Source organism: Nonomuraea composti (assembly GCF_012034275.1).
GTDB lineage: Bacteria > Actinomycetota > Actinomycetes > Streptosporangiales > Streptosporangiaceae > Nonomuraea > Nonomuraea composti.
This window is the reverse complement of the sequence record NZ_JAATEP010000002.1, coordinates 282,355-395,318: the sequence shown is the minus strand read 5'-3', so window position 1 is coordinate 395,318 and position 112,964 is coordinate 282,355. Positions and strand designations below refer to the sequence as shown.

Here is a 112,964-nt window from a genome sequence, read left to right as displayed (position 1 = left end):
GCCGCCGTCAACCGCAGCGCCGGCTTCCACACCGTCGCCGAGCTGCTCATCAGCCGGGGCGTCAGCGGCATGCCCGTCCTGGACGACGACAACCGCGTCGTCGGCGTCGTCTCCGAGGCCGACCTGCTGGCCAAGGAGGAGTTCAAGGAGCGCTACTACGGCGACGACTACCGGCCGCCGCTGCGCGCCCGCATCCGGCACGCGACCGGCAGCGAGGGCAGCGGCTACCGCAAGTCGCTCGGCGAGACCGCCGGCGACCTGATGACCAGCCCCGCGCACGTCACCACCCCGGACGCGCCGATCGTGTCGGCCGCGCGCCTGATGGACCGGCACGGCGTCAAGCGGCTGCCCGTCGTCGACCCCGGCGGCCGGCTGGTCGGCATCGTCAGCCGCCGCGACCTGATCAAGGTCTTCCTGCGCCAGGACCAGGAGATCGAGCAGGAGGTCCGCGAGGCCCTGCACGGCCAGGCCGAGGTCGCCGTGCACGACGCCGTCGTCACGCTGACCGGCACGTACGCCGAGCGCAGCCAGGCCGTCACCGCGCTCCGCCTGGCCGAGAACATCGACGGGGTCGTGGCCGTGCGCGACGAGCTGGCGTACAAGCACGACGACATCGCCGACCTGCCGATGTGGGGCGGCGCCTGAGCCGCGGGCGGCTCGTCCCCCGGGCGCGGGCCGCCCCCAGAAGGCCGATGGACCCTCCATGTCGGGACTTTCGTCCGCAGGCAGCCCCGCCCGGCGGTGCTGCTCTGGGAGGATGAGTGCTTATCCCGTACGGGTCGAGGCCCGGCTCGAAGAGCCGCTGAACCGGGGCCTCTGGATCGTCAAATGGCTCCTCGCGATCCCCCACTACATCGTGCTGAGCCTGCTGTGGGTCGCCTTCGCGATCCTCACCGTCATCGCGTTCTTCGCGATCCTGTTCACCGGCCGGTACCCGCGCGCGCTCTTCGACTTCAACGTCGGCGTGCTGCGCTGGACCTGGCGGGTGGCCTACTACACCTACGGCGCCCTGGCCACCGACCGCTATCCGCCGTTCACGCTGGGGCCGGCGCCGGACTATCCCGCCACGCTGGAGATCGACTACCCCGAGCGGCTCTCGCGCGGGCTGGTGCTGGTCAAGTGGTGGCTGCTGGCCATCCCGCACTATCTCGTCGTGGGCCTGTTCAGCAGCGGCAGCGCGATCTCCTGGCGCGGCGACTCGCCCGACGCGATCGGCGGGATGTTCTACACGCTCGACTGGGGCGGGCTGATCGGGCTGCTGGTCCTCGTCGCGGCCCTGTCCCTGCTGTTCACCGGCCGCTACCCGCACGGCCTGTACGACTTCGTGATGGGCATGAACCGGTGGTCGCTGCGGGTGGCCGCGTACGCGTCGCTGATGACCGACGCCTACCCGCCGTTCCGGCTGGAGCAGGGCGGCCACGAGCTGCCCCGCATGGACAGGCCCGCCCACGTCCCGGTACGGCACGGCGCCGCCTCCGTCGTGACCATCGTGCTGGGCTCCCTGCTCGCCTTCGCCGGCCTGGCGAGCGCGGCCACCGCCGCGGGCGTGACGCTGCTGGACCGCACCCGCGACTCCGGCGGCTTCATCGGCACCAGCGCCGAGCACGTGGGCACCCCCACCTACGCCCTGACGACCGAGCAGGTCACGATCGCCGGGCAGAACGTGCGGTTCCTGCGGCAGAGCGTGGGCCGGGTGCGGATCGAGACCACCGGGCGCCCGCTGTTCATCGGCATCGCGCGCGAGAGCGACGTCAGCTCCTACCTGCGCGGCGTCGCCCACGAGCGCATCGCCCGCCTGGCCTACCCCAGCGGCGACGTCACCTACGACCGCTACCCGGGCGCGGCCCCCGCCTCGCCTCCCGGGAAGCAGACCTTCTGGGCGGCGACCGGCTCGGGCTCCCTGACCTGGGACATCCAGCCGGGCGACTGGGCCGCCGTCGTCATGAACGCCGACGGCACGGCCGGCGTGACGACCGACATCACGGTGGCCGCCACGCTGCCCTGGCTGGGCGGGCTGGCGACGGGGCTGGTGATCGCCACGATCGTCCTGCTCGCGGCCGGGGTGGGGCTGGTGCTGGCCGGCATCCGTCTGGCCGTCGCCCCTGACCCGGAGCCCGCGCAGCCGACCCCCGCACGGTGACCAGGCAGCCGATCGGGCGCCCGCCCTCCCGCGGGCGCCCGTCTTACGAGGACAGGACGTGATGGCGATGGCACCCCGGCGGATCCACCGGATGGAGCGGGTGCACCAGATCGGGTCGGCGGTGGTCTGGGTCGGCATGTGGACCGGCGCCGCGCTCATCCTGCGCGGGCATCCCGGCGCGTTCGGCTCGATGATCCCGCTGCTGGCGGCGGGCAGCGTCGTCGGGCTGGCGCTGCCGGGGCACGACGGCATGCGGTTCTACCTGATCGGGTCGCTGGTCGTCTGGGTGGCGCTGCTCGCCGGGGCGGCGCTGCTGCTGGGCGGGACGCCGTGGCTCGGGCCGGTGCTGGGCCTGCTGGCGGCCGGGGCCGCCTACTTCCTCGTCGTCGCCCCCACGTACATGATCATGTGGCCGCCGCGCGAGTGACGGCGGCGGCCAGGGATGGTCTCAGCCGACGAGCACCTTGACGGCGGCGGTGATCTCGCCCAGGGCGCGCTTGGCGTCGGCGAAGTACATGCCGGTCCTGGGATCGGTGTACAGCTCGTTGTCGATGCCCGCGTAGCCGTGGCCCATCGACCGCTTGATGACGATCACGCTCTTGGCGCGGTCGGCGTCGATGATGGGCATGCCCGACACGGCCGTGCCGGGGCGGCGGGCGGCCGGGTTGACGACGTCGTTGGCGCCGACGACGAGGGCGACGTCCGTCTGCGGCATCGCCGCGTTGGCGTCCTCCATGTCGGCGAGCTGCGGGTACGGCACGCCCGCCTCGGCCAGCAGCACGTTCATGTGGCCCGGCATGCGGCCGGCCACCGGGTGCACCGCGTAGGAGACGCGGACGCCGCGCTGCTCCAGGAGCTGGGCCAGCTCGTGCAGCTGGTGCTGCGCCTGCGCGGCGGCCAGGCCGTAGCCGGGGATGACGACGACCCTGGTGGCGTAGGCGAGCTGGATGGCGGCGTCGTCGGCCGACAGCGACCGGACGCGTCCCTGGCCGGCCGGGCCCTCGACGGGTTTGTCGTCGCCGGTGCCGAAGCCGCCGGCGATGATGGCGGTCAGGGATCTGTTCATGGCGTCGGCCATGAGCTTGGTCAGGATCGTGCCGGAGGCGCCGACGAGGGCGCCCGCGGTGATGAGGACGCCGTTGCCGAGCGCGAACCCGGCCATCGCCACCGCCGTGCCGGTGAACGCGTTGAGCAGCGAGATCACCACCGGCATGTCGGCGCCGCCGATCGGGGCGACCATGCTCACGCCGAAGGCCAGCGCGGCCACGGCCAGCACCGCGAACGCGACGAGGCCGCCGTTCCCGGTCAGCAGCAGGATCGAGGCCCCCGCCATGGCCAGGACGAGCACCGCCGTCAGGGCGCGGGCACCGGGGAAGAGGATCGGGCGGCTCGGCACCACGCCCTGCAGCTTGCCGGCGGCGACCAGCGAGCCGGAGAAGGTGACGGCGCCGATCAGCACGTCGAGCACGACGGGCAGCGAAGCACCGGGCGTGCCGAAGACGTGCAGGGCGACGTCGTGCACGCCGATGAGGGCCGCCGCGCCGCCGCCGACCGCGTTGAAGAGGCTGACGAGCTGCGGCATCGCCGTCATCCGCACCCGGCGGGCCAGCAGCAGGCCGGCGCCCGAGCCGAGCGCGGCGCCGGCGGCCAGCGCCGCCCACGCCCATGGCCGGACGGTGGCGGCGTGCACGAGCACGACCGCGGTGGCCGCGACGCCGGCCGCCATCGCGGCGGCGGACAGGAGGTTGCCGCGCCGGGCGGTGACCGGCGAGTTCATCAGGTGCAGGCCGAGCACGAAGCAGGCCGCGACGGCGAGGTAGACCAGCCGGATCACGAGGTCGAAGCCGTTCATCTCGGCTCTCCCCTGGGCGGGCGGAACATCTCCAGCATCCGGTCGGTGACGACGTAGCCGCCGACGACGTTCATGGCGGCGAACGCGGCGGTCACGAACACCAGCGCGTAGCCGAGGGCGTCGTCCGCGCTCAGCGTGATCAGCAGCGCGCCGGCCAGCACGATGCCGTGCACCGCGTTGGCCGCCGACATCAGCGGTGTGTGCAGGGTCGTCGGCACGCGGCCGATGACTTCGAAGCCGAGCAGCAGGCTGAGCACGAACACGCTCAGGTCGGCGAACAGTTGCACGCTCATGCCGCGCTCCCGGTGGCGGTCCCACTGACGATCCCACTGACGATTCCGGTGACGATCACGGCCCGCTGGATCTCGTCCGCGGGGTCGAGGGCGAGGGCGCCGTCGCGCAGCACGTGGGTCAGGAAGGCGCACACGTTGTGGGCGTAGGCGGTGGAGGCGGCGGCGGACATCGTGGCGGGCAGGCCGGTCGCGTCGATGACGGTGACGCCGTTCTCCGTCACGTACGTCTCCCCCGGCCTGGTCACCTCGACGTTGCCGCCGGCCAGGTCGACGATCACCGAGCCGGGCCGCATCTCCTTGACCGCGGCCTCGCCCACCAGCAGCGGCGGGCGGCGGCCGGGCACGAGGGCGGTGGTGATGAGGACGTCGTGGCGGGCCACGTGCCGGCCCAGCTCGTCCCGCTCGGCCCGCTGCTCGTCCTCGGTCAGCGCCCGCGCGTACCCGCCCTCGCCCGCGCCGCCGTGCGTGGTCATGTCCAGGACGTTCGCGCCCAGGGAGGCGATCTCGGCCCTGGCCTGCGGCCGGATGTCGTAGCCGGCGACGACGGCGCCGAGGCGGCGGGCCGTGCCGATCGCCGACAGCCCGGCGACGCCGGCGCCGAGCACCAGCACCTGGGCGGGGCGGGCGGTGCCGGCGGCGGTGACGAGCAGCGGGAAGAACCGCTCGTAGGTGCAGGCGGCCAGGATCGCGGCCCGATAGCCGGCCACGTTCTCCTGAGAGGTGCGGGCGTCCATCGGCTGGGCGGCGCTGATGGTGCGCGGCACCCGGTCGAGGTCGGCGGCGATCACGCCCCTGGCGGTCAGGTCCGCGACGTAGGCGGGGTCGGCGTGCAGCAGGCCGACGACGAGTTGCCCGGCCCGGAGCCGGTCGGCGGGCGGACGGCCCACGCAGGCCAGGATCTCCGCGTCCGTGGACACGTCGTCGACGATCTCCGCGCCCGCCTGCGCGTACGCGCCGTCCGGGAAGCGGGCGGCGGCGCCCGCCCCGGCCTCGACCAGCACGGCCAGGCCCGCCGCGCGCAGCCTCGGCACCAGGTCGGGCGTGATCGCCACCCGGCGCTCGCCCGAGCCTGTCTCCTTGACGATCCCGATGCTGAGCATGGGCCACCCCTCTCACGGTTTCCTCCTTCGAGGGTCCGGCCGGGGCAAGGGGCGGGATGAGGGCCGAAAGTCCCGGCGGGCGGGACGTTCGGCCCTCCAGCCGCCGCCGGCCGCCGGGCTACACCGGGAGCATGGAGTACCAGACGCGCATCCACGGCCGGGGCGGCCAGGGCGTCGTCACCGCGGCCGAGCTGCTGTCGGTGGCCGCCTTCCTGGAGGACCGGTACGCCCAGGCGTTCCCCACCTTCGGCTCGGAGCGGACGGGCGCCCCCGTGGTGTCGTTCTGCCGCGTCTCCGACAGGCCGATCCGCGTACGCGAGCCGATCACCGCGCCCGACGCGATCATCGTCCAGGACGTCACCCTGCTGCGGCAGATCGACGTGCTGGCCGGGCTGCGCCCGGACGGCCACGTGCTGCTCAACTCGGCCCGGCCGGCCGCGGAGCTCGGCGTCGCCGGCCACAGCGTGCCGGCCTCGGAGATCGCGCTGCGCCACCTCGGCAAGCCGGTGCCGAACGCGGCGCTGCTCGGCGCGTACTGCGCGCTGACGGGCGTGCTGTCGCTGGAGTCGGTGCAGGCCGCGATCCGCACCATGTTCCCCCGCCAGGTGGCCGAGGCCAACGCGGCCGCGGCGGCCGAAGCCTGCTCCTACGTGAGGGAGGCCGCTCGTGCTTAGGCAGATGGAGGGCTCGCAGGCCGTCGCCGAGACGGTCGCGCTGTGCCGGCCCGAGGTGATCTGCGCCTATCCGATCTCGCCGCAGACGCACATCGTCGAGGCGCTCAGCCGGATCACCCGGGCGGGGCGGCTCGGGACGTGCGAGTACGTCAACGTGGAGTCGGAGTTCGCGGCCCTGTCGGCGTGCGTCGGCGCGTCGGCGGCCGGGGCGCGCACGTACACGGCGACCGCCAGCCAGGGTCTGCTCTACATGGCCGAGGCGCTCTACAACGCCTCGGGGCTCGGCCTGCCGATCGTGATGACGGTGGCCAACCGGGCGATCGGCGCGCCGATCAACATCTGGAACGACCACAGCGACTCGATGTCGCAGCGCGACTCCGGCTGGATCCAGCTGTACGCGGAGACCAACCAGGAGGCCGTGGACCTGCACGTGCAGGCGTACGCGCTGGCCGAGGAGCTGTCGCTGCCGGTGATGGTGTGCATGGACGGGTTCGTGCTGACGCACGCCTTCGAGCGGGTCGACCTGCCGGCGCAGGAGCAGGTGGACGCGTTCCTGCCCGCGTACGAGCCGCGCCAGGTGCTGGATCCGGACGATCCCGTCTCGATCGGCGCCATGGTGGGCCCGGAGGCGTTCACGGAGGTGCGTTACCTCGCGCACGCCCGCCACCTGGAGGCGCTGGAGCGCATCCCGGCCGTCGCCGCGAGCTTCGAGGCCGCGTTCGGCCGCCGCTCGGGCGGGCTGGTGCGCGGCTACCGGACCGAGGACGCGGACACGGTGGTGCTGGCGCTCGGGTCGGTGCTCGGCACGATCAAGGACGTGATCGACGAGCTGCGCGAGAGCGGCGAGCCGGTGGGCGCGGCGACGCTGACGACCTTCCGCCCGTTCCCGTTCGAGGCGCTGCGCGCGCTGCTCGGCGGCAAGCGGCACGTCGTGGTCGTCGAGCGGGCCTTCTCGACCGGCGTGGGCGGCATCGTCTCCGCCGACGTGCGGGCCGCCCTGCCGGACGCCGAGGTGCGCACGGTCGTGGCGGGCCTGGGCGGGCGGCCGGTGACCAGGGCGGCGCTGCGCGGCCTGCTCACGGCGGGCGAGCCGGAGCCGCTGACCTTCCTGGACCTCGACCGCGACCTGGTCGCGAGGGAGCTGGCCAGGGTACGGGCGCGGCGCCGTTCGGGGCCGAGCGCCGAGAACATGCTGCGCGATCTCGCCGGAGGTGGCTGACCATGCCCGCGCCACGCACGAAGTTCTACCAGGTCGGCAGCTTCGCGGTGGGGAACCGGCTACTGCCGCCGGAGCAGCGCGCCGTCCAGGCGGCGCCCGATCGCGGCAACGCGCTGACCTCGGGCCACCGGGCGTGCCGGGGCTGCGGCGAGGCGCTCGGCGCCCGGTACGCCATCGACGCCGCCATCCGGGCGACCGGCGGGCGGATGATCGCGGTGAACGCGACCGGCTGCCTGGAGGTGTTCTCCACGCCCTATCCCGAGACCGCCTGGCAGGTGTCGTGGATCCACTCCCTGTTCGGCAACGCCCCCGCCGTCGCCACGGGCGTGGCGGCGGCGCTGAAGGCCAAGGGCCGCACCGACGTGCGGGTGGTCGGTCAGGGCGGCGACGGCGGCACGGTCGACATCGGCTTCGCGTGCCTGTCGGGCATGTTCGAGCGCGGCGACGACGTGCTCTACATCTGCTACGACAACCAGGCGTACATGAACACCGGGGTGCAGCGCTCCGGCGCGACCCCGCCGGCCGCGCGCACGGCCACCACGCCCGTGCCGGGCAACGCGTTCGGGCAGGGCAAGAACGCGCCGCTGATCGCGATGGCGCACGAGATCCCGTACGTGGCCACCGCGACCGTGGCCGACCTGCGCGACCTGGAGTACAAGGTGCGCCGGGCGATGGACTTCCGCGGCGCCCGCTACCTGCACGTCCTGGTGCCCTGCCCGCTCGGCTGGGTCACCGCGGCCTGCGACACGATCCGGGTGGCCCGCCTGGCCACCGAGTCCGGCCTGTTCCCCGTGTTCGAGGCCGAGGGCGGCGAGGTCACCGGCGTGACGAAGATCAGGCGGCGGATCCCCGTGGACGACTACCTCAAGCTGCAGGGCCGCTACGCCCACCTGTTCGCGGACCCGCCCCGTACCGACGTCGTCGCCCGCATCCAGGCGTCGGCCGACCGCAACATCCGCCGCTTCGGATTGGTGGACTGATCATGGACAAGCCCTTCGCCATCACGCTGGGGGCCGGGAGCAGCCACGCCAACAAGACGGGCGCCTGGCGCACCGAACGGCCCGTCTACGTGGACCGGCTGCCGCCCTGCAACCACGCCTGCCCCGCCGGGGAGAACATCCAGCGCTGGCTGAGCCTGGCCGAGGAGCCCTCCTACGAGGCCGCCTGGCGGCAGATCATGCTGGACAACCCGTTCCCCGCCGTCATGGGCCGCGTCTGCTACCGGCCCTGCGAGAGCGCCTGCAACCGGGGCGAGCTGGACGAGGCCGTCGGCATCAACTCGGTCGAGCGTTTCCTCGGCGACCAGGCCATCGAGCACGGCTGGACCGTCCCCGTGACGGCCGGGCCGTCCGGCAAGCGGGTGCTCGTGGTCGGCGCGGGGCCGGCCGGGCTGTCGGCCGCCTACCACCTGACGCTGCTCGGCCACGCCGTCACCGTGATCGACTCCGGCTCGGCGCCCGGCGGCATGATGCGCTTCGGCATCCCCCGCTACCGGCTGCCCCGCCATGTCCTGGACGCCGAGATCCGGCGCATCCTCGACATGGGCGTCACCCTGGAGCTCGGCCGGACCGTCACCGACCTGGCCGAGGCGATGCGCGGCTTCGACGCGGCCTTCCTGGCCGTCGGCGCGCACATCGGCAGGCGCGCCTACCTCCCGGCCGGAGACTCGGCCCGCATCCTCGACGCGGTCTCGGTGCTGCGCGACGTGGCGGACGGGCCCGCGCCGCTGCTGGGCCGCCGCGTCGTCGTCTACGGCGGCGGCAACACCGCCATGGACGCCGCCAGGACCGCCAGGCGCCTCGGCGCCGCCGATGCCGTCGTCGTCTACCGCCGCACCCGCGACCGCATGCCCGCCCACGACAGCGAGGTGGCCGAGGCGAGCGAGGAAGGCGTGCGGATGAAGTGGCTGTCCACGATCGCGCACGCCGACGGCGAGCGCGTCGTCATCGAGCGGATGCGCCTGGACGAGACCGGCTTCCCGCGGCCGACCGGCGAGTTCGAGGAGCTGGCCGCCGACTCGGTGGTGCTGGCGCTGGGCCAGGAGGCCGACCTGTCGCTGCTGGCCGGGCTGCCCGGCGTCGAGGTCGAGGGCGGCGTCGTCAAGGTCGGGCCGGACATGATGACCGGCTGCCCCGGCGTGTTCGCCGGCGGCGACATGGTGTCGGCCGAGCGCACGGTGACGGTCGCCGTCGGGCACGGCAAGAAGGCGGCCAGGCACATCGACGCCTGGCTGCGCGGCGGCACCCACCGGCCGCCGCCGCGCCACCCGATGGCCGGCTTCGACCTGCTCAACACCTGGTATTACAGCGACGCGCCGGCCACCGTCCGCCCCAAGCTCGACCTGGCGCGCAGGACGAGCACCTTCGACGAGGTCGAGGGCGGGCTGGAGGAGGCGACGGCGCTGTTCGAGGCGCGGCGCTGCCTGTCGTGCGGCAACTGCTTCGAATGCGACAACTGCTACGGCGTCTGCCCGGACAACGCGGTGCTCAAGCTGGGGCCCGGGCTGCGATACGAGATCGACCTCGACTTCTGCAAGGGCTGCGGGCTGTGCGTGTCGGAGTGCCCGGCGGGCGCCATCGAGATGGTGCCCGAGGTCACCTGACGGCTCTCGTGCTCCCTCAGCCGCTGACGGCTCTGCCTCGTGCTCCCTCAGCCGGGGGGCAACTGGGGCCGGCGGAAGGGGCGGGGGACGTTCAGGTGAGGCGGGTGGACGGCGGCGAGCGCGCGGGTGAGCGCCTGCTCCGGCGGGCCGCTCGTGTCGATCTCGACCGCGTCCGGCCATGGCGCCATGGCCGCGGCCATCGCGCCCGCAATGCTCTGGTCCGCGTCGGAGCTGTTCCGCTCGCGGGCGGCCAGCCGCTCGGCGGCGATTCGCGGGGTGATCGTGCAGCGGAGCCTGACCAGGCGGGCGGCGGTGCGGGTGGCCACGGTCTCGGCCTCCGTCAGGTGCCGGCCGTCGGCCCAGGACGCGTCCAGCACGACCGACTCGCCCTGGCCGAGCAGGCGCTCGGCGCGTGCCAGCAGCTCGGCGTAGGTCCTGGCGGTGTGCTCGGGGTCGTAGATGCCCTGGAGGTAGGGCGCGTCGGCGGGCTCCAGCGGGTCGAGGCCGGCCAGCTCCTTCCTGACGCGGTCGCTGTGCAGCAGCGTGTAGCCGAGCCGGTCGGCCAGCGCGCCGCCGAGCGTCGACTTGCCGCTGCCGGGCGAGCCGCTGACCAGCACCAGGGTGACGGTTCCTGCGCGCAGGTGGCGCAGCGCCAGCTCGGCCAGGCGCCGGGCCTGCCAGCCGCCGTCGGTGTCGCCCTGCCAGTGGCGCAGGCACGCGACCTTGGCGCGGACGAAGGCCCGGTAGGCGACGTAGTGGTGCCACAGCGCGGCCGGCGCGGGATCGTTGCTGAACTCGACGTACCAGCTCAGGAACCGTCTGGCCGGGGTGGGGGCGCCGAGCCGTTCCAGGTCCATGGCGAGGAAGGCGGCGTCGTCCAGGCCGTCGAGGAAGCGCAGGCGGTCGTCGAACTCCAGGCAGTCGAGGATGCGCGGGCCGTCGTCGAGGCAGAAGATGTCCTCGGCCAGCAGGTCGCCGTGCCCGTCGACGATGCGGCCCGCGGCGATGCGGCTGTCGAACAGGGGCGCTCTGCCGTCCAGGAAGTCCCTGACGCGCTGCTCGATCTCCGCGAGCGTGCCGGGGTCGATGATGGCGCCGGGCAGGCCGCGTACCTGGGCGAAGCTGTCGCTCCAGCGGGCCCGCAGCGCCCGTACCCCGCCCTCCCGGTCGATCTCGGGCGAGTGGCGGCTGCTCGCGTGCAGCCCGGCGAGCCGGCGGGCGATGGCGCGCAGCGGCTCGCCGACCGGTCTGCCGTCGCGGACGAGCGTGGCCAGGCGCCGCTCGGGCGGCATGGCGCGCATGACGACGAGGTGCTCGCAGATCATGCCGTCGGGGCCGCGCACGTCGGCGACGCCCTCGTAGACGTCGGCGGCCAGCCGCCGGTTGAGCTCCACCTCGCGGTGGCAGGCCGTGCGCCGGGCGCGCAGGGTGCCGAAGTCGAGGAAGCCGAGGTCCACGGGCTTCTTCAGCTTGTACGCGTGCTCGCCGAGCAGGAACACCACGGCCGCATGTGTCTCCTTGACCTGGGTGTACATGGCGCCCACCTCCACTTCCAGTGCAGGCCGCCGGCCCGGTCGCCGCCAGGGCCGAAAGGCCCGACTACGCCCGCGCGGGGCGGCGGCCACCGGCGCGGGCGGCCCGCCAGATGGGGTAGCCGAGCACGGTCAGGACGGTGAGCAGGGGCGCGGGATGGCCGAACACGAGCGTGGCCGTCAGGTAGTCGGCGACGGGCACCGCGACCGCGGCGGCGAGCATCCATGCGGGCACCTCGGGGGCTGCGGCCCGTGCCCAGGGGGTGCGCTTCCAGGGTTTGGCGACCGCCAGCCACGTCTGGACCGCCAGGGCGGAGGCCATCAGGCCGGTGCCGGCGATGAGGGCGGTGGCGGGCTCCCGGCTGCCGGCGGCGAACGCGTCCAGCCGCGTGCCGAGCAGGAAGATGCCGGCGTAGAGCTGGCACAGCGTCATGAGGAGCTTCGCCAGGACCCACCAGTACCGGGTGTAGCCCCAGCGGGTCATGCCGGAGAGCATGAGGCCGGTGAAGGCGGAGGCGTTGGCGAAGTGCAGGAGGATGTCGTCGTCGAGCAGGTCGGCCATGCGGTAGCCGGCGGGGTCTCCCGTCCGCATCGCGTGGCTGAGCAGCACGACGAGGGCGAGCGCGAACGCCATCCAGCCCACGGAGGTCAGGACGTGCAGGGCGGCCAGGAGGTGCCGCCATGGGGTGGTTCCCGAACGGGCCATGTCCACTCCTATATGTAGGTTGCCTACGTAGAGAGCCTACATATGGGAGACATGTCACCCGTAGGGCCGAAAGTCCCGCCCGTGCCCTTCGGCGGCCCGGCGGGGGACGTTCGCCGCTGCCCAGGATCCGGCCCCGGCGTGCACCATGGACTCATCGGCAGATGACGGAGGTGCGTCGATCATGACTGGTGGACGGATGATCATGGGATCGCCCGCGATCGAGGCGGAGCTGCTCGCCCTGCGCAAGCGGGTCGACGAGCTGGAGGAGCAGGTGCGTACGCTGGTCGCCGCCAACCTCTCCCTCGTCCGCAGCATGGAGAACCTGCACAAGAACGGCAAGGTAGCCGCGGGGGTCTAGCCCCGCCTCAGGCGAGCGGCCCGGCCAGCCAGCTGTGCGACGGTACGGCGCCGGCCAGCGCGGGCGGCTCCTCCAGCGCGCGGGGCGGCGGCACCGGCCGGTCGGCCGCGACCGTGAGGAGGAAGCCGCCGAAGCGGCGCCACCACCCGTGGAACGTCCTGCCCTCCTCCGCCCGCACCGTCAGCCCGGTCCACCCCTCCGACGGCGGGCCGCAGCCGAGCGTCACCTCGACCGAGCGGGTGTCCCTGCGCAGCCCGGTGCGCAGCACCTTCAGCGCGCTCTCCTTGGCCGACCACAGCAGGTTCGCCCGCAGCGGATCCGCGCCAATGACCTCCCGCTCGGCGGGGGTGAAGTAGTCGGCGACGAAGGCGGGGCTGCGCGGCTCCACCAGCTCCAGGTCGCAGCCGACCGCGCCGGGCTCCAGGCCGAGCAGGCACACCGCCCACCCGGCCCGGTCCGTGAGCGACACCCCGACCGGCAGCGGCGCCCCCGCCCGGTACGCCTCCGGCGCCCCGCTCGGGTGGTGGCGCACCTCCAGCTCGTACGGCGGCGCCGGGAACAGGCGGCCCATGGCCTCCTTGGCCGTCCACCGGGCGACCAGGAACTCGGTGCGCCGCTTGGCGAAGCGCATCCCGGCCGCCCGGCGGGCCTCCTCGGGCGCCAGCCAGCCGTCCCCGGCGGGCAGGTGCCCCTCGCCACGCGCCAGCCAGCCGACGCCGCACCGGCCCGGCTCGTGCGCGTTCATGTCGCCGCCATCCCCCTCTGCAGCGCGTCGATCACGTACGGGCGCAGCTCGGCCGCCGCGATGACGCGGTCCACCGAGCCGACCTCCAGCGCCCGCCGGATGCTGTGCACCCGGTCGAACTCGGCGGCGACCTCGTGCAGCTTGTCCGCCCGCACCTCCGCGGTGACCTCGACGAGCCGCGAGCGCGACCCCGACTCCCTGGCCGCCGTCACGCGCGGGTCCCGCTCGGTACGCGCCCGCACCTCGCGCACGAACACCACGGCGGCGGCCGGCGCGCCCCCGATGACTGAGGCGTAGGAGCCCTCGACGGCCGCGATCTCCAGGCCGGGGTTGAGCCGCTTGGAGAACACCACGAAAGCGCCCCCGTGGTAGCGGGAGATGACGACGAAGACGATGGGCCCGGCGAAGTTGGTGACCGCCCGCCCGATCTCGGCGCCGTACTCGAGCTGCCAGCGCCGCATCGACTCCGGCGAGCCGTCGAACCCCGACAGGTTGGCCAGCACCACGACGGGCCGGTTGCCGCTGGCGGCGTTGACGGCCCGCGCGACCTTGCGCGACGACTGCGGGAACAGCGTGCCGGCCGTCCAGGCGGGCGGCCCGTCGGCCGGCACGAAGCCGTGCCTGGCCTGCGGCGCGGACTCCAGCCCTATCACGCAGGCGGGGATGCCGCCGACGTGCCCGTCCCACACGACGGCCGTCTCGGCGTCGCGCCAGCGGGCCCAGCGCTCCAGCGGCTCGGCGTCCGCGTCGCACACCGCCCGCATCACCGAGCGGATGTCGAACGCCTTCTTGCGCTCGGCGTTGTGCGCGGCGGAGAAGATCTCCCCGACGGTGGCGAAGCCGGGGCCGGCGTGGGGCGACTCGCGCACGTCCCGGTCGGCCGGGTCGCAGGTGGGCCGCGGGCGCGGGTACCGCTCGCCGGGCACGACGTAGGCGTGCTCGTAGTGGCGCAGCAGGACGCGGCCCGCCTCGGCCAGGCTGGTCACGCCGTACTGGGCCTGCCCGTTCGGCCCCATGATGCGCTCGAAGCCGCCGATGCCGGTGTTGTCCTCGGCCGACACGCCGCCGGAGAAGTCGAGCGCCTGCTTGCCGGTCAGCACCATGGCGCTGCCGCTCACCATGACGAGGATGCCGCGGGTGTGCATGAGCATGGTGGACTCGGCGTTCCAGTACGGCTGCGCGCCCACGTTCACGCCGGTCACCACGATGTTGACCGCGCCGCCCGCCTGGGTGAACTCGATGAGGCGGCGCAGCACGGCGGCGATCCAGTCCATGTTCTCGGTGCCGCTGTCCATCGCGATGCGCGCGCCGGACGACAGCGCGAACCACTCCACCGGCACCCGCATCCGCTCGGCCAGGTCGAGCGCGGCGATCACCCGCCGGCACTCGGGCTCGGCCAGCGAGCCGAGGCTGCGCGTGGGGTCGCCGAGGATGGCGACCCTGGACATGCCTTCGGGCACCTTGGCAGTGTGGTTGGTGATGACGCCGACGACCAGGTTGGCGGTGTTGCCGCCCTCCGGCCTGGTGACGGGGACGAGCGTCCCGTCGCTCGCGAGGTCGTGCTCGGTGAACGTGCCGGGCGGGAAGTCGCCGGGGGTGCCCTCGGGCGGGGCCAGCATGCGGACGATCTCGTACGGGTAGGGCGCGCCGAACCGCCGGGCCCGCAGCACCTTGCGCCGGTACTCGGTGACGGGCTTGACCGGCGCCCGGCCGTAGGGCTCCCTGCGTACCGTGAGATGGTCCTCGTCGAGCCCTTCGACGTGCAGGACCGCGGGCTCCGCCGACCCGCCGGGGCCGGGGATCCGTACCTGCAGCACCAGCTTGTCCAGGCCCGCTCCGGCGGCCAGCGGCACGAACGGCCGGGCCAGGCGCGGCCAGTCGGCGCTGGGCACGTCGAACGGCGGGCGCACGCACAGGATGATGCGGTTGGGCTGCGGTCGCCGCTCCGGCGGCGTGGCGGCCAGGTGCTCGCGCATGGCGGCCAGCGCCTGCAGCCCCATGCGTTCCAGCCGGGGCAGCGACACGACGCGGCCGTCGGCGTCGCGGACGGGGCTCAGGTCGCGCACCTCGCCGATGGCGAACAGCCGCACGTCGGCCGGATTGTCCTTGGCGACGCCGCGGAAGAGGTAGACGTCCTCGGCCGAGCGCAGCCGTTCGAGGTCGAAGGCGGACAGCCGCCACAGCTCGGCCCGCTCGGCGATCATCGGGTGCAGGTTGCGGTAGAGCGGCTCCTCCTCGAAGCCCTCGGGGGTGTGGCGGTAGGCGAAGTGCTGGGTGCGGTGGTGCTCGGGGCCGGGGCCGCGCTCACTGGTGACGGTCACGGACAGCCGTTCCAGGGGACGGGCGAAGCTCACGCCCGCGAGCAGGCCCGCGACCTCGGCCTCGGTGGCGCCGGCGGCGGGCCGCTCCCCCGGCCGCCACGTCATCAGCTCGGCGATCACCCGCCGCGCCGGGTCCACCTCCTTCAGGTGGGCGGCGATGTCCTCGCACGCCGTCCGGCACTCCGCGAGCGGCCCGTAGGCCACGACCAGGTGGTACGGCACGCCCTCGTGCGCGAAGTCGGCCGTGCCGAGCCGGCCGCCGCAGCTCAGGTGCGTGAGCGAGCGGGTGCGGTAGAAGCGCCGGATGTAGATCTCGACGACGACGCCGCGCATCTCCGGGCCGGCCGCCTGCCAGCGGGCCAGCAGCGGGCCGCGCATCGGCTGCGGGCACCACACGAGCCGGTCGATCAGCTCGTCCCGGTCGGCCCGGCCCGGGTCGGCGGCCAGGTCGTCGAGATGGGCCTCCATCTCGGCGTAGACGGCGGCCAGCGCCCGCTCATGCTGGGGCTCGTCGAAGTAGCGGAAGCGCACGTCCCTGGCCAGGTCGGCGACCACCGGCAGGCGGATCTGCGCGGCGATGGCCAGCCGGTCCAGCAGGTCCCGCAGGCCCGGGCCGGCCGGCAGCAGGTCGCGGTGCCGCAGCCGGCGCTCCAGCACGGCCGCGACGGCGGGCGCGAGATCCTGGGCGCGGTGGAAGGAGCGGTACAGCCAGACGACGGCCTCTTCGAGCTGCGGCGTGCGGTCGAGCCCGCGCACGCCGTACCTGGCCAGGACCCGCTCCAGGCGGGTGCGGAAGCCGGCGGGCAGCCCCGCCCTGCCGGGGTCGAGCCACTGCAGGTAGGACAGCAGGTACTCCTGCGCGCTCGGGCTCTCCGGCTCCTCCGGGTCGGGCACGGGCCGGTACAGGCCGCACACGTCGGCGAACAGGTCCAGGAACGCGTCCTCGCAAGCGAGCAGCTCCGGGTCGGCGGGCTCGTCCGGGTCGTGACCGACGAGCTCGCGCGGGTCCAGGTCGAAGCCGAGCAGGCTGCCGCACAGGGCCGCGTACCTCGCCCGGCTGTCCGGCGCGACGGTGTCCGCGTGGGTCAGCGCCGTGAAGGACACCGGCGTCCCCCCTGGCCGGGACGGGTCCGCCGCCTCGCGGATGCGCAGCAGCGGCTGTCCCGCCCCCACCTGCGTGTTGGCGGCCACCTCGACGGAGGCGACCTCGCCCGCGTACGGGGCGGCCACCGTGGACTCCAGCTTCATGCTCTCCAGCACCACCAGCGGGTCGCCCTCGGCCACCCGGGCGCCGGCCACGACGGGCACGGCCACCACGAACGCCGGGTGCGAGGCCCGCACGATCCCCCCGTCGTCACGGTGCACCGCGTGCGCCGCCCACTCGCCGTCCCGCTCCACCTCCACGAGGTACGCGGGGCCGCGGGTGGCGATCTGCGTGCGGTACGCGGCACCGCCGCACGACAGCCGCCGCTCGTACGCGCCCAGCCGCCGCACCCCCACGCGCACCGGCCCGCCGGGCGTCTCGATCCGGTACTCCTCGGGGCCCGTACGCAGGACGCGCAGGTCGTACGGGCGGCCGCGGTAGCGCAGCCTGGCCCGGTGGCCCATCCGGTCCGGCAGGTCGGGGCGGCCCCGGCCGGCGGCCTCGTGGAAGGCGGCCCGCTCCGCCTCGTGGTCGGCGTCGTAGGCCTCGACGGCGGCCTGCAGCACGGCGACCGGGTCCGCCGCCGGCAGGTGCCCGCTCTCGGCGGTCAGCCGGTCCAGCCACCGGTTGTCCGCGGTGCCCTGGCGCACCTCGTCCCGCGACAGCAGCGACAGCAGGAACGCCCGGTTCGTGGCGCCGCCCTCGATGACCACGCGGGTCGCCGCCAGCGCGCGCCGCAACCTGGCCATGGCCTCGTTGCGGTCGCCGCCCCTGGCCACCACCTTGGCGATCATCGAGTCGAACTCCGGCGCGATCACGTCGCCCTCGGCCACGCCCGCGTCCACCCGGATCCCGGGCCCGGACGGCGGCCGCCACACGGCGACGCGGCCCGGCGCGGGCGCGAACGCCTGCTCCGGGTCCTCCGCGCACAGCCGGGCCTCGACCGCCCAGCCCCGGGCGGGCGGCGGCTCGCCTTCGAGCCGGCCGCCCCTGGCCACGTGGAGCTGCAGCTTGACCAGGTCGGCGCCGGTCGTCTCCTCGGTCACCGGATGCTCGACCTGGAGCCGGGTGTTGACCTCCATGAACTGGTGGGCGCCGGTGTCCGGGTCGAGCAGGAACTCGACCGTCCCCGCGTTCTGGTAGCCGGCCTCGCGGGCCAGCCGCACCGCCGCCGCCATGACGGCGCGCTCGGCTGCCGGGGTCAGCGCCGTGGAGCCGGACTCCTCGATGACCTTCTGGTTGCGCCGCTGGATGCTGCAGTCGCGCACGCCCACCGCCCACGTGGTCCCGTACGCGTCCGCGATGATCTGCACCTCGACGTGGCGGGCGCGCGGGACGAGCCGCTCCACGAACACGGCCGGGTCGCCGAACGCGGCCTGCGCCTCGGCGCGGGCGCCGGCCAGCGCCGGGGCCAGCTCCTGCGGCGTGCGGACCACCCTGATGCCGCGCCCGCCGCCGCCCGCCGCCGCCTTGACGACCACGGGGAAGCCGAGCCGCCCGGCGTGCTCCAGCGCGTCGGCCGCGCCGGTCACGGGGCCGCCGCTCCACGGCACGACCGGCACGCCGGCCTGCTCCGCCAGGAGCTTGGCCGCGATCTTGTCGCCGAGCAGGCGGATCGTCGCGCTGCGCGGCCCGACGAACGTGATGCCCGCCCGCTCGCAGCGCTCGGCGAACGAGGCGTGCTCGGCCAGGAAGCCCCAGCCGACCCAGACCGCGTCCGCGCGGGCCTCCTGGAGCGCCCGCACGACCCGTTCCTCGTCCAGGTAGGCCGGCTTGCGGTGGCCGTCCACCGGGTCGAGGTAGGTGGCCGGGCCGAGGGAGACGGCCTCATCGGCCCGGCGCACGTACCAGGCGTCGGCGTCCTGGTCGGTGTGCAGGACGATCGTGGCCATGCGGGGGGAGGCGCCGTCGCGGTTGAGCTCCGCGACGGCGTCCAGCACCCGCGTCGCCGGCTCGCCCCGGTTGACGATCGCGAGCCGCTCGATGCCGGTCATGTCAGACCTCTCCTCGCCTGTCTCGCAACGGGGCCAGCGACCGGACGACCTCTTCCGGCAGGTCGCCGGGCAGCGGGGTGCCCCGGTAGCCCTCGACGGCCACGAGCACCGCGCCGTCGCCGTTCACGACCACGCAGTCGTAGCGGCCCTCGCCCGCCTCGACGAGCGCCTGCACGTCCTTGGCCGGCCTGGCCGGATGGAGCAGGACGCGGTCCACGTGGGCGGGCAGCGCCAGCACGCCGTCGCGGGCGGCCTGGGCCAGGCCCGCCGTCTGGAAGCAGAGCTCCACCAGGCGCGGCGAGGTCACCGTCGGCCGCTCCGGGTCCAGCGCCGGCGGCAGGTCGTCCGGCATCCTCGCCGCCGCGCCCGTGCCGTGCGCCCAGGCGGAGGCCACCACCTGGTAGGCGGGGCCGTGGAAGAACAGCGTGTACACCTGCGGCGCAGCCATCGTCGCCACGCCCTCCTCCGGCGCCCGGTCGCGCCGCGCGCCCTTGCGGGCCGAGCCCGACAGCCGCACGTTCCCGGTGAAGTGCACCGTGCGCTGCGGCTCGTCCTGACCGGGCAGCAGCCGCTCGGCCGTCAGCTCGCAGCGGGCGAGCAGGTCGCCGCCGTCCGGGGTGACGACGGCCGTCACCGTGAGCGTGCGCGGCTCGTCCCGGTAGAACTTCACCGGCGCCAGGAAGTCGACGTCCTCCACCGCCGTGACCTGCCGGCCCGGCGCGGCCAGCCGCGCCGCCTCGGCGAACGCCTCGATGCCCATCACCCCCGGCAGGACCGCGACGCCGTCGATGCGGTGATGGTCGAGGAACGGCTGCCGCCGCGGATCCAGCGTCACGCGGACGACCAGGCCCGAGTGCACCCCGAACGCCTCCACCGCGTCCGCCATCGGCTCGTCCGCGCAGGCGGCGGCCAGCCCGCCGCTCTCGTCCGACTCCGCGCCCAGCACCCCGAGCGCCCCCGCGACCAGCACCTCGCCGCGCTCACCCGAGGACGTCAGCTCGCGCCTGATCCACGGCACCCCCACCTCCGGCGGCAGCATCTCGATGCCCGCCAGCTCCATGATCCTGGGGATGGAGCCGCGCGTCGCCATGCCGATGCCGCTCCAGGCCGTCCAGTCCAGCGCGATCGCCCGGGTGCCCGGCCGGGTGCGGCGCATGCCGCTGGTCAGCTTGCACAGCAGGTCGTTGGCCGCGCTGTAGTCGGCCTGACCCGCGTTGCCGAAACGGCCCGCCACCGAGCTGAACACCACGGTGGCGCCGATCGGCAGGTCGCCCGCCGCGTGCAGCAGGTTGAACCAGCCGTCGCTCTTGACGTCGAACACCAGGTCGAACTCCGCCCGCGGCTTGTCCCCCAGCGACCGGCTGACCTCCAGGCCGGCGGCGTGCAGCAGCACGTCCACGTGATCGCTCACCGCGCGCACGTCGTCCATGACGCGGCGCACCGCGTCCGGGTCCGTGAGGTCCACCTGGTGGTAGTACGGCGTGCCGCCTGCCCTCCTGACCGCCTCGATCGCGTCCAGCGCCGCCCGCAGCCGCTCGAAGCGGGCCAGCTCGCGCTCGATCAGCACCGGGGTCGGGCGCTCGCCGCGCTGCTTGAGCCGGTCGGCCAGGTCCGCCTTGAGCGCGTCGCGGTCGCTGTTGTAGCGGCGCAGGTCCTCGTCGGACGGGTCGGGCTGGGGGATCAGGTCCAGCAGGTGGAACACGCCGCCGGAGGCGGTGGCCAGGTCGGCGGTGATCGCCGACACTATGCCGCCGGCCGCGCCGGTGATGAGGAAGACGCTTCCCGCGCCCAGCTCCATCCCGTCGGCGCTTTCGGCTGCTTCGGCTGCTTCGGCTGCTTCGGCTGCTTCTGGGAACGGGCGCTCGGTCAGGCCGATCGTCCAGCGGTCGCCGCCGGCGGTGCCGACCTCGACGCAGCCGGGGTCGGTCAGGGTCTCCGCGATCAGCGTGTCGGCGAGCGCGGACGCCTTGCCGCCCGTACCGAAGTCGACGGCCTTCACCAGGGTGTCCGGCCGCTCGCGGCGGTAGGACTTCGCGAAGCCGGTCACCGCGCCGCCCAGCGGGGCGGGAGCGCCCGCCTCGTCGTAGCCGTGCCGGCCACCGAGCCTGGTCGCGGTGACCAGGAACGGCGCCTGCTCGTAGAGGGCGTGGATCAGGGCGTACAGGCTCTTGACGCGGCGGCGCAGCGCCTCGCGCCAGGCCGGCAGGTCCATCTCCGCCACCGGCCGCTCGGCATCGAGCGCCGGCAGCCAGTAGACGCCGTCCACCCTGCCCCGCGCCTGCGCCACCAGCTCCTCGGGTGAGGCGGCCGGATCGACGGTGACGACCTCGCAGCCCAGCTTGCCGAGCCGCCCGGCCAGCGCCTTGCCGACGCCGCCCGCGTCCGTGCCGATCACGATCCTGGCGCCCTCGCCCAGGTGCGCGCCGGTCGGCTTGCACCGGGCCCGGTCGGGGCGCAGCACGGGGACGGGAATCCGGCGCGGGAACCCACCGACCCTCTCGGCACCGGCCTCCTGCTGTTCGGGGAGGGATGGGGGTTGCGGCTGCTGTTCCGTGGCCGCCGACGCGGGCTGCGGCTGCTGTTCCGTGGCCGCCGAGGCCGGCTCCGGCTGGGCGGGCTCCTGCTCGGGGAGGCGGTCGCGGATCCAGCCGACCACATGGGTCAGCGTCGGGAAGTCACGCAACCGCAGGTTCGGATCACGCTCCAACCCGTACCGCTCCCGCACCGCCGCGAAAATCTCGGCCTGCTTGACCGTGTCCACCCCCAGATCCGCCTCCAGATCCAGATCCGGCTCCAGCAACTCCGGCGGATAACCGGTCATCCCGGCCACGATCTCGACCACGGCGGCCTGGACGTCGTCCGCCGGAGCCTCGGCCTGGGTTGACCCGGTCTCGGCTGCCGCTTGCGCGGGCCCCGCGGGGGTCGCTGCCGAAACGGGTGCGGCGGCGGGCTGTGCCGGGGCGGGCTCCTGCTCGGGGAGGCGGTCGCGGATCCAGCCGACCACATGGGTCAGCGTCGGGAAGTCACGCAACCGCAGGTTCGGATCACGCTCCAACCCGTACCGCTCCCGCACCGCCGCGAAAATCTCGGCCTGCTTGACCGTGTCCACCCCCAGATCCGCCTCCAGATCCAGATCCGGCTCCAGCAACTCCGGCGGATAACCGGTCATCCCGGAGACGATGCCGACGACGGCGTCCGCGATCGGGTCGACCGGCGCAGCAGTGGCGGCCTCCGCCTCGGGCACGGTCACGGGCGGGACGGTCGCGGACAGGACGGTCACGGGTGGGACGGTCGCGGACGGGACGGTCACGGGTGGGACGGTCGCGGCCACCACCGGCTCCGCGGCCGGAACGGTGGCTTGAGCGGGTGTCTGCGCGGGCGTCCGAGCGGGGGCGACGGCGGCGCCGGGGGCCGGAGCCTCCGAGAAGCCCGGCATGAGGGTCGGGGCAGGCGTCGGGGCGTCCGAAAAGCCCGGCATGAGCGTCTGGGCGGATTCCTGGGCAGGCGCCCCGGGCGCGGCAGGTGCGTCCGCGATGCGCAGGCGGCGCTGCACCACCTCAAGGGTGGCGCCGGGGCGGCCGGCGAGGGCGGACAGCCACGCCTGCCAGGCCGCCGGGTCCGTGATGCGGTACGCGTGGCCGAGCTCGTCCGGCGAGCGGTGCCGGCCGTCCGGCATGGGGGTCCACCGCAGGAGGGTCATGGCGATCTGCGAGCCGAACCCGGCGGCCAGCCGCAGCGCGTACCGCACGGGGTAGGCGCCGCCGGTGGACAGGTTGAGCCGGCCCAGCTCCGGATCGGGCTCCTTGTGGTTCGGGACGGGCGGCACGATGCCGGTCTCGATCGACTTGATCGCGACGACGTCCTCGATGCCTGCGCCCATGGCGTGGCCGGTGAAGCCCTTGGTGTTGGCGATCACGACCGCGTCGGCGGAAGGGCCGAACGACTGCCGCAGCGCGTGGATCTCGGCCGCCGCGCTGCCGCCCCGGGCGGGCGTGTAGGTCTCGTGGGAGACGAACACCGTCTCGGGCGCGATCGTGTGCCGGTCCGCGCCGTGGCTCTCCGCCTGCCGGACGACCTGCTCCATGACCTGCGAGATGTGCTGGACGTCGAGGCGGGTGCCGTGGAAGGCGCTGTTGGCGGTGACGCCGCCCAGCATCTCGCAGATGGGGCGCAGGCCGCGCTCGCGGGCCGCCTCGGCGGACTCGATCACCATGGCGGCGGCGCCCATACCGACGATCATGCCGTGCCTGCGCCGGTCGAACGGGGTGGCGGCGTCCTCGACGACGTCGTCCGTGGCGGCGGCGCCGGAGGCCAGGAAGCCCGAGCCGATCCAGGGCAGCAGCGTGTCGGAGGTGGCGTCGTCGGCCGAGATGACGATGACGCGGCGGCAGCGGCCGGTGCGGATCCAGTCCTCGGCCACGCACATGGCCTGGGTGGTGCTGGCGCAGGCGGCGTTCACCTGCGTGTTGGGGCCGCGCGCGCCGATGATCTCGGCGAACTGGGAGTGCCCCATGGACAGGCAGCGGAACAGGAAGCGGCGGTCGAACACGTACGGCTCGTTCCGCAGCAGGTGGCGCAGCTCGGCGACGCGGCGGTCCACCTCGGCGGCCGCGCTCTCGTCGCCGCGCATCCTGGCCCGCACGGCCTCCAGCGCGAGCAGCTGCTCCCGGCGTCCCCGGTCGGTGAAGTAGCGCTCCAGCTCGCCGGCGAACGCGTCGTAGGCGGGGAACGCCGAAGCGAACACCACCCCGGTTTCGTCACGCAGCGCCTCGGGCAGCCCCCACCGGTCGGGCAGCTTCGTGCCGAGCGTCGTGCTCTTGTAGTGCATGACCAGCGGGATCCCCGCGTCGCGGAGCGCGTCGAACCCCGCGCCGATGGCGAGCCTGGTGGCCACGTCGAGGGCGGCGTCCCGGTCGGCGTCCACGCCGAACTCGGTGACCACGTCGACCGGCGCGTGCCGGCCGGCGAGCTTGAGCACGTCGGCCTCGCTGCCGATGGTCTCGAACGTCGGATCGCCCGCCTCCCGCTTGACCAGCCGCGTGATGCGGCGGTCCACCATGGCGCGGCGGAAGCGGTGCGGGATGGTGTCGATGAACTGCTGGCCGGCCAGGATGCGGGCCAGGTTCTCGTCGTCGAAGACGCGCTCCACGCCGGGCAGCCCGAGCGCGGCCCCGGTCACCACGACCGGCTCCGTGACCGTGAAGCCGCGCGGCGCGGCGCCGCCGTAGATCGCCAGGCCCTGTTCAAGCGTCTGGGCGAAGAGGCGGCCGAGCTGGGTGTAGGTGCTCTCTGGGGTCATGGTGAGCCTCGCGTTCGGGATGGCGGACCCACTAGAGGCGTGCTCCGCCCGAGCATGGAAGGGGACCGCCCCCATGGGCGTCCCCATGGGGGACGAGCTCGCCACCGCCTCCTCCTGAGACGGCATCGCTACCGGGGACGTCCCCACATAGGACGCGGTCACCGCCGACGTCTCCACCGGCGGCGGCAACGCCGCTGTAGGCATCCCCGCGTGAGGCGGGATCGCTACCGGGGACGTCCCCACATAGGGCCGGATCGTCGTCGGCGTCTCCACGGGTGGCGAGAACACCACTGGGGACATCCCCGTGTGCGGTGGTGCCGGGTAGGCCAGGCCGGTGGCGTACAGGCCGCACAATGCCTGGTTGAAAGCGGGGACGTCCCCGGTCTTGGGGTGGTTGGTGAACAGGGCGAGCACGTCGTCGTGGGCCGAGCCGAGCACGTCCTCGGCGAAGCCGTGCAGTGCCTTCTTCGGCCCCACCTCGACGAAGACGCGGGCGCCCGCCTCGTACAGCGTGCGCAGGCCCGTCACGAACCGTACCGGCGAGGAGACCTGGCGGCCCAGGATGTCGAGCATCGTCTCGACGTCGGCGTCCGCCGGGTAGAACGCGCCGGTCACGTTGGCCACGATCGGCTTGGCGGGCGGCCGGATGTCGAGGCGGCGCAGCACCTCCCTCAGCGGCCCGCCTGCCGGGGCGACGATCGAGGTGTGGAAGGCGTGGCTGACGGGGATGCGGGTCGCGGTCATGCCGGCCGAGCGGAAGCGCTCCACGGCCGCGTCCACGGCCTCGGTCGCGCCGCCGACCACGGCCTGGGCGGTGCTGTTGATGTTGGCGACCACGACGTAACCGTCCGACTCGGCGACGATGCGCTCGATCTCCGGCAGCGGGCCGAACACCGCCGCCATGGCGCCGCTGTCGGGCAGCTCCAGCGAGGCCATCTCCCGGCCGCGCGCGCTGACCGCCTCCAGGGCCGACGGGAACGTCAGCGCGCCGGCGGCGACGAGCGCGCCGTACTCGCCGAGGCTGTGGCCCATCACCATGTCGGGGCGCACGCCGTACGCGTCCAGCAGGCGGGTGAGCGCCGCGTCCACGGTCAGGACGGCGGGCTGGGTGATCTCGGTCTGCAGCAGCGCCTGCCGGGCCGGGCCCGGGTCGGCGTCGTCACAGAAGATGTACGACGTCAGGGGCCTGCCGAGCAGCGGCGTCATCACGCGGTCGGCCTCGTCGAACGTGGCCGCCACGATGGGCTCGTGCTCGCGCAGGTCGCGCAGCATGTTGACGTACTGGGAGCCCTGGCCGGTGTAGAGGAAGGCCACCTTGGGGGCGGGGCCGCGACCGAGGAAGACGCCCTGGGCGCGCAGCATGCGCCACATGGCCTGGTTGCCGGTGCGCAGCGCGGTGACGGCCTTCGCCGCCTTGGCCGCCAGGTCGGCGGGTTCGGCGTAGTCGATCGCGACCCTGATGGCCGCGGTGGCCAGCGCGGGGTCGGGGGGTTGCGGCGTGTCCGTGGCACGCACCTGTTCGAGCCGGGCGATGACCTCCGGCTCGTCGGCCCCGCCCACGACCGCGGCTCCCCGCAATGGCGGCCGGGAACTGACGGTCGCCGGTCCCTTCCCGACGGGCGACGCCGCCGCGCTCCCCTGCGCCACGCTGCTCCCCTGCGCCGCAATGCCCCCCTGCGCCGCACTACTGGCCGGCGCCGCACTGCTGGCCGGCGGGGCGGCGGTTGCCTGCGGCGCCGCACTTGCGGCGCCTGCCTGAGGTGCAACGACCGCCTGCGGCCCAGCGCCCGCTCGCTGCTCGGTGACCGCCTGTGGCGCAGCGCCCGCCTGGAAGGGGACGCTGCCTGGCGAGGTGGGCCCGGTGACCGACGTGGAGGTGGCGTACACGGTCGGGGCGGCGGCGGGGCGGTGGCGGCCGGGGATGTACTCCTCCAGGACCACGTGGAAGTTCGTCCCGCCGAACCCGAACGCGCTCACCCCCGCGCACCGTACCCCGCCCGCCGGCCGTTCCCACTCCCGCAGCGAGGTGTTGACCCGGAAGGGGATGGCCGACCAGTCGACGTTCGGGTTGGGGACGTCGAAGTGGAGGCTGGGGGGCAGGACCTGCTCGTGCAGGCTCATCACAGCCTTGAACAGCCCGGCCGCGCCGGCCGCCGCCTTGAGGTGGCCGATGTTGGACTTGACGGAGCCGAGCGCGATCGCGCCGCGTGCCGCGCCCGCCTTCTCGAAGAACTCGCTGAGGGCGCCGAGCTCCACGGCGTCGCCGACGCGGGTGGAGGTGCCGTGGGCCTCGATGAGGGTGGCCTGTGCCGGGTCGAGGCCGGCGCCGGCCCAGGCGCGTTCGATGGCGAGCCGCTGCCCGATCGGGTTGGGCGCGGTGATGCCCTTGCCCTTGCCGTCGCTGGAGCCGGCCAGGCCGCGCAGGACGGCGTAGACGCGGTCGCCGTCGCGTTCGGCGTCGGACAGGCGTTTGAGGACGAACAGCGCCGCGCCCTCGCCCATGACGAAGCCGTCGGCGCCCGCGTCGAAGGGCCGGGTGCCGGTGGCCGACAGGGCGCCGATCTTGCAGAACTTGACGAACGCGGCCACGCCCATGTTCCGGTCCACGCCGCCGGTGATCACGGTGTCGAAGTCGTGGGCCTGGAGCCCGCGTACGGCCGAGGACAGGGCGGCCAGGCCGGAGGCGCAGGCGGCGTCGGTGGTGAAGTTGGGCCCGCGCAGGTTGAACAGGTTGGCGACCCGGCCGGCGATGATGTTGGCCAGCTCGCCGGGCATGGTGTCCTCGGTGATCGGCGGGAACTCGCTGAGGAAGGCGCCGGCGCTCTCGCGCAGCACGGCCTCACGGATGTCGGCGGGCAGGGCGGCGAAGGCGGGCGAGCGTTCCAGGCCGCGCACGTATTCGGGCAGGACGACGCGGGTGTTGGAGCGGTAGTGCTTCTCGCCGCCGATGGCGTTGCCGATGATCACGGCGACCCGTTCGGGGTCGGCGTTCCAGCCGGGCCAGCCGGCGTCCTGGAGGGCGGACCTGGCGGCGCTGACGGCCCATTTCTGGCCGCCGTCGAGCTGCGCGGCCACGGCCGGCGGCACGGCCAGCCGCCAGCCGATGGGGTCCCACGGGTAGTCGCGCACCCAGCCGCCGATCCGCGAGTACGTCTTGTCGGGCGCCTTGGGGTCGGGGTCGTAGTAGAGGGCGGGGTCCCAGCGTTCGGGGGGCACGTCGGAGATGGAGTATGTGCTGTTCTTGATGTTCGCCCAGAAGGTGGGGGCGTCGGGGGCGTCGGGCATGATCGCGCCGAGGCCGACGACGGCGACGGGTTCGAGTGCGAGGGCGTTCATGGGTGTCATGACGATTCCTGGGGGGCGGCGCGGTCGTACAGGACGTCCGCGATCAGGTCCATGTCGGCGAGCAGGCCGCGCTGGGCCGCCCGTATGTCGTCCGCGCGCAGGCCCTCAAGCCCGGCGCCGTCGCCGGTACGCAAGCTCTCCGGCCCGGCGCCGCCGTCAGCGCGCAAGCTCTCCGGCCCGGCATCGCGGGCGGGCAGGGCGCCGAGCACCCAGCGCGCGCCCTCTTCGGCGATCTTCATCGCCGCTTCCCGGGCGAAGACGCGGCTCACGGCGGCGAGCGCGGCCGGGGTGAAGCGGCGGTCGGCCTTGTCCGGGAGCCGGCCGTCGAGGGCGGCGGCGGCGCGCCTGGCCAGGCTGCCCGCGGCTTCGCCGTAGGCGATCAGCTCGCCGAGCCGCAGCAGGACGTGCTGGTTGCGGGTGAGCCGCCCGGTCCGGCAGGACTCCAGGACGGCGGCGAGGCCGTCGAGGGCGAGCGCGGCGGTGGCGGCGCCGGTCCGCGCGGGCAGCGCGGCCGTCGCGGCGGCGGCGTCGCGGTAGCAGGCGCCGCGCGTCTTGAGGTGCTGCTGCCAGCGGTCCCTGGCGATGGTCATCTCGAGGATCTCGGAGGTGCCCTCGTAGATGGTGGTGATGCGCACGTCCCGCTTGATCTTCTCGACGAGGTACGGCTTGGTGTAGCCGTAGCCGCCGTGGGCCTGGATCGCGGCTTCGGCGGCGGCGTTGCCGGCCTCGCTGGCCAGGTACTTGGCGATGGCGCCCTCGGTGTTGAGCGAGCCCTCGCCGGCGTCGATGCGGGTCGCGGTCTCCTCGATGAACGCGCGGGCGGCCTCCAGCCGTACGACGTGCGGCACGATCAGCTTGTGCGTGTAGCCCTGTTTGGTGGACAGGGTGGCCCCGGCCTGGACGCGGTCGAGGGAGTAGCGGATCGCGCGCTCGGTGGCCTCCCAGCCGCCGCCGAGCCCGAAGGCCGCCACCATGAGCCGGGTGTAGCCGAACACGTTCTGTGCCTGTGTCAGGCCCTGGCCCGCGGCCAGGCCGACGAGGTTCTCGGCCGGGACGAACACGTCGTCGAGGTAGAGCGCGGCCGTGTTGGACAGGCGGATGCCGTGCTTGTCCTCGGGGGGAGCGGTGGAGAAGCCGTCGGCGCCGCGTTCCACGACGAACCAGGACGGACCCGAGGGGGTGAGCGCCAGCACGCTCCAGGCGTCGGCGATGGAGCCGTTGCTGATCCACTGCTTGCGGCCGTTGATCCGGTAGCCGCCCTCGACCGGGGTGGCGGTGGTGCGCAGCGCGCCGAGGTCGCTGCCCGCCTCGGGCTCGGTGGCGCCGTAGGCGAACAGGATGCCCTCCTTGGCGATCCGGCCGAGCCAGCGCTCCTTCTGCTCCATCGTGCCGCCGAACAGGATGGGGTCGCTGCCGAGGAACGTCGCGAACACGGACGTGGCCACGCCCAGGTCGAGGCGGGCCAGGCGTTCGCAGATGCGGTAGGAGTCGAACGCGCCGCCTCCCATGCCGCCGTAGTCCTCCGGCACGAACGCGAGCTGGACGCCGAGCTCGTCGCCGCACATCCGCCTGATGGTCTCCTCGGGGCAGACGTCGTCGCGGTCCAGCTCCAGCAGGCGTTCCTCGGGCAGTGCCGCGGCGACGAACTCGCCGAGCGCGTCGAGCATCAGGTCGAGTGTTCCGAGGTCGAGTCCATCCGTCATGGCTCGCCTCCCTCTTCATGGCTACGGGTTTCCCAGGACCGTAGAGCCGCGGGTGCGGGCGGGGGCAGGCACGGAGGACCCCTCGGGAAGGGACTTTCGTCCTGAATCGGGAGCGCTGACGAAGGACCGCCGTGCTCGGGACTTCCGTCCCTATCTGCGGCGCCGTCGGGCGGATGTGATGGGGGCGGCTGCAGAGGAGGCAGGCATGCGTATGACCGTCGCGGACGTGATGACGGAGAAGGTCGTCACGGTCACCGCCGCCACCCCGTTCAAGGAGATCGCGGAGACGCTCATCTCCGGCGGCATCAGCGCCGTCCCCGTCACCGACGACGACCGGCACGTGCTCGGCGTGGTGTCGGAGGCGGACCTGCTGCGCAAGGAGGAGTTCCGGGAGCAGTTCTACCGCGAGGGCTACCAGCCGCCGCTGCGCGCCCGCATGCGGCACCCGAAGGGGCGGCAGAAGGCCGCGGGCGACACCGCCGCCGAGCTGATGACCAGCCCGGCCGTCTGCGTCTCCCCCGAGGCGTCCGCCGTCGAGGCGGCCCGCCTCATGGACACCCACGACGTCAAGCGGCTGGCAGTCGTCGACTACAACGGCCGGCTCGTCGGCATCGTCAGCCGCCGCGACCTGGTCAAGCTCTTCCTGCGCGCGGACGAGGACATCGCCGTCGAGGTGCGCGAGGACATCCTCGTCCGCAACCTGTGGGTCGACACGAGCGGCGTCGAGGTGGAGGTGCACCAGGGCGTCGTGACGCTGTCCGGCTGGATGGAGCGCCGCAGCGAGGCCGGCATCGCCGCCCGCATGACGCACCGGGTCAACGGCGTGGTCGACGTGGTCGACAAGCTGGCGTGGAAGCAGGACGACTCCCTAAGGGAGACCCGCTGACAGCGGTCCGGGAGGGGAGCAGGACATGGAAGCGGCCGTCCTCGACACGCTGGATCCCCTGATCGGCGCGTTGCGCGAGCGCGGGTACGCCGTCGTGGGCCCGACGGTCCGCGACGGCGTCATCCGCTTCGCCGAGCTGGACTCGGCGGCCGGCCTGCCGGCGGGCCGCACCGACGAGCAGGCCCCCGGCGCGTACCGGCTGCACGAGCGCGGCGAGCTGGTCTTCGGCTTCGCCGCGAGCCCCGACTCCGTCAAGCGCTGGACGCATCCGCCCCGCTCCACGCTGTTCCGGATGCGGGACGGCGTGCCGGAGCCGGCCGCGGTGCGGGCGCCGAAGGTGGCGCTGCTGGGCGTGCGGGCCTGCGATCTGGCGGCGCTGGCCGTGCAGGACCGGGTGTTCCTGGGGGGCCGGCATCCGGACGAGGCGTACCGGGAGCGCCGCGCGGCGCTGTTCCTCATCGCCGTCACCTGCGCGGTGCCGGGCGGGACGTGCTTCTGCGCCTCCCTGGGCACGGGCCCGCGCGTCACCTCCGGCCTGGGTCCGGAGCCGGCCGAGCCGACCGGCCCGCACGCCACCACCGGCTTCGACCTGGCGCTGACGGAGCTGACGGGCCCGCACCGGTTCCTGGCGGAGCCCGGCAGCGAGCGCGGCGGCGAGCTGCTGGCCGCGCTGCCGTCCCGCCCGGCCGGGGACGCCGACCTGGAGGCCGCCCGCGCGGTCGGCACGGCCGCCGAGGCGCGGATGGGCCGCCGCGTCGATCTCGGCGGCGTCAGGGAGCGGCTGGCCGGGCGGCGCGAGTCGCCCGTCTGGGACGAGATCGCCTCCCGCTGCCTGACCTGTGCCAACTGCACGATGGTCTGCCCCACCTGCTTCTGCGTCACGGTCGAGGACGGCACCTCCCTGGACGACGGCACGGCCGAGCGCACCGAACGCTGGGACTCCTGTTTCACGCTGGAGTTCAGCGAGCTGGGCGGCGCGCCGGTGCGGTCCTCGGGGGCGGCCCGCTACCGGCAGTGGCTCACGCACAAGTTCTCCACTTGGTTCGACCAGTTCGGCACCTGCGGCTGCGTCGGCTGCGGCCGGTGCGTCACCTGGTGCCCGGCCGGCATCGACATCACCGAGGAACTGGAGCGGCTGCGATGATCCCGTCCCCGTACCGCGTCCGCTCGCGCCGGCCCGACCGGGCCGACACCGTCACGCTCACCCTGGAGCCGGTCGAGGGCGCGTGCCCGCCGTTCCTGCCCGGCCAGTTCACCATGCTGTACGCGCCGGGCGTCGGCGAGATCCCCATCTCCATCAGCGGCCGGGCCCGCTCGGGCGGGTACGTGCAGACCATTCGCGCCGTGGGCGCGGTGAGCCGGGCTCTGTGCCGGGCCGGACGCGGTGACGTCATCGGGGTACGCGGCCCCTTCGGCACCCACTGGGACCTGTCCCAAGCACACGGCATGGACATGGTCGTGGCCGCCGGCGGGCTCGGCCTGGCTCCGCTGCGGCCGGTGATCCGGGAGCTGGCCGCGCACGGCGCCCGGTACGGCCGCATCAGCCTGATCGCCGGCACCCGGACGCCGGCCACGCTGATCTACCCGCGTGAGCTGGCCCGCTGGGGACGCGACTTCGACGTCCAGGTGACCGTGGACCATCCCGACCGGGCGTGGAAGGGGCCGACGGGGCTGATCACCAAGCTCGTCGGCCGGATCGTGTTCGAGCCGCGCCGTACCTGCGCGTTCGTCTGCGGCCCGGAGATCATGATGCGCGCCACCGCCGAGGAACTGCTCAAGCGGGGGGTGCCCGCCGAGCGCATCGTGCTGTCGGTGGAGCGCAACATGAAGTGCGGCATCGGGCGGTGCGGCCACTGCCAGCTCGGCCCGCTGTTCACCTGCCTGGACGGGCCCGTGCTCACCTACGACCGGGTGAGCGACCTGCTGGCGGTGAGCCAGCTGTGACCAGGCTCGCCGTGTGGAAGTTCGCCTCCTGCGACGGCTGCCAGCTCACTTTGCTGGACTGCGAGGACGAGCTGCTGTCCGTCGCCGCGCGCGTGGAGATCGCCTACTTCCTCGAAGCCTCCAGCGCCCGCGGCCCGGGCCCCTATGACCTGTCCCTGGTGGAGGGGTCGATCACCACCCCGGACGACCTGGAGCGGATCAAGCACGTCCGCCGCGTCTCCAAGCACCTGGTGACGATCGGGGCGTGCGCCACCTCCGGCGGCGTGCAGGCGCTGCGGAACCTGGCCGACGTGCGCGCGTTCGCCTCCGTCGTCTACGCCCGTCCCGACTACGTCAAGACGCTGGAACGCTCGACGCCGATCTCGGCGCACGTGCCCGTCGACTTCGAGCTGCGCGGCTGCCCGATCGACAAGCGGCAGCTCCTGGAGGTCATCGGCGCCTTCCTCGCCGGTCGCCGCCCGGTCGTGCCCGCGCACAGCGTCTGCGTCGAGTGCAAGGCGCGCGGCAACCCGTGCGTGCTGGTCGCCCACGGCACCCCGTGCCTCGGCCCGGTCACCCAGGCCGGCTGCGGCGCGCTCTGCCCGGCGTTCAACCGCGGCTGCTTCGGCTGCTTCGGCCCCATGGAGAGCCCGAACGCCGCCGCGCTCAACGCCCTCCTGCGCGCCGCCGGCATGGACGACGACGCGCTGAAGCGCGTCTACCGCACCTTCAACGTCACTTCCTTCGGAGACAGCAGTGACGCATAAGACGATCCGCGTGGGCGGCCTGACCCGGGTGGAGGGCGAGGGCGCACTGCTCGTACGCGCCCGCGACGGCCAGATCACCGACCTGCAGCTCAAGATCTACGAGCCGCCGCGCTTCTTCGAGGCGCTGCTGCGCGGCCGGGCCTTCACCGAGCCGCCCGACCTCACCGCCCGCATCTGCGGCATCTGCCCCGTCGCCTACCAGATGAGCGCCTGCCAGGCGCTGGAGTCGATCTGCGGCGTCACCGTCGAGGGCCCGCTGCGCGACCTGCGCCTGCTGCTCTACTACGGCGAGTGGATCGAGTCGCACGCCCTGCACGTCTACCTGCTGCACGCCCCCGACTTCCTCGGCCACCCCAGCGGCGTCGCCCTGGCCGCCGCCCACCGGCCGCTGGTCGAGCGCGGGCTGGCGGTGAAGAAGGCGGGCAACGAGCTGGTCGCGGCCGTGGGCGGGCGCGCCATCCACCCGGTCAACGTGCGCCTCGGCGGGTTCTACCGCGTGCCCTCCCGGGAGGAGCTGGCGCCCGTCGCCGCCCGGCTCCGGCAGGCGCTGGACGCCGCGCTGGCCACCGTCGAATGGGTGAGCGGCTTCGACTTCCCCGACGTCGAGCACGATTACCGGTTCCTGGCGCTGCGCCACCCCACCGAGTACGCCATCCTGTCCGGGGAGGTCGCCGTCAGCGACGGCACCTCCTTCCCCGTCGAGGACTGGCCGCGGCACGTAGCCGAGGAGCAGGTGCCGTACTCCACCGCGCTGCACGCCCGCCTCGACGGCCGCCCCGGCTACCTCACCGGGCCGCTGGCCCGCTACGCGCTCAACGCCCCGCTTCTGTCGCCGCTGGCCGCGCGCGCCGCCGCCGGCGCCGGGCTCGGGCGGGTGTGCCGCAACCCGTTCCGCAGCATCGTCGTGCGGGCGGTGGAGCTCGTCCACGCCTGCGAGCAGGCGCTCGCCCTCATCGACCGGTACGTCCCGCCGGAGCGGGCGGCGTCGCCGGTCACGGCCCGCGCCGGCGTGGGCCACGGCGCCTCCGAGGCGCCGCGCGGCACGCTCTACCACCGCTACCGCATCGACGATGGCGGCCTGGTCACGGAGGCGGACATCGTGCCGCCGACCGCCCAGAACCAGGCCCGCATCGAGGCGGACCTGCGCGCCCTCGTCGAGCCCCGCCTGGACCTGCCGGTCGCCCGGCTCACCGAGCTGTGCGAGCGTGCGATCCGCAACCACGACCCGTGCATCTCCTGCTCCGCGCACTTCCTCGACCTGCGGATCACGCATGACCAGGCGGGTCACCCATGACCAGGACCGTCGTCATCGGGCTCGGCAACGACTACCGTGGCGACGACGGCGCCGGGCTCGCCGCCGCCCGCGTGCTGCGCGACCTCGGCGTGCCCGCGGTCGAGAATGCCGGCGACCCGGCCGAGCTCATCGAGGCGTGGACCGGCGCGGACGTGGCCGTCCTGGTGGACGCCGCCCGCTCGGCGGACCCGCCCGGCACCGTGCGCCGCCACGACGGCGTGCCCTGGCTGTCCCATGGCGGGGCGAGCACGCACGCGCTGTCCCTCGCCGACGCCGTGAGCCTGGCCCGCGCGCTGGGGCGGGCGCCCGGCCGGCTCGTCGTCTACACGGTCGAGGGCGGGGACTTCGCGCTCGGGCGGGGCCTGTCGGAGCCGGTGGCGGCGGCGGTGCGGGCCCTCGCCCGTACGATCGCCCGCGACCTCGACGGGCGTGCGGTCAGCAGATCCGGGGAAGCTGCTCCCCCACCAGCATGTCGACGACCCGGTGCGAGCCCACCAGCGTCCGCATGGTGACCCGCCCCGGATGCGCGGCGACCACGGTGCCGATGCGGGTGGCGGCCGACCCCTCCGGGAGCGCGCGCATGGCGGCGAGCACCGTGCCGGCCCTGGCCGCGTCCACGAACGCCACCAGGCAGCCCTCGTTGGCGACGTGCAGCGGGTCCAGCCCCAGCAGCTCGCAGGCGGCGGCGACCTGGGCCGGGACGGGCACGGCCGGTTCCTCCAGCTCCACGCCGACCCCGGAGGCGGCGGCCAGCTCGTTGAGCGCGGAGGCCAGGCCGCCCCGGGTGGGGTCGCGCAGCGCGTGCACCCCGCAGGAGCCGGCCGCGATCATCGCGGCGGTCAGGCGGTGCAGCGGCCTGCTGTCGGAGGTCAGCTCGCTGTCGAAGCCCAGCCCCTCGCGGGTGCTCAGTACGGTGACGCCGTGCAGGCCGATCGGCCCGGACAGCAGCACCGCGTCGCCAGGGCGGCCGCCGGCGGCGGCGACGTGCGCGCCGGGCAGCCGCACGCCGATGCCGGTGGTGGTGACGTAGAGGCCGTCGGCCGCGCCCCTGCCGACCACCTTGGTGTCGCCGGTCACGACCCGCACGTCACACGCCTGCGCGGCGCGCGCCACGGACGCGGTCACGCGGCGCAGCTCGTCGAGCGGCAGCCCCTCCTCCACGATGTACGCCAGGCTCAGCGCGACCGGGACGGCGCCCCGCATGGCCAGGTCGTTGACCGTGCCGTGCACCGCCAGCGAGCCGATGTCGCCGCCCGGGAAGAAGCGCGGCGTGACCACGAACCCGTCGGTCGACATCACCACCTCCGGCGCCCCGGTGGCGACGATCGCGGCGTCCTCCAGCGCGCCGGCGCCGAGGCGGGGGGTGAGGTCGGCGAGCAGCTCGGCCATGAGCTGCCCGCCCGAGCCGTGCCCGAGCAGCACCCGCTCGTTCTCGGCCAGCGGGACGGGGCACGTGGCGGCGACCGGGTCGAAGCTCGTGGTCATGGCATCTCCTGGATCGGGGCGGAGCGCGTGGTCGCGGCGCGATCTTTCGCGGGGTCTTCTGGCGGCTCCTGGCGGGTGCGGCCCGCGTTGTGGAAGGCGGCGCAGGTGCCCTCCGCGGACACCATCGGCGCGCCCAGCGGCCGGCGCGGCGTGCACAGGGTGCCGTAGGCGGCGCAGTCGAGCGGGGTGCGCGTCCCGCGCAGGATCTCCCCCGCGATGCACTCGGGATGCTCGTCCGCGCGGACGTCGCCGACGCCGAACCGCAGCGTGGCGTCGTAGCGGGCGAACTCCGGCGCCAGCACCAGCCCGCTGGCCGGGATCTCGCCGATCCCCCGCCACGTCTGGTCGCCGACCCGGAACACCCGCCGCACGGCGTCCTGGGCGTGGGTGTTGCCGGTGCGGCGGACCGCCCGCGCGTACTGGTTCTCCACCTCGGAGCGCCCCTCCTCAAGCTGGCGGACCGTCATGAGGATGCCTTCCAGCAGGTCGAGCGGCTCGAACCCGGTGACCACGATCGGCACCCGGTACCGGGCGGCCAGCGGCTCGTACTCGGTCCAGCCCATCACGGCGCACACGTGCCCGGCGGCCAGGAACCCGTCCACCGCCGCCGACTCCATGATCGCGGCCATGGCCGGCGGCACCAGCACGTGGCTGACCAGGACGCTGAAGTTGTCCAGCCGGTCGCGCGCCGCGCGCAGCACGGCCATGGCGTTGGCGGGCGCGGTGGTCTCGAAGCCGACCGCGAAGAACACGACCTGCCGGCCGGGGTTCGCCGCGGCCAGGCGTACCGCGTCCAGAGGCGAGTACACCACCCGCACGTCGGCGCCGCGCGCCTTGGCCGACAGCAGGTCGGCGCCGGAGCCGGGGACGCGCAGCATGTCGCCGAAGGAAGTGAAGATGACCTCGGGGCAGGCGGCGATGGCCAGCGCCCGGTCGATGGTGGCCAGCGGCGTCACGCAGACCGGGCAGCCGGGCCCGTGCACCATGCGCACCGGGATGAGCTCGTCGATGCCCTGCCGGACGATCGTGTGCGTCTGCCCGCCGCACACCTCCATGATCGCCCACGGCCGGGTGGCGGCGGCCCCGATCTCCCGGACGAGGCGGCGGGCGAGCACGGGGTCGCGGTACTCATCGAGATATCTCATCGAGCCCTCCCGGGATGGCCCGCAGCACGGCGAGCGTGCGCAGGGCCTCGTCCTCGTCCAGGACGGAGATGGCGAAGCCGACGTGCACGATCACGTAGTCGCCCGGCCGGGCCTCGGGCGCGTAGGACAGGCACACCTCGCGGCGCAGCCCGTCGAAGTCCACGGTCCCCATGTCGCCGTCGCGGGTCACGATCTTTCCCGGCACGCCCAGGCACATCGCGGCCTCGCCTCCTCCCCTGCTGTGGCCGGACTACTGGGCGCGGACCACCGCGACCGTGCAGCGGGCGTGGTGCAGGACGCCCCTGCTGACCGAGCCGAGCAGTGCCGAGCTCACGGCTCCGCGCCCGTGGGAGCCGACGACCAGCAGGTCCGCCTCCTCCGACGCCCGGCTGAGCGCCTCGACGGCGTCGGCGTAGCGGACGTCCTCGGTGACGGCCACGTCCGGGTGCAGGCGCGTGAACGGCTCGACGAGCTCCCGCAGCTGCTTCTCGCGGGCGGCCCTGTCCTGCTCCACCTCGTGCGGCAGCTCGGCGCCGAACGCCGGGACGGGCCGCCGCCAGGCGTGCACCGCCCGGAGCCCGCAGCCCCTCAGCGCCGCCTGCTCGAAGGCGTACGCCAGCGCGGGCCGGCACTCGGGCGACCCGTCCACCCCCACCACGACCTGCCCGAACGTGGGCCGCCTGGCCCCGTGCACGACCACGACGGGAGCCTCGGCGTGGCCGGCCACCTGGTCGCTCACCGACCCCAGGAGCGGGCCGGTGATCCCGCCCAGCCCCCTGCTGCCCACCACCACCTCGACGGCCGCCTTCCCCTGCTCGCGCAGGATCACCGCGGGCGTCCCCTCCTCCAGCCGGGTCGTCACCTCGACGCTGGGCTGACGCTCGTGCACCAGGGCCACCGCCTCGTTGAGAGCCTTCTGGGCCGTACGGCGCAACTGGTCCGGCCGGTCCGGGTCCGGGAACTTCGCGATCTGGTACGGCTGCCGGTCCACCGCGCAGACGAGCCTCAGGGGCTGGTGCATGCGATAGGCGTCATTGGCGGCCCAGGCCACGGCGGCACGTGCCGGAAGGGAACCGTCGACCCCCACAACAATCATGGTGTCCTCCTTCGTTGCTCACCATCAGACCGGAGGCGAGAGGGGGTGTGCAGGGCCGGAAGTCCCGGCCGCCCGGAGTCGAAGGGCCATGCGGACGCCCGTCATGTGCCCGTCATGTGCCCGTCAATGTTCCTTCGTGCCGCGGCCGTACGACGGCGACCGGGCAGGTCACGTGGTGCAGCACGCCGTGGCTGACGGATCCGAGGACGGCGGAGGCGAAGCCGCCCAGCCCGCGCGAGCCCACGACCACCAGGTCGGCCGTGGCGCCGGCCCTGGCCAGCACGTCCACCGGGTGCCCGGTCGCCGTCTCGTGCGTGAAGTCGAGGTCGGGGTTCTTCTCGCGCCAGCTCGCCACGCTCTCCGCCACGTCGCGGGTCTCCTCCTGGTAGGCGTCCGCGAGGAGGCTGTTGTAGGCGGCCTGGTGCGGGGTGAGGAGCGGCGTGCGCCAGGCGTGCAGGACGTGCAGCCGGGCTCCGTGGGCCCTGGCGTGGTCGACGGCGTACTGCATGGCGGTCTCGGCGTGCTCGGAACGGTCGTAGCCGACGACCACCCGCCCGTGCCGGGTGGCGGCGGCGTCCCGGACGATGACGGCCGGGCCGGCCGCGTGCCCGGCCACGGCCAGGCTGACGGAGCCCACCAGCATCGCCTGGAACTCGCCGAGCCCGCGGCTGCCGAGCACCACCTCGGCGGCGGTGGCCGACTCCGCGAGCAGCCGCTCGATCACGTTGCCCTGGAGCAGTTCCGTGGTCACCTCCAGGTCGCCGGCCGCCTCGCCGGCCCGCTCCCCTGCCGCGGCGAGCGCTTCCGCGCACCGGCCGGCCGCGTGCTCGGCCGGCCATGACGCGCACACGTGCACGACGCGCAGGCCCAGGCCCTTGCGCCGGGCGTCTTCCGCGGCCCATTCCACGGCCGCGCTCGCGGCGGCGGAGCCGTCCACGCCGACGACGATGTGTCCAGCCATCAGGTGCCCCTTTCCTCCGGATCTGTTGCGTTCAGCGTCGCCCGGGAGGCGGGGTGAAGCTTGGGGACGAGGTCCCGGATGAGAGGGTCTTTGGTCCTCAGCCCGCTCCGGTGGCGAGCGGCGCGAGCGTCACGGTACGACCGCCGCCGTACGGCTCGGGCACCACGGCGACCGGGCACGGGGCGTGGTGCACCATGGCCTGGCTGACGGACCCGTGGAGCAGCCCGCGCAGCTCGCCCAGGCCGCGCGTGCCGACGACCAGCAGGCCGGCCGTGCGAGCCGCACGCAGCAGCGCCCGGCGTACGGGCTCGTCCACCGCCTCGACCTCGGCGCGCAGCTCGGGGCAGGCGCGCAGCCAGTGGTCGAGCTCGTCCCAGGCCAGCCCGCGCACCTGGACGCGCAGCTCCTGCGTGTCCGCGCCCCTGTCCCACTCGCGCCGTGCGATCAGGGCACGGACCGGGACGCCGAGCCGGCGCGCCCGCTCGGCGCCGAACGCCAGCGCGGCCCTGGAGGAGGGCGAGCCGTCGAAGCCGACCAGCACCTCACCGGGGTCACGCTCGGGGCTTCCCCGTTCTGCGCTCCCGCGCATGACGATCACCGGGCAGCGGGCGCGGGCGGTGACGTGACCGGTCACCGAGCCGGCCGCCAGCCCTCTGACCTCGCCGTAGCCCCGCGTGCCCAGCACGATCATCGCCGCGTCCGCGGACACCTCCGCCAGCAGCACGGACGGCGAGCCCCGATCGGTCAGCGTGATCACGCGCACGTCCGGGTGGTGCCGCCCCACCCAGGCGACCGCCGCTCCGACCAGCCGCCGGGCGGGCCGCCGCACGAGCTCGAGCGGCACCAGCTCGCCGGGCCACTCGTGGTAGGGCCAGTCCCAGGCATGGCACACGGTCAGCGGCAGTCCCCTGCCGCCGGCCTCGGCGGCGCCCCATCGCAGGGCCTCCCGCGCCGAGGGGGAGTCCTCGTAGCCCACCACCACACCCAGATCGCCGGTGTCCATCGCCGCCTCCGCAGGCTCGCTCTCCCCTCAGGCTCGCGCGGCCGGGCGCCCTCCCGCAGGGGCGTCCCTCCCCTGCGGGAGGGACTTTGGTCCTCAGCTCGCCCACGCGCGCAGGCCGTGCGACCGCCCCTGGCCACGCAGCCTGGTGAGGGACTCCTGCTCCAGGCGGCGCACCCACTGCGGCGTCAGCCCGAGCTGCTCGGCGATCTGCCGGTACGTGTGCCGCTCGTGCCCGTCCATGCCGAACCGCATCCGGACGACGAGCGCCTGCCGTGGCGCCAGCCCCTCCACGAGGTGGCCGAGGACCTTCTTCAGCTCCCGCTGCTCGACGAGCCGCTCGACGGCCTGGCCGCCGTCGTCCGCCAGCAGGTCGCCGAGGGTGTACCGGTGGTGCTCCTCCCCCGCCAGCACGTCGAGGCCGACGCAGCTGCCGGGCAGCCGGCGCAGGTACGCGAGCCTGGCCGGCGCCTGCCCCGCCTCCTCGGCCAGCTCCTGCTCGGTGGGGGCGCGGCCCAGCCGGTGCAGCGCCCGCGCCTCCGCCCGTCCGACCGCGGCCAGCTCGTCCTGCACGGCGATGGGCAGCCGCACGGTACGGGCGTGCTCCAGCCCGCGCTGGATCGCCTTGCGGATCCACCAGGTCGCCACCGTGGAGAACCGGTTGCCCCGCGCGTGGTCGAAGCGCTCCACGGCCTCGATCAGCCCGAGGTTGCCGTCCTGGATGACATCGGCCAGGGACATGCCCCGGTGGGCGTACCGCTTGGCGACGGACACGACCAGGCGCAGGTTCGCCTCGATGAGATGCCGCCTGGCCGCCCGGCCGTCGGCGACCACGTCCTCAAGGGCCGGCTCCGCGGCGCCCTGCCGGAGCAGGCGGAAGGCGCGGGCTCCCGCGTCCATCCGCTCGGCGAGCGCGACCTCCTCGGCCGCGGTCAGTAACGGCGTGCGGCCGATCCGCGCCAGGTAGGCGCTCACCTGGTCTGCCTCGCTCATCACCGTGCCCCCTGTCCGTCGCGCGCCGGCCCTCCTGGCTGGTCCCCTCCAGGACACGCTGGAGATCGCCCCGCGCCCAGCGTCGTACGGCCTCACGACGCGGGACCATCGGCAGGCCGGATTCGGGACCTTCGTCCTTTCGAAAGCGCTTCCGCTTCGGTAGCGTCGGCCTCATGATTCGTGTGTTCCTGCTCGACGATCACGAAGTCGTCCGGCGCGGCGTGGCCGCCCTGCTGGACTCCGAGGACGACATCGAGGTGATCGGCGAGGCGGGCACCGCCGAGTCCGCTCTCGCCCGCATCCCGGCGCTCAAGCCGGACGTGGCGGTCCTGGACGTGCGGCTGCCCGACGGGAACGGCGTGGACGTGTGCCGTGAGGTGCGCTCCAAGCTGCCGGGTCTGGCGTGCCTGATGCTGACCTCGTTCGCCGACGACGACGCGCTGTTCGACGCGGTGATGGCCGGGGCCGCCGGTTACGTGCTCAAGCAGATCCACGGCTCCGACCTGGTCGGCGCCGTCCGCACGGTCGCCTCCGGGCAGTCGCTGCTCGACCCGCAGACCACCGCCGCCATGCTGCAGCGGCTGCGCGACCAGGCCGCCAGGAAGGACCCGCTGGCCGCGCTGACCGAGCAGGAGCGCAACATCCTCGACCTCATCGGCGAGGGGCTGACGAACCGGCAGATCGGCGAGCGCATGTTCCTGGCCGAGAAGACGGTCAAGAATTACGTCTCCAACCTGCTGTCCAAGCTCGACATGCAGCGCCGCACCCAGGCCGCCGCCCTGGCCGCCCGCCTGCGGGCCGACCGCAAGGACTGACGGTCAGGCAGGTGACAGCCGCGCCGCCGCCACCGCCGCCTGGCCGTAGCTGATGCCCGCGTCGTTGACCGGCACCCGCTCGCCGATGTACGGCTCGAACCCGGCCGCCGACAGCCGGGCCAGCACGCCGGTGGCCAGCAGCCGGTTCTGGAACACCCCGCCCGCCAGGCACACCTGGGTGACGTCGTGCTCGGCGGCGGCCCGCTCGCACAGCAGCACGGTGACGGCCGCGACGGTGGCGTGGAAGGCGGCGGCGATCCGGCCCACCGGCTCGCCGTCGGCCTTGGCCTCCAGCAGGTCGCGCAGCGTGGCCACCGCGTCGTAGACCCACAGCCCGTCGCGGCGCTCCAGCCGCCAGGCCAGCGGCTCCGTCCCGGGGAAGCCGCCGGCGGCCTGCTCCAGCCGGGTCGCGGCCTCGCCCTCGAAGCCGTTCACCTCGCACAGGCCCAGCAGCGCGGCGGCGGCGTCGAACAGCCGGCCGGCGCTGGAGGCGGCCGGGCAGTTCACCCCGCGCGCGATCATGCGGGCGATGACCTCCTCCCCGGGCAGCCCGCCGGACCCGGAGCCGGGCAGCCTGCCAGGTGCGGGGCCGGGCAGCCGGCCGCGTGCGGGGCCGGTGCCGAGCTCGCCGCCGAGGAGGTAGCCGAGCGCCATCCGGGCGGGCCGGCGCACGGCCGCCTCGCCGCCCGGCATGGGCGCGCGGGAGAAGCGGCCCAGCCGCCGGTAGCCGGTGTAGGAGGCCAGCAGCAGCTCCCCGCCCCAGAACGTGCCGTCGTCGCCGAGGCCGAGCCCGTCGTAGGCCACGCCGAGGAACGGCGGCCGCAGCCCGTGCTCGGCGGCGACGGCCGCGACGTGCGCGTGGTGGTGCTGGACGGCGATCCGGCTCGGCCAGCGCCGCGCCAACCGGGTCGACAGGTAGCCGGGGTGCAGGTCGTGTGCGGCGTGCACCGGCTCGATGCCGTGCAGGCGGGACAGGTGGGCCAGCGCCTGGTCGTAGGCTTCCAGCGTCTCGGCGTCCGACAGGTCACCGATGTGCGGCCCGAGCACCGCCCGCTCGCCGTCCGCGAGGGTGAAGGTGCTCTTGAGCTGGGCTCCCACGGCCACCAGCGGCGGCGCCGCCGCGGGCAGCCGCAGCAGCGCGGGGGCGAGCCCGCGCCCGCGCCGGATCGTGATCGAGCGGCTGCCGAACGAGCGGATCACCGAGTCGTCGTAGCGGGCCACGATCGGCCGGTCATGCGTGAGGACGCCGTCCACGGCCAGCCCGCGAACCTCGTCGATCGGCATGGGACTGTCGGCGTGGTTGGCGCTGGTGACGACGAGCGGGCGGCGCAGCGCGTCCATGAGGAGGTGGTGCAGCGGCGTGTACGGCAGGAACACCCCGATGTCCGGCATGCCGTGGCAGACGCCCGGAGAGAGGACGCCGTGGCGGCGCGGCGCCAGCACGATGGGCGCGGCCGGGCCGGTGAGCAGGGCACGGTCGGCGTCGGAGAGCGCGGCCAGCGCCCCCGCGACGACCGGCGCGCGCACCATCACGGCCAGCGGCTTGCCGTCGCGCGCCTTGATCTCCCGCAGCCGGGCGACGGGCTCCTCGTTGATGGCGTCGCACACCAGGTGGAAGCCGCCCAGCCCCTTGACCGCGACGACGGCGCCGGCCGCGATCGCGTCGGCGGCGGCACGCAGGGCGGCGTCGCCGGTCATCGCCTGCCAGCGCAGCCGGGGCCCGCAGGACGCGCACGCGATCGGCTCGGCGTGGAAGCGCCGGTCGGCCGGGTCGTGGTACTCGGCGGCGCAGGCCGGGCACATCGCGAAGCGGCGCATCGACGTGCGCTCCCGGTCATAAGGCAGGCTCTCGATGATGGTCGCCCGGGGGCCGCACGCCGTGCAGTTGATGAACGGGTAGCGGTAGCGCCGGTTGGCCGGGTCGAACAGCTCGCGCCGGCAGTCGGCGCAGGTGGCCAGGTCGGGCGGGATCTCGCTGCCGGCTTCGGACGTGAGGTCGCTGTCCACGATCTCGAACCCGGCCGCCGGCGCGAACTCGCCGCCGGTCTCCAAGGTGAGCTCGCCGCCCGCGGCGTCGGCCCCTGAGGCCCGCTGGTCCGGCGTGCCGCGGGTGACGATCACGTCCCGGATGCGGGCGGCGCCGGGCCGCTGGGCCCGCAGGCCGGCCACGAACGCCTCCAGCGCCGGCTGCGGGCCGGCCGCTGAGATGACGACGTGGCCCCCGGCGTTGCGCACCCGGCCGCGGATCCCGATGGAGGTCGCGAGCCGGTGCACGAACGGCCGGAAGCCGACCCCCTGCACGATCCCGTGCACCTCGATCCGCCAGGCGGCGTCCATGATGCCGCTCCTACAGCAGGGGCGGGACGACGACGAGGTCGTCCTTGTCGGCGACGACCTCGCACACCACGTCCACGACGCCCTCCACGTCGCGCACGGCCTCGGTCAGCGCGATCACCTGCGAACGCCACCGCACCCGCCCGCTGATCTTCACCACGCCGGCCTCGACCTCGACGGCGAACGGGCCGGTGTCGGGCAGCGCGGCCCGGATGTCGGCCTCCAGCTCCGCCGCCGGGCGGGTGAAGACGCGCAGCACGTCCCGCTGGTGCAGGGTGCCCACGATGCGCCCGGTGGCCTGGTCGACGACCGGCAGTTGCTTGATCCGCCGCTCGTGCATCAGCCGGGCCGCCTCCCGCACGCCCGTCCCCGGCGTGACCGTGATCGCCGGCGACGTCATCAGCTGCGCCGCCGTGATCCCCGCCGCCTTGTCGTGCTCGCGCCGCTGCCGCCGGGTCTCGAACATCGACACGCTGTGCCGTACCGTGTCGATCTCCTTGAGCAGCAGGTCGTCCTCCGAGACCACGCCCACCGGCCGCCGGTCGGTGTCGATCACGGTGACCGCGCCGACCGCGTACCGCTTCATCGCGGCTACGATGTCGGCGAACGACGCGTCCGCCAGCACGGCGATGGCCACGCGTCCCATGACGTCCTTCACTTCGATCGGCATGACGATCCACCTCGCTTCCAGCACCCACGTTTCCGTACGGCGGCCCGCGCGGTCAGCGGCGAACGTCCCCGGTCATGCCGCCGAAAGTCCCACTCACCTCGCGGGCCGCCACCGGATCGGCCAGGTCCTGGCAGGGCAGCCGCATGCCGAGCCGCACGGCGGTCCCGGCGGGGCCGGTGGTGAAGACGGCCTCGTCCGCCAGGCGGCGCATCAGCCAGATGCCGCGCCCGCCGGGGGCGCCGGGCGGCGGGAGGGGCGCGTCGGCGAGCGCCGGCGCGGGGATGCCCGGCCCCCGGTCGCGGACCTCGCACAGCAGCACGCCGTCCGCGCGCCACAGCGCCAGCCAGCCCTGCCCGCCGCCGTGCTCCACCGCGTTGACCACGCACTCGTTGATCGCGATGAGGAAGTCGTCGAGCCGCTCACCACGAAGTCCCCGGTGGCGCGCCGCGACCCGGAGCACGTGGCGGGTGCGGTTCAGGCAGTGCTCGTCGAAGCGCAGGACGGTCATCCCGGACATCACGTCATCCGATGTCGTTGACGGCGCCGTTGTCCACGCCGTTGTCCACGCCGTTGTCCACGCCGGTGTCCACGCGGGTCCTGCCGGGTCCGCTCATGCCGATTCTTCTCATGGCCTCATCGTCCGGCGGGTACGGCCCGCCGGTCAGAGGCCACGGTCACCCAGGGGATGGACCTTCGGCCCCTTGCCAGGGCCGGCGTCCGATGCCGCACGCGCATGGACACCCGCCGAGGGGGATGCGGCGGCCCCGGCCCGGCCTCGCCATCGGGCAATCGTGACTGCCGATCACTGCACCGATCCGGCCGGGCCGGGACCGCCTGGGGATGGGGATGCCTCTCGCACCTCGGCGGGTGTCCGCTTTTCATGATCGGGGACGGGGTGAGCACCGACCAGGGCCGAAAGTCCCATCGCGCGGGGCCCTCCGTCCCACGGCCGGGCTCAGGAAGCCAGGACGTCCCACGGCCGGAGCTCAGAAAGCCGGGGACGTCCCGCTGCCGGGGCCTCAGGAGGCCGGGACGGGGAACGAGGCCGCCAGGCTCTCGCCCCACTGCCTGGCCCGGTCGAGCTCCCCGCCCACCAGCGGCCCCTCCGTCCCGGAGACGTAGAAGCTCTGCGCCGGGGCGGTGACCTTGACGCCGAGGCGGCGCAGCCGCTTGGCGACGGCGCGGGCGGCGGAGCCCGGCATGCGCGGCTTGGCGACGCGGGTGTCGAAGGCGGCCGAGGCGAGCCCGGCGGACGAGGTGCGCAGGGCGGCCAGCCACTCCCGCACGCCGGCCCCTCGGGAGACCAGCGGCCGGGTGGCCTGCTCGGCGGCGGACCTGCGGGTGGAGGCCCGGCTCATGGAGAAGGCGTGCGTGGGCCCGCCCACCACGAGCAGCCCGACCTGCGGCCCCACCACGGCGGGCGCGGCGCCGACCTCGACCACCTCGGCCCGCATCCGGGTCGCCAGCCCTTCGGCGACCGCCTCGGCGATCTGCTTGGTGTTGCCGAACATCGACTCGTACACGACCAGTGCGTCCATCACGTTGTCTCCTGTCGGTTGTCGTGGGGCAGGACGGGTTCGAGGTGGAACATCCCGGTCATCACCTCACCGGGCTCCCCGGCGGGCCCCTCGGCGGGCTCGATGCGGCCGGCGACGGCCGCCAGCACGTCCCTGGCCGTGACCAGCCCGACCAGGCCCTCGCCCGACACCACGGGGACGGCGTCGCAGCCGGCGTCGAGCATGCGGGCCGCGACCCTGCTCAGCGGCGTGTCCCGCCGCACCCTGGGCACCGGCCCGGGGCCGAGCAACGCGCGGACGGGTCGGCTGGACTGCTCCTGCGGCCCGCCCGACCAGGTGGCGGCGAGCCGCTCGCGGGTCAGGATGCCCAGCACGTACCGGCCGTCCACGACCGGCAGGTGGTGCACTCCGGCCCTGCGCATCAGCTCCCACGCCATCAGCGGCGACTCCTCGGGCTTGACGACCACCAGGACGCGGCTCATGACCTGCCCGGCGGTCAGCGTCTGCACGTTCATGACTCCTCCTCGATCCGCTGCCGCACCACCGCGACCGGGCAGGTCACGTGATGCAGGACGCCGTGACCGACCGAGCCGAGCACCGCCGAGGCGAGGCCGCCGAGCCCCCGCGAGCCCACGACGACCAGGTCCGCCGTCCGGCTCGCCTTGGCGAGCGCGGAGACGGGGTGGTCGCAGACCTGCTCGTCGGTGATGACGAGGCCGGGGTTGCGCTCGCGCCAGGACGCGGCCTGCCCGGCCGCCCGGTGGAACTCCTCGCGCCTGGCGTCCTCGATGACGGTGCCGTAGCCGACGGCGTAGGGGGAGGCGAGCGGCACCTGCCACGCGTACAGGACGTGCAGTTGCGCGCCTCGGGCCCTGGCCTGCTCCACGGCGTACGCCATCGCGGCCTCGGAGTGATCCGACCCGTCGTACCCGGCCACGACCCTGTCGTGGCGCAGCGGCGAGGGCGCGCGCACGATGACGACGGGGCCGGCGGCGTGCCCGGCCAGGGCGAGACCGGCGGAGCCGAGCACCATGCCGGCGAACCCGCCCCGCCCCCGGCCGCCCAGCACCAGGCTGTCGGCCCGCTCCGACTCGGCGCGCAGGCGCTCGACGACGTGGCCGTCCAGCCGCTCGCCGGTCACCTTGACGTCGCGGGTGAGCCGCCGCGCCCGGCCGACGGCGGCCTCCAGCAGCGCGGCGCACTCCGGCGGGCTCGCCCCTTCCGGGCGCCGCCGGCACACGTGCACGACGCGCAGGGACAGCCCGCGCCGCTGGGCGTCGGCCGCCGCCCACTCCACGGCTGCGGTCGCCGGTGCGGATCCGTCCACGCCGACGACGATGTGACCGGTCATCACGCCGCTCCTTCCGCCGGGGCCGACCCCCTCACCTCCAGCTTCGCCCTTCCTGCCGCGGCGTGCCTGGGCAGGAAGTCCCGCGCGGCAGGGCCGTTGGTCCCCGATCGGTCACGCGGGGGGCGGTGGCCGGCCGTTGCTGCGCGCTCAGGTCGTGCCGGTGAGGCGGCGGCGGAAGATCCAGTACGTCCAGGCCTGGTAGGCGAGCACGACGGGGGTGAAGACGGCCGCGACCCAGGTCATGACGGTCAGGGTGTAGGGGGTGGAGGCGGCGTTGGTGACGGTGAGGCTGTTGGCCGGGTTCAGGGCGGGCAGCACGTTCGGCCACAGGCCGGTGAACAGGGCGGCGGCGAAGGCGACGACGGCCAGCGCGCTGGCGGCGAACGCCCAGCCGTCCCGGCCGCGCAGGGTGGCGGCCAGCGCGCCGGCCAGCCCGGCGGCGGCCAGGCCGACGGCCGCCCACCGGACCGGCAGGCCGCCGCCGGCCGCGACCAGGAACGACAGCACCACCACGAGGGTGACCGGCGCGAGCGTGCGCGCGATCCGGCCGGCGCCCTGGCGCAGGTCGCCGGTGGTGCGCAGGGCCAGGAAGATCGCGCCGTGCAGGGTGAACAGCAGCAGCGTGGCCGCGCCGCCCAGCAGCGCGAACGGGTTGAGCAGGGTGAGCAGGCTCCCGGTGAACTCGTGCTCGGCGTCGAGCGGGACGCCGCGCACCATGTTGGCGAAGGCCACTCCCCACAGGAACGCGGGGCCGAGCGAGCCCCAGAAGAAGGCCCGGTCCCAGCCGCGCGTGCTGTCGCTCTTGGCGCGGTACTCCAGGGCGACCCCGCGCACGATCAGCGCCAGCAGGATGAGGAACAGCGGCAGGTAGAAGCCGCTGAACAGGGTGGCGTACCACTCGGGGAAGGCGGCGAAGGTGGCGCCGCCGGCCACCAGCAGCCACACCTCGTTGCCGTCCCAGACGGGGCCGATCGTGCGCACGACGGTGCGCCGCCGCGCCTCGTCGCGGCCCAGGAACGGCAGCAGGACGCCCACGCCGAAGTCGAAGCCTTCCAGCACGAAGTAGCCGGTCCACAACACGGCGATCAGTACGAACCAGACAGTGGTCAGTTCCATGACGGGCGGGTCCTTCTAGTAGCTGAGGGCGGGGACGGCGGCGTCTTCCTGCTCGGCCTGCTCGTGCGGCCCGATCCGGACGAACTTCAGCAGCAGCCGGATCTCGATGACGGCCAGCACGGCGTAGACGAGGGTGAAGCCGGCCAGGGTGATGGCGACGGAGGGGACGTCCGCGCCGGGCGAGACGGCGGCGGCGGTGCGCATGAGGCCGAAGACGGTCCACGGCTGGCGGCCCATCTCGGTGAAGATCCAGCCCATGGTGTTGGCCAGGAACGGCAGCCCGATCCCGGCGATGGCCAGGCGGTAGGCCCAGCGTCCTGCGGGGAGCCGGCCGCGCCGGGTGAGCCAGAGCCCGGCGGCGGCCAGCAGCGCGGCCAGCAGGCCGAAGCCGATCATGAGGCGGAACGACCAGTACGCCAGGCCGACGACGGGCCGGTAGTCGCCGGGGCCGTAGAGGGCCTGGTAGCGGGCCTGGATGTCGTTGATCCCCTCGACCTCACCGTTGAGGGTGTTGGTGGACAGCAGGCTCAGTCCGTACGGGATCTGCAGGTTGATGTGGTTGCGGCCGTTCTCGACGTCGCCGACCGCGAACAGCGAGAAGCCGGCGGAGCTCTCGTCCTCCCAGAGCGCTTCGGCGGCGGCCATCTTCATCGGCTGCTGCTCGGTCATGATCTGCGCCTGCCAGTGGCCGGAGAGGGAGACGCCCACGGCGGAGACGAGCGCGACGACGAGGGCGAGCCGCGCCGAGGTGCGGAACAGCGGCGTGTCCCGCTTCTTCAGCAGGAACCAGGCGCTGATGCCGAGCACGAAGGCGGCGGCGGTGAGGAACGCGCCGAACAGCACGTGGGGGAAGGTGACGAGGGTGGTGGAGTTGGTGAGCACGGCCCAGATGTCGGTCAGCTCGGCCCGCCCGTTCTGCACGCGGTAGCCGACGGGGTGCTGCATCCACGAGTTCGCGGCGAGGATGAAGTACGCGGAGATGTTGGTGCCGATGGCGGCGAGCCAGATCGTGGCCAGGTGGAGCCGCGGGGAGAGCTTGTCCCACCCGAAGATCCACAGCCCGAGGAACGTGGACTCCAGGAAGAACGCCATCAGCCCTTCCATCGCGAGCGGCGCCCCGAACACGTCGCCGACGAAGCGGGAGTAGTCACTCCAGTTCATCCCGAACTGGAACTCCTGCACGATGCCGGTCACCACGCCCATCGCGAAGTTGATCAAAAACAGCCGGCCCCAGAACCGGGTGAGCCGCAGGTACTCCGGCTTCTTGGTGCGGTGCCAGGCGGTCTGCAGCCCCGCCACGATGATCGACAGGCCGATCGTGAGCGGCACGAACAGGAAGTGGTAGACGGTCGTGATGCCGAACTGCCAGCGGGAGAGGTCCAGGACGTCCATGGTCGCCAGCGTCGGGCACGGGCGCGCCGCCGCCCCAGGGCCGAGCGGCCCTGCCGGGCGGGACTTTGGTCCCGGTGTCTGGAGTGCGGGCTCCCGCGGTGCTAGCTTCAGGCGAAGGGGGCGCCGGGAAGCCTGGTCGGCATGACGTGTTCTGCTGCCGGCCTGAGGGGAAGGCGCGATGAGACTGATCTGGCTGTCCGACGTGGATGCCTCCATGACCGAGCTCGTGGGCGGCAAGGGCGCCGGCCTCGGAGAGATGATCAAGGCGGGCGAGCGCGTCCCCGACGGCTTCTGCCTGACGGTGGAGCCGTACCGGGCGGGCGAGGTCCCGGAGCGGGAGCTGCTCGACGCCTACGAGCGGCTCGGCGGCGGGCGGGTGGCGGTCCGCTCCAGCGCCACCGCCGAGGACCTGCCGGAGGCCAGCTTCGCCGGCCAGCAGGACACCTACCTGAACGTGGCGGGCGGCGGCGAGCTGGTCGACGCGGTCCGCCGCTGCTGGGGCTCCCTGTTCACCGAGCGGGCCGTCGCCTACCGCGCCGCCGCCGGCATCGAGGACGCGGCCATGGCCGTGGTGGTGCAGCGCATGATCGACCCGGTCGCCGCCGGCGTGCTGTTCACCGCGAACCCGGTCACCGGCTGCCGCACGGAAATGGTCGTGGACGCCGCCCCCGGCCTGGGCACCGCCGTCGTCGAGGGCACCGTCGTGCCCGACCACTACGTCCTGGACCGGTGGGCGCCGCCCGCGCCGGGCCAGGGCGGCTGCCTGGACGCCGAGCGGCTCGACCTGCTGCGGGCGGCGGGGGCGCGGCTGCAGGAGCACTTCGGCTCGCCGCAGGACGTCGAGTGGGCCTTCGACGCCGAAGGGACCCTGTGGCTGCTGCAGTCCCGGCCGGTCACCACGCTCTTCCCGCTGCCGCCCGAGACCGGCGACACCCGGCTCTACCTGGAGGTCGGCCACGTGCAGGGCATGCTGCGCCCGTGCACGCCGATGGGCGTCTCCCTCATCAAGGCGGGCGCGGCGCTGTGGTTCGAGGCCGCGGGGGCCAGGATCGACCGGCGGAACCCGATGCCCCGGATGGTGCCCATCGGCGGCCGGCTCTTCTTCGACGTGACCGACTTCCTGCGCAGCAGGCACACGCGCGACCGGCTCGGCACTTCCCTGGAGATCTACGGGCCGCGCGTGCAGGAGGCGGTGCGGCTCATGCTGGACGATCCGCGCTTCGCGCCGCGTCCCGGCCTGCCGTTCAAGGTGGGCACCGCGCTCAAGGCCACGGCCCGGCTGCTGCCCGTCGCGCTCGCCGGGATCGTGTCGAGCCTGGCCGACCCGGCTCGCGCGCGGGCCCGCGCCCACCGCGGCGTCGCGGAGATCAGGCGGCTGAGCACCCCGCCGAACACCCTGGCCACGAGCGCGGAGCGGCTGCGCTGGGTGATCGAGGACTCCCACAAGGGGATCATGAGCCTCGACATGCACGGGATACTCGGGCCGCTGACCGCGGGGATGCTCGCCGCCACCGTCCCGTCGGCGCTGCTCAAGGGCGTCGCCACCAGCGAGGAGCTGGACACCGTGCTCGGCGGCATGCCGCACAACGTCACCACCGAGATGGACCTGAAGCTCTGGGGGCTGGCCGTGCGGGCGCGCGAGCACCGCGACCTGTTCCTCGGCACGCCGCCGCAGGAGCTCGCCGCCCGGTTCCGCGCCGGCGAGCTGCCCGACATCGGCCTGGAGGGCTTCCTCGACAGGTACGGCATGCGCGCGGCGGCTGAGATCGACGTCGGCGTCCCCCACTGGGACGAGGACCCGTCGCCGCTGTTCGCCACGATCGCCAACTACCTGCGCGTCGAGGACCCCGGGCAGGCGCCCGACGCGCGGTTCGCGGCGGCGGCGGCCAGGGCGGAGCGCATGATCGCGACGCTGGCGCGGCGGGCGCGGCGCAGGCGGCCGGTGCGCGGCCGGCTGGCGGTCTTCCTCATGCGCCGCTCGCGGGAGCTGGCGGGGCTGCGGGAGATCGCCAAGTTCGCCTGGCTGCCCGCGATCCAGGCGTCGCGGCGGCAGCTCCTGCTGGTCGGCGCCGACCTGGCCGCCCGCGGCCGGCTGGAGCGCGCCGGCGACATCATGTTCCTGGACCTCGGCGAGGCGCACGCGGCCGTCCACGACGGTGCCGACCAGCGGGCGACGGCCGCCGCGCGGCGCGCGGAGTACGAGCGGGAGCTGCGCAGGCCCGTGGTGCCGGGCGCGCTGCTGTCCGACGGCACCGACGTGGAGACGCTGGCCCCCGCCCCGCCGGCGCGCGACGGCGTGCTGGCCGGGATGGCCGGGGCCGCCGGGCGGGCGACCGGCCGGGCACGGGTGATCCGCGACCCGCTGGGCGCGCACATCGAGCCCGGCGAGATCCTGGTGGCGCCCACCACGGACCCGGGATGGACGCCGCTGTTCATGACCGCGGCCGGTCTGGTGACCGAGACCGGCTCGCCGGTGGCGCACGGCCCGACGGTCGCCCGCGAGTACGGCATCCCCGCCGTCATCTGCGTCCGCGACGCCACCCGCACGATCAGCACCGGGCAGCTGATCACGGTCGACGGCACGACGGGCACGGTGCTCGTCGAGCCGGACGACGGGCCCGCGGAGAAGTGATGGCGGCCGTCCCCGTTCCCAGGAGATCGCCCGCCGCGTACTTCGTCCTGGTCCTCCTGCTCACCGTGCCGTTCCTGGCCCTGTCGGCGCTGAGCAGCTCGCAGCTCCTGCCGGGCCTGCCGCCGGCGGCGCTGGCCGTCGTCTGCCCCGTCACCGCCGCGCTCATCCTGGAGCACCGGCGCGGCGGCCGGGCGGCGGCGGGCGCGCTGCTGCGGCGCTCGTACGACTTCGCCCGGATCCGGGCGAAGGGCTGGTACGTGCCCGTCCTGCTCCTGCATCCGGCCGTGCTGGCGGTGTCGTACCTCTACCTGCGGCTGCGCGGGATCGACGTGCCGGCGATCGAGGTCTCGGCGCCGGCGCTGGCGGCGATGGTCGCGGTGTTCCTCGTCAGCGCCGTGTGCGAGGAGCTGGGCTGGTCGGCGTACGCGGTGGAGTCGCTGACCGAGCGGTGGGGCGCGCTGGGGGCGGCCCTGATCGTCGGCGCGGCGTGGGCGGTCTGGCACTGGCCCGCGCTGCTGCAGGCGCACCGCCCGCCGGGCTGGATCGCGTGGTGGACGCTGGGCACGCTCGCCATGCGGGTGATCATGGTGTGGTTGTTCGTCAACACCGGCATGAGCGTCTTCGCCGTGGCGCTGTTCCACATGGTCTCCAACCTCGGCTGGCAGGTGTTCCCCGTGCACGGCTCGTACTACGACGAGCCGTCCGTCGCGGTGGTCATGGCCGTGGCCGCCGTGGTGATCGTGGCGGTGTGGGGGCCGCGGGCGTTGCGGAGGAGGTGAAGGAGATCCACACGTCCGGCGGGGCGTCGGGCCGGTGCGGCACGGGCAGGCGTTCCTCCGTCCACGCGTCGCCGGCCAGCTCGGTGGCGACCCGCCGCCAGAACGCGACGCCGGCCGTGTTCGCGTCCTGGAAGGCGACCCGCCAGCGGCCAGGGTGGCGGGCGATCACCTCGCGCACGACGGTCAGCCCGATGCCGGACCGGCGGGCGCCGCGGACGATGAAGAAGCTGTTCAGCACGCGCTCGGGGCCGGACAGCGCGCGCACGAACGCGAAACCGACCGGCGAGTCACCGCTGGTGAACAGGTAGGCGATCCAGTCGTCGCCCTTGAGCGCGGCGCGCAGCCGGTCGCTGTGGTAGGTGCCGTCGGGGCTGGGCAGGCCGCCCTGGAAGTCGGCCATGTCGTGGCGGAACATCAGCCACAGGCGCTCGGCGACGGGGTGGTCGGCGGCGGTCATCGGCCGCACGGTCACAGGTATGGAGGTCATACACGAAGCTTCCGGCCGGGAGCGAACCCGACCGGAAGGCACAACATAGCAGATACGATCATGGGGTGGTCACGGCGGCCCCCGCGCTCGACGACGACCAGTACAACGCCCTGGCCACCTGCGCGAACAGGCCCTTGGGGTGGTTGCGGAACATCGGCTCGGTGCCGAACAGCACCACGGCGGCGCCCCGCTCGTCCCGGCCGCTGACCACGGCCGCCTGGCCTCTGGCCGCGTCCTGGCCGCCGCCGGAGCCGTCGGCCCTGGGCCGCCAGTGGCCGGCGACCAGCGGGCCGTCCGCCGCGTACGCCTGCTCGACCGTCACCTCCGGCCCCAGGCCGGTGAACCAGAGCGGCGAGTACACGAACGAGTGGGCGGGCGAGCCGCCGCCGGTGGCCCCGCCCGACACGACGCGGACCACGCCGTTGCCGTCGGGGTTGCCGGCGACCGTGGTGGCGGTCAGCAGGCCGGCGGCGGTGTTGAACGCGGCGCCCGTCCTGCCGCGCGTGACGACGCCGCCGCCGGCGAGGAACGCGTCGAGCGCCGCCCTGGCCGCCGGGTTCAGCGCCGCGTGGTTGAGCCCGCTGGAGACGTACAGGACGTCGGTGGCGCTCCAGTCGAAGCCCGCGTTCAGCACCGCGGTCGAGACGGGCGTGACGGGGAAGCCCAGCTCGCACAGGGTGAACAGCTCGTCCGCGGACGCGGCGGCGGCCACCCGCACCTGGGCGAGCGGGCTGCCGGTCACAGTGCCGGTCACAGTGCCGGCCGGGGTGAAGGCGACGCCGTAGCGGTCGGCGACGGTCCTGGCGGCCGACCTGGCCTGGGCCGGGACGATCGCCCGGCCGCCGGCCCACGTCACCGCGACGCCCTGGGCGAGCAGGTCGTTGAGCGCCCTGACCTCCTTGGCGTCGTCGACGCGCAGCGCGAGCGGGCCGGGCGTGCGCGGCACCGAGCCGGTCGGCGCGGCGGCCCGCACCGGCTCCGTGTGCGCGCGCAGCGACTCGACCGGCTCGACCGTGGCGCCCCACAGCAGGGCGTGGCTCCAGCCGGAGATGTCGTACATGGCCGACACCCTGGGCGAGATGTCGGCGCCCGCCTCCAGCATGACGTTGGCCAGGCCGCGTTTCGGCTGGCGCAGGTCCACGACGTACGAGCCGGCCGGGTACGTCCGGCCGCCCGCGCGGAACGCGGAGCGCGCCCGCTCCACCCGCACGTCGTTGGCGATCAGGTGGTCCACCAGCCGGGCGGCGGCCGTGGCCGAGCGCTGCCCCGCCCCGGCCGGGATCACGTACGCGCGCGGGAACGTGGTCGTGTAGACGTCCTCGGGCCCGAACCCCGGCACGATGCCGAGCGGCACGGTCCTCGCGGGCTCGCCGGCCGCGCCGCGCCGGAACACCTCGATCTGGTCGGCGATCAGCCGCTCGTGCCGGTCGCGTACGAAGCCGTAGGCGGCGCGCACCGCGGCGGCGGCCACGTCGGTGTTGACGGCCGCGCGGCGGCGCAGCTCCTCGACGGGCTCCTCGCTGTAGGCCGGCTCGTTGACCTCCAGCGGGATCTCCACGGTGTGCGCCGCGACCGTGCCGTGGAACGGCGCGTACTGCGGGGTGAAGATCGGCGGCCAGTCGTCCCAGCCCTCGTCGGAGTCGCGGAACGGGATCTGCGCGGGCTCGACGCCGTCCTTGTCCGGCGTGTAGCCGAGGCCGTTGACCGCGGCCTCCATGCGCAGGCCGTTGGCGTAGGTGTTGGTGATGAACAGGTCGTACTCGTAGTTCGCGCCGTGCGGCGGGGTGGTCGGCTCGATGAGCGTGCCGTTGACGTAGCCGTGCAGGTCGAGCAGGGTGACCGGCTGCGTGTCGATGATCGCCTGGCGCATCGCGCGCGCCTCGGGCTGGGAGGCGGTGACGAAGTCGCGGTTCAGGTCGAAGCCGGCGCCGTTCTGGCGCACGCCGTTGACGCGGCCGTCGGGGTTGGCGGTGACGTTGAAGTACAGGCGGGTGCGGGCGAGCAGGCCGGCCACCGCCGGGTCGGTGCTGGTGGCGAGCTGCTCGATCGTGCGCAGCGCGGCGTCGGTGCCCTCCCACTCGTTGCCGTGGATGTTGGCGTTGATGAAGATCGGCGCCTTGTACCGCGCGGCCAGGCCGCGGTCGCGGGCGGCGGCGGCCGGGTCGTTCTCGATGCGCTCGCGGATGCGGGCCTGCTCGCGCGCGCGGGCGGCGCTCTCCGGCTCGGTGACGGTGACGAGGTAGAGGTCGCGGCCCTGGTACGAGCGGCCGATGATCTCCACGCTGACCCGGTCGCTGCGCTGCTGGAGCGCGTTCAGCCGGGGCGCGATGCCGTGGTAGGGCACCAGGCCGAGCTTGATCGAGGCGTCGGCCGGGTTCTCCGGCGGCAGCGGGAGCCGCGTCCAGCGGGGGTAGCCCCGGTCGCGGGAGTGCCCGTACGGCTGCGCCTCGGACGCGGCGGCGGCGCGGGCGGCGGCCTGCTCCGGGACGCCCGCGGCGACGTCGTTCCGCTCGGGGCCGTTGCCGAAGTCCCGGACGGCCGGGGGCGACGGGTCCGGGCCGGCCAGCGCGGCGGGGGCGGGGACGGCGAGGAGCGCGGCCGCGACGGCCACGGTCAGGGAGCGGCGCATCACCGCTCCTTGTAGTCGGCGGCGATGCCGATGAGCGAGATGAGCCCGGTGGCGAACTCCATCGCCTCCGCATGCCCCTCCTCGAACGGCGGCTGGAAGCCCACGCCCGCCCACGTGCGGGTCGCCGGGTCCCACAGGTCGGCGCCGACCTCGAAGTCCCAGCCGTAGATGCCGTGGTCGTACCAGAGCTCGTCGGCGGAGTTGCCCGCCGCCGAGTACAGCACGTCCGTCACGGGCCCGGTCTGCTGCGGCCAGATGACGGTGCCGCGCTCACCGGCGATGGCCTGCTCGATCGTGCGGGCCGAGCGCAGGAAGTACGCCTCGTCCTGCGGCGTGGGCCGGGGCAGGGTGACCCGGCCGTCCAGCTGGTACGCGCCGGGAGGCCACATGAAGAAGCCGCCGTAGCTGTGCACGTTCATGGCGAAGCGGATGTTGCGGTACTTCTGCGCCAGCCAGATGACGTTGCGGCTCTCCGGCTCGGAGTGCTCGCCCGGCCCCGCGTACGTGCCGCTCTGGCAGTTGGCCGAGGCGCCGACGTAGCCGTCGGACAGCGAGCCGACCGCGTAGTTGCGGTTGACGTCCACGCCCCAGGTGTTGCGCAGCGCCGGGTCGGACTGCTGCGCCGGGCAGTGGTTCGTCATGTTCTTCCGCTGGGAGTTGAAGTCGTAGAAGCTGTAGTTCGCGCCGTCGGGGTTGACGGTCGGCACGATGAAGATGTCGGTGCGCTCCAGCAGCCGGCGGGTGGCCCGGTCGTGCGCGTAGTTGCGCAGCAGCCGCTCGGCCGCCTCGATCGTGACCAGCGGCGTCACCCACTCGCGCGCGTGCTCCTGCGCGTAGGCGAGCACGCCGGTGCGCGAGCCGTCGCGCCGCTCGCCGATGCGCAGCGCGAGCACCTGCGCGGGCGCGCGGGGCACGTCGGCGGGCGCGTTGAGGAAGTCGTCGAGCTGGACAGGCGGCGCGGCCGCCATGACGCCCGCGCCCGGGTCGGTGCGGTAGAGGGACGCCTTGACGGGGATGCCGGGCACGGCGTTGACGGCCGCGACGACCTGGGCGGCGGTGCTGACGGGCGTGCCGGAGGCGTCGGTGGCCAGGCTGACGGTGATCAGCTTGCCGCTGACGGTGACCCGCAGCGGCCGGTCGGGCGCGCCGGGCGCGGCCAGCTCGACGGACAGGTCGTTGCCGCCCTCGGAGCCGTACGCGTTCGAGGTGACGACGACGGCCGCGCCGGGCGGCGTGCCGATCAGCGCCTGCGCGTGCCTGCGGTAGCCGTTCGTCCGGTACGGCAGCGCGATCAGGTCGGTGAGCCTGGGGAACTGGCGGTGCAGCGCCTTGATGCGCTCGTTGAGCTGCGCGGGCGGCATGTACTGGGTGACGAAGTCCTTCTGGTAGCCGCGGCCGTTCTGGTCGGGCCGCGCGCCGTCGGGCCATTCCCTGACCCGGGCCTGCGCCGTGCCGCCGCCGGTGGAGGTGACGGTGATGCGCAGCGGCCGGTCGTCGGCCGGGACGGGCGTGCTGAACTGGTGCCCCAGGTAGGCGCCCGCGTCCACGTACGCGACCATCTCGGCCTGCCCGCTGGTGCCGCGTCTGCCCTGCCAGGAGACGGTGAGCGTGGCGGCCTCGGCGGCGCTGCTGCTGGCCTCGACGGACAGGAAGTACCCGTCGCGGGACCTGAACCAGACCGCCCGCTCGACGACGACCTGGTCCTGCTGCGTGGCCTTCACGGTCGCCGGCGCCGGGCTGCCGGACGCCCGGCTCACGCCCTCCGGCAGGGCGGCGAGCTGGCTGGGCGTCAGGACCGCGTCGATCCGGACGCTGCCGTCAGGCTGCGGGCGTACGCGTTCGGTGAGATCGGCGCCCGACGCCACGAGCCGCTCCATGGCCGCCGCGTCCGGCACGGACAGCGTGACCAGGGAGACCGGCTCGGGATCGGCCGGCCCGGCGGCGACCGCCGGAGCCGATGGCGCAGGTGCCAGGAATGTCGAGCCGGCGATCAGCAGAACGACCGCGGACGCCCGTAAGCCATGCATGTGCCCCTCCAGGAAGATCCCTTCTGGGGCTCATTGAAAGCCGACAATCACCAACCGGCAAGACCCAGGAGGCTAGCCGGCGGTGGTGACGTGCGGCACCGCCTCGTACGCCGCCCAGTCGGCGCTGATCGCGCCCGCCGTCTTCAGCAGCAGCGGCAGGTGCTCCTCCGTCAGCTTCTCGACGGAGGTCTCGGCGGCGTGCGCGTTGACGTTCACCGCCGCGATGACGTTGCCGAGCCCGTCGCGCAGCGGCGCCGCCACCGACCTGATGCCCAGGGCGAGCTGCTGGTCGGTCACCGCCCAGCCCTTGGCCCGCACCGCGCGCAGCACCGCCTCGCGTTCCTTGGCGTCCGGCCGCCAGCGCGGCTCGATGCCGGAGCGGCTCGGCTCGGCCAGCACCCGCTCCACCTCGGCCGGCGGCAGCGCCGCCAGCAGCACCTTGCCCAGGGACGTCGGCAGCGCCGGGAACCGGGTGCCGATCTGCACCGACAGGGCCACGATCTTCGGCACGGAGACCCTGGCCACGTACACGATGTCGGAGCCGTCGAGCTGGGCGATCGAGGACGACTCGCGCGTCCGCGCGACCAGCTCCTCCAGGTGCGGGCGGGCCACCTCCCACAGGCTCATCGAGCGCACGTACGACACGCCCAGCTCCAGCACGCGCGGCGTCAGCGCGAAGCCGCCCGGCTCCGGCCGGGCGTAGCCCAGCTCCTGGAGGGTGAGCAGGATGCGGCGGGCCGTCGGGCGGGCCAGGCCGGCGGCCGTCGCGACCTCCGTCAGCGACATGACCGGGCGGCCCGGCTGGAAGGCCCTGATGACGTCGAGGCCGCGGGCCAGGGCCTCGATGAAGTCAGGTCCGGTCTCACCACGTGCCATGTACGTCCCCGCTCGTTCCTGGATCTGCCTGATCCGACTTTAGGGGCTCCTACAGACGGTGAGTGGAGTCGCTGCGGTAGTCCGTGTACGTGTACGGGTTGTCGAGCACCTTCGTCGTGGGGATGTCCGGGTTCATGCCCTTCTCCCACGCCTCCTCCCCCATCTCGCCCTTCAGGTGGTCGATCGTGCGCTCCACCTCGGCCCGCGCGGCGGCCAGGTCGATGCCGACGAGGCGGTGCTCGTGCTTGACCACCCGCCCGTTCACGAGCACGGTGTGCACGTCGCCGCGCTGCGCCTGGAACACGACGTGCCCGAACGGGTTGAGCAGCGGGAACGACACGGGCGATTCATCGTTCTTGATGAGCACCAGGTCGGCCTTGCGGCCGGGCGCGAGGACGCCGAGGTCGTCGCGGCCGAGCGCGGCGGCGCCGCCCCGGGTGGCCCAGTCCACGACCTGGTCGGCGCGCAGCGCGGCGTGCGTGACCGTCTCGCTCCTGGCGTGCGCCTCCAGGTGCTCGCGGGACCGGTCGGCGCCCAGCGTGGCGCGCATCGCGGAGAACAGGTCGCCGCTCCACCAGACGCTGGTGTCCATGGACAGGGAGACCGGGATGCCGTGGGCGCGCAGGGCCCAGGTGGGCGGGTAGCCCTGGCCGGCGCTCTGCTCGCTCTCCGTCGAGACCGACACGGAGCCGCCGGTGGCCGCGATGCGGTGGTAGGAGTCGGCCGACAGCGAGGCGGCGTGCACATAGATGGTGCCCGGGGTCATGAAGCCGTGCTCGTACATGAGCCTGATGCCGTCGTCGCCGGTCGCGCCCCACACGCCGGCGTGCGTGGTGACGGCCACGCCGAGGTCGCGGGCCACCTCGAACGCGGGCCGCTCCGGGAAGGACGGGTCGCCGAGCACGTCGAAGGCGAGCTGGAAGCCGAGCAGGCCGTCGCCGGTGATCCTCCTGCGGACGAAGTCGCGCAGCTCCGGCGCCGTCGCCCACGCGGCGGGCGGCTGCTGGATGTTGCCGTACGCGAGCACGTACCGGCCCGGCACCGACCGCAGCGCGTCGGCGGCGGCGTCGGCGTGGTCGGGGGTGCGCAGGCCGTGCGACCAGTCGACGACCGTGGTGACGCCGGCGTCGAGGGCCTCGATCGCGGCCAGCGTGTTGCCCGCGTGCACGTCCTCGGGCCGGAACAGCCTGCCGTACTCCAGGTAGAACCAGACGAAGTACTGGGTGAGCGTCCAGTCGGCGCCGTAGCCGCGCAGCGCGGTCTGCCACATGTGCCGGTGCGTGTCGATCATGCCGGGCAGGACGATGCCGCCGGACGCGTCGATCTCGGCCGTGCCCTCCGGGACCTCCAGGCCGGGGCCGACGGCGGCGATCGTGTCGCCGGCGACGAGGACGTCCGTGCCGGGCAGCACGCGGCGGGCGTCCGGTGGCCCGTCCATGGGGAGCACGGTGCCGCCGCGCAACACCAGGGGACGTCCCGCCTCGAAGTCGTTCATGGCACGCTCCTCGCTTGCGAACAAGTGTCCGCCATACGGTCACCGTCACTGTGATGAGCGGGCGATCGCCTGTCAAGACGGTTGACGCCCGGCTTCGCGCATGCTGTGATCACGTTCACGGACATTCGTCCGTTACGCGGACATGAGGTGGGAGCTGCATGACTGACGGGCCGTTGTCCGGCGTGCTGGTGGCCGACTTCTCCAGGATCCTGGCCGGGCCCTACGCCACGATGCTGCTGGCCGACCTGGGGGCCGACGTCATCAAGGTGGAGGGGCCGCAGGGCGACGACACCCGCACCTGGACGCCGCCCGCGCGCGGCGAGACCTCCACGTACTACCTCGGGGTCAACCGCGGCAAGCGCTCGATCGCGCTGGACCTGCGCGACGACGGCGACGCGCGGCTCGCCAGGGAGCTGGCCCGGCGCGCGGACGTGCTGGTGGAGAACTTCCGGCCGGGCGGCCTGGCCAAGTACGGGCTCGGCTACCCGGCCGTCTCCGCCCGCAACCCCGGCGTCGTGTACGCCTCCATCAGCGGGTTCGGGTCGGGGGCCGGAGCGCGGGTGCCCGGCTACGACCTCATGGTGCAGGCCATGTCCGGGCTCATGAGCCTCACCGGGGAACCGGACGGGCCGCCGTACCGGGCCGGCATCTCGGTGTTCGACGTGATGGCGGGCAACCACGCCGTCATCGGCGTCCTGGCCGCCCTGCGGCACCGCGACGCCACCGGGCAGGGGCAGCACGTCGAGGTCAACCTCATGTCCTCCGCGCTCACCGGGCTGGTCAACCAGAGCTCCGCCTACGTGGCGGGCGGCGTCGTGCCCTTCCGGATGGGCAACGCGCACCCCAGCGTGTTCCCGTACGAGCCGCTGCCCACCGCCGACCACGACCTCATCGTGGCCGCCGCCAACGACGGCCAGTTCAGGAAGCTGTGCGAGGTGCTCGGCATCCCCGAGGTCGCCGACGACCCGCGCTTCGCCCGCAACGCCGACCGCACCGCCCGCCGCGACGAGCTGCGGCCCCTCCTCGTCGAACGGCTCGTCACCCGGCCCGCGGACGAATGGTTCGCGCTGCTGGTGGAGGCCGGGATACCGAGCGGGCCCATCAACACGATCGACGGCGGGTTCGCGGTGGCCGAGCGGTTCGGGCTGGAGCCCGTCGTGGTGGTGGGCGAGGGCGAGCGGGCCGTACCGACCACGCGGCACCCGATCCGCTTCTCCGAGACCCCCGCCGGGTACGCGCTCCCGCCGCCCGAGCTGGACGAGCACGGCGCTGAGCTGCGCAAGTGGCTGGAGGGCGGCGCCGATGCCTGAGCAGCCCGCGGACGCCCGGCCACCCGATGACGCCCGGCCACCCGATGACGCCCGGCCACCCGAGGACGCCGCCCCGGCCACCGACGCCGCCGCGGATGCCGCCCCGGCCGCGCGAGGGGCCGGGGGGTCCACCACCGGATCGCGGCCCGAGTACCCCACCGCGCTCGGGGCCTCCACCCGCAAGGAGATCACGCTGCTCGGGCACGACCTGGCCGCCGACGTCATGGGCGAGGTCGGGTTCGGCGAGCTGGCGTTCTGGCTGGCCACGCAGCGCCGCCCGGCGCCCGGCGAGGTGCGGGTGTTCGAGGCGGTGCTCGCGGCGCTGGCCGATCACGGGTTCACGCCGACCGCGATCGTCACCCGGCTGACGTACCTGTCGGCGCCCGACTCCGTCCAGGGGGCGCTGGCGGCCGGGCTGCTCGGCGGCGGCTCGCGTTTCCTCGGCGTCACCGAGGACTGCGGCCGCTTCCTCAACGCGGTCGTCGCCGGCCTCGACCCGCTGCCCTGCGACGACACCGCCTGGGACGCGCTCGCCCTGGAGACCGTATGGGCCCGGCGCGAGTCGGGCCGGCTCATCCCCGGCCTCGGCCACCACGTGCACAAGGACGGCGACCCGCGCACGCCCAGGCTGTTCGAGATCGCGGCGGAGGAGGCGCTGTTCGGGCCGCACCTGTCGCTGTTCGCCGCCATCGGCCGGGTGCACCCCCAGGTGCTCGGCCGGACGCTGCCGCTCAACGGCGCCGGCGCGTGCGGGGCTGCCCTGGCCGACCTGGGGCTGCCGCTGGAGCTGCTGCGCGGCTTCGCGCTGCTCGCCAGGACCGCCGGGCTGATCGGGCAGCTCGCCGAGGAGCTGCGCCGGCCGGTGGCCAACCAGATCTTCCTGTCCGTGGACCTGAACAACCGGTCCGTCCCGCCCGAGCCGTACCCCGATGGAGGCCCGCATGGCTGAGCACGTCGATGGAGGTCCGCATGGCTGAGGTCGTCGCCGTCATCGCGTCCACGCACCATCCCTTCTACTACCGTGCCAGCACCGCGACGGGCGAGGAGCGCCCGCCGTTCGCCGACGAGTGGGTGCGCAAGGTGATGGCCTTCCGGGAGACGCTGACCAGGGCCAGGCCCGACGTGCTGGTCATGGTCGGCTCCGACCACTTCCACCAGCTCTGGCTGGACAACATGCCGCAGTTCCTGATCGGCAAGGCCCCCTTCTACGACGCGAACTTCTACAACGAGGAACGCGAGTTCGGCCTGCCCCGCATGGTGTGCCAGGGGCAGGAGGACCTGTCGGCGCACCTCCTGCGCGAGGGCCTGGACGCCGGCTTCGACCTGGCCTTCTCCAACGAGCTGCGGATCGACCACTCGATCACCTGCCCGATCATCACCCTGCGCCCGCAGAACGACCTGCCGATCGTGCCCGTCTACACCAACATCTTCGCCCCTCCCCTGCCGCGGCCGAAACGGTTCGTGCAGCTCGGACGGACCATCAGGGAGCTGGTGGAGTCGTGGCCGTCGCGGCAGCGCGTCGCGATCATCGGCACCGGGCACCTGTCGCTCGAGCTCGGCGGGCCGCGCCAGTTCGGCCCGCACGGCCCCGACCCCGAGTTCGACCGCAAGGCCGTCGAGTGGATCTCCACCGGCGACATCGAGGGCTGCCTGGCCGAGGTCACCCTCGACAGCCTCCACCTGCCCGGCAACGCCACCCACGGCTTCATGGACTTCATGCTCATGATGGGCGTCGCCGGCGACGGCCGTAAGGCCGACTACGTCGACACCTACGACCTGTTCCACACCATGGAGGCGTACTTCACCTGGTACCCCGACGGAGGCGGCGGCTCATGAGCAAGTACCTGCTGAACAAGTTCCTGTTCACCGTCGACCGCGACCCCGACCTCGTGGAACGCTACCGCTCCGAACCGCGCGCCACCGTCGGGTGGTGGGAGTCCAGCTACGCCAACCGCATCCTGGGCTGCCACGCCGGCGAGTCGTCCACGTGGCTGTCCTTCGACGACACCGAACGCGAGGCGCTGGCCACGCACGACTACCCGCGGCTGTTCGAGCTGGGCGCGCACCCGTTCCTGACGCTGACGCTGTTCATCGCGATGTTCGAGCGCGACCATCCGCCGCTGGGCTTCCAGAGGGAGTACGCGCGGCGACTGGCCCACGTGCGCCTGCCGTACCCGGACATCGCCACTTGATGCCCCTGGAAACGTGCGTGTCCGCAGGGGACGCGACCCGCTCGCGCGTCCGTCATCCAGTCAGCTCGTCCAGGTCACGCTGACTGCGCACGGTCTCCGGATGTGAGCGGCCCAGGACGCGGAGCCTGCCGTCCACTGTCGTCCGCAGTTCGCGCCTGCCCGGCCAGCACATGAACGTGGGGATCACGAGTACGGACCGCATCTCGCAACTCGTCCAGCCCCCCCTCCCGGCCGAGCACGCGGATGGGGAGCCTGCCGACCGGAGCCTGCGCGGTCGGGAAGGACGCATCCGGCTCGTCCCGCTCCAGCTCCTTGAGCGCCACGGCGGCGACGCGATGCGCCTTGCCGCGGCGCCGACGCGCCAGGATCGGCACGAGCGCCAGTGGGAGTGCCGCCAGACTGGCGAGCGCTCCGATGGCTTCCCAGGGCATGCCTCCACCATAAGGAAGGATGTGCCGCCGATCCCCGGGACGAACAGCTTGCCATCGAGCGGCTGCCGGCCTGTACCCGGATACAAGCCGTCCGCCCGATCGTGGCCGTCCTCGCCGCACACCTGGTCGAGAGGCTGCGTCCTTCGCCTCCATATCGATCCATTTAGGCGGCAAGAATGCGGCAAGAACGACGTCATCGCAGAAGTCCCGGCCGTGCTGACGACCTACGCTGCCCGCATGGCTTTTCTCATCCCGGAGATCAAGGTCGGCCTGGCCGAGCTCGGCGGCGGACCTGCCACCCGGTGCGCGAAATGTGGCGAGCGCGCCACCCTGTACTACGTCGATCCGGCCGACGGCAGCTCCACCTACGTCTGCACCGCCGACGCCGGCCCCGAGGTGGAGGCCATGCTCCTGCGGTCCGCCGACTGAGCGCTCCCCCGTGCGGGGGAGGCGTCTCCCTCGCGCACGGGAGTGGCGCCCGGCCTGCCCGTCCTACCGTCGGGGCCATGCTGATCTCCTCCGACCGCCCGCGGCGCTGGCCGGCGTGCGTGATGGCGCTCCTGCTGCTCGGGTACGCCACCGGTAAGGCCGCGTTCGCCCTCCAGGCCCGGCTCGGCTTCCCCGGCGGGCCGCCCGTGCCGGCCGCCGAGGCCGCGGGCTACTTCCTCGACCCGGCGCTCGGGCAGTGGCTCGCGTGCGCGTCCGGCCTGCTGGGCGCGGTCATCGCACTCGCCACCGTCACGCCGGCGGGGCGACGCTTGCCCAGGGCGCTGATGCTGGTGGTACTCGCCGTCATGACGCCGGCCGTGGTGGGCGGGGGCGGGATCATGGCCCTGGACGGGTTCATCGGGGTCGGGGTGGGGTGGCAGTGGTACCACGGGGTGCTCGGCGTCGTCGCCATCGTCCTGACGGTGGAGATGTCCCGGTCGTACCTGGTGGCGACGCGTGCGAGGACACCAAGGTGATGCCGTGACCAGGGCCAGGCGAGTGGGGCGGCTCATCAGCGCCTGGCGAGCGGGGCGACCGGTCAGGCGCTGCGGGCTGGGCGGCTGATCAGCCCCTGGATACTGAGCGGCCGGTCAGGTGCTGGCGAGCCGGGCGACGACAACGAAGGCCGGGCGGTTGATCAGGACCGGGCGAGCGGGCGGTGGATCAGACGCCGGCGAGCTGGGCGATGCCTGAGCGCGGTGACGACAACACCGGCACGCCGCCGCCCGTCTCCCCCACGATCCGCGCCATCGACGCCTGGGCCAGCACCACCACGTCCACCTTCCCCGCCAGTTCCCTGAACCCGTCGAGCACCAGCGCGTCGTGCCGGGCCCCGTCCCCGGCCCGCAACGCCTCGAACGCCCCCTCGCACAGCCGCGGGACGACCTCCCGCTCCACCCCGCTGCGCACCGCCGCCCGCTCGACCGCCCGGGTGGTGGGGCCGAGGGTGGTGGCGAGCGTGGCCAGCACACCGATCCGGGCACCGTCCCGTACGGCCTGCTCGGCCATCGGCTCGTCGATACGCAGGATCGGCAGCCCGGCGAACGGCCGCGCCCGCTCGGCCGCCTCGCCGATCGACGAGCAGGTCACCAGCAGCGTCCCCGCACCGGACTCCTCGGCGTAGCCCGCGTACGCCACCACCCGCCGCATGACGTGCGGCGGCGGACCGCCGGCGGCGATGGTGTCCTGGAGCAGGCTCTCATCCACGAAGTGCAGGATCCGGGAGTCCGGCCGCACCTCAGCGGCCAGCTCAGCGAGGGGCGCGGCGAGCGCGGGCACGGTATGCAGCATCGCAATGACCGCCCCAGCGTCACCCGCCGACCGCTCCACACTCACCTCAGAACGACGGCTCATCACACGTTCTCCTTCCGTCGCGGGCCGGCGCATCGGGACTTCTTCCACGCAAGCCGACTCTTCGAACGGCCTTCGCTCAGACCGGTCGCAGGCCGGCACATCGAACGGCCCTTCGCCACGGGTCGGCCCACCAGACAGCCTCCCGCCGCGGACCGGCGCACCGAACGACGTCCCGCCACGGGCCAGCGCACCGAACGTCCCTCCGTCACAGGCCGGCTCATCGGGCGGTCCAGGGGCGGGCGTGCTCGTCCACGATGGCCGCCAGCCGTTGCAGACGTGGGACGGAGCGGGCGCGCAGCTCGGCGGCGAGGTCGTCCGAGCCGACCACGTCGCTCCAGATGGCCCGCCCGGCCAGCATGCCCGACGCCCCGGCCCGGCACGCGGCCCGTACGGCGGCGGGGAAGTCGTCGCGCTCCACCCCCTGCGAGAGCACCACCCACGGCACGGGGATCACCTCGTCGAGCCGCGCGCACTCCTCGACCAGCCGCTCCTCCGGCGCCGCCCCGCCAAGCGGGACCTGCGCCTTGTATAGGCTCGGCCGCAGCCCGGCCAGTTCCCTGGCCGCCTCCCGGATGGCGGCGGGCCCATCGAAGCCGGCGGTGCCGGCGGGCCCATCGAAGCCGGCGGTGCCGGCGTCCGGTCGGGCGACGCCTTCGAGGACGGACAGCAGCCCCGCGTCCGCGCACCGCCGCACGAACTCGGCGGCGATCTCCAGCCGCCGCTCCCGCCGCTCGTCGTCGCGCCAGATGAGCAGCAGCTTGGCGGCCACGGCCCCGGCCTCACGAGCGGCGACCAGATCGACCCGCTCGTCGATCCCGGTGTCCTCCACCGGCCCGTCCGGCTCCTGCTGGAGGCTGTCCACCGCGACGATCAGCCCACCGGGCACCATGCCTCCGGCGGCCACCTGCCCGAACCCGTAGTCCTGATCGATGAGGAATCCGGACGCGTACGGCCCCACCTCCCTGGCCACGGTCAGCTTGAACGACGTCAGCCGCTCGTCCCCCACCCGCTCCCCGACCGCCGCCGCGAACATCTGCCTGAGACTCTCCCGCTGATCCATCGCCACCATGGCGAACCCACCGGAGGGACGAGCCAGCAGGTCGAGCGTCGGCACCGGGGTAGCCTGCCGCGTGCCGTATTGAGCGGCCTGCCCGGCACCCAGCCGGGTGGCTTGCGGCGTGCCCGGCCGGGCGGCCTGCCCCATGGCGGGCTGGGCGACCCGCCCCATGCTCTGTCGGTTGGTCATGCGTGCTCCTGTCGTTGCGACGATCGGGTGCGAAACTGGTCGTAGAGGGGCAGGTAGGCAGCCTGCAGTTCAGGGTCGGGCGGCACGTGCTCCCGGGGCAGCACGGGAACGTCGTCCAGCGACCCGCCCACCTGCCCGGCGACGAGCGCGGCCCCGGCGCACACGGCGTCATCGGCCCTGATCACCTCGACAGGCACAGGCGACACGGCCGCTTTGACCCGCATCCAGAGGGGGATCCTGACCTGGCCACCGAAGACGGCCACGCGCCCGGGAGCGGTGCCGGTCAGGGCGGTGAGCTCGTCGAGGATCCAGCGGGTGTGCAGGCACGTCCCTTCGATGGCGGCGGCCAGCAGGTCACCGACGCCATGCTCGGCGCCGATCCCGGCCCACGTCATCCGCCGTTCCCGGTCGGGCGCGGGGGCCGCCCGGCCGCGCAGGTACGGCTCGACCACGATCCCGGTCGGCAGCCGTACGCCGGCGAGCAGCCGAGGCAGCGCCGCGTACCCTCCCGGCTCCGCGACACCCTCCGCTACGACGGGAGCGAGCAGGCCGAGCAGCCAGTCCATCACCGCGCCGCTCGTCGCGAGTCCGCCCACCAGCACCGTACGCGCCCCGTCCAGCGACGGATCGGCCGTCACCCCCAGCGCCAGTCCCGCACCAGGGTCGGGCCGCTCGGCCGAGGGTGCCAGTACGGCCTCGGCCGTCCCGAGGGAGTCGGCCACGTTCCCCGGTCGTCGTACGCCCGCCGCCCACGCCCCCACCGCGTGATCATGTCCGGCGACCACCACCGGCGTGCCGGGCGGCACGCCCCGTACCCGCGCCACCACCCCGCCGACCGGCTCGACCGCCGCGTGTACGGAGGGCATCCGCTCGCGGCTCAGCCCGGCGAGGGCGAGCAGTTCCGCGTCGTAGTCCGCGTGCTCGACGGAGTAGCCCAGGGTGCGGGCCGCGAGCGTGGCGTGGGTGCACAACTGCCCGGTCAGTGCGTACGCCACCGCGTCCGGCACGCTCGCCCACCACCGCATCGCCCGCAGCACCTCGGGCGCGTGGCGTCGCAGCCACAACCACTTGGCCAGCGGAGCCTTGGCGTCGGGCCACCGTCCGGTCCGGGCGTACAGCATCTTGGGGTCCAGGCCCAGCTCGGCGAGCTCGGCCGCGCCCCGGGGGTCGTTCCACCACAGCAGCGGGGTGAGCGGCTGCCCGGCGGCGTCGAGCGGTACGCCGGTCTCGGCCATGCCCGCGATGCCGATCGCCTGGGGTGCCCGTCCGGCCCGTTCGGCGCATTCCTCCAGCCCCTGCGTGACTGCGGCGACGAGGGCGGGCAGGTCGCGGGGCGTGGCCTGCCGCACGGCGGCCACGCAGCGACCCCGCTCGTCGAAGCAGCCCACCTTGACGTGAGTGGTGCCCACGTCGATCCCGGCGGTGAGCGCTTGCGGCGTCACGTCGTCACTTCCCACCGGCGGGCGCTTGCGACGTCACGTCGCCACGAGCCAGCGACCAGTGCTTGCGGCGTCATGACGCGGCCTCCTGACGGTCAACGGTTACGACGTCATGTTGTCACTATAAGTCCAGAAGTTGGCGGAAAAGCGCCAACCTTTGCGCCATAATGCTCATATGAGCAGCGAAGGCACACTCCGCTACACCTCGGCCCCGCACCGCCGCGAGGCGATCCTGCGCCGCGTGGAGCTGGACGGCTACGTCTCCGCCGCCGACCTGGTGACCGATCTGGGCGTCTCGTCCAACACGGTCCGCCGCGACCTGCGCAGACTGGCCGAGGACGGCCTGATCAGGGCCGTACGTGGCGGCGCGACGGCGGCGGACGCGACCGCTCCGCCGTTCACGGACCGCTCCACCCAGGCCGCGGACGCCAAGCGCGCGATCGCAATGGCGGCCGTCGCACACGTGGAACCGGGTACGGCCGTGGCGCTCGATTCGGGCACCACGACGTTGGAGATCGCCAAGCTGCTCCCCGCCGACGCCGGCCTCACGGTGATCACTCATTCGCTGCCCGCCATCGCCGTGCTGGCGCCGCGTCCGGACATCACGCTCATCGGCATCGGCGGTCAGTACGGCCGCGACACCCGCTCCTTCGGCGGCCCCGAGACGCTGGCGGCGCTGGAGCACCTGAGTGTGCGGACGTTGTTCCTGGCCGCGACGGCGCTCGACGGTTCGGGCGTGTACGGGGCGACGCCGTACGAGGCGGAGACGAAGCGGCGCCTCATCGCCATCGCCCGCAGGACGATCGTGGTGGGCGACGCCCGGAAGTTCGCCCTGAGCGCCCCCATCCGGGTGTGCGGCTGGGACGCGGCGGAGCGCCTGGTGACCGACGGCGTCCCGGCAGACTTCACCACCGTCCCGGTACAGCTCACCCGGTAAAAGCCTTTTCCCATTACCCGTTCAATGGGCCATTCCGAAACTTCAGGCCTTGACATACCTGACAAACACCCAATACCCTCCGACCTAAAATTATATCGATTTAATCAAGCGGAGCTCCTCACGATGAGTCCCCCCAGCAGCATCCGCCGCACGCTGGCCTCAGGGCTGGCGGCCCTGCTCTGCCTGCCGCTCACCTCCCTCCCCGCCTCCGCCACCCCCTCCATCACCGCCGCGGGCGCCCACGGCGGTGGCGTACAACTGGAGCATCTGGACCGCGGCCTGGTGGCGGCTTCCACCAGCGAAGGCGTCTTCCTGAGCTGGCGCCTGCTCGGCGACGAGGTGACCGGCCACAGCACCGCGGGCATGACGGGCGCGAACTTCCGCGTCTACCGCGACGGCCGCCCGATCGCCACGGTGACCGACAGCACCAACTACCGCGACCCCGCCGGCACGGCCACCTCCGAGTACCGGGTCGCCCCGATCGTCAAGGGCCGCGATGGCCGCCGCAGCGCTCCGGCCACGCCTTGGCTTAAAACGTTTTACGATCTCCCGCTGAAGAAGCCGGCCGACGGCGTCACCCCCATGGGCGAGACCTACACGTACGCGGCCAACGACCTCAGCGTGGGCGACGTGGACGGCGACGGCCAGTACGAGTACGTGGTCAAGTGGGACCCGTCCAACTCCAAGGACGTCTCGCAGCGCGGCTACACCGGCAACACCTACCTGGACACGTACGAGCTGGACGGCACCCTGCGCTGGCGCCTCGACCTGGGCGTGAACATCCGCTCGGGCGCCCACTACACGCAGTTCCTCGTCTACGACTTCGACGGCGACGGCCGCTCGGAGATGATGCTCAAGACCGCCCCCGGCACGAAGGTCATCCGGTATGGGGCGGACGGCCGGGTGCTGTCGGAGCGGTACGTCACGATGCCGCGCGAGGACCTGAAGGCCGGATACGCGAATACCGACGATTATCGGAAGAGCGCGGCAGACTATTTCGACCACGTTGTTGCGTTGTTCGCGCAATGGCACGAGCACCCGGAGGTCGTCGCCGGTCGCTGGCCGGCCACGCTCGAAGAGGCGTTCGGCATCGAGCGGAAATACACCTATCCGCTCTCGCAGGCCGACGCCACCGAGCTGGCGAACTACTTCGTCGACGTCTACGCGCCGAGCCGCAGCGGTAACAACCGGTTGCGGGAGTTCAACGGGTTCGTGCTGAGCGGTCCCGAGTACCTGTCGGTGTTCGAGGGCGCGAGCGGCAGGGAGCTGCAGACCGTCCACTACAAGCCGGGCCGCGGCGACGACGGCCTGCTGTGGGGCGACTACGCGATGGCGAGGATCGAGCCGGGCAACCGGGTCGACCGGTTCCTGTCGTCCGTGGCCTACCTCGACGGCAGGCGCCCGTCGGCGATCTTCGCGCGCGGCTACTACACCCGCACCACGCTGGTCGCCTACGACTGGAACGGCAAGCGGCTCAAGGAGCGCTGGTACGTCGACAGCGGCCACGCGCCGATGCCCAACCCGTTCAACTCGGGCCCGCACGGCGTGGACGGGAGCAATCCCGCCTACGCCACGCTCACCACGCAGGGCTTCCACTCGATGAGCGTCGCCGACGTGGACGGCGACGGCCGGCAGGAGATCGTGTACGGCGCCGCCACCATCGACGACGACGGCCGTCTCCTCTACTCGTCCTTTGCGCAGGCCCCTCCGGAAAGCGCATTCCCAGGCCAGAACCTCCGCCTCGGCCACGGCGACGCCCTCCACGTCGGCGACTTCGACCCCGACCGTCCCGGCCTGGAGATCTGGACGGTGCACGAAGGCGGCCGCTCCGCCCCGTACGGCTGGGCGCTGCGCGACGCGGCCACCGGCCAGGTCATCCACGGCGGCTACAGCGGCGTGGACACCGGCCGCGGCATGGTCGGCGACATCGACCCGGCCGTCCGCGGGCTGGAGTCGTGGTCGTCGATGCCGCCGGACCAGACCGTACAGGCGGGCCTGTGGTCGGCGCGCGGCGAGTACCTCGGCCGCAACGCGCCCGGCACGAACATGAGCATCCGCTGGGCCGCCGACATGACCACCCAGCTCGTCAACGGCACCGCCACCACCGTCCTGCAGACGCCGACCATCGACGACTACAGGCGCGGCACGCTGCTGACCGCCGAGGGCACCCTGACCAACAACTGGACCAAGGGCAACCCGGGCCTGGTGGCCGACGTGCTCGGCGACTGGCGGGAGGAGCTGCTGGTGCGCACCGCCGACAGCTCGGCGATCCGCGTGTACGTCAGCACGGAGCTGACGAACAGGAAGCTGTACACGCTCATGCACGACCCGCAGTACCGCGTCGAGGTGGCCCGCCAGCAGACCGGCTACAACCAGCCCGCCTACCCGAGCTTCTCCTTCGGCTCGGACATCGACTGGTCGAAGGTGCCGCTGCCCCGCCTGAAGTGATCCTGGGGGAAGGCTCCGGCCTTCCCCCAGGCTAGGCGCGCACGTGCAGCCGGAAGCCGGAGCGGCCGGCGGGCTCCAGCCCCTCCTTCAGGTTCAGGGACGGGATCTCGTAGTCGCCGAAGTTCTGCCGCCGGAACGGGATCGGCTCGGCCGTCTCCAAGGTCAGCAGCCGCTGCTCCCACGCCTTGGCGATGTCCGGCCAGTCGTCGCCGGTGGTCCGGTCCGTGCCGTACAGGACGAACGGCGGCAGCACCTCGATCCCCGGGTAGTACAGGATCCCGTGCTGGATCGGGAACAGCAGGTCGTCGATGGGGCCGTTGATGCCGCGCTCGGCGTAGTGCGACTCGGGGCCGCCGACGGTCACCGACAGCAGCGCCCGCCTGCCCGCGAGGGTGCCCTCGCCGAAGCGCTCGCCGTACTTGACGGCGCTGTGCTCGCCGACGCCGTACGCGAAGCGGTAGGTGAAGACCCGGTCGACCCAGCCCTTGAGGATCGCCGGCATCGTGTACCACCACAGCGGGAACTGGAAGACGATCGTGTCGGCCCACAGCAGTTTCTCCTGCTCGGCGCGGACGTCCGGGGTGAGGGTGCCGGTCTCGAACGCCCGGCCCGAGTCCTTGGGGACCCTCAGCGGGCTCGACGCGGACGGGCCGTAGTCGGCGGCGTCCACGGTCGCCTTCCAGCGCATCGCGTACAGGTCACTGACCCGCACCTCGTGCCCCGCCTTCGTCAGCGTGGACACCGCCAGGTCCTTGAGCGAGCCGTTGAGCGACTTCGGCTCCGGGTGGGCATAGACGATCAGTGTCTTCATGGTGAACTCCTTCATCCGGTCGGCTTCGATCCTGCACGCCCGCACGGCCGCCGTTCAGGGACGCCACTTCCGTCGGAACGGACTTCCTGGTAATGGCAGGACCACCCTCACATCCCAGGTCAGCGCGCATACTGGACACATGGACGATCTCGCCGGCTTCCTGCGCACCCGCCGTTCCCGGGTCGACCCCGCCGACGCGGGCATCCCGGCCGACAGCCGCCGCCGCGTGCAGGGCCTGCGCCGCGAGGAGGTCGCGCACCTGTCCGGGGTGAGCGTCGACTATTACGTACGTCTGGAGCAGGGCCGCGCCACGCAACCGTCGGAGCAGGTGCTCGACGCGCTCGCGCGGGTCCTCAGGCTCGACGACACCGAACGCGAGCACCTCTACCGGCTGGCCCGGCAGCGGCGCAGGAAGGTGAAGTCGCCCACCGGGCGGCTGCGCCCCGAGCTGGCCCGCGTCCTCGACCTGATCGTGGACGCGCCCGCGATGATCGTCGATCACCGCCTCGACGTCGCCACCGGCAACCGCCTGGCCGAGCTGCTGTACGGCCGCCCCATGCGGGGCCTGAACACGGCCCGGCACATCTTCCTGGAGGAGGGCGGGCGCGGCCTTTACGCCGACTGGGAGCAGTGCACCCGTGACGTGGTCGGGCACCTGCGGCTGGCGGCCGGCAAGTATCCCGACGATCCGCGGCTGGCCGCGTTGATCGGCGAGCTGGCGATGGGCAGCGAGCGGTTCCGCCGCCTGTGGGCGCGGGCCGACGTGCGGGCGCGGACGCACGGGCGCAAGGCGTACCGGCATCCTCTGGTCGGGGAGCTGGAGCTGCACCAGGAGAACTTCGCGCTGCCGGACGAGTCGGGCCTGGAGCTGCTGGTGCTCTCAGCCGCCCCCGGCAGCCCCTCCGCCGACGGCCTGCGACTCCTGGCCGGCCTCGACGCCGGCGGCGACGCACATGCAGTGCGGGGCGTCAGTGGTGCCGGCGGCGACAGGCACGCGGGGCAGGGTGCCAGTGGTGCCGGCGGCGACGCCCGCGTGGAGCGGGCTGCCGCCCGGCGCTGATCAGCCGGCGGCCGGGATGCCCAGCACTTTGCCGAGGAGCGTGCCGAGCTGGGCACGCTCCTCGGCGGTGAGGGCGTGGAAGGTGTCGGCGAGAAAGGCCGGGATCGACGCCTGCGCCCGGGCCAGCCGCTGCCGGCCCGCATCGGTGATGGTGACGGCGTAGGAGCGGCGGTCGCGGGGGTTGCGCTCCCTGCGGACGAAACCCTCCCGTTCGAGATCGTCGCACACGCTGACCATGACGCTGCGGTCGATGCGCAGCTCCTCGCTGAGCACCTGCTGGGAGCAGGGGCCGACGGCGTCGAGCATCTGGAGCACGAGGTGCTGCCCGACGCCGAGCCCTTCCGCGCCGGCGTGCGCGTCCGCGGCGCGGGCCACGGCGGACGAAGCCCGGCACAGCGCGATGTCCAGCCGCTCGGCCGCGAGACGCGGGAAGTACGTGGGTCGTGCGCGGTCGGCGATCTTGGTCGCGGGTGCCATCGGTCTCCTCTTTCAACCAAACTGTTTGTCCTCAGATGGAGAGTGGTTGTGCTCCGAACCGATGGCCACAAGCGAACGGCCCTGGTGCTGCTGTGCGCAGCGGTGTTCCTCGACTCGATGGACCTGTCGCTGATGGGCGTGGCCCTGCCCGCCATCGGCCGGGACCTGGCGCTGCCGGAGAGCACCCTGCAGTGGCTGATGTCCGGCTACGCCGTCGCCTACGGCGGGTTCCTGCTGCTCGGCGGCCGGATCGCCGACCTGTTCGGCCGGCGCCGCACCTTCCTGCTGTCCCTGGCCGTCTTCGCGGCGGCCGGTCTGGCCGGCGGGCTGCTGTCGGAGGGATGGCCGCTGGTCGCCATCCGCGCGATCAAGGGAATCGCCGCCGCGCTCACCGCGCCCGCCGCGCTGTCGCTCATCACCACCACGTTCGCCGAGGGGCCGCAACGCAATCAGGCGCTGGGCGTCTACTCGCTGGCCGGCGCCACCGGCTACACCGCCGGGCTCATCGCCTCGGGCCTGCTGACCGAGATCAGCTGGCGGCTCGTGTTCTTCCTGCCGGTCCCGGTCGCCCTGCTGGTCCTCGTCCTGGCGCCGCTCGTCCTGCCGTCCGGCGCGCGTCCGGCCGGCGCGCGCGAAGGCTTCGACGCCGCCGGCGCCGTCTCGGTCACCGGCGGGGTGCTGCTGCTGATGTTCGCCTGACGGAGCGGAACTGGCCGGCCGGCGCCGCGGCCGTGCTGCTGCTCGGCGCGTTCGTGGCCATCGAACGCCGGCGTCCCGCTCCGCTCGTCCCCCTGGAGATCTTCCGATCCGGTACGGTCGCCGCCGCAACCTCGCGGCCCTCGCCTGGGCGTGCGCCACGATCGGCTGGCAGTTCGTCGCCGTGCTCCACCTCCAGGGCCGGCTCGGCTACGGCCCGCTGGGGACGGGGCTCGGGATCGTCCCGATGGGCGCGGCCATCGTCATCACCGCCAACCTCGCCGGCCGGCTGATCGCCCGCTGGGGCCCCGGCCGCGTCGCCGCCGCCGGCCTGCTCGTCCTCCCCCTGGCCGCCGGCCAGACGCTCACCGAACGCGACCTGTGGCGCATGAACTACCACGCCGCCTCCACCGGCCGCGTCTTCGACGGCCTGCGTTACCTGGCCGCCAACATCCACCGGGTGCCCGCCTTCGTCATCCCCGGCATAGAGGGCCGCACCGACCACGCCCCCGTCACCGAACAGGCGGGCACCTGGGGATCGATCCTGCCCGCGGTCTGGAGCTTCATGCTGGCCGCCCGGGCCCGCGGCCTGGGCACGGTGTGGACCAGCGCCCAGGCTCCGCTCGAATGTGAACTGTCCGAGATCCTCGGGGTGCCGTACGAGGAGGTCATGCTGGCGGCGTTCATCCCCCTGGCCTTCACCCTCGGCACCGACTTCAAGCCCGCCCCCCGCATCCCCCGCGAGGAGGTGCTGCACTGGCAACGGTGGTGAACGACTGAGCGCCGGCAGCCGGAACACCGAGATCGCAGGTACCGGAAGAGCAAGCCTTCACCGGCTCAGGCCACCCGCGAAGGGCATCGCCCGCCACTGCTCGATGGCCGGCTTCACGTACTCCAGCAGCACAGGCAGCTGCGGCACGAACGAGAGGACGGCGACGACCCGCAGCATGCCCACGGCGTTCACAAAGGCCATGACCTCCTGATTCAGCGGCCTCAGGCCGTGACGCCGCGCCCCGCGATCGTAAGCGGCCTCACAGGCGGGCCCGAGCGCGGCAAGATCCCACTCGACGGGCCCCAACGTGACCAGCTCGAAGTCCGAGTACAGGTTCCCGTCAACCCCGTGGAAGATGTTCGCAGGCGGCGAGTCACCATGCACAGGCTGAAGCTCGACCCCAGGGAACCTGTCCTCGAACGCCGCCCGCGACCGCACAAGAGGCTCCAGAACCTCCCACTCCCGCCGCGCCCGTTCCAGATCAGCGGCATCGACGAGATCAGGCCGCCCGTCGAGCAGAGCAAGACTCTCACTGACGAAGGACGGCTCAGCCGCCGACAAAAACCCCAACTCACCCGGATACCCGCGCATAGCAGCATGCAGGGCAGCCACACTCTCCGCGTTCGCCTCGTAGTCAGGCTCCCTGCTCCGATCCTCCTCGACGAACTGCCAGAACGTCATCGAGAACCCATCCCGCCGCACCGGCTCCAACGGCACCAGCGGGCTGGGAGGAATCACAGGAGTCCCTCGCCCCGCCAACCACCGCACCACATCCAGCTCCACCCGCTGCCGCCGCGCCAACCCATCAAGATCGACCCCATGCGCCAAAACCGTCGGCACCCGCACCACGACCGGCGCCGGCGCCAGATGCACCACAACGGAGAACAGGTCATGCAACACCGTCGCCTCGGCCACCTCAAGCCCCAACTCACGCCCAGCTCCTACGGCCGCGTCCAGGGCAGCGGAGGTACGGCGGGCAAGCTGCTGAGATCCCAGAAATCCACTCATCCCCCGATCGTTTCACGCCCCACAGCCCTCCAAGACCGCCCAAGCCCACGACCAGTCCCATGGACCACGCCAACCCTGCAAGGCGCCCAGCGCGTAGGCGTCCAGGCCCGCGGATACTCAGCCCAGGACGACCAGCCTCACGGAAGACCGCACCCAGCCCAGCCGACGCCCAGCATGCGAACAACCCGCCACAAGACGACCAGCCCCCGGAACGGATCGTGCCCCGTCCCGCCGACGCCCAGTGCGTGAACAGCCGACCCCCAGTATGGGACCAGCCGCACGGACGGACACCCGAAGGACGGCACACCGCACGGACGAACACCCCAGAAACGGCCCACCGCGCAGACGAACACCCCCAAAAACGGCCGCACGGACGAACAGCCCAAGCACAGCCCGCCGCACCGACAGACAGCCCAAGCACAGCCCACCGCACGGACGGACAGCCCCGCAGACGCGAAAAGGGCGCCCCCCGTACAGGGAGCGCCCTCTTGGCGGAGATCAGTGGCCGGCGTTCTTGACCGACACCTGCTTGGTCATGCCGCTGTCGTCCTTCTCGGCCCAAGCACCGGTGGAGAAAGCCACCGGGTAGCTCTTCTTGCCGACGCCGCCGCCCCACTTGGTCACGACGTACTCGATCTTGATGTGGCCCTCACCGGCGACACCGTCCACCCCGAGCGTGTCGGGGTTGAACTTGCCGCCGGTCAGCTCGGCGAAGGTCTTGGCGTCGAGGTCGAGCATGACACCACGGTTGGAGGGGTCGCCGGGCCCGCGGTCGCCCACGAAGAACGGCAGCTTCTTGCCCTTGTAGATGACGTAGCCCTCGGTCATGAGAGGCCAGCTGGGGCTGGCCACCAGGCCCTTCTGCATGGGCTTGCCGGCAGCGGGCAGGCCGGTGTCGCCGGCGCGGCCCGAGGAGTCGTCCCAGAAGTAGGACGCGGTGGTCGAGCCCTTCAGCAGGCCCTGCTGGTCGGTGCTGCCGGAGTCGGCGTGCGCCGCGGTCGAGCCAATCGTCAGCGCCGTAGCAGCGGACGCGGCGAACATGGCAATGGCACGCAGGCGAGCGGACATACTTGATTCAGGTCCTTTGTTAGGGGACGGGAACGTTGCGCTCGCTTGACGGACGTAGCCGGGCAGCACGCCGTACGGTCGCTACGTGGAGCGCAAGGGAGAATCCGTGGTGTGGATTCGAGACCCGGGAGGCCCGGCCTTCCATCCGGTGGTAAGGCGCAGGTCACTCGCCGGTAACACTCACTAAGTTACCCCCCAAACCGGACAAAGGCAAACGAATCCCCATAAACCGGGCAATGATCTACCTCGATAGGTAAAGCGCTCACCGCACCTCTTTCCGCAGCACGCCCAGAACCCCTACGCCCGCAGGGATGACGACCCACACCAGCACCGCCGACGCCAGCCGCGCCAGGTTCCCGCCACCCACGCTTCCCTCCATCAGGGCGTTGGTGGCGGTGTTCAGATCGAGCCATTCGGCCAGGAGCTCCCCCGTCGGACCAAGCCCCGTCACGAAACCCCACACCATGGGAGTGACCAGGTAGATCGCTATTGCCGCGGGCGCGTTCAGCAGTAACAGCCCCATCGCCAGCCCTTGCGCGGTCGAGAGCACGGTCGTCGCGATCCACCCCAGCAGCGGCCCCGGCTCCAAGCCCCAGGCCGCCTCCCCACCCCGTACGGCGGCGGAGACAGCCGTCATCGGCACCGCCACCAGCAACGCCAGCAGGCACGCCACCACGGCAGCACCCAGCACAGGGACGCATTTCGCGGCCATCACCCGCCCCCGCCGCGGCTCCAGCGTGAACGTGGTGAGCGCGGTGCGATGACTCCACTCGCCGGTGACAGTGAGGATGCCGAGCACGGGCAGCAACACCCCGAACGCGATCCCCGCCGTGTTGGCCAACGTGGTTAGGCTCACCGGCCCCGCGAACAGCGCCCGGCCGACCACCAGCGCGACCGCCACGGCCGCCAGGACACCTGTGATGATCACGCTCGTGCGGGTGTCGAACAGCTTCCGAGTCTCGACCCGCAGCAGGGCGCCGAAGGGGATGCGGTGCGCGGTCGCGCGCGCGTCGGTCGTCATGACGGCCTCCTTGAGGTGATCTGAACGTTGCACACGCCGTTGCTTCTCATGCCGGCCTCCTCTGGGTGGTGTGAAGGTCGCGCATGTCCGTGCTTCTCATGCCGACTCCTTGGGGTCGGTGTGACAGTTGCGCATGTCTGTGCGATGCGTGCCGACCACCCCGGGACGACGTGAACGTCCGATACGTCAGCCCTACTCACGCCGACCGCCCCGAGCCGGTGCGAAAAATGCGTGGCCAGTGCTACTCGTGCCAGCCTCCGCCGAACGCGGCGAATCTTGCGCACGCCAGTACCACTCATGCAGCCCTCAGGCGCGTCAGCTTCAGGCCGCGGGTGCATGTTCATGCCGGGCTCCGGTCCGTCTGAGCGGTGAGCTCCAGGAAGGTCTGTTCGAGGCTGCGGCCCCGGCCGAGCTCGGCGAGGGTGCCCTGGGCGAGGACCCGGCCGGCGCCGATCATCACGATCTGGTCGGCCACCTGCTCCACCTCGTGCAGCAGGTGCGAGCTGAGCAGCACCGCGCACCCCGACCGGGCCAGGCCGCGCAGGAGCTCGCGCATCCACTGGATGCCCTGCGGGTCGAGGCCGTTGGCGGGCTCGTCGAGGATGAGCACCTTCGGATGCCCCAGGAGGGCGTGGCCGATGCCGAGCCGCTGCCGCATGCCCAGCGAGTAGCCGCCGACGGCCCGCCGGCCTTCCTTGCCGGTCAGCCCGACCAGCTCCAGCACCTCGTCCACCCGCGACCTGGGCAGCCCCAGCATCATGGCGCCCAGGGTCAGCACCTCCCGCCCGCTGCGGCCGGGATGCTGGCCGCCGGCGTCGAGCAGGGCACCCACATCGAGGCCGGGTCGCTTCAGGTCCGTGTACGGTCGCCCGAGGACGGTCGCGGAGCCCGAGGTGGGACGGCACAGGCCGGTCAGGATGCGCATGGCTGTCGACTTTCCTGCGCCGTTGGGCCCGAGGAACCCGGTGATGGTGCCGGGTGGGACCGTGAAGGAGACGTCGTCCAGTGCCTTCGCCCCGTTGTACGTCTTGGTGACGCGGTGGAATTCGATCACGGGCCGAGTTCATCGGAAACGCCGTCCGGGCTCATCAAGCCTGGGTCGAGAGTTCGCGTTCTGAGGGCTGGATCCGGCGCCGCTGAGGGTCGACCAGGGTCTGTACGGACGTAGCCCGGAGTCGGCCCGATTATGGACCTGGGGGGCTAAAGCCCAGGCCAAGCCAGCTCTACGCTGGACACCGTGCACGACCTCCGCGACAAGCCCCGCTCCCCCGCCGAAGCATCCGGGCCGTCCTCGGCGGACGCGCCGGCGGTGCGCCATCCCTCCCCCGAGTCGCCCGACCGGTTCGGCACCGTCCTGCTCTATTTGTTCGCCTCGACCCCGCTCCTGATCGCCGTCCTCACGACGGTCACCCTCTCCGCGCGCACCGGAGAGGATATGGGGCACGACCTGCCCAGGAGGCTGCTCGACATGGCGGCCGGCGTGGGTGGTCTGGTCCTGCTGCGCTGGCGGCGGCGGTGGCCGTGGCAGGTGGCGTTGGTCACGGCGGCGCCGACGGCCGTCTTCTGGTGTCTCAACGGGCCGGCGATCGTCGCGTTCGCCTCGCTGGCCTCGCACCACCGCTGGCGGAAGGTGGTGCCGGTCGCGGTGGTGTTCTGGCTGGCCATGGTGACCTCCAGCCTGTGGGTGGGGGGTCCGTGGCTGTTGACGGCCCTGTACGCCGTCGTCGGCGGCGTCATCCTGACGGCGCTGGCCGTCTTCGGCCTCTACCTGCGCGGGCGCAGGGAGCTGGCCGACGCGCAGCGGGCGGCGGAGGAGGCGGCGCAGGCGCAGCGGGTCGAGCAGGCGAAGCTGGAGGAGCGGCTCAAGATCGCCCAGGAGATGCACGACGTGCTGGCGCACCGCATCTCGCTGCTGTCGATGCTGGCAGGTGGCCTGGCCTACCGGAAGGACCTCACCGGCGAGGAGGCGCGCGAGGCGGCGCTGGCCATCCAGGAGAACGCGCACCAGTCGCTGAACGAGCTGCGCGCCGTGCTCGGCACGCTGCGGCGCGAGGGCGGGGCCCCGCAGGCGCCGCAGCCGACGCTGGACCACCTGGGCGCCCTGTTCGAGGAGGTGCGGGCCGCCGGCCAGCGGGTCGAGGTGGACGACTCGGTGGATCGCAGGGAGTTACTGCCGGCGCAGACGGGGCGGCACGCGTACCGGATCGTGCAGGAGGCGCTCACGAACGCGCGCAAGCACGCGCCGGGCAGCCCCGTGCGGGCCGAGCTCGGCGGGCGGCCGGGGGCGGGGCTGCGGATCCGGGTGAGCAACCCCGCGCCCACCCCCGTTCCGGGGCCTGGCGGGCGGCTGGGGCTGATCGGGTTGGCCGAGCGCATCCGGATGGCGGGCGGCACGATCACCCACGACGTACGCGACGGGAGCTTCGTCCTGGTGGCGTCGCTGCCGTGGGAGGCTTGACCCCGTGATCAGAGTGGTGATCGTCGACGACGACCCGATGGTGCGCACGGGGCTGCGCCTCATCCTGGGCGGCGAGCCCGACCTGGAGCTGGCGGGCGAGGCCGGCGACGGCAAGCAGGCCATGGCGGTGATCCGCGAGCTGCGCCCCGACGTCGTGCTCATGGACATCCGGATGCCCGAGCAGGACGGCCTGGCCACCACGGAGCTGCTGCTCCGCCGTCCTGACGCGCCCCGGATCCTGGTGCTGACCACGTTCGACGCCGACGACATGGTGCTGCGCGCCCTGCAGCTCGGCGCGCACGGCTTCCTGCTGAAGGACACGCCGCCGCCGAGGATGATCGAGGCGGTGCGGGCGGTGGCGCGCGGCGAGCCGGTGCTGTCGCCGTCCGTCGCCCAGCAGGTGATCGCGGCGGCCACCGGCCGTTACGAGCCGCGCCGGCCGGAAGCGGCGCGCGAGCTGGCCGGGCTGACCGAACGCGAGCGCGAGGTCGCGATCGAGGTGGCCAGGGGCAGCACGAACGCCGAGATCGCGCAGGATCTGTCGGTGAGCGTGGCCACGGTGAAGGCCAACATCACGCGCATCTTCGCCAAGCTGGGCACCGACAACCGGGTCCACGTGGCCATGAAGGTACGCGACGCGGGCCTGCTCTGAAGCCGCCCGCGACCACGCTCCGCACGGCCCCGAAGGTGCGTGACGCGGCCTCGGGGGCCGCCCTCCACGAAATAACGTGGTGCGCGACGCGGGTTCTCGACGGGATGTCTCGCGGGCATGCCAGTGCGCGACGCGAGCCTCCGGCGGGAGGGAGGAAGGCGGTGCCCTTCGCGTGACACAGGCAGGTCAGCGGGCCGAGCGGCCGACGGCCTGCCGGCGGGCCGGTTTCTGGCCGTGGGGGGCGGTGCTGCGGCGGATGATGAGGGTGGTGGCCAGCTCGATCCGGGTGCCGGCGGGCCCGCGCGGATGGGTGAGCTCTTCGTACACGAGCCGCACCGCCTCATTGGCCATGTCGTCGAGCGGCTGGCGGACGGTGGTGAGCGGTGGGGAGAGGGTTTCGCAGAGGAGGGAGTCGTCGAAGCCGACGACGGACAGGTCGTCGGGGACGCGCAGGCCGCGTTCGGTGGCGGCCTGGTAGACGCCGGCGGCCTGGAGGTCGTTGCCGGCGAAGACGGCGGTGGGCGGGTGGTCGCGGTCGAGCAGTTCGGCGCCGTAGGAGCGGCCGCTGCCGACGAGGAAGTCGCCGTAGCGGGTCAGCTCGGGGTCGGGGTCGATGCCGAACGTGCGGTGCGCCGCCAGGTAGCCCTCGTAGCGGTCGAGGGTGCACTGGGTGTCGAGGGGGCCGCCGATGAAGGCGATCCGGGTGTGGCCGAGCTCGAGCAGGTGGGTGGTGGCCATGACGCCGCCGAGCCAGTTGGTGGCGCCGACGGTGGACAGGCGGGGGTCGCGCTGGCCGACGGGGTCGAGCAGGACGAGCGGCACGTGCAGCAGCTCTTCGAGGGCGGCGATCTCGCGCTGGTCGGCGCGGGAGAGGACGAGGACGATGCCGTCGGTGTTGCGCTTGCGCACCATGCCGATCCAGCGCCGCAGGTCGAAGTCGGGGCGGGCGGAGGAGGTGACGACGAGGGAGAAGCCCCAGCGGGCGGCGGCCTTCTCGGCGCCGGCGATCAGCACCTGCGCCCAGGGGGAGCCGAGCCCGTCGATGAGCAGGTCGACGACGCCGACGCGGGGCGTGGTGGCGGGGCGGGGGGCTTCGTAGCCGGAGGTCCTGACCGCTTCGAGGACTTTGTCGCGGGTGGCGGCGGAGACGTGTTTCTTGCCGCTCAGTACCTTGGACACCGTCGGCACCGATACTCCGGCGGCCGCCGCGACGTCGGCCAGCGTGGCTCGAGGCACAGGACCTCCCATGTGCGGCGGTGCCACCCTCCGGCGGCACCGGCGTTTTTAGGAAAATTTTCGGAAAACCGCCCGAAACTATGCGACCCTCTCACCAGGCAAAATCGGCGAGCGCCCGCGATGTGAAACGTGTTGTTGACAGGGTTACGAGCAGGACCCTACCGTAACTGATCGGCAATTGTCACCGTAATCTTTCGGAAAGCGTAACAGAAACTTTCCGAGCCTCAGAACCATTGAACGAGCCAGTGAACGAGGGTGTATGCCTGCACGTGTTGAGCAGCCGGAACGCGACGAACGCCGGTCGCGGCGGGTCGAGGAGCTGCTGGCGGAGATGTCGCTCGACGAGAAGCTCGCGCAGCTCGTCGGCGTGTGGCTGAACGTCAATCGCGAGGAGGGCGTGGTCGCGCCGCTGCAGGACTCGATGCAGGGCGAGGACGTCGAGTTCGAGTCGTTCGCCAAGGACGGCGTCGGCCAGATCACCCGGCACTTCGGCACGCGTCCCGTCGATCCGGAGTGGGCGCGCACATCGCTGGCCGCGCGGCAGCGCTGGCTGCGGGAGAACACCCGGCTGGGCATCCCCGCGCTCGCGCACGAGGAGTGCCTGACGGGCCTGGCGGCGTGGCGGGCCACGACGTACCCGGTGCCGCCGGCGTGGGGCGCGTCGTTCGACCCGGCGCTGGTGGAGGAGATGGGCCGCCGGATCGGCGAGAGCATGCGCTCGCTCGGCGTGCACCAGGGCCTGGCCCCGGTGCTGGACGTGATCCGCGACCAGCGGTGGGGGCGCGTCGAGGAGTGCATCTCGGAGGACCCGTACGAGGTCGCCACGATCGGCGCCGCGTACGTGCGCGGCGTGCAGTCCACGGGCGTGATCGCCACGCTGAAGCACTTCGTCGGCTACTCCAACTCCCGCGCCGGCCGCAACCTCGCCCCCGTCCACGCGGGCGCCCGCGAGGTGGCCGACACGCTGCTGTTCCCGTTCGAGGTCGCGGTGCGCGACGCGGGCGCCGGCTCGGTCATGAACTCCTACGCCGAGATCGACGGCGTCCCGATCGCCGCCGACGAGCACTACCTCACCGGGGTCCTGCGCGAGCAGTGGGGTTTCGAGGGCACCGTCGTCGCCGACTACTTCGCCGTCGCCTTCCTGCACACCCTGCACGCCGTCGCGCGGGACGCCGGTGACGCCGCCGTCCAGGCGCTGACCGCGGGCATCGACGTCGAGCTGCCCACCGGCGTGGCCTACCTGGAGCCGCTGAAGGAGGCGGTCGCCGCGGGCCGGATCGACGAGGCGCTGATCGACCGGGCGCTGCGCCGCGTCCTGCGGCAGAAGGCCGAGCTCGGGCTGCTCGACGACGACTACGACCCCGAGCCGCCCGCGCCGGAGGGCGGCGTGGACCTCGACGACCCCGCCTCCCGCGACCTGGCGCGGCGGCTGGCCGAGGAGTCGGTCATCCTGCTCGCCAACGACGGCGTGCTGCCCCTCCAGGCGGACGGCAGGAAGATCGCGGTCGTCGGGCCGAACGCCGACGAGGTGGCCGCGCTGTTCGGCTGCTACTCCTTCGTCCAGCACGTGCTGCCGCACTTCGCCGGCGTCGAGCCCGGTATCGCCGCGCCCACGCTGCTGGAGGCGCTGCGCGCGGAGCTGCCCGGCGCGCACATCACCGCCGCGAAGGGCACCGGCGTGGACGACGGCGACCGCGCCGGCATCCCCGCCGCCGCCCGGCTGGCCGCCGAGTCCGACGTCGCGATCGTGGTGCTGGGCGACCGGTCGGGGCTGTTCGGCCGGGGCACCTCCGGCGAGGGCTGCGACGCGGAAAGCCTCGACCTGCCGGGCGCGCAGCGGGAGCTGGCCGAGGCGGTGCTGGCCACCGGCACGCCGACCGTGGTGGTGCTGATGACCGGCCGCGCGTACGCCGTACCGGAGATCATCGAGGGCGCCGCCGCGGTCGTGCAGGCGTACTTCCCCGGGGAGGAGGGCGCCGGCGCGATCGCCCGCGTGCTCAGCGGCGCGGTCAACCCGTCGGGCCGGCTGCCGATGAGCATGCCGCGCGCCACCGCCGGCCAGCCGTACAGCTACCTGCACCCGAAGCTCGGCGCGGCCGGCTCGGTCAGCAACATCGACCCCGCGCCCGTGCTGGCCTTCGGGCACGGCCTGAGCTACACCCGCTTCGAGTACGCCGGCCTCACCGTCACCGACGAGGTCGAGGCGGGGCAGCCGATCCGCTGCTCCGTGGTGGTGCGCAACGCCGGCGACCGGGCCGGCGCGGAGGTCGTGCAGGTGTACGCCTCCGACCGGATCGCCTCCGTCACCCGCCCGCTCGCCCAGCTCGTCGGCTACGCGCGCGTGGAGCTGGCGCCGGGGCAGAGCGCGCGGGTCGTGTTCGACGTGCCGGCCCGGCTGCTGTCGTTCACCGGCAGGGACGGGCGGCGCGTCGTCGAGCCGGGCGAGGTCGGCGTGTCCGTGCGCCGCTCGGCCGCGGACGTGGTGGACGAGCGGACGGTCGTGCTGACCGGCCAGGTGTACGCGTTCACCGGCTCCGAGCGCCGCCTGACGGACGTCTCGATCGAAGCGCACGACTGACGGGGAGCAGTGGCATGTCACGTATGGAGAATTTCCGCCGGCGGGTGGGCGGGCTCGCGTTCGGCGGCGACTACAACCCCGAGCAGTGGGACCGCGAGGTGTGGCGGGAGGACGTCCGGCTGATGCGGGAGGCCGGCGTCAACACCGTCAGCCTCGGCGTGTTCGCGTGGGCGTCGCTGGAGCCGGAGCCCGGCACGTACGAGTTCGGCTGGATGGACGAGATCATGGATCTCCTCCACGAGAACGGCATCAGCGTCAACCTGGCCACCCCCACGGCCGCGCCGCCCGTCTGGCTCACCCACCTGCACCCCGAGGTGTTCCCGATCAGGGAGGACGGGCACCCGTTCGGCTTCGGCAACCGCCTGCACTACGACCCGTCATCGCCGATCTACCGCGAGTACGCCGCCAAGATCACGACCAAGCTGGCCGAGCGTTACTCCTTCCACCCGGCGCTGGCCATGTGGCACATCAGCAACGAGTACGGGCCCACGTCGTACGGCCCGGCGGCCGCGGCGGCGTTCCGCACCTGGCTCCAGCGCAGGTACGGCACCCTCGACCGGCTGAACGAGGCGTGGACGACCCGCTTCTGGGGGCAGGTCTACACCGACTGGGAGCAGATCGACGTCCCGCACATCCCCCGCACCTGGATGAACCCCACCCGCCGGCTCGACTTCAAGCGCTTCACCTCGGACGCGCTGCTGGAGTGCTACCTCGCCGAACGGGACATCGTGCGCTCCTTCCGCGATGACCTGCCCGTGATGACCAACTTCATGCGGTTCTTCCGCCACGCCGACTACTGGAAGTGGGCGCCGGAGGAGGACGCCGCCGCGCTCGACATCTACCCCAACCCCGCCGACCCCGGCTCCCACGTGTCGGCGGCCTTCAACTACGACCTGTTCCGCTCGCTCAAGGGCGGGCAGCCATGGATGCTGATGGAGCAGTCGAGCAGCGCGGTCAGCCAGTGGGCGCTCAACGTCGTCAAGGAGCCGGGGCGGATGCGGCTCGGCTCGCTGCAGGCGCTGTCGCGGGCGGCCGACTCGGTGATGTTCTTCCAGTGGCGGGCCAGCCGCGGCGGGCAGGAGCGCTTCCACTCCGCGATGCTGCCGCACTCCGGGCCCGACTCGCGCACGTTCAGGGAGATCACCGACCTGGGACGGGAGGTCAGGCGGCTCGCGCCCGTCGCGGGCACGACCTCCCGCTCGGAGATCGCGATCGTCTTCGACTGGGACGGCTGGTGGGGCCTGGAGGAGGTCTTCGGCCTGCCGCGCTCCGACTTCAGCTACACCGACACCGTGATGCGGCACTACACGCCGCTGTGGGAGCGGCACCACGCCGTGGACGTGGTCGGCCACCACTCGCCGCTCGACGGGTACAAGGTGCTGATCGTGCCGAACGCGTACCTGATCGACGACGCGGCGGTGGCGCGGATCCACGAGTTCGCCAGGAACGGCGGGACCGTGATCATGTCGTTCTTCTCCGGCGTCGTGGACGCCGACAACCGGGTCCGGCCGGACGGCTACCCCGGGGCGTTCCGCGAGCTCATCGGCGCCAAGATCGACGAGTACTGGCCGGCCCGGCCGCACGAGGAGTTCGCCGTGACGTTCGCCGACGGGCGGCGCGCCACGGCGACCTGGTGGCGCGACGACCTGCACCTGGAGACGGGCAAGGCCCTGGCCACGTACGCGGACGGGCTGCTGGAGGGGCGGGCCGCCGTCGTCGAGAACCAGTACGGCGACGGGCGCGTCGTCTACTTCGCGACGCTGCTCGACCAGGAGTCCTTCGACGCCACGGTGGCCCAGGTCGTCGCGGAGGCGGGCGTACGGTCGCGCTTCGAAGGAGTGCCGGCGCACGTGGAGTGCACCGTGCGGGGTGACGACGCCCACGAGTACGTGTTCCTGCTCAACCACAGCGCCGAGGCGGGCGCGTCCGTCCCCCTGGGAGGGGAGGGGACGGACCTGCTCACCGGCGAGGCGGTGGCCGGCGAGGTGCGGCTGGCGCCGCTCGGGGCGGCGGTCGTCCAGGTCGCGCGCGCCTGATCGGCCCCGGGGCGGGGGGCGCCCGCAAGCGTCCCCCGCCTTCACGCACGCTCGGGGACACCCGCAAAAGGGGAAAAACACGTTGCCATGTGCTCCCCAGGACCCTATGGTCTTGCGCTCGTGACTAGCGTGGTGGAACGGGTCCTACCGGCCCGGCTGGGGACCGGATTCCGATGGCTGCTGGCGTCGAGCTGGCTCACGAACCTGGGGGACGGGCTCGCGGCCGCCGCCGGCCCCCTGCTGATCGCGACCCTGACCCGCGACCCCCTGATGATCTCGCTGGCCGCCCTCGTGGGCTGGGCGCCGCCCCTGCTGTTCAGCCTGTACGCGGGCGTGCTGTCCGACCGGCACAACCGGCGCACCATCGTCCTCGTCGCCAACGTCGCGCGCGCCCTCGTGCTGGCGGCACTCGTCGCGCTCACGGCGACCGGCACGCTCACCGTGGCGACCGCGCTGGCGGCGCTGACGCTGCGGTCCGTCGCCGAGGTGTTCGCCGACAACGCGACCGCCACGCTGACCCCCATGATGGTCGAACGGGACGACCTCTCCCTCGCCAACGCCCGCCTCGGCACCGGATTCATCACGCTCAACCAGCTCGCCGGGCCGCCCATCGGCGCGGCGCTGTTCGGCCTCGGCATGGTGTGGCCGTTCGCGAGCCAGCTGCTGCTGGTGGCGGCGGGCATCGTCCTGGTCTCCCGGATCACGCTGCCGCCCCACGGCCGCCAGGCCGGCGACCCCAAGCCCGACACCCTACGCGAGCTGATCGCCGGATTCCGCTGGACGCTGCGGCACGCGGCGGTCCGCACGCTGGCGCTCACGATCCTGATCTTCAACTTCACGTTCGGCGCCGCCTGGTCCGTGCTCGTCCTCTACACCCAAGACCAGCTCGGCCTCGGCGCCATCGGCTACGGCCTCATGGCCACCATCGAAGGCATCGGCGGCCTCATCGGCACCGCCCTGTACGGCACCATCACCCGCAGGCTCAGCCTCGGCGCGCTGATGCGGATCGGGCTCATCATCGAGACGCTCACCCACCTCGGCCTGGCCCTGACGCACACGCCGTGGGTAGCCGGCGGCATCTTCCTCGTCTTCGGAGCGCACGCGTTCATCTGGGGCACCACCTCCGTCACCATCCGGCAACGCGCGGTCCCGCGCGAGCTGCAGGGCCGGGTGGGCAGCGTCAACACCATCTGCGTGTACGCCGGGCTCGTGGTCGGCTCGCTGATCGGCGGGATGCTGGCCACCCGGTTCGGCGTCGCCGCGCCCTTCTGGTTCGCCTTCGCCGGCTCCGCCGTGTTCGTGGTGGTGCTGTGGCGGCAGCTCATGCTCATCGCCCACGACGACTGACGCTCTTCACGGCATCCGGGACACGACGAAGTCCTCGTACCCGTCGGGCACCCGCATGCCCCTGGACGCCATCCACTGCACCCGGCCCGCACCCGTCAGGGCCAGCGTCGCCCGGTACCCCAGCTCGACGTCCGCCCTCGCGAACCGCTCCGCTCCCGCCAGGTAGGCGTCCAGGGGGTCGGTGAACGTGCTGAGCGCCAGCGCGGCGAGATCGGCCCCCACCGGGCCTGCGCTCAGCGTGGCCCAGTCGAGCAGCACGGTCATGCCGGGCGCGGCGGACGGGCGGGAGGCGGGGGGCACCTCGGTCCCGCTGGTCAGGCCCGGCGCGGCGATGATGTTCCCGGCGGAGAAGTCGCCGTGCGACAGGACCACCGGCAGGCGGGCCAGCAGGGCGAGCAGCTCGTCCCGGCGACGCCACAACCGCTCGATCCGGGGATCGGCGTCCACGGGCGTCCACGTGGTGGCACGCACCCGCTGGGCGAGCTGATGCCCACCCAGCCACGGCACCTCCGGCACCGGAGCCGCCGCCTGCCACTCCCCCAGCCTGCCCGCCGCCACCTGCGGATCCTCGGGCGCGCCCGGGACGTCCTCCAGATACAGCACGTCGTCCACGACCCCGTAACAGCGGGGCGCGGACAGCTCGGGGCCGGTGGGCAGCAGGCCGCTCGCATACGCCAGGGGCTCGCGCCGCCAGTACGCCCAGTGGCGGGGATCGCCCGCGAACGGGGCATGACGGCCGGTGCGGACCGGCCGGAGTTCCTTACGCACGACCCTGAACGGCACCTCCTCCGCCCCGCACCTGGCCAGGCCGGTGAGGCGGGTGAGCGCCGAGGTCGCGGCACCGCTACTGCCGCGCATCGGCTCCGCGCGGCCCCCCACGACCACCCCTCCGGGCCGCCCGAGAACCGCCGCCAACACACCCTCCGGCAGCGCCCCCTCCCCGAGCCCGCCCTCATCGTTGCTCAACGGGTGCTCCTCGGCGCCCACGTCATGGGCCCTCCCTTGGCATTCCTTGAAGGCGGTCGCGGCGAGGACCTGGACCCGCCGGAGGGTCTCGGGCAGGAGGCCGGTCCGCTTGACCACCAGTCTCCGGCCCGCCAAGCGCCTCCCGTCCGGACCGGCTGTGCCCCGAAAGCCGCCAGGACGTCGGAAGGTGGCGGCCCGTCCGGCGGAGGTGCGGCCATCGTGACGCCGGGCCGTACGTCTCTCACGTACGCCCACGTTATGGGCCACCCGAGTCATCCGCAGCTCAATATCGGGGCGTACCGTCACAGACGGGGGCCCTTCACGGGAGGAGCAGATCATGACTGTGGTGCTGGTGCACGGCGTCCCGGAGACGCCGTCCGTCTGGGATCCGCTGCGCGCGGCCCTGGGCCGGCAGGACGTGCGCGCGTTGCGGCTGCCCGGTTTCGGCGGCCCGCGTCCGGACGGGTTCGGGTCGACGAAGGAGGAGTACGTCGCCTGGCTGGCCGGTGAGCTGGAGTCGATGGGCGGCGAGGAGATCGACCTGGTCGGCCACGACTGGGGCGGCGGCCTGGTGGTGCGGCTGGTCAGCCTCCAGCCCGAGCTCGTCCGCTCCTGGGTCACCGACGCCCCCGGCCTGGGCCATCCGGACTTCCAGTGGCACGACCTCGCCCGGTTGTGGCAGACGCCGGGGGCGGGCGAGCAGTTCTTCGAGCAGCTCGCGGCGACTCCGGTGGAGGCGCGGGTGGGGGCGTTCGAGGGGTTCGGCGTGCCGCGCGAGCACGCGGCGTCGATCGCGGGCGGGATCGACGCGGTGATGGGCGAGAGCATCCTGGCGCTGTACCGGTCGGCGGTGCGGGTGGCGGAGGAGTGGTCGCCGGCCTTCACCGACATCCCTGCGCCGGGGCTGGTGCTGCTGCCGTCCGAGGATGCGTACCTGCCGGCGGACGTGGCGCGCAGGAGCGCCGAGCGGGCGGGCGCGACGGTGGCCGACCTGCCGGGGCTCGGCCACTGGTGGCTGCTCCAGGATCCGGCGATGGCCGCGGCGAAACTGGCGGAATTCTGGAGGGGCGCGGACAAGTAGCCCGAGCGTTCGGGACGCGGGAGCGGGCTGAGCGCTTGGGGCTCGGCGCAGGTGCGCTTGGGGCTCGGGGCGGGTGCGCTTGGGGCTCGGCGCAGGTGCGCTTAGGGTGCGCGGCCCGATATCGGGGCCGGGCTATGCGGGTGGGCGCTTGGTGAGGCGGAGCTTCGACTGCTTGTGCGGCAGTCGTTCCCAGTCCTCCATGAACGTGGCGTCGAAGCCGTACCTCCCGGCCAGCGCGACGAGCGTTTCTGTGCGGTAGTAGAAGTCCTCCCGCAGCACCTGGTGCTCGCGGCCCTCGGTGCGGTCGAAGGTGAAGTCGAACCACGCCCCCGGCCTCATCACCCTGCCCACGTGCGCGAAGCACTCCTCGATCACCTCCAGCGGTGAGTGCGAGAAGACGCTGTGCGCGTGCACGACGTCGAAGTGGTCGTCGGGCAGGAAGGCGAGGCGCAGGTCGCGTACGGGCGTGAGGTGCGGCAGCTTGTCCGCCAGGCCGTGCCGGACGATCGTGTCCTGGGCGGCCATGAGGATGTCGGGCGAGATGTCGATGCCGTAGTAGTTGCCGGTGTGCAGGTAGCCGATGAACAGGTGGCCGGCCCGCAGGTTGCCGCAGCCGATCTCCAGCATCCGGCACTCGGGCTTGAGGCCGTGCTCCACCAGGTAGTCGAACTGCATGCGGCCCACCGCGAGCCACCGCCGATGGTTGTGCGAGCCGACGGCGCCCTCGGGGTCGCGGGCCGTGTCGGACCTCATGACGGCCCGGTAGTAGCCGATGTGGTCCCGGGTGCGCAGCCTGAACCAGGTGTCGCGGGCCAGCCGCCGCAGGTGGGGGATGATCTTGTGCGGGTTTTTGACGGCGTACGTCAGTTGGTGGACGAGGCTCGATCGGGAACGTTTCACCTTTGGGAATCTAGGTCAGGCGGGCGGGCGGCCATAGGACTGTCACGCCACTCTTGATTTCCCGTTTGCGCAGCCTTTCTCTCACCCCGCCCCTTCTCCCCCGGGTAAGGAGAAGGGCCACCCGCCCTTGTCAGGCGTCCGGCACGACCGTCCTGAGGAAGGTGCGCAGCGGGGACGCGCGAAGGCGGCCCGCCGAACGCGAGCAGGCGAGCAGGCGGCATCGTGCGTGACCGTTCGGGCGCGGGCATTCCGAACGCGACCGTCGTACGTGCCCTCAACCAGGGCATTTCGAGCGGGACCGTCGGGCGCGGAACGTTCGAGCCGTTGGGCGAGAAGCCTCCAGGCGGGGGCTTTCTAGCTCAGGTAGTCGCGCAGCGCCAGGGAGCGGGACGGGTGGCGGAGTTTGGACATGGTCTTGGCCTCGATCTGGCGGATGCGTTCGCGTGTCACGCCGTACACCCGGCCGATCTCGTCGAGGGTCATCGGCTTGCCGTCCGTGAGGCCGTACCGCATGCTGATCACGCCCGCCTCGCGCTCGGAGAGCTGGTCGAGCAGGGAGCGGAGCTGCTGCTGGAGCAGCGTGAAGGAGACGGCGTCGGCCGGGGAGACGGCTTCGGTGTCCTCGATGAGGTCGCCGAACTCGCTGTCGCCCTCCTCCCCCAGCGGTGTGTGCAGGGAGATCGGCTCGCGGCCGTAGCCCTGGACCTCGATGACGCGATCGACCTCGAGCTCGCTCTCCTTGGCGATCTCTTCGGGGGTGGGCTCGCGGCCGAGGTCGCTCTGGAGCCGCCGCTGCACGCGTGCGACCTTGTTGATCAGCTCCACCATGTGGACGGGGATGCGGATCGTGCGGGCCTGGTCGGCCATGGCGCGGGTGATGGCCTGCTTGATCCACCAGGTGGCGTACGTGGAGAACTTGTAGCCGAGCTGGTAGTCGAACTTCTCGATCGTCCTGATGAGGCCCAGGTTGCCTTCCTGGATGAGGTCCAGGAAGAGCATGCCGCGGCCGGTGTAGCGCTTGGCGATGGAGACCACCAGGCGCAGGTTGGCCTCCAGCATGCGTCGCTTGGCGCGGGTGCCGTCGTCGGCGATCCATTCGAGGTCGGCGCGCAGGTCGTCGGGCAGGTTGTGTTCGGTGTCGAGCCGCTCCCTGGCGAACAGCCCCGCCTCGATGCGCTTGGCCAGGTCGATCTCCTGCTCGGCGGTGAGCAGGGGGACGCGGCCGATCTCCTTCAGGTAGGCCTTGACCGAGTCGGCGCCGACGACGGTGCCGCCGTCGGCCCCGGCGTCGGCGGTGGTGTCGTCCAGCTCGAGAACCTCTGCTGCTTGGGACAAAACTCTCTCCTCGCTCGCGTTGGATGATGGACGGCGGCCTAAACTTAGGTCGCACCTAACTTTAGGTCCCCTTCAAGGAAGGGTCAACCTAAAATAAGGTCGAACCTAAGAATTTATGGAAGACTACGGCCATGAGCACCGACACCTTGGGGTTGAGGGAACAGAAGAAGCGAGAGACCCGGCAGGCCATCTCTGACCACGCTACCCAACTGTTCCTGGAACGTGGCTTCGACGGGACGACGATCGCCGACATCGCCGCCGCCGCCCGGGTCGCCAAGATGACCGTGACCAACTACTTCCCGCGTAAAGAGGACCTGGCACTCGACCACCACGAGGAGTTCGCGGCGGGCCTGGCCGAGACCGTCGCGCATCGCCCCGCCGGCGAGTCGGCGCTCGGGGCGGTGCGGCGGGCGTACCTGGCGGCGCTGGAGCGGCGCGACCCGGTCATCGGCTTCACCGGGCGTGACTTCGCCCGCATGATCGCCGACAGCCCTACCCTGGTGGCACGGCTGCGCGACCTGCACGACCAGCGCGAGGAGGCGCTGGCCCGGCGGCTCGTGCAGGAGGAGCCGGGGGATCCGGTGACGGCGCGGGCCGTGGCGGCGCAGATCGCCGCCGCCGATCGGCTGCTCTTCCGCGAACTGCAGGCCCGCATGCTGGGGGCCGGGCCAGACACAGCGGGCGCGGGGCCGGACAGGGCAGACGCGGGGGCGCACAAGGCGGGCGGGGGTGCCGGGCTGGACGAGGACGGTATCGCCGCCGCGCTCGGGGAGATCGCCCGCCGGGTCTTCGACCTGCTGGAGCCGGCCATCGGTGGGTTCGCCGTCCGTTGACCGCGCGACCAGGCCGCGCCCATCGCAGGCGAGCAGAAGGAGCGCAACCGGCGTGGTCGCGCGGGAAGGTGAGGTGCGAAGGCCGAGTGAGGTGCGAAGGCCGAGTAGCGCGCCAAGGTCCACTCGCGCAAGGAATCCCAGCGGTGCGGAGGCCCCGAGGCGCGCGGAGGCGCGGCGGTGTGCTGGGACCGGGTGGTGAGAGCGGGCAGGCGGGGCAAGCGGGCCCGCCGGAGCAGGCCGCGCCAGCGGGCCAGGCACAGGGTGAGGGCCCCGCGACCCCTTACGAGCTCGTTGTGGGGCTCCTGGGTGGTGACCATGCGATCTCCCCTTCCTCCACCCCGGCGAACGCCATCAAGCGTGCCCCCTCGGCGGCCAGCTCTCCCATCACCTCGTCGGTCAGCGGGTGGAAGGGCTCGACCGTCAGGACGCCGTTCTTAAGGTCCCACATGCCACCGACAGTTCCGTCGACGAGGAAGGTGGGGTAGATGACGGCGCCGACGCACACGGCTTTGCGCTGGTCGGCGGTCATCATGCGGGTGCGGTCGGCGAAGGCGACGATGAGGTTGTCGAACCACGGGAGGAAGCGGACGGGGGCCGGTACGTCCTCGGGGGCGAGGGGTGCGTCCGGCAGGTCGAAGAGGAGGCGTCCGGAAATGTCGTGATAGCGGCGGAGGCCGGGCATCGCTTCCATGACCTCGCGCAGTCGCGTCAGCCCCGACCACATCTGTACGTCCATCACGCTCGCCGGGCCGAACGCGGCCAGGTAGCGCGCCACCAGCCGCTCCACCGGCGGCGCGGGGTCCAGCGGGCGGCCGAGCCACTCCTCCGCGAGCGTGAACGGTGTCGGCCCGCCCTTGCCCCAGATGCCGTTCGGGGGCGTGTGCACGATCGGTACCAGCGCCTGCGCGGAGAAGCCCAGGGCCGTCGGGTCGACCTCCGGCCACCGCTCCAGGAGCAGGTCGCGGAGTTGCGGGCGGGTGAGCGTGCGGCCGGTCAGGTGGCCGCGCGTCAGCGTCGCCAGCTCGTCGAGGTCCACCTCGCGCATCAGCCGCCCGAACGCCGCCTGCCGCGTGCGGGACAGGATCACCTGCGTCAGCGGCCGGATCCAGACGTAGTCGTCGGCGAGCGTCAGGTGCTGGGTGCCGCGCAGGAGGGAGCCGCGCACCACGCGCCTGTCGTACAGGAGGGAGGCGAGGTCGTCCTGGGTGAAGGAGGCCAGGCGGGTCCACAGGCCGATGTACGGCGCGTCGATCTCCTGCCCCTGCACGGCCACCAGGCGTTCCACGGCCTCGGCGGCGGACAGCTCGGCCCGGTTGAGCAGCATTTGCCGTTGCAGGGTCGTACGGTTCAGCTCGCGGGGCGAAAGCACACGGGGCGGAAGCACACGAGGTGAGAGCCCCCGAGGTGAAAGCTCGCGGGCCGCAGTCTCGTGGGCCGCAGTCTCGCAGGTGGCGGGCTTCCGGGTGGCGGGCTTCCGGGTGGCGGGCTCGCGGTTCAGCGTCATGAAGGCAGCGTAGAAACTATTGCGGCAAGGTTCCTTCCGCGTTGCGGAGCTCTTCGAGGGCGTCGCGCAGGTGGCCGGCCAGTTCCCACGCGTCCGGCACCATCTCCCGGTCGGTGACGATGCCGATGTCGAGCGAGCCGTCATAGGAGAAGGCCGTGATGTTGACGCCGCCGCTGACCTCGGTGATGACGGAGACGGGGTAGTGGTTGAGCAGCCGGGCGCCGCACACGTACAGGGGGAACTGCGGTCCGGGCACGTTCGAGATGATCACGTTGATCGGCGGCGCGGCCTGGCCGACCAGGGCGAACGCCGAGCGGGAGGCCAGCCCCATGAGGGCGGCCGGCATGGACTCGCTGAACTCGCGCAGCCACCGCGCGGGCGCGAGCGAGAACCGGTCCTTGATGCGGTGCATGGCGTGCCGTACGTGGTGCAGCCGGGCGGCGGGGTCGGGGACGTGAACGGCGAGCGGCGCGGTCATGAGCGCCACCTGGTTGCCCGGTCCCTCGTCACCGGCCGCGCGCAGCGAGAACGGCACGCCCGCGACGAGCGGCTGGCGTGGCACGCCGCCGTGTGCGGCCAGCCAGGCGCGCAGCCCGCCCGCGCACACGGCCATGACCACGTCGTTCACCGTGACCCCGAACGCCTTGCGGACCTGCTTGATCTCCTCCAGCGGCAGCGAGACGAACGCGAAGCGCCGGTGCCCGGACAGGGGGCCGCTGAACGGCGTCCTGGGGGCGGGCAGTGCGGGCAGGTCGGGTACGCGGCCGGTGCCGCCCAGGCGGCGGGCCAGGTCGGACACCAGCGCGGTGCCGGGCAGCCAGGACACCACGGGGATCTCGTCGAGGTGCGGGACGGCGCGGGCGGCGAAGCGTACGGCGGCGGCGGGGTTGCCGGCGAGCCTGGCCAGCCCGCGCGCCACCATGGTCAAGGGGCCGGGCGGCGGCTCGTCCCGGTCGGGCGGGCCGGCGGGCGGCGGTGCGGGCTCGGGCGTGAGGTCGAGCAGCGCGGCCAGGACGTCGGCGCCGCCGATGCCGTCCACGGCCGCGTGGTGGATCTTCGTGTAGAGGCCCATGCGCCCGCCGGACAGGCCGTGGATCAGGTAGATCTCCCACAGCGGCCGGCCCCGGTCGAGCCGCCGCGCGTGCAGGCGCGAGATCTGGTCGGCGAGCTGCCGGTCGTCGCCGGGCGGCGGCAGGCCGATCTCGCGTACGTGGTAGTCGAGGTCGAGATCGTCCTCCTGCTGCCAGTACGGGTGGTCCAGCCCCAGCGGCACGGGGGCCAGCCGGCGCCGTAGCGCGGGCACGTACGGGAGCTTGCGTTCGAGCAGTTCTTGCAGGTCGGCCCGGTGCAGGTCGCCTTCGAGCACGGCCAGGCCGGCGATGTTGGCGATGTTCGTGGCGGTCTCGAAGTGGAGGAACTGCGCGTCCAGGGCGGAAAGCTGTGGCATCGTCACACCTCCGCCCCGAACCAATCAGACTCGGCCCGCCGCATCAAGGGCCAGGAAGCTCAAGGGTCAAGGAGGTGGCGTCCGGCTCGGCGAAGGCGAGCAGGCGCAGGCCCTCCTCCTCCAGATCGTCCAGGTCCGTCTTGCCGAACGGGGTGACCAGCAGCGTGGCCTTCTTGCCCGATCGCTTGATCTGCCAGGTGCCGGCCGCGAAGCCGTCGACCAGGTAGACGGCCCTGACGCGCAGGTTCTTGGTGGCGACGAGGCTCTTGTGCTCGTCGGCCAGGACGCGGGTGCGGTCGTCGTGGCCGAGGATCAGCGTGTCGAAGTCGGGCAGGAACCGGACGGGGGCGGGCACGTCACCGCCCGGCCGGGGCGCGCCGGGCAGGTCGAACAGCTCGCGCCCGGTGAAGTCGGTCAGCCGCTCCAGGTCCATGCCGGTCATGATCTTTCGCAGCCCGCGCAGCCCCGACCAGGTCTGGACGTCGGCGGGGGTGGCGGGGCCGAACGCCGCCAGGTAGCGCTCGACCAGCGCGGTCACGTCCGCCGCCGCCATGGGGAGGCCGGGCAGGCCGAAGGCGGGCTCGCGGGGGTAGCTCCACCGGTCCTGCGTCGGCTCGACGACGAGCGGGGTGAGCATGCGCACGGCGTACCCGAGGGCCCGGTCGTAAGCTCCGGGAAACTCCTCCAGCAGCTTCGGCCGCAGCTCGTTGAACGTCATGGGCCCCGCCGCGAGCAGCCGGTGGGCGGCGGCGGCGACCGCGTCGAAGTCGACCTCGGGGAAGCGGCGGGCGGCGGCGGCCAGCACCGGCGCGACCACCGGCCGGAACGCGGCGAAGTCGGCGGCCGTCATCAGGTGGAGGGTGGCCCGCCACATGGTGGCCCGCACCAGCGTGCGCGCGTGCACCGCCGCGTGCAGGTCCTCGCGCCGGAACCCCTCCAGCCGCGTCCACACCCCCAGGTACGGCGGCCGCGGCTCCTGCGCCTGCAGCCCGACGAGCCGGTGCACCACGCCGGCCACGTCCCCTTCGTGCCGCGAAACGCGGGAGAGCAGGTGCTGGCGGGCCAGGGTGGCACGGTTGAGGTCGCGCAGGCTGAGCATCTACATATCATGCCCTTCCCCATCAAAGAGGTACGCGCCACGTACCCTGCCCTCGCCGACGGCTACGCCTACCTCGACGGCGCCGCCGGCACGCAGACCCCCCGCCCCGTGATCGACGCCATCGCCACCGCCTATAGGACGGGGATCGGCAACGCCGGCGGCGCCTTCCCGGCCAGCCACCGCTCCGACGCCATCGTGGCCGCCTGCCGCGCCGCCGTGGCCGACCTGGTCGGCGGCCAGCCCGGCGGGGTGATCCTCGGCCCGAACATGACGACGCTCACCTACCGCCTGTCCAGGGCGCTGGCCGGGCCGGGCGACGAGGTGGTGCTCTCGCGGCTCGACCACGACGCCAACGTGCGCCCCTGGACGCAGACCGGCGCCACCGTGCGCTGGGCCGAGGTGGACCCGGTCACCGGCGAGCTGCCCGTCGAGCAGTACGCCGGCCTGATCAACGAGCGGACGAGGGTCGTGGCGGTCACGGCGGCCAGCAACATCCTCGGCACCCGCCCCAACGTGGCCGCGATCGCGGAGCTGGCGCACCGGGCCGGCGCGCTGGTGTACGTGGACGGCGTGCACGCCACCCCGCACGGCCCTGTGGACATGCGCGCGCTGGGCGCCGACTTCTACGCCACGAGCGCGTACAAGTGGTCGGGCCCGCACGTCGGCGCGGTCGTCGCGGACCCGGCGCTGCTGGAGACGATCAGGCCGGACAAGCTGGCCTCCTCGCCCGACACGGTGCCGGAGCGGTTCGAGACGGGCACGCTGCCGTTCGCCGACCTCGACGGGGTGACCGCCGCCGTGGACCATCTCGCCGCGATGGTGCCGGGCCAGGGCAGCCGCCGCGAGCGCCTGCTGGCCTCGATGGCCGCCGCGGAGGAGCACGAGCTGGGGCTGTTCGCGGCGCTGATCGAGGGGCTGGAGACGATGCCGCACGTCACCCTGTACGGCAAGCCCGCCAGGCGCACCGCGACCGCGTACTTCAACGTGGCCGGCCACACCCCGCGCCAGGTCGCCGAGCACCTGGCCAGGCAGCATGTGAACGTGTGGAACGGCCACAACTACGCCTGGGAGCTGACGGGCGTGCTGGGCATCCGCGACTCGGGCGGCGCGGTCCGCGCGGGGCTGGTGCACTACAACGACCGCTCCGACGTGGACCGCCTCCTGGAGGGGGTGGCCCGCCTGGGGTAGTCAGGAGGCGCGCACGGCGTCGAGGCAGCGCTCCACGGCGGGCCTCGGCGCCATGGCGTAGGTGCCGTCCCCGAACAGCTCGAACGTCATGAGGCCGGCGTACCCGCGCCGGTCCAGGGCCTCCAGGTAGGCGGCGAGCGGCAGCTCGCCGTCGCCCCACGCCAGGTGGCCGGCGGGCCGGCCGTCGATGAGGTGCACGTGCCGGACGCGGTCGCCGAGCGCGTCGAAGTAGTCGTCCACGCTGTCGCCCGCGACCGCCATGGCGACGGTGTCGAGGACGGCGGCCAGGTTCGGGGCGCCGATCTCGCCGATCATCGTGGCCAGCGTCCTGGCGTCGTTGACCAGGTTCGACTCGACGCGTTGCAGCGCCTCCAGCACGCACGTCACTCCGAGCGTCTCGGCGTAGGCGGCGATCTCGCCGATGGCGTCGGCGGAGCGGCGCCAGGCGGCCGGCACCGGCTCGTCCTCGAAGCCGCGTCCCGGCGTGAGCAGCAGCAGCTCCGCACCCAGCTCGGCGCACAGCTCGGCGGCGCGCCGGAACATCGCCACGCTGCGCGCCCGCAGCGCCGTGTCGGGCGAGGCCAGGTTGACCGGGTACATCACCTGCTCGGGCGTGAGGCAGGCGACGGTCAGGCCGCGCGACCCGGCGCGGCGGCGGATGGCGCGCGCCTCGGCGTCGCTCAGCTCGGGGACGTACAGGTGCGGCGCGATGCCCCACAGCTCCAGCCGCTCCCGGCCGAGGTCGGCCATGTCGTCGAGGAAGCGGTCGAACGGAAGGTGCTGGTAGGCGAAGTTCGACCCGGTGAAGCGGGCAGGCTCGATCATTTCCCGATCCCATCTGCGAGGCCCTTGACGATGTAGCGCTGCCCGAGGAAGAACAGCAGCACCACCGGCAGCGCCGCGATCACCATCCCGGCGAACACGACCGGGTACTCGGTGCCGTGCTTGCTCATCAGGCTGGTCAGCCCGACGGGCAGGGTCTGCACGCCGGAGCCGCTGGTGAAGATCATGGCGAACAGGTACTCGTTCCAGGTGAACAGGATGTGCAGCAGCACCGTCGAGGTGAGGATGGGCTTGCACATCGGCAGGATGATCCGCCAGAACGCCGTCCACCGGCCGGCCCCGTCCATCTCGGCGGCCTCGTCCACCTCGCGGGGCAGGTCGATCATGTACGCCCTGATGAGGAACGTGGTGAACGGGATGCGGAAGGCGGTGTAGAGGATCAGCAACGCCCAGAACGTGTTATAGAGCCCCATGGCCTGGAACAGCTTCACCAGCGGCACCAGCGCCACGGTCGGGGCCAGCATGAGCCCGCCGAGGATGACCGCCGTGAGCGTCTTGTTCAGCGGGATGTCCACCCGGGTCAGCCCGTAGGCGGCCCAGGCGCTGATGAAGACGGTGGCCACCGTCGAGGTCAGCGTGACGAGCACGCTGGTGGTGAGGTAGTCGCTGACGCCGCGGTTCCACGCCTTGACGTAGTTGCCGAAGCTCCAGTCGAGCGGCAGCGCGAACGGGTCGCCGAACAGCTCGGCGTTGGTCTTGAACCCGTTGAGCGTCATCCACAGCAGCGGGTACACCACGACCACGGCCAGGGCCAGCAGGAACGCCCACATGAAGACGCGGGCGATCACTCCGAGGAAGCTCAGGCGCGTCACCATTCCACCCTTCTCCTGCGGGTGACCCACAGCTGCGCCACCGCGACGGCCAGCGTGATCACGAACAGCACGGTCGCGATCGCGGCGGCGTAGCCGAAGTTGTTGCGGACGAACCCGCTGCGGTACAGCCAGGTGCCGAGCACCTGCGTCGAGTTGTTGGGGCCGCCCGCCGTCATCACCATGACCTCGTTGAACACCTGGAACGCGCCGGACAGCGTGACGATCGCCATGAGCCCCGTCATCTCCCGCACCAGCGGCACCGTGATGCGGAAGAACCGGCCGACGGCGCCGACACCGTCGATGGCGGCGGCGCCGTAGATCTCCGACGGGATGCGCTGGATCGCCACCGCGAACAGCAGCGTCGAGTAGCCGAAGCCCTGCCACTGGCTCATCGCGATGATCGACGACATGGCGGTGCTCTCCTGGCCCAGCCACGCCTGCGCGAGCTCGCCGAGCCCGACGGCTCTGAGCGCGTGGTTGAGCGGGCCCAGGTTCGGCTCGTAGATGAAGTAGAACAGCAGGCCGGCGACGGTCAGCGAGATGGCCGACGGGATGAAGTAGATGGCCCGCAGCGCGCGCTGCCACCGCTGGCTCCGCACGCCTTCGATGAGCGCGGCGAGCAGGAGCGCGCCGAACACCTGGAACACGATGGAGACCACCGCGTACAGCGCGTTGTTGCCCAGCGACGACCAGAACACCGGGTCGTCGACGAGCTTGGTGTAGTTGTCGAGGCCGACGTACTCCTGGCTGCCGCTGTAGATGTCCCACTTCAGCGTGCTGAACTGGAGGTTCTGCACGAGGGGGAGGTAGACGAAGACTCCGACGAGCACGAGGGCGGGGACGACCCACGCGAGCCCGAGTGTCCTTCGCAGGGTGGCGCGCACGCGTGGCTCTCCTACTTGGCGGCGTTCGAGGCTTGGCGGACACTTTCGAGCACCTTGTCCGCCGTCGAGCCGCCGCTGATGAGCGCCTCACCGCCGGCCAGCCAGGCGTCGGCCACCTCGGGGACGGTCACGGTGTCGAGCCAGATCGCCAGCTTGGGCGCCTTGTTGACGAGTTGCACGCCCTCGTAGACGGCCTTGCTGGAGGTCTTCTCCGTGACGGCGCCGACGACGGTGCTGGGCTGCCCGTACGGCGGCGCCGACAGCGTCTTGGCGTTGTCCAGGTTGGTGACGAACTTCATGAAGTCGACCGCGAGCGCGACCCTGGGCGACTTGGCGTTGATCAGGTAGCCCTCGGGCGAGCCCTCCAGCACCGAGCCGTCGCCCGCCGCGTTCTTCGGGACGGGGAGCTGGAAGATGCCGAAGTCGGCCGGCTTGACCTTGGCCGAGGTGGCGTTGTCGAACTCCAGGATCTCCTGGTAGTACATGGCGGCCTTGCCGTTGGCGAACGCCTCCTGGGCGGAGCTGTAGAGCACGCCGTTGGTGCCGCTCTTGGTGTCGGTGCACTGGTCGACCAGGGTCTTGAACTGGTTGAGCGCGGTGATGTAGCCGGGGTCGTCGAGCTTGGCGGTGGCCGGGTCGAAGTCGGCCTGCAGCGTGGCGTCGGGCACGTTGTAGGCGAAGAGCTGCTGCAGGTAGTGCAGGGCGGGCCAGCCGTCCTTGTTGCCGAACGCGATCGGCTCGTACCCGGCCTTGCGCAGCGGCCCGCAGGCGGCGATGAGTTCCTCGAACGTCTTGGGCACGGCGACGCCGGCCTTGTCGAAGGCGCTCTTGCTGTAGCCCATGAACTTGCCGTTGCCGTACAGCGGGATGCCGTAGTTCTTGCCGTCGCGGGCGAAGGCGGCCAGCGAGCCGGGGCTGAACGTCTTGCCCCAGGGCGTGTTCGGGCCGATCACCGCGGTCAGGTCGGCCGCCCGGCCGCCGCGGATGTAGTTGTCGGCCCAGTTGCCGGTCCAGGTGAAGTAGATGTCGGGCAGCGCGTCGGAGGCGGTGAGGGTCTTGAGCTTGTCCTTGACGCTCTGGTCGGTCTCCTGGATGAGCTCGAACTTCACCTGCGGGTGCTGCTTGGTGTACGCGGCGGCGAGGTTCTCGAAGTAGGGGCCCGTGGGGTCGCCGGCGAACTTGGTGAGAATGCTCAGCGTGCCGGAGAACTCCGGCTTGGCGGCGGCGTCGGCCTTGGGGGCCTGGGTGGTTCCGCCGCCGGAGCAGGCGGCCAGCGTAAGTGTCCCGAGGAGTGCCGCGAACGTCGGCAGGGCGCGAGGGCGCATGGGCTTCCTTTCTCCACCGGTGCGTGGTGTTGGCCGACCATACAGCTCGCCTGATACCGGTACCAGACCCGTTCACCAAGATCTTTCATTCGTTAACCTCGCGTGACCTAGCTGGAGCCGGTGTAGTCGCAGCTCAGAAGAGCTGGATCGAAATCGGATGTTGACGTCGCGAGCGAGCGTGTGCCAACGTGACCTCCGCGTGATACCGGTATCAGGTCCCGATCAGGCGGCCGCCGGATTCTTGTGAAAGGACGCGACCATGCTCGGATTCAACGAGCCGGAATTTCTTGCCCAGACCGCGAGCGCGGTGGCCCTGCGCCCTCAGATCGAGGAGCTGGTCGACCGGCTCGTGGACGAGGGGTTCGACACGCTGCTCCTGGTCGGAGCCGGCGGCACGTACGCGCAGATGTGGCCGTACGAGCACCTCGCCCGGCGCACCTCGACCCTCGACGTGCGCGCCGTGATCGCCGCCGAGCTGATCGCCTCCGGTGACGCCCGGCTGGGCGAGCGCACCGTGGCGCTGTTCACCTCCGTCTCCGGCACCACCGACGACAGCGTGCGGGCCATCGAGTACTGCAAGTCCAAGGGCGCGTACACGATCTCCTTCACCGGCCACCCCGACTCCCCCGTGGCCACGAAGGTGGACACCGCGCTGATCTCCCAGCCCAAGACCTGGCCGTTCGACTTCCAGCTCCTGCTGTTCATGGGCCGGCTGCTGGAGCGGCGCGGCGAGTTCGACGGCTACGCCAAGCTCGCCGGCGAGCTGGCCGGGATCCCGGAGATCCTGGTCGAGGTGGCCAGGCAGGCCGAGCCCGTCGCCGCCGCGTTCGCCGACGCCCACAAGGGCAGCGACTACTACTTCCTCATCGGCGGCGGCAACCTCTGGGGCTTCACCTACCTCTACTCCATGTGCATCCTCGAGGAGATGCAGTGGCTGCGCACCACCCGCGTGCACAGCGCCGAGTTCTTCCACGGCTCCCTGGAGCTGCTGGAGGAGAACACCAGCGTGATCATCTTCCAGGGCGAGGACGAGACCCGCGCCCTGACCGACCGCGCCGAGTCCTTCGCCAAGCGTGTCTCCAAGGACGTCACCGTCTTCGACACCCGCGACTACCCGCTCACCGGCATCAGCCCCGAGTTCCGCGGCCTGCTCGCGCCGCTCGTGCTCGACACCGTCATGAGCCGGGTCAGCAAGCACCTGGAGCGGGTCCGCGACCACTCCCTCGACCTGCGCCGCTACTACCGGGTCATGGACTACTGAAACGATGAGAGTGCTCGGCTTCGGCGACAACATCGTCGACCGGTTCGTCGACCGGGGGATCGAATACCCCGGCGGCAACAGCGTCAACGTCGCCGTCTACGCCCGCAGGCTCGGCGTCGAATCCGCCTACCTGGGCGTCTTCGGCGACGACGAGCTCGGGGCCTTCCTGCGTGAAGCGGTCGCCGCCGAAGGCGTGACCGTGGAGCGCTGCGTCGTCCGCGCCGGCGAGAGCGGCGTCTCCCGGCTGCGGGTGGATGACGGCGAGCGCGTCTTCCTCGGCTGGAACGGCGGCGGCGTCACCGTGCGCGAGCCTCTGACGCTCGACGACGGCCTGCTCGGCTACGTCGGCGGCTTCGACCTGGTGCACTCGAGCGTCTACTCGCGCAGCGAGCCGGAGCTGCCCAAGCTGGCCGGGCTCGGCCCCCTGGTCAGCTTCGACCTGTCCAGCGAGGAGGAGTACCGGGACCCGGCCTACCTCGACCGCGTGTGCCCGCACGCCGACCTGGTGCTGCTGTCCTGCTCCCACCTCGACGCCGGCGCCACGGCCGACCTGCTGGCCGACGCCGTACGCCGGGGGGCCGGGCTCGCGCTCGGCACCCGCGGCGTCGCCGGCGCCGTCGCCTTCGACGGGAAGGTCACCGTGTCCGCCCCGGCCCGGCTCGCCGAGGCCATCGTCGACACGATGGGCTGCGGCGACGCCTTCCTCGCCGGGTTCGCCGTCTCGCTGCTGCGCGACGGCTGGACCACCGGCCGGCCCCCGGCGCCGGCCGCCATCGAGCGGGCGCTGCACCAGGGCGCCGAGGCGGCGCACGCGCAGTGCTTCGTCGAAGGCGCCTTCGGGCACGGCCGGGCCTGCGCGTAGCTAGCATGATTCAGTGACGAGGGACGGGATCCATGCCGACTGACCGCGGCCAGGCGGGGCCGACGATCTCCGAAGTGGCGGCGGAGGCCGGCGTCGGCAGGGCCACCGCGGCCCGCACGCTCGGCGGCTACGGATACGTCAGCCCCGAGCTGCGCGCGCGGGTGCTCGCGGCGGCCGAGAAGCTCGGCTACCGCGCCAACGCGCTCGCGCGCAGCATGTCCACCGGGGTGAGCCACACCCTGGGCGTCATCGTGGCCGACATCGGCAACCCGTTCTTCGCCGGGCTCCTGCGGGGCGTCTCCGACACCTCGCGGGCCCGGGGGTTCGACGTGATCGTGCTGAGCACGTACGAGAACCTCCAGGCGGAGGTGGCGGCCACCGACGTGCTCATCGACAAGCGCGTCGACGGCGTCATCGTGGCCTCGGCCGCGCTCGGCCGCGACCAGGCCGCCCACCTGCGGGCCGCCATCGACCGGGGCATCCCGGTCGTGCTCGTCGACCGCGCCGTCCCGTCGCTCGACCTCGACTCCGTCGTCATCGACAACCGCGACGCCGCCCGTCAGGCCGTCGAGGTGCTCATCGCCGCCGGGCACCGGCGCATCGGCTTCGTCTGGGGGCCGCCGGTGCCGGAGCCGCCCGCCACCCGGCGCGAGCTGCTGACGGCCGCCTCACGCAACCTCTGGACCGACGGCGAGCGGCTGCGCGGCTACCTCGACGCCCTCGACGACGCGCACATCCCGTTCGACCCGCAGCTCGTCATGGTCGGGCCCAAGACCGAGGAGCGGGTCGTCACCGAGGTCGGCCGCATGCTCGCGCTGCCCGACCGGGTCACCGCCGTGTTCTGCTCTGAGACCGACGGCATGACCGGCTCCCTGCGCGCGCTGCGCCGGGCCGGGCTGTCCTACCCGGAGGACGTGGCGCTGATCGGATTCGACGACAGCGCCTGGGCGGCGGTGATGGAGCCGCCGCTGACGATGATCGCGCAGCCGGTGCACGAGCTGGGGGCCAAGGCGGCGGAGGTGCTGCTCGACATCCTGGCGGGGGCGGAGCCGGCCCGGGAGATGCACACGTTGCGGTCGCGGCTCATCCAGCGCGCCTCGGTGGCGCCTCCCAGACCTAGCGTCCTGGAAGGGTGACGGTGCGGCAGGCCAGGTGGAGGGCCAGGCGTTCGTCCCGGTGGCCGAGGTCCACGCCGAGGAGCCGTTCCACGCGGTCGATGCGGGCCGTCACCGTGTTGCGGTGCACCCCGAGCACGGCGGCGGTCTCCGCGATCGACGACTCCGCGTCCAGGTAGGCCGACAGCGTGCGGATCAGGTCGCCGGGCTGGTCGCGCAGGGGCGCGAGCAACGCGCGGGCGGCGGGCTCGAAGGTGTCCGTCCTGGTCCACTCCAGCAGGAGCTGCGCCATGCCGAGCTGGTCCACCTGGAGGAAGTAGCCCGCCTCGGGGCGGGTGGCGGCGAGCCTGGCCGCGTCCGTGGCCTCCGCGACCGTGCCCGCCAGCCCCTCCGGCCACGGGTGCGGGCGGCCCACCCCCATGTGGTCGGCGATCGAGCCGCGCAGCTTGCGGTGGGCGGCGCGCAGCCGGGCCGCCAGGGCCCGCACCCGCGCCGGGGTGGGCTCCTGGGCGAACGTCGTCCAGCCCGTCCAGCCCTCGCCGTGCTCCACCACCACGGCCTCGACGCCCTCGGTGCGCAGCACGCGGGAGATCTCCGCCGTGTACGGCACCAGGTCGAGCGTGGGGACCGCGCCGATGCGCAGGCCGACGTGCCAGCCGCCGAGCTGCCAGCCCGCGTCCGCCACCCGCCGGCGGAGCTGGGCCGACGGCTCGGCGTCCAGGCGCAGCAGGTCGCCCAGCAGCGCGGTGCGGGCGCGGGCGTCGCGCTCCAGCTCCAGGCGGTGGGCCAGCAGCCAGCGCTGCACCGCCGCGGCCGCCACGGCCAGGGCGGGCGGCACGATCTCGGCCCTGGCCGCCGCCGTGCCGCGCAGCTCGGCCACCAGCCAGAGCGTCGGGCGCGCGGGGTGCGGCAGCAGCGCCGGGTGCGCCAGGAGCACCCCGTCGGCCAGCGCCACCCGCTGCGGGACGAACTCGTCCACGCGTACCTGCCCGGGCTCGGCGATCTCCCCCGCCAGCGGCTGTCCCCGGTCGTCGAGCAGCGCCACCGGCACCCTGAGCAGGTTCTCCAGCCTGCGCACCACGTCCTCGGGGGTGTGGGTGCGGTTGTCGAAGGCGCGGTGCGCGGCCAGCACGAGGCGGGCCCGGTCGATCTCGGGCTCGGCGAGCAGCAGCCGCGCCGCGACCACGAGGTCCAGCGGGTCCGCCCCGTCCGGCGGGGAGCTGCTGAAGGCGCCGAGCAGCGGCAGCCCGAGGCGTTCGGCCAGGAGCAGCGTCGCCCGCGACACCTCCGCGGGCTCCGACACCCTGCCGCCCGCCGACGACCCGGCACCCGCCGTCCGGGCAGTGGCCGGTCGGGTGGCGCAGGGGACGAGGACGCCGGCGCCGCCCGCGTCCACGGCCCGGCGCAGCAGCGCGTCCAGGCGCCAGTCGGCGGGCTGGGGCGGGGCGGTGACGATGATCAACTCGTCCGCGGTGACGGTGTCGGCGGCTCCCGGGTCGGCGATGGGCCGGACGGTGCGTACCGGCGCGTCGAGCCCGGCCGCCCCGGCGAGCACCCGCACCCGGCCGCTCCACTCCGGCAGCGCCAGCAGCCTGCGCACGCTGGTCATCCACGCACCTCCGAACGATCCGCCGTCGGCCCCCGCTCCAGCAGGACCGGGTCGGAGTCGAGCCCGTAGGCGCGGGGTGCGAGGACGGCGATCCTGCGCGGATCGGTCCAGAACGGTGAGATCGCCACCTGCAGCACCATGACCTCCATCCCTGCCCGTACGGTGTCTCCGGCGATCGGCACCCCGGTCCGCCGGTCCAGCACCGCGATCACGTCCGGCGTGGACGCCACCACCAGCCCGTCGCGCAGGGCGAGCAGGTACTCGTTCTCCATCTCGACCCGCAGCAGCTCCCCCGACCGGTGCCCGGCCAGCGTGACGCTGCCGCGCGCGAACCCCGGCCGCCCGTGCACCTCGGGGCCGGGCCGCCGGGTGACCTCGACCACGCGCCCCACGGACAGCACCCGGCCTCCGGTGGCGGCGGCCAGGCGTTCGGGGTCGGGCGACTCGCCCAGGGCGAGGATCCGCCGGCCGAGCCGTACCGCGCCGGACACGGAGCCGGTCACGCAGGAGGCGGCCAGCTCGCGAGCGGGGACGGGCGCGAGGGCGAGGGCGGCCCAGCCGCCGGCGGTGGGCAGGAAGGTGCGGGCGGTGCGCTCCAGGTCGGCGGGCGCGCCGGTGCCCTGGACGATGACCTGCCCGCTCGGCTCGGCGAGCGCGGCCGGGGTGAGCGGACGGCCGGCGGCGGCGAGGGAGAGCTGGTCGAGGCGGGGCAGGCCGCGCCCGGACAGGTCGGCGTCCACCGCGCCGAGCTCCAGGTCGCAGGCGGCGACCAGCGGCAGGACGCCGTTGAGCCCGCCGATCTCGATGGAGACCAGCGCGTCGGCGCGCTCGCCCGTCCAGCGCTGGATGGCTTCGACGGCGGCGGCGACCTCGTGGCCGCCGGGCAGCTTCTCGGCGAAGACGGCGGTGGCGCCGACCACGCCGACGGGCACGACCCGCGCGTCGGGCGGCAGGGAGGTGAGCGGGCGCACGGCGACGTCCAGGCCGTCGGCCAGCCGGCGGCGCAGCAGCGTGGCGGCGGTGCGGCTGTCGCCGCCGCCTCCCGAGCCGAGCACGGCGACGCCCCGCTCCAGCGCGTCCACGTCCGGCAGGTCGATGCGCGGCATCATGCCCTCAGCTTGCCGTACGAGGTCAGGCGCACCTGCGCCGAGGTCGGCCGGTCCGGCACGCGCGCGTACGTCAGGGGCGGCCGTTGGCGGCGCACCAGGCCGCCCACGTGGTGGCGCCCTTGCCGAGCTGCTTGTCGTAGAAGGACGTCCAGGAGTTCTCGCTCGGCCCCGGCTCGGCGGGGGCGGCCCGGTACAGCGGGTGGTTCGCGTCAATCTCGGCGCGCAGCCACGGCTCGACCTGGGCGTAGGAGGCCAGTGACCAGCTGCGGGCGTGGTAGGTGAGCTGGCCGCGCACGTCGCTCTCCGCCAGGCACATGAACGGCGCCCACGGGCTGGTCCGCGCCCAGCTGATCTTCGTCTTCATGGCGCCGGCCGGGACGCGCGGGCCGGTGCGGGCGGCCACCTCGCGCCGATCCACGGAGAAGTCGAACATCTCCTGGGCCGCGTACACGCCGCCGGTCAGGCCGAACGACTCCCCGAGCGTGCCGGCGAAGTTCGTGCGTACGGGGATGTCGCTGGTCCACACCGTCTCGTCGTGCAGCCGTCGCGTGGGCGGGCCGGCGTAGGAGGGGGTGATGGTGAAGGGGCCGAAGTTCACGGTGTCGTTGTTGATGGGGACGACCGGGTACGTCCTGCCGTCGACGGGGTTCTTCCACTCGCGCACGATCCGCTGCGGGTCGGCCGGGTCGGTGTAGAAGACGATCTCGCGGGAGAGCTGGTAGAGCTGGTTGGTGCCGGGGACGCGGTGGAGCCGCCTGATGTTGTACCCCTCGATGTTGAACAGCTTCTGGCCGTGCCGGATCGCCGGGTCGAGGCTGTTGCCCTCGACGTTGGCGTACACCGAGCCGGAGATGCGGAACACCATGTCCTTGCCGTCGGGGCGGCCGAACGTCTGTAAGGACAGCTTGGCGCTCGGGTCGGTGACGGTGGCGTAGACGGGGCCGGGGTCGGTGGGGACCGGGGTCCCGTCGTGCGCGGCCGCGCCCGGGGCGCCGGCGCCGAGGAGGAGGGCGAGCGGGGCCAGCAGCCCCGTGAGACGTCTTCTGATCACGGTAGGCCCTTCGTGCCGGGGGCGGCGCTGGCGTGCAGCCCGGCGATCACCATGTGGATCAGCAGATCGTAGCTCTCGTTCAGGTCCTCCGGCAGGCCGAACCCGCCCTCGGCCTCCAGGACGGCGAAGCCGTGGACGGCGGCGCGCAGGCAGCGGATCGCGTGGATGGCCGCGGAGTCCTTCATCCCGTAGGCGCGCAGGGCGGCGGAGGCGATGGTGAGCAAGCGGGCTCCGGCTTCGGCGGATTGCGGCTCGGGCGCGTGGATGAGCACGGCGTAGCGGTGGGGGTGGCGGCGTACGTAGGCGCGCCACGCGGTCATGAGCGCGCGGACCGCCTCGTCGCCGGAGCGGCCGAGCACGGCTTCGCCGACCTGCTCGGCGATCTCGGTCAGGACGCGGGCGGAGACCAGCGCGCGCAGCTCGGCGAGGTTGCGCACGTGCTTGTACAGCGACGGCGGTGCGACGCCGGCGGCGCCGGCCACCGCGGACAGCGTCAGCGCCGCGGGCCCGCCTTCGTCGATGAGGCCCAGCGCCAGGTCCACGATCGTGTCCGGCGACAGTGCCCCCCTACCCACGCGGCCCGGCTCCCAGGAAGTCCAGGACGACCTCGGCCATCTCGTGCGGGAACTGGGCGTGCGGGTAGTGGCCGGCCCCTTCGACCATGTGGAGGCGGCCGATCCCGGCCTGCATGGCCGCCACGATGGCCTCACCCTCGGCGCGGGGGTCGGCCCAGTCGGGGTCGAGCGTGCCCATGACGATCAGGGCCGGGCACCGGACGTCGGCGAGCCGGGCCTCGGCGTCGGCGGCCGGGACAAGGCCGAACCGGCCGACCACCGCCATCCGCCCCGGCTTGCGCAGGTCGGCCTCGAGCGCGGCGACGCTCTCGGCGTAGCCGGCGGGCTTGGCGCCCGGGTAGGCGTGGTCGAGGTAACGCTTCCACAGCCCGACGTTGCGCAGCAGGATGGCGCCCATGAGCAGGGTCGTGCCCTTGCGGTAGCGGGCGTTGGAGAACATGCCGCCCAGGTTCATCTTCTGGACGCGGGTGAACGGGGCGAACTCCACGATGGCGGTGACCAGGTCGGGCTCCTGGGCCGCCGCAATGGTGGCGGAGCCGCCGGAGAAGGAGTGGCCCACGATCGCGGCGGGCCCGCCCAGGTGCTTGACCAGGGCGAGCAGGTCACCGGCGACGTCGGCGCGCGTGTAGGACGGCCACTCGTCGCTGGACTCGCCATGACCGCGCAAATCGGTGGTGGCGACCCGGAATCCGGCCGCGGCCAGGTCGGCCGCCATCGGGTGGAAGGCCGCCCTGTTGTTGCCCATGCCGGGGGCCAGCACGATGAGCGGGCCCTGCCCGGTCACGTCGTAGGCGATCCGGCCGCCGTCCACTTCGAGGAACTCGGTCACGCGGTTCATGTTCATAGCCATGAAGCTAAGGGCTTTAGCCAAGGGTGTCAACGCCTTAGCCCGCCCCGACACCGAAGGCGGGGCCGCGCGTTACCGAGCCTTGAAGATCACGCCGCTACGGTTTCAGCCATGACCGACGCATCCCGACGCCGCAAGATCCAATGGCAGGACGACACCGAGCACCTGAAGAACAGGAGCGCCGCGAACCGGATCGTCAGCGAGGCGCCCCGGCCGTCCGAGCCCGACACCCCGAAGCGCGCCCATACCGCGGACGCGGAGGACGGGTCCGGGCGCGCGTAGCCGGCCCGCGTCCCCACCCGCTGTCGCGAAAGTGCCGAGCAGCCGGCGCCGGCCGTTCCCCTGCTCCATCCGCATGCGCTACGCCCTCACGGTGGGAGCGCTGCTGCTGGCGGCCCTCACGGCGGTCGGCGCCCTGGCCGTCTACGGCATCCGCCACCGGATCAGGGTGGACGTCACCGACCACCTGCACATGGCCGTGGTCGACTGGGTCAGCAGGATGCGGCCCGGCTACATCCCGCCGCCCAGGCCGGTCAGGCCGACGGCGCAAGCCAGA

The 112,964-nt window shown here is 73.1% G+C and carries 95 protein-coding genes and 1 pseudogene (2 of these 96 only partly in view); 41 read left to right on the top strand and 55 right to left on the bottom strand.

Annotated elements, in window-relative coordinates; genetic code table 11:
* The 3 genes from HCN51_RS04620 to HCN51_RS04610 form a co-directional block, all read left to right on the top strand.
* On the top strand, positions 1-645 hold the 3' portion of the coding sequence (locus tag HCN51_RS04620) for a CBS domain-containing protein (protein ID WP_168007086.1). It extends 39 nt beyond the left edge of the window; only the last 645 of its 684 coding nucleotides appear in the window; its start codon lies off the left edge, out of view; its stop codon occupies positions 643-645.
* Between the two features lie 112 nt (positions 646-757).
* Positions 758-2,140: a DUF4389 domain-containing protein gene (locus HCN51_RS62115; RefSeq protein ID WP_168007077.1), complete on the top strand. Its 1,383-nt coding sequence runs from the start codon at positions 758-760 to the stop codon at positions 2,138-2,140.
* 61 nt (positions 2,141-2,201) lie between these two features.
* Entirely contained in the window at positions 2,202-2,567 is a 366-nt protein-coding gene (locus HCN51_RS04610) for a hypothetical protein (protein ID WP_168007075.1), read from the top strand.
* A gap of 21 nt (positions 2,568-2,588) precedes the next feature.
* On the opposite strand, the gene HCN51_RS04605 is transcribed toward HCN51_RS04610, so the two are convergent.
* Genes HCN51_RS04605 through HCN51_RS04595 form a run of 3 tightly spaced genes read right to left on the bottom strand, consistent with a single transcriptional unit; the run spans position 2,589 to position 5,385 of the window.
* Positions 2,589-3,992: an NAD(P)(+) transhydrogenase (Re/Si-specific) subunit beta gene (locus HCN51_RS04605; protein ID WP_168007073.1), complete on the bottom strand. Its 1,404-nt coding sequence runs from the start codon at positions 3,990-3,992 to the stop codon at positions 2,589-2,591.
* Positions 3,989-4,285 (bottom strand): NAD(P) transhydrogenase subunit alpha part 2, encoded by a 297-nt coding sequence (locus tag HCN51_RS04600; protein ID WP_080039409.1) that lies wholly within the window; start codon positions 4,283-4,285, stop codon positions 3,989-3,991. Before HCN51_RS04600 ends, HCN51_RS04605 begins: the two co-directional genes overlap by 4 nt.
* On the bottom strand, positions 4,282-5,385 hold the full coding sequence (locus tag HCN51_RS04595; RefSeq protein ID WP_168007071.1) for an NAD(P) transhydrogenase subunit alpha: 1,104 nt from the start codon (positions 5,383-5,385) through the stop codon (positions 4,282-4,284). The genes HCN51_RS04600 and HCN51_RS04595 overlap by 4 nt, the downstream gene beginning before the upstream one ends.
* 131 nt (positions 5,386-5,516) lie before the next feature.
* On the opposite strand from HCN51_RS04595, the gene HCN51_RS04590 reads away from it, so the two are divergent.
* The 4 genes from HCN51_RS04590 to HCN51_RS04575 are packed head-to-tail and all read left to right on the top strand — an operon-like array spanning position 5,517 to position 9,880.
* A complete protein-coding gene (locus HCN51_RS04590; RefSeq protein WP_168007069.1) occupies positions 5,517-6,059 on the top strand; it encodes a 2-oxoacid:acceptor oxidoreductase family protein in 543 nt (180 codons plus the stop codon).
* Positions 6,052-7,278 (top strand): pyruvate ferredoxin oxidoreductase, encoded by a 1,227-nt coding sequence (gene porA / locus HCN51_RS04585; RefSeq protein ID WP_168007067.1) that lies wholly within the window; start codon positions 6,052-6,054, stop codon positions 7,276-7,278. Before HCN51_RS04590 ends, porA begins: the two co-directional genes overlap by 8 nt.
* 2 nt (positions 7,279-7,280) lie before the next feature.
* Positions 7,281-8,258, top strand: coding sequence for a thiamine pyrophosphate-dependent enzyme (locus tag HCN51_RS04580; RefSeq protein WP_168007065.1), 978 nt, complete (start codon positions 7,281-7,283; stop codon positions 8,256-8,258).
* Between the two features lie 2 nt (positions 8,259-8,260).
* Complete coding sequence (locus tag HCN51_RS04575) at positions 8,261-9,880, top strand: NAD(P)-binding protein (RefSeq protein WP_206066542.1); 1,620 nt, start codon at positions 8,261-8,263, stop codon at positions 9,878-9,880.
* Positions 9,881-9,927: 47 nt separating this feature from the next.
* Here the strand turns inward: HCN51_RS04575 and HCN51_RS04570 are convergent, their stop codons facing one another.
* Entirely contained in the window at positions 9,928-11,415 is a 1,488-nt protein-coding gene (locus HCN51_RS04570; protein ID WP_168007063.1) for a bifunctional aminoglycoside phosphotransferase/ATP-binding protein, read from the bottom strand.
* 64 nt (positions 11,416-11,479) lie between these two features.
* A complete protein-coding gene (locus HCN51_RS04565; RefSeq protein ID WP_168007061.1) occupies positions 11,480-12,118 on the bottom strand; it encodes a hypothetical protein in 639 nt (212 codons plus the stop codon).
* A gap of 181 nt (positions 12,119-12,299) precedes the next feature.
* Between HCN51_RS04565 and HCN51_RS04560 the strand changes: the two genes are divergently transcribed.
* Positions 12,300-12,476 (top strand): hypothetical protein, encoded by a 177-nt coding sequence (locus tag HCN51_RS04560; protein WP_168007059.1) that lies wholly within the window; start codon positions 12,300-12,302, stop codon positions 12,474-12,476.
* 7 nt (positions 12,477-12,483) lie between these two features.
* Here HCN51_RS04560 and HCN51_RS04555 read toward each other — a convergent pair whose 3' ends face one another.
* The 4 genes from HCN51_RS04555 to HCN51_RS04515 are packed head-to-tail and all read right to left on the bottom strand — an operon-like array spanning position 12,484 to position 29,027.
* Positions 12,484-13,221, bottom strand: a complete 738-nt coding sequence (locus HCN51_RS04555; protein WP_168007057.1) for a 4'-phosphopantetheinyl transferase family protein — start codon at positions 13,219-13,221, stop codon at positions 12,484-12,486.
* The gene (locus HCN51_RS04550) at positions 13,218-18,680 is read right to left on the bottom strand and encodes an ATP-binding protein (protein ID WP_168007055.1); all 5,463 of its coding nucleotides are present in this window, start codon (positions 18,678-18,680) and stop codon (positions 13,218-13,220) included. Before HCN51_RS04550 ends, HCN51_RS04555 begins: the two co-directional genes overlap by 4 nt.
* Position 18,681: 1 nt before the next feature.
* Positions 18,682-27,315 carry a type I polyketide synthase gene (locus HCN51_RS57975; protein ID WP_206066541.1) on the bottom strand — a complete coding sequence of 2,878 codons (8,634 nt, stop codon included), beginning with the start codon at positions 27,313-27,315 and terminating at the stop codon, positions 18,682-18,684.
* A 5-nt stretch (positions 27,316-27,320) separates the two neighbouring features.
* On the bottom strand, positions 27,321-29,027 hold the full coding sequence (locus HCN51_RS04515; RefSeq protein ID WP_168007053.1) for an acyl-CoA dehydrogenase family protein: 1,707 nt from the start codon (positions 29,025-29,027) through the stop codon (positions 27,321-27,323).
* 205 nt (positions 29,028-29,232) lie between these two features.
* Between HCN51_RS04515 and HCN51_RS04510 the strand changes: the two genes are divergently transcribed.
* Genes HCN51_RS04510 through HCN51_RS04485 form a run of 6 tightly spaced genes read left to right on the top strand, consistent with a single transcriptional unit; the run spans position 29,233 to position 34,409 of the window.
* Entirely contained in the window at positions 29,233-29,913 is a 681-nt protein-coding gene (locus tag HCN51_RS04510; protein ID WP_168007051.1) for a CBS domain-containing protein, read from the top strand.
* A gap of 25 nt (positions 29,914-29,938) precedes the next feature.
* Complete coding sequence (locus HCN51_RS04505; RefSeq protein WP_168007049.1) at positions 29,939-31,057, top strand: 4Fe-4S dicluster domain-containing protein; 1,119 nt, start codon at positions 29,939-29,941, stop codon at positions 31,055-31,057.
* On the top strand, positions 31,054-31,857 hold the full coding sequence (locus HCN51_RS04500; protein ID WP_168007047.1) for an FAD/NAD(P)-binding protein: 804 nt from the start codon (positions 31,054-31,056) through the stop codon (positions 31,855-31,857). Before HCN51_RS04505 ends, HCN51_RS04500 begins: the two co-directional genes overlap by 4 nt.
* Positions 31,854-32,603 (top strand): NADH-quinone oxidoreductase subunit B family protein, encoded by a 750-nt coding sequence (locus HCN51_RS04495; RefSeq protein ID WP_168007045.1) that lies wholly within the window; start codon positions 31,854-31,856, stop codon positions 32,601-32,603. The genes HCN51_RS04500 and HCN51_RS04495 overlap by 4 nt, the downstream gene beginning before the upstream one ends.
* The gene (locus HCN51_RS04490) at positions 32,593-33,897 is read left to right on the top strand and encodes a nickel-dependent hydrogenase large subunit (RefSeq protein WP_168007043.1); all 1,305 of its coding nucleotides are present in this window, start codon (positions 32,593-32,595) and stop codon (positions 33,895-33,897) included. The genes HCN51_RS04495 and HCN51_RS04490 overlap by 11 nt, the downstream gene beginning before the upstream one ends.
* The gene (locus HCN51_RS04485; RefSeq protein WP_168007041.1) at positions 33,894-34,409 is read left to right on the top strand and encodes a hydrogenase maturation protease; all 516 of its coding nucleotides are present in this window, start codon (positions 33,894-33,896) and stop codon (positions 34,407-34,409) included. Before HCN51_RS04490 ends, HCN51_RS04485 begins: the two co-directional genes overlap by 4 nt.
* Here HCN51_RS04485 and hypE read toward each other — a convergent pair.
* The 7 genes from hypE to HCN51_RS04450 form a co-directional block, all read right to left on the bottom strand.
* Positions 34,333-35,382: a hydrogenase expression/formation protein HypE gene (hypE, locus tag HCN51_RS04480; protein WP_168007039.1), complete on the bottom strand. Its 1,050-nt coding sequence runs from the start codon at positions 35,380-35,382 to the stop codon at positions 34,333-34,335. The two genes, HCN51_RS04485 and hypE, sit on opposite strands and share 77 nt — an antisense overlap.
* A complete protein-coding gene (hypD, locus tag HCN51_RS04475; RefSeq protein ID WP_240972397.1) occupies positions 35,379-36,527 on the bottom strand; it encodes a hydrogenase formation protein HypD in 1,149 nt (382 codons plus the stop codon). The genes hypE and hypD overlap by 4 nt, the downstream gene beginning before the upstream one ends.
* Positions 36,511-36,732, bottom strand: coding sequence for a HypC/HybG/HupF family hydrogenase formation chaperone (locus HCN51_RS04470; RefSeq protein WP_346433532.1), 222 nt, complete (start codon positions 36,730-36,732; stop codon positions 36,511-36,513). Before HCN51_RS04470 ends, hypD begins: the two co-directional genes overlap by 17 nt.
* A 45-nt stretch (positions 36,733-36,777) precedes the next feature.
* Positions 36,778-37,623 (bottom strand): universal stress protein, encoded by an 846-nt coding sequence (locus tag HCN51_RS04465; protein ID WP_168007035.1) that lies wholly within the window; start codon positions 37,621-37,623, stop codon positions 36,778-36,780.
* Positions 37,624-37,735: 112 nt separating this feature from the next.
* The gene (locus tag HCN51_RS04460) at positions 37,736-38,584 is read right to left on the bottom strand and encodes a universal stress protein (protein WP_168007033.1); all 849 of its coding nucleotides are present in this window, start codon (positions 38,582-38,584) and stop codon (positions 37,736-37,738) included.
* 97 nt (positions 38,585-38,681) lie between these two features.
* A complete protein-coding gene (locus HCN51_RS04455; protein WP_168007031.1) occupies positions 38,682-39,587 on the bottom strand; it encodes a universal stress protein in 906 nt (301 codons plus the stop codon).
* Between the two features lie 93 nt (positions 39,588-39,680).
* Positions 39,681-40,577: a sigma-70 family RNA polymerase sigma factor gene (locus tag HCN51_RS04450; protein ID WP_168007029.1), complete on the bottom strand. Its 897-nt coding sequence runs from the start codon at positions 40,575-40,577 to the stop codon at positions 39,681-39,683.
* 173 nt (positions 40,578-40,750) lie between these two features.
* On the opposite strand from HCN51_RS04450, the gene HCN51_RS04445 reads away from it, so the two are divergent.
* Entirely contained in the window at positions 40,751-41,392 is a 642-nt protein-coding gene (locus HCN51_RS04445; protein ID WP_168007027.1) for a response regulator transcription factor, read from the top strand.
* A gap of 3 nt (positions 41,393-41,395) precedes the next feature.
* On the opposite strand, the gene hypF is transcribed toward HCN51_RS04445, so the two are convergent.
* From hypF to HCN51_RS04405, 8 genes are all read right to left on the bottom strand, one after another.
* A complete protein-coding gene (gene hypF, locus HCN51_RS04440) occupies positions 41,396-43,729 on the bottom strand; it encodes a carbamoyltransferase HypF (protein ID WP_168007025.1) in 2,334 nt (777 codons plus the stop codon).
* Positions 43,730-43,739: 10 nt separating this feature from the next.
* Positions 43,740-44,396, bottom strand: coding sequence for a CBS domain-containing protein (locus HCN51_RS04435; RefSeq protein WP_168007023.1), 657 nt, complete (start codon positions 44,394-44,396; stop codon positions 43,740-43,742).
* A gap of 52 nt (positions 44,397-44,448) precedes the next feature.
* Positions 44,449-44,913 carry an ATP-binding protein gene (locus tag HCN51_RS04430; RefSeq protein WP_168007021.1) on the bottom strand — a complete coding sequence of 155 codons (465 nt, stop codon included), beginning with the start codon at positions 44,911-44,913 and terminating at the stop codon, positions 44,449-44,451.
* 502 nt (positions 44,914-45,415) lie between these two features.
* Positions 45,416-45,934 (bottom strand): flavodoxin family protein, encoded by a 519-nt coding sequence (locus HCN51_RS04425; protein WP_168007019.1) that lies wholly within the window; start codon positions 45,932-45,934, stop codon positions 45,416-45,418.
* Complete coding sequence (locus HCN51_RS04420; RefSeq protein WP_168007017.1) at positions 45,934-46,428, bottom strand: CBS domain-containing protein; 495 nt, start codon at positions 46,426-46,428, stop codon at positions 45,934-45,936. Before HCN51_RS04420 ends, HCN51_RS04425 begins: the two co-directional genes overlap by 1 nt.
* The gene (locus HCN51_RS04415) at positions 46,425-47,264 is read right to left on the bottom strand and encodes a universal stress protein (protein WP_168007004.1); all 840 of its coding nucleotides are present in this window, start codon (positions 47,262-47,264) and stop codon (positions 46,425-46,427) included. Before HCN51_RS04415 ends, HCN51_RS04420 begins: the two co-directional genes overlap by 4 nt.
* A gap of 147 nt (positions 47,265-47,411) precedes the next feature.
* Positions 47,412-48,380: a cytochrome d ubiquinol oxidase subunit II gene (cydB, locus tag HCN51_RS04410; protein ID WP_168007002.1), complete on the bottom strand. Its 969-nt coding sequence runs from the start codon at positions 48,378-48,380 to the stop codon at positions 47,412-47,414.
* A gap of 15 nt (positions 48,381-48,395) precedes the next feature.
* Positions 48,396-49,772 carry a cytochrome ubiquinol oxidase subunit I gene (locus HCN51_RS04405; protein WP_168007000.1) on the bottom strand — a complete coding sequence of 459 codons (1,377 nt, stop codon included), beginning with the start codon at positions 49,770-49,772 and terminating at the stop codon, positions 48,396-48,398.
* A gap of 178 nt (positions 49,773-49,950) precedes the next feature.
* Between HCN51_RS04405 and HCN51_RS04400 the strand changes: the two genes are divergently transcribed.
* Positions 49,951-52,404 (top strand): PEP/pyruvate-binding domain-containing protein, encoded by a 2,454-nt coding sequence (locus HCN51_RS04400; RefSeq protein WP_168006998.1) that lies wholly within the window; start codon positions 49,951-49,953, stop codon positions 52,402-52,404.
* On the top strand, positions 52,404-53,183 hold the full coding sequence (locus tag HCN51_RS04395) for a CPBP family intramembrane glutamic endopeptidase (protein ID WP_168006996.1): 780 nt from the start codon (positions 52,404-52,406) through the stop codon (positions 53,181-53,183). The genes HCN51_RS04400 and HCN51_RS04395 overlap by 1 nt, the downstream gene beginning before the upstream one ends.
* Here the strand turns inward: HCN51_RS04395 and HCN51_RS04390 are convergent.
* From HCN51_RS04390 to HCN51_RS04370, 5 genes are all read right to left on the bottom strand, one after another.
* A complete protein-coding gene (locus HCN51_RS04390; protein ID WP_168006994.1) occupies positions 53,119-53,670 on the bottom strand; it encodes a GNAT family N-acetyltransferase in 552 nt (183 codons plus the stop codon). The two genes, HCN51_RS04395 and HCN51_RS04390, sit on opposite strands and share 65 nt — an antisense overlap.
* 58 nt (positions 53,671-53,728) lie before the next feature.
* The gene (locus HCN51_RS04385) at positions 53,729-56,299 is read right to left on the bottom strand and encodes a M14 family zinc carboxypeptidase (protein WP_168006992.1); all 2,571 of its coding nucleotides are present in this window, start codon (positions 56,297-56,299) and stop codon (positions 53,729-53,731) included.
* Positions 56,299-58,326, bottom strand: coding sequence for a zinc carboxypeptidase (locus tag HCN51_RS04380; RefSeq protein ID WP_168006990.1), 2,028 nt, complete (start codon positions 58,324-58,326; stop codon positions 56,299-56,301). The genes HCN51_RS04385 and HCN51_RS04380 overlap by 1 nt, the downstream gene beginning before the upstream one ends.
* Positions 58,327-58,398: 72 nt before the next feature.
* Positions 58,399-59,202, bottom strand: a complete 804-nt coding sequence (locus HCN51_RS04375; RefSeq protein WP_168006988.1) for an IclR family transcriptional regulator domain-containing protein — start codon at positions 59,200-59,202, stop codon at positions 58,399-58,401.
* A gap of 49 nt (positions 59,203-59,251) precedes the next feature.
* Positions 59,252-60,697, bottom strand: a complete 1,446-nt coding sequence (locus HCN51_RS04370; RefSeq protein ID WP_168006986.1) for an amidohydrolase family protein — start codon at positions 60,695-60,697, stop codon at positions 59,252-59,254.
* Positions 60,698-60,855: 158 nt separating this feature from the next.
* Here HCN51_RS04370 and HCN51_RS04365 point away from each other — a divergent pair, with 158 nt between their 5' ends.
* Genes HCN51_RS04365 through HCN51_RS04350 form a run of 4 tightly spaced genes read left to right on the top strand, consistent with a single transcriptional unit; the run spans position 60,856 to position 64,199 of the window.
* Positions 60,856-62,007 carry a CaiB/BaiF CoA transferase family protein gene (locus HCN51_RS04365; RefSeq protein ID WP_168006975.1) on the top strand — a complete coding sequence of 384 codons (1,152 nt, stop codon included), beginning with the start codon at positions 60,856-60,858 and terminating at the stop codon, positions 62,005-62,007.
* Positions 62,000-62,956: a citryl-CoA lyase gene (locus HCN51_RS04360; RefSeq protein WP_168006973.1), complete on the top strand. Its 957-nt coding sequence runs from the start codon at positions 62,000-62,002 to the stop codon at positions 62,954-62,956. Before HCN51_RS04365 ends, HCN51_RS04360 begins: the two co-directional genes overlap by 8 nt.
* 20 nt (positions 62,957-62,976) lie before the next feature.
* Entirely contained in the window at positions 62,977-63,843 is an 867-nt protein-coding gene (locus tag HCN51_RS04355) for a DODA-type extradiol aromatic ring-opening family dioxygenase (RefSeq protein WP_168006971.1), read from the top strand.
* Positions 63,840-64,199 carry a hypothetical protein gene (locus tag HCN51_RS04350; protein WP_168006969.1) on the top strand — a complete coding sequence of 120 codons (360 nt, stop codon included), beginning with the start codon at positions 63,840-63,842 and terminating at the stop codon, positions 64,197-64,199. Before HCN51_RS04355 ends, HCN51_RS04350 begins: the two co-directional genes overlap by 4 nt.
* Before the next feature lie 74 nt (positions 64,200-64,273).
* Here HCN51_RS04350 and HCN51_RS04345 read toward each other — a convergent pair whose 3' ends face one another.
* Complete coding sequence (locus HCN51_RS04345; protein WP_168006967.1) at positions 64,274-64,630, bottom strand: hypothetical protein; 357 nt, start codon at positions 64,628-64,630, stop codon at positions 64,274-64,276.
* Between the two features lie 237 nt (positions 64,631-64,867).
* Here HCN51_RS04345 and HCN51_RS04340 point away from each other — a divergent pair, with 237 nt between their 5' ends.
* On the top strand, positions 64,868-65,059 hold the full coding sequence (locus HCN51_RS04340) for a hypothetical protein (protein WP_168006965.1): 192 nt from the start codon (positions 64,868-64,870) through the stop codon (positions 65,057-65,059).
* A 77-nt stretch (positions 65,060-65,136) separates the two neighbouring features.
* On the top strand, positions 65,137-65,595 hold the full coding sequence (locus HCN51_RS04335; RefSeq protein ID WP_168006963.1) for a hypothetical protein: 459 nt from the start codon (positions 65,137-65,139) through the stop codon (positions 65,593-65,595).
* Between the two features lie 187 nt (positions 65,596-65,782).
* Here HCN51_RS04335 and HCN51_RS04330 read toward each other — a convergent pair whose 3' ends face one another.
* The 3 genes from HCN51_RS04330 to HCN51_RS61075 form a co-directional block, all read right to left on the bottom strand.
* Positions 65,783-66,472 carry an aspartate/glutamate racemase family protein gene (locus HCN51_RS04330; RefSeq protein WP_168006961.1) on the bottom strand — a complete coding sequence of 230 codons (690 nt, stop codon included), beginning with the start codon at positions 66,470-66,472 and terminating at the stop codon, positions 65,783-65,785.
* Between the two features lie 217 nt (positions 66,473-66,689).
* Entirely contained in the window at positions 66,690-67,718 is a 1,029-nt protein-coding gene (locus HCN51_RS04325) for a hypothetical protein (protein ID WP_206066540.1), read from the bottom strand.
* Positions 67,715-69,175, bottom strand: coding sequence for an FGGY family carbohydrate kinase (locus HCN51_RS61075; RefSeq protein WP_168006959.1), 1,461 nt, complete (start codon positions 69,173-69,175; stop codon positions 67,715-67,717). The genes HCN51_RS04325 and HCN51_RS61075 overlap by 4 nt, the downstream gene beginning before the upstream one ends.
* Before the next feature lie 157 nt (positions 69,176-69,332).
* Between HCN51_RS61075 and HCN51_RS04315 the strand changes: the two genes are divergently transcribed.
* Positions 69,333-70,094 (top strand): DeoR/GlpR family DNA-binding transcription regulator, encoded by a 762-nt coding sequence (locus HCN51_RS04315; RefSeq protein ID WP_168006957.1) that lies wholly within the window; start codon positions 69,333-69,335, stop codon positions 70,092-70,094.
* 123 nt (positions 70,095-70,217) lie between these two features.
* Entirely contained in the window at positions 70,218-72,542 is a 2,325-nt protein-coding gene (locus tag HCN51_RS04310; protein ID WP_168006955.1) for a rhamnogalacturonan lyase, read from the top strand.
* Between the two features lie 31 nt (positions 72,543-72,573).
* Here the strand turns inward: HCN51_RS04310 and HCN51_RS04305 are convergent, their stop codons facing one another.
* Positions 72,574-73,353, bottom strand: coding sequence for an NAD(P)H-dependent oxidoreductase (locus HCN51_RS04305; protein WP_168006953.1), 780 nt, complete (start codon positions 73,351-73,353; stop codon positions 72,574-72,576).
* A 139-nt stretch (positions 73,354-73,492) separates the two neighbouring features.
* On the opposite strand from HCN51_RS04305, the gene HCN51_RS04300 reads away from it, so the two are divergent.
* A complete protein-coding gene (locus tag HCN51_RS04300) occupies positions 73,493-74,413 on the top strand; it encodes a helix-turn-helix transcriptional regulator (protein ID WP_168006951.1) in 921 nt (306 codons plus the stop codon).
* On the opposite strand, the gene HCN51_RS04295 is transcribed toward HCN51_RS04300, so the two are convergent.
* Complete coding sequence (locus tag HCN51_RS04295; protein WP_168006949.1) at positions 74,414-74,890, bottom strand: MarR family winged helix-turn-helix transcriptional regulator; 477 nt, start codon at positions 74,888-74,890, stop codon at positions 74,414-74,416.
* Positions 74,891-74,938: 48 nt separating this feature from the next.
* Here HCN51_RS04295 and HCN51_RS04290 point away from each other — a divergent pair, with 48 nt between their 5' ends.
* Positions 74,939-75,589, top strand: a complete 651-nt coding sequence (locus tag HCN51_RS04290; protein ID WP_168006946.1) for an MFS transporter — start codon at positions 74,939-74,941, stop codon at positions 75,587-75,589.
* Positions 75,590-75,770: 181 nt separating this feature from the next.
* The gene (locus HCN51_RS04285; RefSeq protein ID WP_346433531.1) at positions 75,771-76,358 is read left to right on the top strand and encodes a nitroreductase family protein; all 588 of its coding nucleotides are present in this window, start codon (positions 75,771-75,773) and stop codon (positions 76,356-76,358) included.
* A 57-nt stretch (positions 76,359-76,415) separates the two neighbouring features.
* Here the strand turns inward: HCN51_RS04285 and HCN51_RS04280 are convergent, their stop codons facing one another.
* From HCN51_RS04280 to HCN51_RS04265, 4 genes are all read right to left on the bottom strand, one after another.
* A complete protein-coding gene (locus HCN51_RS04280) occupies positions 76,416-77,366 on the bottom strand; it encodes a phosphotransferase (protein ID WP_168006944.1) in 951 nt (316 codons plus the stop codon).
* A gap of 498 nt (positions 77,367-77,864) precedes the next feature.
* Positions 77,865-78,434, bottom strand: coding sequence for a hypothetical protein (locus tag HCN51_RS04275; RefSeq protein WP_080037738.1), 570 nt, complete (start codon positions 78,432-78,434; stop codon positions 77,865-77,867).
* 262 nt (positions 78,435-78,696) lie between these two features.
* Positions 78,697-79,455, bottom strand: coding sequence for an ABC transporter permease (locus tag HCN51_RS04270; RefSeq protein WP_168006942.1), 759 nt, complete (start codon positions 79,453-79,455; stop codon positions 78,697-78,699).
* A gap of 340 nt (positions 79,456-79,795) precedes the next feature.
* On the bottom strand, positions 79,796-80,509 hold the full coding sequence (locus tag HCN51_RS04265; protein WP_168006940.1) for an ATP-binding cassette domain-containing protein: 714 nt from the start codon (positions 80,507-80,509) through the stop codon (positions 79,796-79,798).
* Between the two features lie 183 nt (positions 80,510-80,692).
* Here HCN51_RS04265 and HCN51_RS58960 point away from each other — a divergent pair, with 183 nt between their 5' ends.
* Both HCN51_RS58960 and HCN51_RS04255 read left to right on the top strand, forming a co-directional pair.
* Positions 80,693-81,913 (top strand): histidine kinase, encoded by a 1,221-nt coding sequence (locus tag HCN51_RS58960; protein WP_168006938.1) that lies wholly within the window; start codon positions 80,693-80,695, stop codon positions 81,911-81,913.
* A gap of 4 nt (positions 81,914-81,917) precedes the next feature.
* The gene (locus HCN51_RS04255; RefSeq protein ID WP_168006936.1) at positions 81,918-82,565 is read left to right on the top strand and encodes a response regulator; all 648 of its coding nucleotides are present in this window, start codon (positions 81,918-81,920) and stop codon (positions 82,563-82,565) included.
* Positions 82,566-82,751: 186 nt separating this feature from the next.
* On the opposite strand, the gene HCN51_RS04250 is transcribed toward HCN51_RS04255, so the two are convergent.
* Complete coding sequence (locus tag HCN51_RS04250; RefSeq protein ID WP_346433530.1) at positions 82,752-83,801, bottom strand: LacI family DNA-binding transcriptional regulator; 1,050 nt, start codon at positions 83,799-83,801, stop codon at positions 82,752-82,754.
* 259 nt (positions 83,802-84,060) lie between these two features.
* Here HCN51_RS04250 and HCN51_RS04245 point away from each other — a divergent pair, with 259 nt between their 5' ends.
* The 3 genes from HCN51_RS04245 to HCN51_RS04235 all read left to right on the top strand — a co-directional run bounded on the left by HCN51_RS04245 (position 84,061) and on the right by HCN51_RS04235 (position 89,762).
* Entirely contained in the window at positions 84,061-86,379 is a 2,319-nt protein-coding gene (locus HCN51_RS04245; protein ID WP_168006932.1) for a beta-xylosidase/alpha-l-arabinosidase, read from the top strand.
* A 14-nt stretch (positions 86,380-86,393) separates the two neighbouring features.
* On the top strand, positions 86,394-88,415 hold the full coding sequence (locus tag HCN51_RS04240; RefSeq protein WP_240972396.1) for a beta-galactosidase: 2,022 nt from the start codon (positions 86,394-86,396) through the stop codon (positions 88,413-88,415).
* Positions 88,416-88,535: 120 nt separating this feature from the next.
* Entirely contained in the window at positions 88,536-89,762 is a 1,227-nt protein-coding gene (locus HCN51_RS04235; RefSeq protein WP_168006930.1) for an MFS transporter, read from the top strand.
* 6 nt (positions 89,763-89,768) lie between these two features.
* Here HCN51_RS04235 and HCN51_RS04230 read toward each other — a convergent pair whose 3' ends face one another.
* Positions 89,769-90,728, bottom strand: a complete 960-nt coding sequence (locus HCN51_RS04230) for an aminoglycoside phosphotransferase family protein (RefSeq protein ID WP_206066539.1) — start codon at positions 90,726-90,728, stop codon at positions 89,769-89,771.
* A 337-nt stretch (positions 90,729-91,065) separates the two neighbouring features.
* Between HCN51_RS04230 and HCN51_RS04225 the strand changes: the two genes are divergently transcribed.
* Positions 91,066-91,809 carry an alpha/beta fold hydrolase gene (locus HCN51_RS04225; protein ID WP_168006928.1) on the top strand — a complete coding sequence of 248 codons (744 nt, stop codon included), beginning with the start codon at positions 91,066-91,068 and terminating at the stop codon, positions 91,807-91,809.
* 132 nt (positions 91,810-91,941) lie between these two features.
* Here HCN51_RS04225 and HCN51_RS04220 read toward each other — a convergent pair whose 3' ends face one another.
* Both HCN51_RS04220 and HCN51_RS04215 read right to left on the bottom strand, forming a co-directional pair.
* Entirely contained in the window at positions 91,942-92,709 is a 768-nt protein-coding gene (locus tag HCN51_RS04220) for a class I SAM-dependent methyltransferase (protein WP_168006926.1), read from the bottom strand.
* A gap of 354 nt (positions 92,710-93,063) precedes the next feature.
* Positions 93,064-94,032: pseudogene (locus tag HCN51_RS04215) on the bottom strand (RNA polymerase sigma factor); the annotation flags it as partial.
* A 143-nt stretch (positions 94,033-94,175) separates the two neighbouring features.
* Here HCN51_RS04215 and HCN51_RS04210 point away from each other — a divergent pair.
* Positions 94,176-94,877: a TetR/AcrR family transcriptional regulator gene (locus HCN51_RS04210; RefSeq protein ID WP_168006921.1), complete on the top strand. Its 702-nt coding sequence runs from the start codon at positions 94,176-94,178 to the stop codon at positions 94,875-94,877.
* A 280-nt stretch (positions 94,878-95,157) separates the two neighbouring features.
* Here HCN51_RS04210 and HCN51_RS04205 read toward each other — a convergent pair whose 3' ends face one another.
* From HCN51_RS04205 to HCN51_RS04195, 3 genes are all read right to left on the bottom strand, one after another.
* Positions 95,158-96,201, bottom strand: a complete 1,044-nt coding sequence (locus HCN51_RS04205) for a winged helix DNA-binding domain-containing protein (protein WP_240972394.1) — start codon at positions 96,199-96,201, stop codon at positions 95,158-95,160.
* A gap of 196 nt (positions 96,202-96,397) precedes the next feature.
* Positions 96,398-97,828, bottom strand: coding sequence for a WS/DGAT/MGAT family O-acyltransferase (locus HCN51_RS04200; RefSeq protein ID WP_168006917.1), 1,431 nt, complete (start codon positions 97,826-97,828; stop codon positions 96,398-96,400).
* Positions 97,829-97,871: 43 nt separating this feature from the next.
* Positions 97,872-98,927 carry a winged helix DNA-binding domain-containing protein gene (locus HCN51_RS04195; RefSeq protein ID WP_168006915.1) on the bottom strand — a complete coding sequence of 352 codons (1,056 nt, stop codon included), beginning with the start codon at positions 98,925-98,927 and terminating at the stop codon, positions 97,872-97,874.
* Between the two features lie 9 nt (positions 98,928-98,936).
* On the opposite strand from HCN51_RS04195, the gene HCN51_RS04190 reads away from it, so the two are divergent.
* Positions 98,937-100,115 (top strand): cysteine desulfurase-like protein, encoded by a 1,179-nt coding sequence (locus HCN51_RS04190; protein ID WP_168006913.1) that lies wholly within the window; start codon positions 98,937-98,939, stop codon positions 100,113-100,115.
* Here HCN51_RS04190 and HCN51_RS04185 read toward each other — a convergent pair whose 3' ends face one another.
* From HCN51_RS04185 to HCN51_RS04170, 4 genes are read right to left on the bottom strand one after another with little or no spacing between them, the layout of a single operon-like run.
* Positions 100,116-100,940 carry a sugar phosphate isomerase/epimerase family protein gene (locus tag HCN51_RS04185; RefSeq protein ID WP_168006911.1) on the bottom strand — a complete coding sequence of 275 codons (825 nt, stop codon included), beginning with the start codon at positions 100,938-100,940 and terminating at the stop codon, positions 100,116-100,118. It lies immediately after the preceding gene.
* Positions 100,937-101,773, bottom strand: a complete 837-nt coding sequence (locus tag HCN51_RS04180; protein WP_080037722.1) for a carbohydrate ABC transporter permease — start codon at positions 101,771-101,773, stop codon at positions 100,937-100,939. Before HCN51_RS04180 ends, HCN51_RS04185 begins: the two co-directional genes overlap by 4 nt.
* Entirely contained in the window at positions 101,767-102,654 is an 888-nt protein-coding gene (locus HCN51_RS04175) for a carbohydrate ABC transporter permease (RefSeq protein ID WP_155126758.1), read from the bottom strand. The genes HCN51_RS04180 and HCN51_RS04175 overlap by 7 nt, the downstream gene beginning before the upstream one ends.
* Positions 102,655-102,665: 11 nt before the next feature.
* Complete coding sequence (locus HCN51_RS04170) at positions 102,666-103,979, bottom strand: ABC transporter substrate-binding protein (protein WP_168006909.1); 1,314 nt, start codon at positions 103,977-103,979, stop codon at positions 102,666-102,668.
* A gap of 259 nt (positions 103,980-104,238) precedes the next feature.
* On the opposite strand from HCN51_RS04170, the gene HCN51_RS04165 reads away from it, so the two are divergent.
* From HCN51_RS04165 to HCN51_RS04155, 3 genes are read left to right on the top strand one after another with little or no spacing between them, the layout of a single operon-like run.
* Complete coding sequence (locus tag HCN51_RS04165; RefSeq protein WP_168006907.1) at positions 104,239-105,240, top strand: SIS domain-containing protein; 1,002 nt, start codon at positions 104,239-104,241, stop codon at positions 105,238-105,240.
* A 4-nt stretch (positions 105,241-105,244) separates the two neighbouring features.
* The gene (locus tag HCN51_RS04160; RefSeq protein ID WP_168006905.1) at positions 105,245-106,102 is read left to right on the top strand and encodes a PfkB family carbohydrate kinase; all 858 of its coding nucleotides are present in this window, start codon (positions 105,245-105,247) and stop codon (positions 106,100-106,102) included.
* 32 nt (positions 106,103-106,134) lie between these two features.
* Complete coding sequence (locus HCN51_RS04155; RefSeq protein ID WP_168006903.1) at positions 106,135-107,238, top strand: LacI family DNA-binding transcriptional regulator; 1,104 nt, start codon at positions 106,135-106,137, stop codon at positions 107,236-107,238.
* Here HCN51_RS04155 and HCN51_RS04150 read toward each other — a convergent pair.
* The 5 genes from HCN51_RS04150 to HCN51_RS04130 form a co-directional block, all read right to left on the bottom strand.
* A complete protein-coding gene (locus HCN51_RS04150; RefSeq protein WP_168006901.1) occupies positions 107,219-108,826 on the bottom strand; it encodes a helix-turn-helix domain-containing protein in 1,608 nt (535 codons plus the stop codon). The two genes, HCN51_RS04155 and HCN51_RS04150, sit on opposite strands and share 20 nt — an antisense overlap.
* The gene (locus HCN51_RS04145) at positions 108,823-109,935 is read right to left on the bottom strand and encodes an S-methyl thiohydantoin desulfurase family protein (protein WP_206066538.1); all 1,113 of its coding nucleotides are present in this window, start codon (positions 109,933-109,935) and stop codon (positions 108,823-108,825) included. The genes HCN51_RS04150 and HCN51_RS04145 overlap by 4 nt, the downstream gene beginning before the upstream one ends.
* Positions 109,936-110,005: 70 nt before the next feature.
* Positions 110,006-110,986, bottom strand: a complete 981-nt coding sequence (locus HCN51_RS04140; RefSeq protein WP_168006899.1) for a DUF1838 family protein — start codon at positions 110,984-110,986, stop codon at positions 110,006-110,008.
* On the bottom strand, positions 110,983-111,561 hold the full coding sequence (locus HCN51_RS04135; protein WP_168006897.1) for a WHG domain-containing protein: 579 nt from the start codon (positions 111,559-111,561) through the stop codon (positions 110,983-110,985). Before HCN51_RS04135 ends, HCN51_RS04140 begins: the two co-directional genes overlap by 4 nt.
* Entirely contained in the window at positions 111,554-112,405 is an 852-nt protein-coding gene (locus tag HCN51_RS04130; protein WP_240972393.1) for an alpha/beta fold hydrolase, read from the bottom strand. The genes HCN51_RS04135 and HCN51_RS04130 overlap by 8 nt, the downstream gene beginning before the upstream one ends.
* 114 nt (positions 112,406-112,519) lie before the next feature.
* Between HCN51_RS04130 and HCN51_RS04125 the strand changes: the two genes are divergently transcribed.
* Both HCN51_RS04125 and HCN51_RS04120 read left to right on the top strand, forming a co-directional pair.
* Positions 112,520-112,690, top strand: coding sequence for a hypothetical protein (locus tag HCN51_RS04125; RefSeq protein ID WP_155126755.1), 171 nt, complete (start codon positions 112,520-112,522; stop codon positions 112,688-112,690).
* Between the two features lie 73 nt (positions 112,691-112,763).
* Positions 112,764-112,964 carry the start of a sensor histidine kinase gene (locus HCN51_RS04120; protein WP_168006895.1) on the top strand. Its footprint extends 1,161 nt past the window's final position, so 201 of the gene's 1,362 nt are visible here — the first part of the coding sequence; its start codon is at positions 112,764-112,766; the stop codon falls past the right edge of the window.

Excerpts from the sequence above, each read along its gene's own strand:
- HCN51_RS62115 (WP_168007077.1), top strand. The coding sequence starts at position 758 with ATGAGTGCTTATCCCGTACGGGTCGAGGCCCGGCTCGAAGAGCCGCTG.
- HCN51_RS04610 (WP_168007075.1), top strand. The coding sequence starts at position 2,202 with ATGGCGATGGCACCCCGGCGGATCCACCGGATGGAGCGGGTGCACCAG.
- HCN51_RS04605 (WP_168007073.1), bottom strand. The coding sequence starts at position 3,992 with ATGAACGGCTTCGACCTCGTGATCCGGCTGGTCTACCTCGCCGTCGCG.
- HCN51_RS04600 (WP_080039409.1), bottom strand. The coding sequence starts at position 4,285 with ATGAGCGTGCAACTGTTCGCCGACCTGAGCGTGTTCGTGCTCAGCCTG.
- HCN51_RS04595 (WP_168007071.1), bottom strand. The coding sequence starts at position 5,385 with ATGCTCAGCATCGGGATCGTCAAGGAGACAGGCTCGGGCGAGCGCCGG.
- HCN51_RS04590 (WP_168007069.1), top strand. The coding sequence starts at position 5,517 with ATGGAGTACCAGACGCGCATCCACGGCCGGGGCGGCCAGGGCGTCGTC.
- HCN51_RS04580 (WP_168007065.1), top strand. The coding sequence starts at position 7,281 with ATGCCCGCGCCACGCACGAAGTTCTACCAGGTCGGCAGCTTCGCGGTG.
- HCN51_RS04575 (WP_206066542.1), top strand. The coding sequence starts at position 8,261 with ATGGACAAGCCCTTCGCCATCACGCTGGGGGCCGGGAGCAGCCACGCC.
- HCN51_RS04570 (WP_168007063.1), bottom strand. The coding sequence starts at position 11,415 with ATGTACACCCAGGTCAAGGAGACACATGCGGCCGTGGTGTTCCTGCTC.
- HCN51_RS04565 (WP_168007061.1), bottom strand. The coding sequence starts at position 12,118 with ATGGCCCGTTCGGGAACCACCCCATGGCGGCACCTCCTGGCCGCCCTG.
- HCN51_RS04560 (WP_168007059.1), top strand. The coding sequence starts at position 12,300 with ATGACTGGTGGACGGATGATCATGGGATCGCCCGCGATCGAGGCGGAG.
- HCN51_RS04555 (WP_168007057.1), bottom strand. The coding sequence starts at position 13,221 with ATGAACGCGCACGAGCCGGGCCGGTGCGGCGTCGGCTGGCTGGCGCGT.
- HCN51_RS04550 (WP_168007055.1), bottom strand. The coding sequence starts at position 18,680 with ATGACCGGCATCGAGCGGCTCGCGATCGTCAACCGGGGCGAGCCGGCG.
- HCN51_RS57975 (WP_206066541.1), bottom strand. The coding sequence starts at position 27,315 with ATGAACGCCCTCGCACTCGAACCCGTCGCCGTCGTCGGCCTCGGCGCG.
- HCN51_RS04515 (WP_168007053.1), bottom strand. The coding sequence starts at position 29,027 with ATGACGGATGGACTCGACCTCGGAACACTCGACCTGATGCTCGACGCG.
- HCN51_RS04510 (WP_168007051.1), top strand. The coding sequence starts at position 29,233 with ATGCGTATGACCGTCGCGGACGTGATGACGGAGAAGGTCGTCACGGTC.
- HCN51_RS04505 (WP_168007049.1), top strand. The coding sequence starts at position 29,939 with ATGGAAGCGGCCGTCCTCGACACGCTGGATCCCCTGATCGGCGCGTTG.
- HCN51_RS04500 (WP_168007047.1), top strand. The coding sequence starts at position 31,054 with ATGATCCCGTCCCCGTACCGCGTCCGCTCGCGCCGGCCCGACCGGGCC.
- HCN51_RS04485 (WP_168007041.1), top strand. The coding sequence starts at position 33,894 with ATGACCAGGACCGTCGTCATCGGGCTCGGCAACGACTACCGTGGCGAC.
- hypE (WP_168007039.1), bottom strand. The coding sequence starts at position 35,382 with ATGACCACGAGCTTCGACCCGGTCGCCGCCACGTGCCCCGTCCCGCTG.
- hypD (WP_240972397.1), bottom strand. The coding sequence starts at position 36,527 with ATGAGATATCTCGATGAGTACCGCGACCCCGTGCTCGCCCGCCGCCTC.
- HCN51_RS04465 (WP_168007035.1), bottom strand. The coding sequence starts at position 37,623 with ATGATTGTTGTGGGGGTCGACGGTTCCCTTCCGGCACGTGCCGCCGTG.
- HCN51_RS04460 (WP_168007033.1), bottom strand. The coding sequence starts at position 38,584 with ATGGCTGGACACATCGTCGTCGGCGTGGACGGCTCCGCCGCCGCGAGC.
- HCN51_RS04455 (WP_168007031.1), bottom strand. The coding sequence starts at position 39,587 with ATGGACACCGGCGATCTGGGTGTGGTGGTGGGCTACGAGGACTCCCCC.
- HCN51_RS04450 (WP_168007029.1), bottom strand. The coding sequence starts at position 40,577 with ATGAGCGAGGCAGACCAGGTGAGCGCCTACCTGGCGCGGATCGGCCGC.
- HCN51_RS04445 (WP_168007027.1), top strand. The coding sequence starts at position 40,751 with ATGATTCGTGTGTTCCTGCTCGACGATCACGAAGTCGTCCGGCGCGGC.
- hypF (WP_168007025.1), bottom strand. The coding sequence starts at position 43,729 with ATGGACGCCGCCTGGCGGATCGAGGTGCACGGGATCGTGCAGGGGGTC.
- HCN51_RS04435 (WP_168007023.1), bottom strand. The coding sequence starts at position 44,396 with ATGCCGATCGAAGTGAAGGACGTCATGGGACGCGTGGCCATCGCCGTG.
- HCN51_RS04430 (WP_168007021.1), bottom strand. The coding sequence starts at position 44,913 with ATGTCCGGGATGACCGTCCTGCGCTTCGACGAGCACTGCCTGAACCGC.
- HCN51_RS04425 (WP_168007019.1), bottom strand. The coding sequence starts at position 45,934 with ATGGACGCACTGGTCGTGTACGAGTCGATGTTCGGCAACACCAAGCAG.
- HCN51_RS04420 (WP_168007017.1), bottom strand. The coding sequence starts at position 46,428 with ATGAACGTGCAGACGCTGACCGCCGGGCAGGTCATGAGCCGCGTCCTG.
- HCN51_RS04415 (WP_168007004.1), bottom strand. The coding sequence starts at position 47,264 with ATGACCGGTCACATCGTCGTCGGCGTGGACGGATCCGCACCGGCGACC.
- cydB (WP_168007002.1), bottom strand. The coding sequence starts at position 48,380 with ATGGAACTGACCACTGTCTGGTTCGTACTGATCGCCGTGTTGTGGACC.
- HCN51_RS04405 (WP_168007000.1), bottom strand. The coding sequence starts at position 49,772 with ATGGACGTCCTGGACCTCTCCCGCTGGCAGTTCGGCATCACGACCGTC.
- HCN51_RS04400 (WP_168006998.1), top strand. The coding sequence starts at position 49,951 with ATGAGACTGATCTGGCTGTCCGACGTGGATGCCTCCATGACCGAGCTC.
- HCN51_RS04395 (WP_168006996.1), top strand. The coding sequence starts at position 52,404 with ATGGCGGCCGTCCCCGTTCCCAGGAGATCGCCCGCCGCGTACTTCGTC.
- HCN51_RS04390 (WP_168006994.1), bottom strand. The coding sequence starts at position 53,670 with ATGACCTCCATACCTGTGACCGTGCGGCCGATGACCGCCGCCGACCAC.
- HCN51_RS04385 (WP_168006992.1), bottom strand. The coding sequence starts at position 56,299 with ATGCGCCGCTCCCTGACCGTGGCCGTCGCGGCCGCGCTCCTCGCCGTC.
- HCN51_RS04380 (WP_168006990.1), bottom strand. The coding sequence starts at position 58,326 with ATGCATGGCTTACGGGCGTCCGCGGTCGTTCTGCTGATCGCCGGCTCG.
- HCN51_RS04375 (WP_168006988.1), bottom strand. The coding sequence starts at position 59,202 with ATGGCACGTGGTGAGACCGGACCTGACTTCATCGAGGCCCTGGCCCGC.
- HCN51_RS04370 (WP_168006986.1), bottom strand. The coding sequence starts at position 60,697 with ATGAACGACTTCGAGGCGGGACGTCCCCTGGTGTTGCGCGGCGGCACC.
- HCN51_RS04365 (WP_168006975.1), top strand. The coding sequence starts at position 60,856 with ATGACTGACGGGCCGTTGTCCGGCGTGCTGGTGGCCGACTTCTCCAGG.
- HCN51_RS04360 (WP_168006973.1), top strand. The coding sequence starts at position 62,000 with ATGCCTGAGCAGCCCGCGGACGCCCGGCCACCCGATGACGCCCGGCCA.
- HCN51_RS04355 (WP_168006971.1), top strand. The coding sequence starts at position 62,977 with ATGGCTGAGGTCGTCGCCGTCATCGCGTCCACGCACCATCCCTTCTAC.
- HCN51_RS04350 (WP_168006969.1), top strand. The coding sequence starts at position 63,840 with ATGAGCAAGTACCTGCTGAACAAGTTCCTGTTCACCGTCGACCGCGAC.
- HCN51_RS04345 (WP_168006967.1), bottom strand. The coding sequence starts at position 64,630 with ATGCCCTGGGAAGCCATCGGAGCGCTCGCCAGTCTGGCGGCACTCCCA.
- HCN51_RS04340 (WP_168006965.1), top strand. The coding sequence starts at position 64,868 with ATGGCTTTTCTCATCCCGGAGATCAAGGTCGGCCTGGCCGAGCTCGGC.
- HCN51_RS04335 (WP_168006963.1), top strand. The coding sequence starts at position 65,137 with ATGCTGATCTCCTCCGACCGCCCGCGGCGCTGGCCGGCGTGCGTGATG.
- HCN51_RS04330 (WP_168006961.1), bottom strand. The coding sequence starts at position 66,472 with ATGAGCCGTCGTTCTGAGGTGAGTGTGGAGCGGTCGGCGGGTGACGCT.
- HCN51_RS04325 (WP_206066540.1), bottom strand. The coding sequence starts at position 67,718 with ATGACCAACCGACAGAGCATGGGGCGGGTCGCCCAGCCCGCCATGGGG.
- HCN51_RS04315 (WP_168006957.1), top strand. The coding sequence starts at position 69,333 with ATGAGCAGCGAAGGCACACTCCGCTACACCTCGGCCCCGCACCGCCGC.
- HCN51_RS04310 (WP_168006955.1), top strand. The coding sequence starts at position 70,218 with ATGAGTCCCCCCAGCAGCATCCGCCGCACGCTGGCCTCAGGGCTGGCG.
- HCN51_RS04305 (WP_168006953.1), bottom strand. The coding sequence starts at position 73,353 with ATGAAGACACTGATCGTCTATGCCCACCCGGAGCCGAAGTCGCTCAAC.
- HCN51_RS04300 (WP_168006951.1), top strand. The coding sequence starts at position 73,493 with ATGGACGATCTCGCCGGCTTCCTGCGCACCCGCCGTTCCCGGGTCGAC.
- HCN51_RS04295 (WP_168006949.1), bottom strand. The coding sequence starts at position 74,890 with ATGGCACCCGCGACCAAGATCGCCGACCGCGCACGACCCACGTACTTC.
- HCN51_RS04280 (WP_168006944.1), bottom strand. The coding sequence starts at position 77,366 with ATGAGTGGATTTCTGGGATCTCAGCAGCTTGCCCGCCGTACCTCCGCT.
- HCN51_RS04275 (WP_080037738.1), bottom strand. The coding sequence starts at position 78,434 with ATGTCCGCTCGCCTGCGTGCCATTGCCATGTTCGCCGCGTCCGCTGCT.
- HCN51_RS04270 (WP_168006942.1), bottom strand. The coding sequence starts at position 79,455 with ATGACGACCGACGCGCGCGCGACCGCGCACCGCATCCCCTTCGGCGCC.
- HCN51_RS04245 (WP_168006932.1), top strand. The coding sequence starts at position 84,061 with ATGCCTGCACGTGTTGAGCAGCCGGAACGCGACGAACGCCGGTCGCGG.
- HCN51_RS04240 (WP_240972396.1), top strand. The coding sequence starts at position 86,394 with ATGTCACGTATGGAGAATTTCCGCCGGCGGGTGGGCGGGCTCGCGTTC.
- HCN51_RS04225 (WP_168006928.1), top strand. The coding sequence starts at position 91,066 with ATGACTGTGGTGCTGGTGCACGGCGTCCCGGAGACGCCGTCCGTCTGG.
- HCN51_RS04210 (WP_168006921.1), top strand. The coding sequence starts at position 94,176 with ATGAGCACCGACACCTTGGGGTTGAGGGAACAGAAGAAGCGAGAGACC.
- HCN51_RS04205 (WP_240972394.1), bottom strand. The coding sequence starts at position 96,201 with ATGCTGCTCAACCGGGCCGAGCTGTCCGCCGCCGAGGCCGTGGAACGC.
- HCN51_RS04200 (WP_168006917.1), bottom strand. The coding sequence starts at position 97,828 with ATGCCACAGCTTTCCGCCCTGGACGCGCAGTTCCTCCACTTCGAGACC.
- HCN51_RS04195 (WP_168006915.1), bottom strand. The coding sequence starts at position 98,927 with ATGCTCAGCCTGCGCGACCTCAACCGTGCCACCCTGGCCCGCCAGCAC.
- HCN51_RS04190 (WP_168006913.1), top strand. The coding sequence starts at position 98,937 with ATGCCCTTCCCCATCAAAGAGGTACGCGCCACGTACCCTGCCCTCGCC.
- HCN51_RS04185 (WP_168006911.1), bottom strand. The coding sequence starts at position 100,940 with ATGATCGAGCCTGCCCGCTTCACCGGGTCGAACTTCGCCTACCAGCAC.
- HCN51_RS04180 (WP_080037722.1), bottom strand. The coding sequence starts at position 101,773 with ATGGTGACGCGCCTGAGCTTCCTCGGAGTGATCGCCCGCGTCTTCATG.
- HCN51_RS04170 (WP_168006909.1), bottom strand. The coding sequence starts at position 103,979 with ATGCGCCCTCGCGCCCTGCCGACGTTCGCGGCACTCCTCGGGACACTT.
- HCN51_RS04165 (WP_168006907.1), top strand. The coding sequence starts at position 104,239 with ATGCTCGGATTCAACGAGCCGGAATTTCTTGCCCAGACCGCGAGCGCG.
- HCN51_RS04160 (WP_168006905.1), top strand. The coding sequence starts at position 105,245 with ATGAGAGTGCTCGGCTTCGGCGACAACATCGTCGACCGGTTCGTCGAC.
- HCN51_RS04155 (WP_168006903.1), top strand. The coding sequence starts at position 106,135 with ATGCCGACTGACCGCGGCCAGGCGGGGCCGACGATCTCCGAAGTGGCG.
- HCN51_RS04150 (WP_168006901.1), bottom strand. The coding sequence starts at position 108,826 with ATGACCAGCGTGCGCAGGCTGCTGGCGCTGCCGGAGTGGAGCGGCCGG.
- HCN51_RS04145 (WP_206066538.1), bottom strand. The coding sequence starts at position 109,935 with ATGATGCCGCGCATCGACCTGCCGGACGTGGACGCGCTGGAGCGGGGC.
- HCN51_RS04130 (WP_240972393.1), bottom strand. The coding sequence starts at position 112,405 with ATGAACATGAACCGCGTGACCGAGTTCCTCGAAGTGGACGGCGGCCGG.
- HCN51_RS04125 (WP_155126755.1), top strand. The coding sequence starts at position 112,520 with ATGACCGACGCATCCCGACGCCGCAAGATCCAATGGCAGGACGACACC.